Annotated in this window: 94 protein-coding genes and 1 pseudogene (2 of these 95 cut by a window edge); 34 read left to right on the top strand and 61 right to left on the bottom strand. The window is 67.8% G+C overall.

Annotated elements, in window-relative coordinates; all coding sequences use genetic code 11:
* The 3 genes from KBO27_RS06185 to KBO27_RS06175 all read right to left on the bottom strand — a co-directional run.
* Positions 1-743, bottom strand: partial view of an NAD(P)-dependent alcohol dehydrogenase gene (locus KBO27_RS06185; RefSeq protein ID WP_210968967.1) — the 5' portion only. The gene continues 361 nt to the left of window position 1, outside the view; 743 of the gene's 1,104 nt are visible here — the first part of the coding sequence; its start codon is at positions 741-743; the stop codon falls past the left edge of the window.
* A 46-nt stretch (positions 744-789) separates the two neighbouring features.
* Positions 790-2,232 carry an aldehyde dehydrogenase gene (locus tag KBO27_RS06180; protein WP_210968966.1) on the bottom strand — a complete coding sequence of 481 codons (1,443 nt, stop codon included), beginning with the start codon at positions 2,230-2,232 and terminating at the stop codon, positions 790-792.
* A 272-nt stretch (positions 2,233-2,504) separates the two neighbouring features.
* Positions 2,505-3,716, bottom strand: a complete 1,212-nt coding sequence (locus KBO27_RS06175) for an NAD(P)/FAD-dependent oxidoreductase (protein WP_210968965.1) — start codon at positions 3,714-3,716, stop codon at positions 2,505-2,507.
* 186 nt (positions 3,717-3,902) lie between these two features.
* On the opposite strand from KBO27_RS06175, the gene KBO27_RS06170 reads away from it, so the two are divergent.
* The 3 genes from KBO27_RS06170 to KBO27_RS06160 all read left to right on the top strand — a co-directional run bounded on the left by KBO27_RS06170 (position 3,903) and on the right by KBO27_RS06160 (position 5,481).
* Positions 3,903-4,124: a hotdog family protein gene (locus KBO27_RS06170; RefSeq protein ID WP_210968964.1), complete on the top strand. Its 222-nt coding sequence runs from the start codon at positions 3,903-3,905 to the stop codon at positions 4,122-4,124.
* Positions 4,085-4,405, top strand: coding sequence for a thioesterase family protein (locus KBO27_RS06165; protein WP_210968963.1), 321 nt, complete (start codon positions 4,085-4,087; stop codon positions 4,403-4,405). Before KBO27_RS06170 ends, KBO27_RS06165 begins: the two co-directional genes overlap by 40 nt.
* 281 nt (positions 4,406-4,686) lie before the next feature.
* Positions 4,687-5,481, top strand: a complete 795-nt coding sequence (locus KBO27_RS06160) for an enoyl-CoA hydratase-related protein (RefSeq protein WP_210968962.1) — start codon at positions 4,687-4,689, stop codon at positions 5,479-5,481.
* Between the two features lie 121 nt (positions 5,482-5,602).
* Here KBO27_RS06160 and KBO27_RS06155 read toward each other — a convergent pair whose 3' ends face one another.
* The 3 genes from KBO27_RS06155 to menB form a co-directional block, all read right to left on the bottom strand.
* Positions 5,603-6,649: an LLM class flavin-dependent oxidoreductase gene (locus KBO27_RS06155; RefSeq protein ID WP_210968961.1), complete on the bottom strand. Its 1,047-nt coding sequence runs from the start codon at positions 6,647-6,649 to the stop codon at positions 5,603-5,605.
* An 87-nt stretch (positions 6,650-6,736) separates the two neighbouring features.
* Positions 6,737-7,522, bottom strand: coding sequence for an enoyl-CoA hydratase/isomerase family protein (locus KBO27_RS06150; protein WP_210968960.1), 786 nt, complete (start codon positions 7,520-7,522; stop codon positions 6,737-6,739).
* Between the two features lie 38 nt (positions 7,523-7,560).
* A complete protein-coding gene (gene menB, locus KBO27_RS06145; RefSeq protein ID WP_246536346.1) occupies positions 7,561-8,418 on the bottom strand; it encodes a 1,4-dihydroxy-2-naphthoyl-CoA synthase in 858 nt (285 codons plus the stop codon).
* Between the two features lie 170 nt (positions 8,419-8,588).
* Here menB and KBO27_RS06140 point away from each other — a divergent pair, with 170 nt between their 5' ends.
* Entirely contained in the window at positions 8,589-9,143 is a 555-nt protein-coding gene (locus KBO27_RS06140) for a TetR/AcrR family transcriptional regulator (protein ID WP_210968958.1), read from the top strand.
* Here the strand turns inward: KBO27_RS06140 and KBO27_RS06135 are convergent.
* The 10 genes from KBO27_RS06135 to KBO27_RS06090 form a co-directional block, all read right to left on the bottom strand.
* A complete protein-coding gene (locus tag KBO27_RS06135) occupies positions 9,135-9,566 on the bottom strand; it encodes a MaoC family dehydratase (protein ID WP_210968957.1) in 432 nt (143 codons plus the stop codon). The genes KBO27_RS06140 and KBO27_RS06135 overlap by 9 nt on opposite strands.
* Complete coding sequence (locus KBO27_RS06130; RefSeq protein WP_210968956.1) at positions 9,563-10,015, bottom strand: FAS1-like dehydratase domain-containing protein; 453 nt, start codon at positions 10,013-10,015, stop codon at positions 9,563-9,565. The genes KBO27_RS06135 and KBO27_RS06130 overlap by 4 nt, the downstream gene beginning before the upstream one ends.
* Before the next feature lie 52 nt (positions 10,016-10,067).
* Entirely contained in the window at positions 10,068-11,252 is a 1,185-nt protein-coding gene (locus KBO27_RS06125; protein ID WP_210968955.1) for an acetyl-CoA C-acyltransferase, read from the bottom strand.
* Between the two features lie 65 nt (positions 11,253-11,317).
* Positions 11,318-12,076, bottom strand: coding sequence for an SDR family NAD(P)-dependent oxidoreductase (locus KBO27_RS06120; protein WP_210968954.1), 759 nt, complete (start codon positions 12,074-12,076; stop codon positions 11,318-11,320).
* Between the two features lie 41 nt (positions 12,077-12,117).
* Positions 12,118-13,044 (bottom strand): hydroxymethylglutaryl-CoA lyase, encoded by a 927-nt coding sequence (locus KBO27_RS06115; protein ID WP_210968953.1) that lies wholly within the window; start codon positions 13,042-13,044, stop codon positions 12,118-12,120.
* A 23-nt stretch (positions 13,045-13,067) separates the two neighbouring features.
* On the bottom strand, positions 13,068-14,309 hold the full coding sequence (locus KBO27_RS06110; protein WP_210968952.1) for an acetyl-CoA hydrolase/transferase family protein: 1,242 nt from the start codon (positions 14,307-14,309) through the stop codon (positions 13,068-13,070).
* On the bottom strand, positions 14,309-15,508 hold the full coding sequence (locus KBO27_RS06105; protein WP_246536339.1) for a thiolase family protein: 1,200 nt from the start codon (positions 15,506-15,508) through the stop codon (positions 14,309-14,311). Before KBO27_RS06105 ends, KBO27_RS06110 begins: the two co-directional genes overlap by 1 nt.
* Positions 15,508-16,257, bottom strand: a complete 750-nt coding sequence (locus tag KBO27_RS06100) for an SDR family NAD(P)-dependent oxidoreductase (protein WP_210968951.1) — start codon at positions 16,255-16,257, stop codon at positions 15,508-15,510. Before KBO27_RS06100 ends, KBO27_RS06105 begins: the two co-directional genes overlap by 1 nt.
* Positions 16,257-17,423 (bottom strand): acyl-CoA dehydrogenase family protein, encoded by a 1,167-nt coding sequence (locus KBO27_RS06095; RefSeq protein ID WP_210968950.1) that lies wholly within the window; start codon positions 17,421-17,423, stop codon positions 16,257-16,259. The genes KBO27_RS06100 and KBO27_RS06095 overlap by 1 nt, the downstream gene beginning before the upstream one ends.
* Before the next feature lie 80 nt (positions 17,424-17,503).
* On the bottom strand, positions 17,504-18,580 hold the full coding sequence (locus KBO27_RS06090) for an acyl-CoA dehydrogenase family protein (protein WP_210968949.1): 1,077 nt from the start codon (positions 18,578-18,580) through the stop codon (positions 17,504-17,506).
* Between the two features lie 160 nt (positions 18,581-18,740).
* On the opposite strand from KBO27_RS06090, the gene KBO27_RS06085 reads away from it, so the two are divergent.
* Positions 18,741-19,457, top strand: coding sequence for a FadR/GntR family transcriptional regulator (locus KBO27_RS06085; protein WP_210968948.1), 717 nt, complete (start codon positions 18,741-18,743; stop codon positions 19,455-19,457).
* A 47-nt stretch (positions 19,458-19,504) separates the two neighbouring features.
* On the opposite strand, the gene KBO27_RS06080 is transcribed toward KBO27_RS06085, so the two are convergent.
* From KBO27_RS06080 to KBO27_RS06055, 6 genes are all read right to left on the bottom strand, one after another.
* On the bottom strand, positions 19,505-21,454 hold the full coding sequence (locus KBO27_RS06080) for an AMP-binding protein (protein ID WP_210968947.1): 1,950 nt from the start codon (positions 21,452-21,454) through the stop codon (positions 19,505-19,507).
* Position 21,455: 1 nt separating this feature from the next.
* Positions 21,456-22,631 (bottom strand): acyl-CoA dehydrogenase family protein, encoded by a 1,176-nt coding sequence (locus KBO27_RS06075; protein ID WP_210968946.1) that lies wholly within the window; start codon positions 22,629-22,631, stop codon positions 21,456-21,458.
* A gap of 62 nt (positions 22,632-22,693) precedes the next feature.
* Positions 22,694-23,476: an enoyl-CoA hydratase/isomerase family protein gene (locus KBO27_RS06070; protein ID WP_210968945.1), complete on the bottom strand. Its 783-nt coding sequence runs from the start codon at positions 23,474-23,476 to the stop codon at positions 22,694-22,696.
* A 29-nt stretch (positions 23,477-23,505) separates the two neighbouring features.
* Positions 23,506-24,486, bottom strand: a complete 981-nt coding sequence (locus tag KBO27_RS06065) for a quinone oxidoreductase family protein (RefSeq protein ID WP_210968944.1) — start codon at positions 24,484-24,486, stop codon at positions 23,506-23,508.
* Between the two features lie 321 nt (positions 24,487-24,807).
* Positions 24,808-25,767, bottom strand: a complete 960-nt coding sequence (locus KBO27_RS06060; protein WP_210968943.1) for an electron transfer flavoprotein subunit alpha/FixB family protein — start codon at positions 25,765-25,767, stop codon at positions 24,808-24,810.
* 28 nt (positions 25,768-25,795) lie between these two features.
* On the bottom strand, positions 25,796-26,578 hold the full coding sequence (locus tag KBO27_RS06055; RefSeq protein WP_210968942.1) for an electron transfer flavoprotein subunit beta/FixA family protein: 783 nt from the start codon (positions 26,576-26,578) through the stop codon (positions 25,796-25,798).
* 389 nt (positions 26,579-26,967) lie between these two features.
* On the opposite strand from KBO27_RS06055, the gene KBO27_RS06050 reads away from it, so the two are divergent.
* Positions 26,968-28,122 carry an acyl-CoA dehydrogenase family protein gene (locus KBO27_RS06050; RefSeq protein WP_210968941.1) on the top strand — a complete coding sequence of 385 codons (1,155 nt, stop codon included), beginning with the start codon at positions 26,968-26,970 and terminating at the stop codon, positions 28,120-28,122.
* A gap of 169 nt (positions 28,123-28,291) precedes the next feature.
* Here the strand turns inward: KBO27_RS06050 and KBO27_RS06045 are convergent, their stop codons facing one another.
* Complete coding sequence (locus KBO27_RS06045; RefSeq protein ID WP_210968940.1) at positions 28,292-28,756, bottom strand: (2Fe-2S)-binding protein; 465 nt, start codon at positions 28,754-28,756, stop codon at positions 28,292-28,294.
* A 41-nt stretch (positions 28,757-28,797) separates the two neighbouring features.
* Complete coding sequence (locus tag KBO27_RS06040; RefSeq protein WP_307870261.1) at positions 28,798-31,137, bottom strand: xanthine dehydrogenase family protein molybdopterin-binding subunit; 2,340 nt, start codon at positions 31,135-31,137, stop codon at positions 28,798-28,800.
* 189 nt (positions 31,138-31,326) lie between these two features.
* On the opposite strand from KBO27_RS06040, the gene KBO27_RS06035 reads away from it, so the two are divergent.
* A complete protein-coding gene (locus tag KBO27_RS06035) occupies positions 31,327-32,307 on the top strand; it encodes a PaaX family transcriptional regulator (RefSeq protein WP_307870260.1) in 981 nt (326 codons plus the stop codon).
* A gap of 22 nt (positions 32,308-32,329) precedes the next feature.
* Here the strand turns inward: KBO27_RS06035 and KBO27_RS34520 are convergent, their stop codons facing one another.
* The 9 genes from KBO27_RS34520 to KBO27_RS05990 all read right to left on the bottom strand — a co-directional run bounded on the left by KBO27_RS34520 (position 32,330) and on the right by KBO27_RS05990 (position 43,201).
* A complete protein-coding gene (locus KBO27_RS34520) occupies positions 32,330-33,490 on the bottom strand; it encodes an acyl-CoA dehydrogenase family protein (protein ID WP_210968938.1) in 1,161 nt (386 codons plus the stop codon).
* A 9-nt stretch (positions 33,491-33,499) separates the two neighbouring features.
* A complete protein-coding gene (locus tag KBO27_RS06025) occupies positions 33,500-35,242 on the bottom strand; it encodes an AMP-binding protein (protein WP_210968937.1) in 1,743 nt (580 codons plus the stop codon).
* A 1,062-nt stretch (positions 35,243-36,304) separates the two neighbouring features.
* Complete coding sequence (locus tag KBO27_RS06020; RefSeq protein ID WP_210968936.1) at positions 36,305-37,108, bottom strand: PaaI family thioesterase; 804 nt, start codon at positions 37,106-37,108, stop codon at positions 36,305-36,307.
* On the bottom strand, positions 37,105-38,664 hold the full coding sequence (locus tag KBO27_RS06015) for a long-chain-fatty-acid--CoA ligase (protein ID WP_210968935.1): 1,560 nt from the start codon (positions 38,662-38,664) through the stop codon (positions 37,105-37,107). Before KBO27_RS06015 ends, KBO27_RS06020 begins: the two co-directional genes overlap by 4 nt.
* A 38-nt stretch (positions 38,665-38,702) precedes the next feature.
* Positions 38,703-39,491, bottom strand: a complete 789-nt coding sequence (locus KBO27_RS06010; RefSeq protein ID WP_210968934.1) for an enoyl-CoA hydratase/isomerase family protein — start codon at positions 39,489-39,491, stop codon at positions 38,703-38,705.
* Between the two features lie 47 nt (positions 39,492-39,538).
* Entirely contained in the window at positions 39,539-40,309 is a 771-nt protein-coding gene (locus tag KBO27_RS06005; protein WP_210968933.1) for an SDR family NAD(P)-dependent oxidoreductase, read from the bottom strand.
* On the bottom strand, positions 40,306-41,178 hold the full coding sequence (locus tag KBO27_RS06000; protein WP_210968932.1) for an SDR family oxidoreductase: 873 nt from the start codon (positions 41,176-41,178) through the stop codon (positions 40,306-40,308). The genes KBO27_RS06005 and KBO27_RS06000 overlap by 4 nt, the downstream gene beginning before the upstream one ends.
* A gap of 35 nt (positions 41,179-41,213) precedes the next feature.
* Positions 41,214-42,023 carry an enoyl-CoA hydratase/isomerase family protein gene (locus KBO27_RS05995; RefSeq protein ID WP_210968931.1) on the bottom strand — a complete coding sequence of 270 codons (810 nt, stop codon included), beginning with the start codon at positions 42,021-42,023 and terminating at the stop codon, positions 41,214-41,216.
* 14 nt (positions 42,024-42,037) lie between these two features.
* Positions 42,038-43,201 carry an acyl-CoA dehydrogenase family protein gene (locus KBO27_RS05990; RefSeq protein WP_210968930.1) on the bottom strand — a complete coding sequence of 388 codons (1,164 nt, stop codon included), beginning with the start codon at positions 43,199-43,201 and terminating at the stop codon, positions 42,038-42,040.
* A 106-nt stretch (positions 43,202-43,307) separates the two neighbouring features.
* On the opposite strand from KBO27_RS05990, the gene KBO27_RS33425 reads away from it, so the two are divergent.
* Together KBO27_RS33425 and KBO27_RS05980 are read left to right on the top strand one after the other, a co-directional pair.
* Positions 43,308-44,417, top strand: coding sequence for a LuxR C-terminal-related transcriptional regulator (locus KBO27_RS33425; protein WP_246536336.1), 1,110 nt, complete (start codon positions 43,308-43,310; stop codon positions 44,415-44,417).
* 86 nt (positions 44,418-44,503) lie between these two features.
* On the top strand, positions 44,504-45,538 hold the full coding sequence (locus KBO27_RS05980; protein ID WP_210968929.1) for a response regulator transcription factor: 1,035 nt from the start codon (positions 44,504-44,506) through the stop codon (positions 45,536-45,538).
* A 419-nt stretch (positions 45,539-45,957) separates the two neighbouring features.
* Here KBO27_RS05980 and KBO27_RS05975 read toward each other — a convergent pair whose 3' ends face one another.
* Positions 45,958-46,395: a hypothetical protein gene (locus KBO27_RS05975; RefSeq protein WP_210968928.1), complete on the bottom strand. Its 438-nt coding sequence runs from the start codon at positions 46,393-46,395 to the stop codon at positions 45,958-45,960.
* Between the two features lie 101 nt (positions 46,396-46,496).
* Here KBO27_RS05975 and KBO27_RS05970 point away from each other — a divergent pair, with 101 nt between their 5' ends.
* Positions 46,497-47,273: a DUF1684 domain-containing protein gene (locus KBO27_RS05970; protein ID WP_210968927.1), complete on the top strand. Its 777-nt coding sequence runs from the start codon at positions 46,497-46,499 to the stop codon at positions 47,271-47,273.
* A 202-nt stretch (positions 47,274-47,475) separates the two neighbouring features.
* Here the strand turns inward: KBO27_RS05970 and KBO27_RS05965 are convergent, their stop codons facing one another.
* The 4 genes from KBO27_RS05965 to KBO27_RS05950 form a co-directional block, all read right to left on the bottom strand.
* Positions 47,476-48,423, bottom strand: a complete 948-nt coding sequence (locus KBO27_RS05965; RefSeq protein WP_210968926.1) for a hypothetical protein — start codon at positions 48,421-48,423, stop codon at positions 47,476-47,478.
* Between the two features lie 83 nt (positions 48,424-48,506).
* The gene (locus KBO27_RS05960) at positions 48,507-49,901 is read right to left on the bottom strand and encodes a protein kinase family protein (RefSeq protein ID WP_210968925.1); all 1,395 of its coding nucleotides are present in this window, start codon (positions 49,899-49,901) and stop codon (positions 48,507-48,509) included.
* A gap of 16 nt (positions 49,902-49,917) precedes the next feature.
* The gene (locus tag KBO27_RS05955; protein WP_210968924.1) at positions 49,918-50,265 is read right to left on the bottom strand and encodes a hypothetical protein; all 348 of its coding nucleotides are present in this window, start codon (positions 50,263-50,265) and stop codon (positions 49,918-49,920) included.
* A 4-nt stretch (positions 50,266-50,269) separates the two neighbouring features.
* Positions 50,270-51,808, bottom strand: coding sequence for an AbeC-like domain-containing protein (locus KBO27_RS05950; RefSeq protein WP_210968923.1), 1,539 nt, complete (start codon positions 51,806-51,808; stop codon positions 50,270-50,272).
* Between the two features lie 328 nt (positions 51,809-52,136).
* Here KBO27_RS05950 and KBO27_RS05945 point away from each other — a divergent pair, with 328 nt between their 5' ends.
* From KBO27_RS05945 to KBO27_RS05935, 3 genes are all read left to right on the top strand, one after another.
* Entirely contained in the window at positions 52,137-54,875 is a 2,739-nt protein-coding gene (locus KBO27_RS05945; RefSeq protein ID WP_210968922.1) for an AAA domain-containing protein, read from the top strand.
* Positions 54,876-55,555: 680 nt separating this feature from the next.
* On the top strand, positions 55,556-57,541 hold the full coding sequence (locus KBO27_RS05940; RefSeq protein ID WP_210968921.1) for a DEAD/DEAH box helicase: 1,986 nt from the start codon (positions 55,556-55,558) through the stop codon (positions 57,539-57,541).
* 469 nt (positions 57,542-58,010) lie between these two features.
* The gene (locus KBO27_RS05935) at positions 58,011-59,204 is read left to right on the top strand and encodes an acyl-CoA dehydrogenase family protein (RefSeq protein ID WP_210968920.1); all 1,194 of its coding nucleotides are present in this window, start codon (positions 58,011-58,013) and stop codon (positions 59,202-59,204) included.
* Positions 59,205-59,236: 32 nt separating this feature from the next.
* Here KBO27_RS05935 and KBO27_RS05930 read toward each other — a convergent pair whose 3' ends face one another.
* Together KBO27_RS05930 and KBO27_RS05925 are read right to left on the bottom strand one after the other, a co-directional pair.
* On the bottom strand, positions 59,237-59,671 hold the full coding sequence (locus KBO27_RS05930) for a DUF3592 domain-containing protein (protein ID WP_210968919.1): 435 nt from the start codon (positions 59,669-59,671) through the stop codon (positions 59,237-59,239).
* Position 59,672: 1 nt separating this feature from the next.
* Positions 59,673-60,545 carry a DUF3592 domain-containing protein gene (locus KBO27_RS05925; RefSeq protein ID WP_210968918.1) on the bottom strand — a complete coding sequence of 291 codons (873 nt, stop codon included), beginning with the start codon at positions 60,543-60,545 and terminating at the stop codon, positions 59,673-59,675.
* A 938-nt stretch (positions 60,546-61,483) separates the two neighbouring features.
* Between KBO27_RS05925 and KBO27_RS05920 the strand changes: the two genes are divergently transcribed.
* From KBO27_RS05920 to KBO27_RS05900, 5 genes are all read left to right on the top strand, one after another.
* Positions 61,484-62,479: a glycoside hydrolase family 10 protein gene (locus tag KBO27_RS05920; RefSeq protein ID WP_246536330.1), complete on the top strand. Its 996-nt coding sequence runs from the start codon at positions 61,484-61,486 to the stop codon at positions 62,477-62,479.
* An 89-nt stretch (positions 62,480-62,568) separates the two neighbouring features.
* Positions 62,569-63,645 carry a glycoside hydrolase family 62 protein gene (locus KBO27_RS05915; RefSeq protein WP_210968916.1) on the top strand — a complete coding sequence of 359 codons (1,077 nt, stop codon included), beginning with the start codon at positions 62,569-62,571 and terminating at the stop codon, positions 63,643-63,645.
* A gap of 217 nt (positions 63,646-63,862) precedes the next feature.
* Complete coding sequence (gene fucP / locus KBO27_RS05910; RefSeq protein WP_307870259.1) at positions 63,863-65,269, top strand: L-fucose:H+ symporter permease; 1,407 nt, start codon at positions 63,863-63,865, stop codon at positions 65,267-65,269.
* A gap of 196 nt (positions 65,270-65,465) precedes the next feature.
* A complete protein-coding gene (locus KBO27_RS05905; protein ID WP_210968915.1) occupies positions 65,466-66,665 on the top strand; it encodes a cation:proton antiporter in 1,200 nt (399 codons plus the stop codon).
* Between the two features lie 142 nt (positions 66,666-66,807).
* Positions 66,808-67,698, top strand: coding sequence for a GNAT family N-acetyltransferase (locus tag KBO27_RS05900; RefSeq protein WP_210968914.1), 891 nt, complete (start codon positions 66,808-66,810; stop codon positions 67,696-67,698).
* 27 nt (positions 67,699-67,725) lie between these two features.
* On the opposite strand, the gene KBO27_RS05895 is transcribed toward KBO27_RS05900, so the two are convergent.
* Positions 67,726-68,763, bottom strand: a complete 1,038-nt coding sequence (locus KBO27_RS05895; RefSeq protein WP_246536328.1) for an FAD-dependent oxidoreductase — start codon at positions 68,761-68,763, stop codon at positions 67,726-67,728.
* Between the two features lie 44 nt (positions 68,764-68,807).
* Here KBO27_RS05895 and KBO27_RS05890 point away from each other — a divergent pair, with 44 nt between their 5' ends.
* Positions 68,808-69,698: a LysR family transcriptional regulator gene (locus tag KBO27_RS05890; protein ID WP_210968913.1), complete on the top strand. Its 891-nt coding sequence runs from the start codon at positions 68,808-68,810 to the stop codon at positions 69,696-69,698.
* An 11-nt stretch (positions 69,699-69,709) separates the two neighbouring features.
* Here KBO27_RS05890 and KBO27_RS05885 read toward each other — a convergent pair whose 3' ends face one another.
* Positions 69,710-70,783, bottom strand: coding sequence for a saccharopine dehydrogenase family protein (locus tag KBO27_RS05885; protein ID WP_210968912.1), 1,074 nt, complete (start codon positions 70,781-70,783; stop codon positions 69,710-69,712).
* A gap of 92 nt (positions 70,784-70,875) precedes the next feature.
* On the opposite strand from KBO27_RS05885, the gene KBO27_RS05880 reads away from it, so the two are divergent.
* The 4 genes from KBO27_RS05880 to KBO27_RS05865 all read left to right on the top strand — a co-directional run bounded on the left by KBO27_RS05880 (position 70,876) and on the right by KBO27_RS05865 (position 74,264).
* Complete coding sequence (locus KBO27_RS05880) at positions 70,876-71,463, top strand: TetR/AcrR family transcriptional regulator (protein WP_210968911.1); 588 nt, start codon at positions 70,876-70,878, stop codon at positions 71,461-71,463.
* A 140-nt stretch (positions 71,464-71,603) separates the two neighbouring features.
* Complete coding sequence (locus KBO27_RS34515; RefSeq protein ID WP_210968910.1) at positions 71,604-72,518, top strand: EndoU domain-containing protein; 915 nt, start codon at positions 71,604-71,606, stop codon at positions 72,516-72,518.
* 26 nt (positions 72,519-72,544) lie between these two features.
* Positions 72,545-73,129: a hypothetical protein gene (locus KBO27_RS05870; RefSeq protein WP_210968909.1), complete on the top strand. Its 585-nt coding sequence runs from the start codon at positions 72,545-72,547 to the stop codon at positions 73,127-73,129.
* Positions 73,130-73,361: 232 nt separating this feature from the next.
* Complete coding sequence (locus KBO27_RS05865; RefSeq protein WP_210968908.1) at positions 73,362-74,264, top strand: alpha/beta hydrolase; 903 nt, start codon at positions 73,362-73,364, stop codon at positions 74,262-74,264.
* Positions 74,265-74,274: 10 nt separating this feature from the next.
* Here the strand turns inward: KBO27_RS05865 and KBO27_RS05860 are convergent, their stop codons facing one another.
* Positions 74,275-74,601, bottom strand: coding sequence for a hypothetical protein (locus KBO27_RS05860; protein WP_246536327.1), 327 nt, complete (start codon positions 74,599-74,601; stop codon positions 74,275-74,277).
* A 145-nt stretch (positions 74,602-74,746) separates the two neighbouring features.
* On the opposite strand from KBO27_RS05860, the gene KBO27_RS05855 reads away from it, so the two are divergent.
* On the top strand, positions 74,747-75,685 hold the full coding sequence (locus KBO27_RS05855; RefSeq protein ID WP_307870258.1) for a helix-turn-helix domain-containing protein: 939 nt from the start codon (positions 74,747-74,749) through the stop codon (positions 75,683-75,685).
* A 1-nt stretch (position 75,686) separates the two neighbouring features.
* Positions 75,687-76,046 (top strand): DUF397 domain-containing protein, encoded by a 360-nt coding sequence (locus tag KBO27_RS05850; RefSeq protein WP_210968907.1) that lies wholly within the window; start codon positions 75,687-75,689, stop codon positions 76,044-76,046.
* 29 nt (positions 76,047-76,075) lie between these two features.
* Here the strand turns inward: KBO27_RS05850 and KBO27_RS05845 are convergent, their stop codons facing one another.
* From KBO27_RS05845 to KBO27_RS05820, 6 genes and pseudogenes are all read right to left on the bottom strand, one after another.
* Positions 76,076-76,219 (bottom strand): hypothetical protein, encoded by a 144-nt coding sequence (locus tag KBO27_RS05845; protein ID WP_210968906.1) that lies wholly within the window; start codon positions 76,217-76,219, stop codon positions 76,076-76,078.
* 460 nt (positions 76,220-76,679) lie between these two features.
* Positions 76,680-77,408, bottom strand: a pseudogene (locus KBO27_RS05840) (ATP-binding protein); the annotation flags it as partial.
* A 55-nt stretch (positions 77,409-77,463) separates the two neighbouring features.
* Positions 77,464-80,277 (bottom strand): helix-turn-helix transcriptional regulator, encoded by a 2,814-nt coding sequence (locus tag KBO27_RS05835; RefSeq protein WP_210968905.1) that lies wholly within the window; start codon positions 80,275-80,277, stop codon positions 77,464-77,466.
* On the bottom strand, positions 80,274-83,123 hold the full coding sequence (locus KBO27_RS05830; protein ID WP_246536453.1) for an ATP-binding protein: 2,850 nt from the start codon (positions 83,121-83,123) through the stop codon (positions 80,274-80,276). Before KBO27_RS05830 ends, KBO27_RS05835 begins: the two co-directional genes overlap by 4 nt.
* A gap of 366 nt (positions 83,124-83,489) precedes the next feature.
* Positions 83,490-84,185 (bottom strand): PAS domain-containing protein, encoded by a 696-nt coding sequence (locus KBO27_RS05825; protein ID WP_210968903.1) that lies wholly within the window; start codon positions 84,183-84,185, stop codon positions 83,490-83,492.
* A gap of 763 nt (positions 84,186-84,948) precedes the next feature.
* Positions 84,949-85,506, bottom strand: a complete 558-nt coding sequence (locus KBO27_RS05820; protein ID WP_210968902.1) for a hypothetical protein — start codon at positions 85,504-85,506, stop codon at positions 84,949-84,951.
* 227 nt (positions 85,507-85,733) lie between these two features.
* On the opposite strand from KBO27_RS05820, the gene KBO27_RS05815 reads away from it, so the two are divergent.
* The gene (locus KBO27_RS05815) at positions 85,734-86,738 is read left to right on the top strand and encodes a LacI family DNA-binding transcriptional regulator (protein WP_210968901.1); all 1,005 of its coding nucleotides are present in this window, start codon (positions 85,734-85,736) and stop codon (positions 86,736-86,738) included.
* A 12-nt stretch (positions 86,739-86,750) separates the two neighbouring features.
* Here the strand turns inward: KBO27_RS05815 and KBO27_RS05810 are convergent, their stop codons facing one another.
* From KBO27_RS05810 to KBO27_RS05800, 3 genes are read right to left on the bottom strand one after another with little or no spacing between them, the layout of a single operon-like run.
* A complete protein-coding gene (locus KBO27_RS05810; protein WP_210968900.1) occupies positions 86,751-87,461 on the bottom strand; it encodes a sulfite exporter TauE/SafE family protein in 711 nt (236 codons plus the stop codon).
* Positions 87,458-88,783, bottom strand: a complete 1,326-nt coding sequence (locus tag KBO27_RS05805; protein ID WP_246536325.1) for an amidohydrolase family protein — start codon at positions 88,781-88,783, stop codon at positions 87,458-87,460. The genes KBO27_RS05810 and KBO27_RS05805 overlap by 4 nt, the downstream gene beginning before the upstream one ends.
* On the bottom strand, positions 88,773-90,089 hold the full coding sequence (locus KBO27_RS05800) for a uracil-xanthine permease family protein (protein ID WP_210968899.1): 1,317 nt from the start codon (positions 90,087-90,089) through the stop codon (positions 88,773-88,775). Before KBO27_RS05800 ends, KBO27_RS05805 begins: the two co-directional genes overlap by 11 nt.
* 943 nt (positions 90,090-91,032) lie before the next feature.
* Here KBO27_RS05800 and KBO27_RS05795 point away from each other — a divergent pair.
* Both KBO27_RS05795 and scpC read left to right on the top strand, forming a co-directional pair.
* Positions 91,033-91,455, top strand: a complete 423-nt coding sequence (locus KBO27_RS05795) for a hypothetical protein (protein WP_210968898.1) — start codon at positions 91,033-91,035, stop codon at positions 91,453-91,455.
* A 221-nt stretch (positions 91,456-91,676) separates the two neighbouring features.
* Positions 91,677-93,188 carry a succinyl-CoA:acetate CoA-transferase ScpC gene (scpC, locus tag KBO27_RS05790; protein WP_210968897.1) on the top strand — a complete coding sequence of 504 codons (1,512 nt, stop codon included), beginning with the start codon at positions 91,677-91,679 and terminating at the stop codon, positions 93,186-93,188.
* A 43-nt stretch (positions 93,189-93,231) separates the two neighbouring features.
* Here scpC and speB read toward each other — a convergent pair whose 3' ends face one another.
* A complete protein-coding gene (gene speB, locus KBO27_RS05785) occupies positions 93,232-94,194 on the bottom strand; it encodes an agmatinase (protein ID WP_210968896.1) in 963 nt (320 codons plus the stop codon).
* 14 nt (positions 94,195-94,208) lie between these two features.
* Entirely contained in the window at positions 94,209-95,582 is a 1,374-nt protein-coding gene (locus tag KBO27_RS05780; RefSeq protein WP_210968895.1) for an MFS transporter, read from the bottom strand.
* 178 nt (positions 95,583-95,760) lie between these two features.
* On the opposite strand from KBO27_RS05780, the gene KBO27_RS05775 reads away from it, so the two are divergent.
* The 4 genes from KBO27_RS05775 to KBO27_RS05750 all read left to right on the top strand — a co-directional run bounded on the left by KBO27_RS05775 (position 95,761) and on the right by KBO27_RS05750 (position 101,675).
* Entirely contained in the window at positions 95,761-97,263 is a 1,503-nt protein-coding gene (locus tag KBO27_RS05775; protein ID WP_210968894.1) for a PucR family transcriptional regulator ligand-binding domain-containing protein, read from the top strand.
* Between the two features lie 85 nt (positions 97,264-97,348).
* On the top strand, positions 97,349-99,259 hold the full coding sequence (locus KBO27_RS34510; RefSeq protein WP_307870257.1) for an amidohydrolase: 1,911 nt from the start codon (positions 97,349-97,351) through the stop codon (positions 99,257-99,259).
* 131 nt (positions 99,260-99,390) lie between these two features.
* Positions 99,391-100,788: a glycerophosphodiester phosphodiesterase family protein gene (locus tag KBO27_RS05755; RefSeq protein WP_307870256.1), complete on the top strand. Its 1,398-nt coding sequence runs from the start codon at positions 99,391-99,393 to the stop codon at positions 100,786-100,788.
* Between the two features lie 464 nt (positions 100,789-101,252).
* Entirely contained in the window at positions 101,253-101,675 is a 423-nt protein-coding gene (locus KBO27_RS05750) for a GreA/GreB family elongation factor (protein WP_132685291.1), read from the top strand.
* An 88-nt stretch (positions 101,676-101,763) separates the two neighbouring features.
* Here KBO27_RS05750 and KBO27_RS05745 read toward each other — a convergent pair whose 3' ends face one another.
* The gene (locus KBO27_RS05745; protein ID WP_210968893.1) at positions 101,764-107,259 is read right to left on the bottom strand and encodes an ATP-binding protein; all 5,496 of its coding nucleotides are present in this window, start codon (positions 107,257-107,259) and stop codon (positions 101,764-101,766) included.
* Between the two features lie 240 nt (positions 107,260-107,499).
* Here KBO27_RS05745 and KBO27_RS05740 point away from each other — a divergent pair, with 240 nt between their 5' ends.
* Both KBO27_RS05740 and KBO27_RS05735 read left to right on the top strand, forming a co-directional pair.
* On the top strand, positions 107,500-108,435 hold the full coding sequence (locus tag KBO27_RS05740; RefSeq protein ID WP_210968892.1) for a hypothetical protein: 936 nt from the start codon (positions 107,500-107,502) through the stop codon (positions 108,433-108,435).
* A 121-nt stretch (positions 108,436-108,556) separates the two neighbouring features.
* On the top strand, positions 108,557-108,970 hold the full coding sequence (locus tag KBO27_RS05735; RefSeq protein WP_210968891.1) for a ribonuclease domain-containing protein: 414 nt from the start codon (positions 108,557-108,559) through the stop codon (positions 108,968-108,970).
* Positions 108,971-109,197: 227 nt separating this feature from the next.
* Here the strand turns inward: KBO27_RS05735 and KBO27_RS05730 are convergent, their stop codons facing one another.
* The 6 genes from KBO27_RS05730 to KBO27_RS05705 all read right to left on the bottom strand — a co-directional run.
* Positions 109,198-110,289, bottom strand: a complete 1,092-nt coding sequence (locus KBO27_RS05730; protein ID WP_210968890.1) for a baeRF2 domain-containing protein — start codon at positions 110,287-110,289, stop codon at positions 109,198-109,200.
* A gap of 56 nt (positions 110,290-110,345) precedes the next feature.
* Positions 110,346-110,936, bottom strand: a complete 591-nt coding sequence (locus KBO27_RS05725) for a hypothetical protein (protein WP_210968889.1) — start codon at positions 110,934-110,936, stop codon at positions 110,346-110,348.
* Positions 110,937-111,072: 136 nt separating this feature from the next.
* Positions 111,073-111,840, bottom strand: a complete 768-nt coding sequence (fabI, locus tag KBO27_RS05720) for an enoyl-ACP reductase FabI (RefSeq protein WP_210968888.1) — start codon at positions 111,838-111,840, stop codon at positions 111,073-111,075.
* 26 nt (positions 111,841-111,866) lie between these two features.
* Positions 111,867-112,562, bottom strand: a complete 696-nt coding sequence (gene fabG, locus KBO27_RS05715) for a 3-oxoacyl-ACP reductase FabG (RefSeq protein ID WP_210968887.1) — start codon at positions 112,560-112,562, stop codon at positions 111,867-111,869.
* A 3-nt stretch (positions 112,563-112,565) separates the two neighbouring features.
* Entirely contained in the window at positions 112,566-113,828 is a 1,263-nt protein-coding gene (fabF, locus tag KBO27_RS05710) for a beta-ketoacyl-ACP synthase II (protein WP_210968886.1), read from the bottom strand.
* Positions 113,825-115,343 carry the 3' portion of a thiamine pyrophosphate-binding protein gene (locus KBO27_RS05705; protein ID WP_210968885.1) on the bottom strand. It continues 113 nt past the right edge of the window, so the window shows 1,519 of its 1,632 coding nt (coding positions 114-1,632); its start codon lies off the right edge, out of view; the stop codon is at positions 113,825-113,827. The genes fabF and KBO27_RS05705 overlap by 4 nt, the downstream gene beginning before the upstream one ends.

Raw genomic sequence — 115,343 nt, 5'->3', positions numbered from 1 at the left:
TGGATCTGGGCCACCACGTCCTCGGCGGTCTTGGCGTTGATCGTGTGCGTGGCACCCAGCTCCTCGGCGAGAGCCAGGCGGTCCTGGACCAGGTCGACAGCGATGATCTTGGTGCAGCCGGCGACCTTGGCCGCCATCAGCGCGGCCAGACCGACCGCACCGACACCGAAGACCACCAGACTGCTACCGGCCTGCGGCTTCAACCGGTTGAGCACCGTGCCCGCACCCGTCTGGATGCCGCAGCCCAGCGGACCGACGGTGGACAGATCAGCCGACGGATCCAGCTTGACGGTGTTGCTCTCGATCGCGACCGCGTACGTGGCGAACGAGGACTGGCTGAAGAAGAAGCCGTTGACGTCACCGCCCGCACCGTGCAGTGCGGTTGTGCCGTCAGGCCTGGTGCCTGCGACGTTGCGCAGCACGAACTGCTCGCAGTAACTGGGTTCACCACGGTTGCACATGGTGCAGCTCCGGCACGAGGCGTAGCTCAGCACGACCTTGTCGCCCGGCTCGACCTTGGTGACGTTCTTGCCGACAGCCTCAACGACACCAGCGCCCTCGTGCCCCAGCACGAGCGGGAGCGGCACTGGCAGCCACTGGTTTCGCACGCCGATGTCGGTGTGGCAGATGCCGACGGAGTGGATCTTGACCAGGATCTCGTCGTCCCGAGGAGCGTCCAGTTCGAGTTCCTCGATCTGGAACGGCTTCTCGGCTTCGCGGACGACCGCAGCGGTGACCTGCATGGATGACTCTCCTCAAGGGTGAAGGGTGGGCGACGGCGCTTTCGCCTCAGCCCGGGAGGTAGATGGACTTCAGCTGCTGGTAGCCGGCGAGCGCTTCCGGACCGAACTCACGGCCGATACCGCTGGCCTTGACCCCGCCGAAGGGCGCGTTGAGATCGATGACGTAGCCGTTCACGCCGATGGTTCCGGTCTGCACCTCATTGGCCAGTCGCATCGCGCGCTCCGGGTCGGCGGACCAGACGCTGCCGCCGAGGCCGTAGTCGGAATCGTTCGCGATCTTCACCGCGTCGTCGTCCCCGTGGTACTTGATCACCGACAACACCGGGCCGAAGATCTCCTGCTGAGCGATGGTCGACGAGTTGTCGACGTCGGCGAAGACGGTCGGTTCGACGAACCAGCCCCGGTCGATGCCCACCGGGCGACCGCCACCGAGCGCCACCCTCGCGCCTTCCGCGCGGCCCTTGGCGATGTAGCCCTCGACGCGTTCGCGGTGTTCGGACGAGGCCAGTGGGCCGACCTGCGTGGTGGCATCCAGCGGATCACCGACCTTCAGCCCGGACATCCAGCCCGTCAGCGCATCGACGACCTCGTCATAGCGGCTCGCGGGAGCCAAGATCCGGGTGCAGGCCATGCAGGTCTGGCCGTTGTTGGCCAGCGATGCGAAGTACAGGCCCTCGGTGACCTTGTCCAGGTCGGCGTCGTCGAGGATCACCGCGGCGGACTTGCCACCGAGCTCCAGGCTGACCGGGCGCAGCAGACGCCCGCAGTTCTCCGCGATCGTCCGGCCGGCCGCTGTCGAACCGGTGAATGCCACCTTGTCGACGCCGGGGTGGCTGACCAGGTAGGCGCCCAGATCACGGCCGCCCGGAACCCAGTTGATGACACCGGCCGGAACTCCGGCCTCCTCGGCCGCCTCCGCCAGGACGAAGCAGTCCAGCACGGTTCCCGGCGAAGGCTTGAGCACCAGCGTGCAGCCCGCCGCCAGGGCCGGGGCGATCTTGGTGACAGCCAGCACCACCGGGTAGTTCCAGGGCACGATGCCTGCCACTACACCGACCGGAGAGCGCTGAACCATCGTGTCGAATCCCAGCGGCGACGGACGACGCTCCTCGAACTCGGTCGAGGTGGCCAGGCCCGCGTAGTAGCGCAGCAAGGCGACCGCGTAGCCGCCCTCGAACTGCTCGCTCAGGCTCAACGGCATCCCGTTCTGCTGGCTGACCGTCCGGGTCACCTGCTCAGAGCGCTTCTCCAGCGCATCCGCGAACCTGTTGAGCACCTCGGCCCGCTCAGCTGGGGGCGTCTTCGCCCAGCCCGACTCATCGAACGCTCGCCGAGCGGCATCGACAGCGCGGTCCACGTCCGCGTTCGCGGCCTCCGGCACGCTTCCCAGCGGCTCTTCGGTCGTCGCGTTGACCACCTGAATTCGGCGATCGGTAGCGGGTGAAACCCAGCTGCCGTCGATGAAAAGACTGTCATGGACCACTGCCATGGTCAGCTCCTTTGCCGTGACCGTTGAAACAGGCGCAAATCAGCGCCGGAAGGCGGATCGCCCGCACTAACTCGGGCGTGACCCTGCTCACCGACAAGGTAAGCGAGGGCGAACACATTAGTCAACACCACACGGTCCTAGGTGCCTCCCTTTGTAGCGTTTTCTGCGCTGAACTGCGGATACTGGACAACACAGGGCCGTTCGAAGCACGACACTTCCTTGACTCAAGCGAGTCACATGCTGGATTCGCGCTGAAACGGGGACCGCTGCGATCAACGGGCCCTTCGCCGGGCCAGCAGGTCGAGCGCGTCTTGCCAGCTCGCCTGCTGCCCGATCAAGCGCTGACACTTCGCGCTGTGGCCGGGACTGTTCATCGTGAACGCGCCGACGATGCGGTCTTCCTTGCGGTACAACGCGGTGAACCTGGCGGATTCGAGGTCTCCCGCAGCGACGTGGACCTCGTCGATCCCGTCGGCAACGCCGGCGAACTGCATCTTCCGGTCGTAGCAGTCGGACCAGAAGTAGGGCACCTCGTCGTAGTGCGACGCCGAAGCGGGATCGAGAGCGTTCCGGGCCGCCAGCGCACCCTGCTCGGCCGCGCTCGTCCAGTGTTCGACTCGCAGCGACCGGCCGAAGCGACCGCTTCGCCACCTAGCAACATCACCCGCGGCGTAGACGCCGGGCACACCGACGTTCAGCGTCTCGTCACAGGCGATTCCGTTGTCGACGTCGAGCCCAGAAGAACGCAACCAGTCCGTTCCTGGAATCGCGCCGATACCCACCACCACCAGGTCAACGTCGAGCATGGTGCCATCGGAAAGGTCCACCTGCTCGACGCGATCAGAGCCGGTCACGCCGGTGACCGTGATGCCGCACCGGACGTCCACGCCGTTCTCCTCGTGCAGCCTGGCCACCGCCGAACCGACTTCGGCACCGACCGCGCGCACCAGCGGAGTGGGCAGCGACTCCACCAGCGTGACCGGCAGCCCCCGCCGGCGTGCGGCCGCGGCGACCTCCGAACCGATGAAGCCACCACCGACGACCAAAGTTCTGGCCCCGCCATCGAGGGCGGCCCTGACGGCGCGAGCATCGTCCAGCGTACGCAAGACATGCACGCCTCGAAGGCCTTCCGAGCCAGGTAGCGAACGCGCTGCAGCTCCGGTCGCGATGACCAAGGCGTCGAACCCGAGCGAGTCATCACCCACGGCGACACGACGCTCCGCGGTGTCCAACGCGGACGCCCGCCGCCCCAGGCACAGGTCCACCTCGAAGTCCGCGAACTGCCCTTCGGCCCAATGCGATGACGGCTCCGGGTCGACCTCAGGAGCCAGGAACTCCTTGGAGAGCGGCGGCCGATCGTAGGGAAGATGCGGCTCGTCGCCGATGAGGGTGATGCGCCCCTGATGACCGGACTTGCGGGCGGATTCCACGGCCCGCAGCCCGGCGAGCGAGGCGCCGACCACGACCAGGTGCCCGGCGGTCATGAGAACCCCCTCGAAGAAAACAAGACAAATTTTATCCCTAAGTCGCACATGTTGTATAGTTTAAGCGAAGATCGATGCACCTGACCAGCGTCGAACCACAATTTATCTACACGTCGTATCGATCACTTCCCAACCGTGTAGCACTTTTCCCAGCTCCCGCCGCCCCCACTCCCCCAGGAGGACCGCATGACCGACACGACACCAGGCTTCGACCAGGTGGTGAGCCTCCCGGCAGTGTCGGAGGGAACCGTCATCCCCGATTTCATCGACCTGAACGGGCACATGAACATCCAGCACTACCTGGACTACCTGGCCTGGGCGCGGACACGATCTGCAGCAACGCGGGAATCGACGTCGAATACCGGCGCGTGCGACGACTCGGCATCTTCGCCGCGGAGCACCACCTGAGCTACCACCGCGAGCTCCGCGAAGGTGAGAAGTTCTCGGTGCACCTACGGCCCGTCGAGCGCAGCGACAAGGCCCTGCACCTGGTCGCCATGCTGCTCGATCGCACCAACGAAAGTCTCTCGTGCACGCTCGAGACCGTCCTGGTGCACGTCGACCTGGACTCGCGGCGCGCGACGTCGTTCCCCGCGGACATCTCCTCCAAGCTGGATCAGGAGTTCGCCGAGTACGCCGGGGTGGACTGGCCCGCTCCACTCTGCGGAGCGATGGGCGTACGGCACTGAACCCTCGGAATGAACCAGGACTTGCTGTGAACAGTCGTTCTACCTAGCCCGAGAGAGCCCTCTGGACGGCTACCTGGTCGTCCGAACTTCGCCCTTAAATTGCCGTATAAGTGGGCTACGCCCTCCGCGTTGAGAAGCTCGCGCACCCACAGGACGTTGAAAACGATCGTTCACAGGAGTAGCTTTCTGGCAACGCCGGTCGGCCGGGTACGCCTCGGCCGACCTGGCCTCCAACCCACCTACCGGAGAGCCCTCCAGAGCAGAAGGGACGTCGAAGGCTCATGAACGCGTTCACCGACGTGTCCTACGAGGTCGACAACGGCCTCGCATGGATCACCATCAACCGGCCCGACCGCTACAACTCGTTCCGCGCGAAGACGGTCGACGAACTGGTCAAGGCGTTCAAGTACGCCTGGGCGGACAACGAGGTCGGAGTCATCTGCCTCACCGGAGCCGGCGAGAAGACCTTCTGCACCGGTGGTGACCAGAAGCAGCGCATGGAGACCGGTGACTACGGCCCCTCCGACAGCGGCCTGTTCGAGGTCGAAGCGCTGCACCGGGTGATTCGCGACGTCCCGAAGCCCGTCATCGCCGGCGTCAACGGCTTCGCCATCGGGGGTGGCCACGTGCTGCACCTGCTGTGCGACCTGACGATCGCCGCCGATAACGCGCGCTTCGGCCAGAACGGGCCGCGCGTCGGTTCCTTCGACGCGGGGCTCGGCACCGGCTTCCTGGCCAGGGCGATCGGCGAGAAGCGCGCCCGCGAGGTCTGGTTCCTGTGCCGACAGTACAGCCCGGAGCAGGCCGAGGCGTGGGGTCTGGTCAACAAGGTCGTGCCTGCGGCCGAGCTGAAGAGCGAGGTCCGTTCCTGGGCCGACGAGATCCTCAAGCTCTCGCCGACTGCGCTGAAGGTGCTCAAGCAGTCGATGAACTCCGACACCGAGCACTTCGTCGGCATCGGTCAGATGGCTTACTCGAGCCTTCGCCTCTTCGGTGAGTCCGACGAGGCCAAGGAGGGCATCACCGCCTTCAACGAGAAGCGCTCCCCGGACTTCGGGAAGTACCGGAGCGCCTGAGGAACCTGCGGAAGAGGCGGCTGGGAACCTGGTTCCCAGCCGCCTCTTTGTTGATCCGGGTTGCACGGAGACTGGGGCGGTGCGGCGAGTCCACACGCTCTCACCGCACCGCCCCAGAAGATCACTTTTCCACGGCCGAGCCTGCCAGGGCTCCCTTCATGGCGCCGATGATCCCTCGGGTCGCGTCTTCGGCCTCCTCCGGCTCAAGGCCCCAGGGCGGCACCGTGATGTTCAGGTGGTCGTAGCCCTCGGCGTGCTTGGCGATACGCGACGGGACGTCTTCCGGGGTGCAGGCGACGCCGAGCTGGTCGATCGCGGCGTCCGGTACGGCGGCGATGAGCGCCTCGTTGTCTCCCTGCCTCGCGGCATCGCGGATCTTCTCCTGCGCATCGGACCAGCCGTGCATCGCGAAGAGCCGGTCGTAGACGCGCGAAGCGGCGTACTGGCCGATCGCGAAGGCCAGCCGCCGGCGGGCGAGTTGTTCGTCCTCGTCCACCGAGCACATCACCATGCCCATCAGCTTCACGTCCGAGATGGAGCGCTCGGCCGCGGCGACACCGGCCGCGAGCTCCGGGCGGACCAGCTCATCGATGTACTTCGCGCTGAACATCGGGTGCCCCACCAGCCCGTCGGCCACCTTGCCAGCGGCTCGCACCATCCGCGGGTTGACCCCGGCGGTCCAGATCGGCAGCCGCTCGCGGTACGGGGGCGGCACGTCGGCGGTTGGCACGACGTGCACCGTGTAGAACCTGCCGTCGTGGTGCACCGGTCCCTCGTGCAGCCGCCACAGCTTGCGCAGCACCTCGATCAGCTCTTCCATGCGCACTGCGGGGGCCGCGCCGTCCACCCCGTGCCAGTTCTCCATCATCTTCGGCGTGCCGTTGCCCAGGCCGAGAATGATCCTGCCGCCGGAGAGCTCCTCCAGGTCGCGGGCTTCCGCGGCCCACATCAGCGGCGTGCGACCGACGCCGTAGGCGATGTTCGACCCGATCGCGATCCGATCCGTCGCCGTGGCGATCGCAGCCATCGGCACGGTCGCTGACCTGCTGTAGAGCTCGCCGTTCCACACGGCCTCGAACCCCGCCTGCTCGGCGGCTACGGCGATTTCGGTGGCGCGCCGGAACCGCTCGGGCCCGTAGCCACCGTTGAAGATCGTCAATCCGTACAAGGGAAACCTCCTGATCCTCGGCCGTGGCCTTCGGACCACTCCGCACGAGAACGATCGTTTTCGGGAATCTGTCGAGCCGCGCCGCGCTCAGGCGAAGTTCGGCCTACGCTTCTCCAGGAAGGCGCTGATGCCTTCCTGAGCCTCTCCGTCCTCGAAGAGACCCTGCTCTTGCGCGACCTCGAAGGCGAACCCATCACCCAGCGGCATGTCGAACGCCGCGTCGACCGTGCGAATTACGGCCTGCTGGGCTGGCAAGGACATCCGGCAGAGCTCGTCGGCCAGTCGCAGTGCGGCCTCCTCCGCCTGTCCCGCCTCGACGCGCCGGTCGAGCAGGCCGATGGCGAGCGCCTCATCGGCGTCCACCTGACGGCCGGTGAGCATGATGTCCAGCGCACGTCCGCGACCGACCAGTCGCGGCAGCCGCTGTGTGCCCCCCGCGCCCGGAATCAGTCCGAGCTTGACCTCGGGAAGACCGAACTTCGCGTCGGCGCCACCCACCCGCAGGGAACAGGCCATGGCCAGTTCGAGACCGCCGCCCAGTGCAACGCCTTCGACGGCGGCGATGGCGATCTTGTTCGGTGCGGCGAGCCGATCCAGGGCGCCTCGAAGCGAGTCTCCGTAGGCGATGAAAGCCGCAGCATCCGCCTTGGACATGTGCTTGATGTCCGCGCCGGCCGCGAAGAACCCGGCCACGCTCGAATCGATGACGACGACCTTGATCGCATCATCCGCCTCGGCTTCGTCCATGACCTTGTTCAGCCCGTCGATGATCGGCGTGCCCAGGGCGTTGGCAGGCGGACGCTGCAGTGTCACCCGCAGCACGTTCGCGCCTACACGCTCCGAGACCACCGCATTCGCACCGGATTCCGACATTGCGCAGACCTTTCAGATTCGATGGGTACGCCACAGCGTCACGGGCGTCGTGGGAACTGCGCGAAGTCAGGAGAACGCTTCTCCCGATAGGCTTCGCGCCCCTCTCGTGCCTCATCGGTGGCGTAGAAGAGCAGATTGGTGTCGTGGGCGAGCTGCTGGATTCCCGACAGCCCGTCCTCGGCAGCGTGGAAGCTGGCCTTGAGCAGCCGCAGCGCGAAAGGCGACAGCTCCAGCATCTCCCGGCACCACGCGACGGTCTCCGCTTCCAACTCGGCTACCGGAACGACGGTGTTGACCAGCCCCATGCCGAGCGCTTGCTCAGCGTCGTACTGGCGGCAGAGGAACCAGATCTCCTTGGCCTTCTTGAAGCCGACGAGCTGCGCGAGCAGGCCGGCACCGAAGCCACCGTCGAACGACCCGACCTTCGGTCCGGTCTGGCCGAAACGGGCGTTGTCAGCGGCGATGGTCAGGTCGCAGATCAGGTGCAGGACCTGGCCGCCCCCGATGGCGTAGCCTGCGACCATCGCCACCACCGGCTTGGGCAGCCTGCGGATCTGCACCTGCAGGTCGGTGACGTGGAAGCGACCGACCGAGGCCTTCGCCCCGGAGTCGCTCAGATAACCGGTGTCACCGCGAACCCGCTGGTCGCCGCCGGAGCAGAATGCGTCTTCCCCTTGCCCGGTCAGCACGATCACGCCGACCGAGGGGTCCTCCCTGGCGTGCACCAGCGCATCCGAGATCTCGACGAGCGTTTCGGGCCGGAAGGCATTGCGAACCTCCGGGCGGCAGATCGTGATCTTCGCGATGCCCTCGCCGTCGTGCTCGTAGGCGATGTCCTCGTACTCACGAACCGGTTCCCAGCGCACGTCCCTCCGCAGCCCCTCTCCGTTGGTCAACGCCATCGCTCCGTTCCGCGATCACGCCGGGGCCGCGCCTGTGCGGCCGCACTCCGCCGACGAACCAGCGCCGGACGGATCGGCGATTTGGCCTTACTGTAACAACGGACAGACCAAACAGTCCACGGTTCGTGGAACGATCGTTCACAGCCGTGTGGTAGCTTTTCCAGGTGGACAGGGACCGCATGATCTTGGACGCGGCAGCCGTGGCCTTCCATGAGAAGGGCTTTCACGGCGTCGGCGTCGACGAGCTCGGCAAGCGGGCGGGGCTGAGCGGCCCGACGCTGTACCGGCACTTCTCCAGCAAGGACGAGATTCTCGCCGCGCTGTTCAACGAGGCGATGGACGAGCTGGTCAGCGCCACCGCGATGGTCCACGACGATCCGTTCAAGGACCTCGACCGGCTCATCCGGCACCACGTCGACTACGCGGTACGCAAGCGGCAGCTGGTGAACGTCTACCAGCGCGAGGACCGTTCACTCGCCGAGCCGTGGAAGCGGCACTTCACCCACCGCCGGAAGCAGTACGTGGCGCGCTGGGAGGCTGTCGTCAGCCGCTGCGTTCCGAGCGTCGATGACCAACAGGTCGCCGCGCTCACCCAGGCCTGCCTCGGCATGATCTTCTCCATCGCCTACTGGCCTCCCCAGACCGTGGCGACGCCCTCGCTGGACGACCTGATCGTCGATTTCGCCAGCAAGGGCATCGCCGCGATGGATCTAGGCTGACCCGCCTCGTCCGGACCGGACCACGATCGTCGCCGTGGCCGACACGACCGGCGCGGAATCGCGGGTGGCTTCGAGGGCGAGTTGCGCAGCCGAATAGAGCCCGGCTTCGGTGATCGCGACGACCTCGCCGCTGAGTTCGAGCACATCGCCCGGGAGAACGGCGGCCAGGAAACGCACCTCGTACTCCCGCAGGTGTTCGACGCCGCACCAGTCGGTCAGCCAGCCGGCGAGGATTCCGGCCTGCATTTGCCCCATCGCGATGGGAGTGGCGAAACCGGCTTTGCGCGCGAACTCCGGATCGTGGTGCAGCGGGTTGAAATCGCCGCCCGCACCGGCGAAGCGCACGATGTCGGTCTGCGTCACGGGGCCGATCTCGCGAACCGGAAGGCGGTCGCCGACCTCGACCTTGACCGGCTTTCTCACGACGGCACCCCCTTCTCGATCAGCGTTTCCCGCTGCGTCACCACAGTCGCGCCGAGGACGTCGACGTACTCGGTTTCCAAGGTGATCAGACGCATCGAGCCACCGCGTTTGCCCTCGCGGCGTTCCTCGCCGACCACGCGCCGCACTCCGCGCAGCGCGTCCCCGACCTGCAGCGGCCGGGCGTAGCGCCACTTCACCGAACCGACCACGATCCGTTCCAGCGCCACACCGAGCCGTTCGACCAGCGCGCGCTGGTCGCGCTGGTGCCCGGCGACCACGACATGGGTTGGTGTCGCCAGCATGCTGCCGAACCCCGCCTCGCGCGCTGCGCGAACGTCGGTGTGCACCGGATCCCGCGCGAACGTGGCTCTCGCGAATTCGCCGACCTTTCCGCGCTCGACCTCGAACTCAACTTCGTCCACGACCAGCCCGACGAGCGATTCGCTCACCGCGCACCTCTTCCTCGTCCGCCGGCGCGGTGCGCCGGTCCGTCAGTTCTCGTCACGCGGCCTTCGGAACGCGCAGCACCAATGCGTCCCCCTGGCCCCCGCCGCCGCAGAGCGCAGCAGCACCGGTACCGCCGCCGCGGCGGCGCAGCTCGTGGGAGAGCGAGAGCAGCAGGCGTGCTCCGCTCATCCCGACGGGATGACCCAGCGCGATCGCACCGCCGTTGACGTTGACCCGCGCCGGATCCAACTTCAGCTCGCGCGTGGAGACGATCGGAACGCCCGCGAACGCCTCGTTGATCTCCACCAGATCGAGCTGGTCGGTCTGCAGCTCACCGTCGCGCCGAGCCGCGTCCCGGATTGCCTCGGCGGGCTGCTTGAGCAACGACGGGTCCGGCCCGGCGACGGTCCCGTAGCCGCCGATCTCCGCCAGCCAGCCGACCCCCAACTCCTGCGCGCGACGCTTGCTCATCACGACCAGTGCGCACGCGCCGTCGGAGAGCTGGGAGGACGAACCCGCGGTGATCGTGCCCTCGCTGGAGAACGCCGGCTTCAGAGTGGCCAGCCGCTCCGCTGTCGTGCTCGCGCGGATGCCCTCGTCCTGCTCGATCGGCGACGAGCCCTCCCGCGCGGTGATCGGAACGATCTCCTCGGCCAGCAGGCCCTCCTTCGTCGCGCGAGCCGCACGGGCGTGCGACTCCGCGGCGTACTCGTCCTGCTCAGAGCGAGACAGCGCGTACTCGGTCTGGTAACGATCCGTCGCCTCCCCCATCGGAATTCCGTCGAACGCGCAGGTCAACGCATCGGATTCGAGCGCGTCAAGTACGTGGTCGGCGCCGAACTTCAGTCCCTTGCGCGCCCGGCGCAGGAGGTGCGGGGCGTTCGACATCGATTCCATCCCGCCCGCCACGACGACGTCGTACTGGCCGAGGGCGATGAGCTGCGCCGCCTGAGCCACGGTCGCCAGCCCGGACAGGCAGAGCTTGTTCACCGTGGTCGCGGGGGCTGACATCGGCACCCCCGCGCCCACGGCCGCGATCCGGGCCGGGTTCGGCCCGCCTCCGGCCTGCACGACGTTGCCCATGAGGACGGCGTCGACATCCGCACCGCTCAGGCCCGCACGCGCGAGCGCTTCGCGGATGGCGACCACACCGAGGTCAGCGGCCGTAAGGCCGGCCAACCCTCCCAGGAACCGGCCGATCGGCGTCCGAGCTCCGGCCACCAATACCGCGTCCTGCATGGAAACTCCTTCGTCGTGTTTCGATGCGGCGTGGATCGCCGCGATGACACCCGGAACCGGGTCGATCAGGCCATCGTCAGGCCGCCGCTGACCGACAGCGTCTGGCCTGTGATGTAGCCGGTGGCGTCGGAGGCGAAGAACGCCACTGCCGCGGCGACGTCCTCCGGTGTGGCGAGCCTCTTCATCGGCACGGCCTTGGTCATGCCGCCCAGCACCTTGTCCGCGTCCTGACCAGAGCTGTCGGCGAACTTGCGCAGCGCGGGCGTGTCCGTCGGCCCCGGGCACACGGTGTTCGCCGTGATGCCCTTGGTCGCGACCTCGCGCGCCAGGGTCTTGGTGAAGGCGATGACCCCGCCCTTGGCACCGGAGTAGACCGCCTCCAACGACGAGCCGACCCGGCCTGCGTCCGAACCGATGTTGATCACGCGGCCCCAGCCGCGTTCGATCATGCCTGGCAGCACGCTCTGGATGACCCGCAGCTGCCCGTTGAAGTTCAGGTTCAAGATGCGGTTCCAGAACTGCTCGTCGGTGTCGACGAACTTCATGAAGTCGTCCCACCCGGCGTTGTTCACCACGACGTCGATCGGACCCAGCTCGTCCGACACGGTCTTGACACCGGCCTGCACCGACGTCGTGTCGGTGACGTCCACCTCGACCGCGAGGGCCTTGCCACCATCCTGGTTGATGGCATCGGCGGTTTCGCGCGCCCGCTCCAGGTTGATGTCGGCGACGGCGGTCCGGAAACCCTGGGCGCCCAGCGTCACGGAAATCCCGCGCCCGATGCCCTGGGCGCCTCCGGTCACGAAGGCGACTCGATTGCTCATCTGCTCTCTCCGATGTTCTCGTCGTGTCACAAGGGAACTGCTCAGTTGTGGCTGGTCGCCCACTCCACCGGGCCGGCGACGATCGAGTGGCTGGTGAGCTTGCGGCCGAGCACCGCCTGCGCTGAACGCGCCGCGTCGATGACGCCGGGAAGCGACAGACCGGTCTGCACACCCATCTCGTGGAACATGCTCACCAGGTCCTCGGTCGCGATGTTCCCGGTCGATCCGGGCGGAACCGGGCAACCGCCGAGCTCGCCGAAGCTGGACTCGAAACTGGCGCATCCCGCTTCCAGCGCCGCGAAGGCGTTCGCCAGGCCCTGGCCCCGGGTGTTGTGGAAGTGGGCGGTGATCTCCACCCCTCGCAGCCGTTCCACCGCAGCCGTGAAGAATTCGGAAGCGTAGGCGGGGTTGGCCATTCCTGTCGTGTCGCCGAAACCGAGCTCGGTGGCGCCTGCTTCGGCGAAGCGCTCAGCGATTTCCAGCACCCGGTCCAGCTTCACCTCACCCTCGTAGGGGCAGCCGAAGGAGGTGGCGATCACCGCGGCGCAGCCGAGACCCTCCTCGCGGATCCGGCGTGCCACCACGGCGTTCTCGCGCATCGACTCTTCGACGGTGCGGTTGACGTTCTTCTTGTTGTGCGTCTCCGAGGCGCTGACGAAGATCGCCGCCTCGTGGAAGGTCTCGCGCACCTTCAGCGCGTTGTCCAGGCCCCTGTTGTTCGGGATCAGCGTCATGAGGCGCACGTCCTCGGGCACCTCCACGCGGCGCAGCACCTCTGCGCCGTCGGCGAGCTGCGGGATGACGTCCGGTCGCACGAAGCTGGCCACCTCGATGCGCTTGAGACCGGTGCGGCCCAGTTCGTTGATCAACCGGACCTTGTCGTCGGTGGGAATGTGCTCGGGTTCGTTCTGGAAGCCGTCGCGTGGTCCGACCTCCCGGATGTGCACGCGGGATGGGCGCTGGCTCATGGCGGCAGCTCCTTTCTGCTCTGTCATCGGTTCGTCCCGGCTTTGCCGTCCCCGAGGGACTTCTCCAGCTCCGCGCGGTGCTCGGGCGCGGCGACGGCGATCAGTCGCCGGGCCCGCTCGGTCAGGTCACATCCGCGCAATTCGGCGATGCCGTGTTCGGTGACCACGTAGTCGACGTCAGAGCGGCCTGTGGTCACGGGGCCGTCGAGCACCGGCCGGATGTTGGACGACGAACGGGACGCAGCGCGCAGCGTGATGATCGAGCGAGCTCCGGTCAGCGAGGCCGCCCGGGAGAAGTCGACCTGCCCGCCGATCGCACCGATGTAGGTCCCCTTGCGCATCTCCGAGCCCACCTGGCCGGTGAGGTCCACTTCGATCGCCGAGTTGATCGACACCAGGCCGGAAAGCTTCGCCAGAACCGCGGGCGAGTGGGTGTAACTGGCCGGGCGGAACTCGATGGGCAGGCCGGGCAGTCCGGTGTAGAGCTCGTTGCTGCCCAGTGCCGCGCCGGTGACCACCGAACCGGTGTCGATCTCCTTGTACGACCCGGTGATCACGCCCTTCTCCACGAGCCGGGCGATTCCGTCGGAGACCATCCCGGAGTGCACGCCGAGGTCGTTGTGCTCGGTGAGGCAGTCCAGCACCGCGGAGGGCAACGAGCCGACGCCGAGCTGGATGGTGTCGCGATCCTCGACCAGGCTCGCGACGTTGCGCGCGATGGCGCGTTCAACGTCGTCGGCCGTTCGATCCGGCGCCTCCGGGAGAGGGCGATCGGTCTCGACCACTGCCGCGAACCGTTCCATCGGAACCCGGGGGGCTCCGTAGGTCCGCGGCATGCGCTGATTGATCTCGCCGATCAGCACCGGTGTGTGCTCGATCGCGTCGGCGACGTAGTCCACCCCGACGCCGAGGGAACAAAGTCCCTCGGCATCCGGAGGGCTGACCTGAACGAACCCGACGTCGTTGGGAAGCCGACCTTCAGCGAACATCCGAGGTAGCGCCGAGTAGTGGCACGGCACCACGTCGACTCTCCCCCGCTTCGCGAGCTTGCGCAGTTCGCCGAGGCCCCCGTAGGACGACAGGGCGATCTGCTCGGGCAGCTCGGTGGTCAGCCGCTTGTCCCAGGTGAGCCCGCAGAAGGCGCGCACCGGGCCGATCTCCGCGACGCTGTCCAGCAACACGTGCACCAGCGGGGTCGGTTCAGCGCTGGTCTGCGACCACCAGATGCCATCACCTGGGCGCACGTGGGCGGCGAGGTCGACCATCAGCTGATCCGCTCGATCAGCGTCGCGGTCCCCAGACCACCCCCGCAGCACATCGTGACCAGGCCGAGTTCGACGTCCCGGCGTTCCATCTCCGCGAGAAGCGTGGCCATCAGCCGCGCTCCCGTGGCCCCCACCGGGTGTCCCAGCGCGATGGCTCCACCGTTGACGTTGACCCGGTCGAGGTCGGGCTTGAACTCGCGCTCCCAGGCGAGTACCACCGAGGCGAATGCCTCGTTGATCTCGATCAGATCGATGTCATCGATGCTCAGACCGTTTCGCTCCAGCATCTTGTGCGTCGCCGGAATCGGGCCGGTCAGCATGATGATCGGGTCCACGCCCACCGTGGTCTGGTCGATCACCCGCGCACGGGCGTTGAGGCCGTACTCCTCGGTGGCCGCCCGGGATGCCAGCAGCACCGCCGCGGCACCGTCGGAGATCGGCGACGACGTCCCGGCCGTGATCCGGCCGTTCTCCTGGCGGAACGGGGTTTTCAGCCCCGCCAGCCCTTCCAGGTCGGTGTCCGGCCGAATTCCCTGGTCGCTGTGTCGCGTCTCCCCCGCCAGTTCCAGCGGGATCATCTCGGCGTCGAACCGGCCCTCGGCCACGGCCTGCGCCGCCAACCGGTGCGAGCGCACCGCGAACTCGTCCATCTCGGAGCGTTCGATGCCCCACCGCTCGGCGATGAGTTCAGCGCTCTCGCCCTGGTGCACGAAGGAGTACTGGTCGCGCAGCTCGGCCGGCCAAGGATCACCGTAGAGCTTGGAGATCTCGATGGGCGAGTTGATCGGGACGTGCCCCATGTGCTCGACGCCACCGGCGATCACCACGTCGTGGGTGCCCGAACCGACGAGGCCTGCGCCCATCTCGACGGCGGTCTGAGCGGATCCGCACCGGCGGTCGAGGGTCACGGCCGGAACCTCCGGCGGATACCCGGCCTGCAACCACGCGTTTCGGCCGATGTTGCGGGACTGCTCACCGAAGGGGGCGGTGCACCCGATGACCAGGTCCTCGACCTCCCTCGCAGGCAGATCGGCGCGTGCCAGCAGCTCGTCGTAGCAGGCCGCGAGCATCTCGTTCGGATGCGTGTCGCGGTACCAGCCCTTTTCCGGGTGGCCCTTGCCCATCGGAGTTCGGGCCGCCTCAGCGATGATCACTTCTCGGCCCGCGCTCTGCATCGGTCCCGCCTTCGCGCGGCCCATCAGATCACCGTCCCACCGTCGACGGGCAGCACCTGACCCGTGATGTACCCCGCTGCGTCGGAGGCCATGAACACGAAAGATCCCGCGATCTCGGAGGGCTCGGCCCAGCGCCCGAGCGGGATCCGCGCTAGCGTCTTGGCCGCGAGCTTCTCGTTGCTGCGGATGTTCTCGGTCATCGGCGTGGCTGCGAGCGGAGCGAGCGCGTTGACCGTGACCTGCCGGCGAGCCAGCTCGCGCGCCAGGGACTTCGTGAGTCCGATGATGCCCGCCTTGGCTGCGCCGTAGTTGGCCTGCCCGATCGTGCCCTGCAATCCAGCCGCAGAGGTCACGTTGATGACGCGCCCCTTGCCGTCCTCCGGCAGGTACGGCAGCACCGCCTTGCTGCAGGTGTAGCTACCGACGAGATGGATGTCGACGATCCGGCGGAACGCCTCCTCCTCCAGGTCGGGGAACATCGCCGGCGCGATGGCTCCGGCGTTGTTGACCAGGATGTGCAAGGTGCCGTCGGCCAGCGCCGCTGCGCGTTGCGCGATGTCAGCGGCCGCTGCCGAATCCCGGACGTCCAGCACGCCGTGTTCGGCGACGCCGCCGTTATTCCGGATTCCTTCGGCCACGTGCTTGGCCGCCCGCTCGTCGACGTCGGACACGAACACCCGAGCCCCCGCCTGAGCGAAGGCCATCGCCACCGCGGCCCCGATGCCGCTGCCCGCACCGGTCACCAGTGCGGAGCGGCCGTTGAGATCGAACATCAGTAACTCCTGGGAAGACCGAGAACGTGCGAACCGAGGTAGTTCAGAACCATTTCCTGGCTCAGCGGAGCGATCCGCAGCAAGCGCGCTTCGCGGAAGTAGCGCGAAACGTGGTACTCCTCCGAGTAGCCCATCCCGCCGTGGGTCTGCAGCGCCCGGTCGGCGGCCTGGAATCCCGCGTCGGCACAGAGGTACTTGGCCGTGTTCGCCTCGCGACCACATGGCTTTCCGTTGTCGTACAGCCACGTTGCCTTGCGCAGCGCGAGCTCCGCGGCGTCCAGGCGCGCCAGCGAGTCGGCGAGCGGAAACTGCAGTCCCTGGTTCATGCCGATCGGCCGCCCGAAGACCTCCCGCTCGTTTCCGTACTGCACCGCTCGACGCAGCGCGGCCCGGCCGAGACCGAGAGCCTCGGAAGCGACCAGCATCCGCTCCGGGTTCAGTCCGTCCAAGATGTACTTGAACCCCTGACCTTCTTCGCCCACGCGGTCTTCGACCGGGATGCGCAGGCCGTCGATGAACAGCTCGTTGGAGCTGACAGCGTTGCGGCCCATCTTGTCGATGGGGCGGATGTCGACCTTGTCGCGGTCCAGATCGGTGAGGAACAGCGTCAGACCGTCGGTCTTCTTCTTGGCGTCCTCGAACTTGGTCGTCCGGGTCAGCAGCAGGACCTTCTCCGACTCGCGTGCCTTGGAGATCCACACCTTGCGGCCGTTGACCACGTAGTGGTCGCCGTCACGCTTCGCGAAGGTGGTGATCCGGGTCGTGTCCAGCCCCGCCTCCGGCTCGGTGACTCCGAAGCAGACGTGCAGATCGCCGTTGACGATGCGCGGCAGGTTGCGCCGCTTCAGCTCCTCGGACCCGTGCACGATCACCGGGTGCATGCCGAAGATCGACAGGTGCATGGAGCTCGCACCGTTCATCCCTGCGCCGGAGGCGGACACCTCCTCGAGCAGGAGCGACGCCTCGGTGATCCCGAACCCGTGGCCCCCGTACTCCTCAGGAGTGGTGATGCCGAGCCAGCCGCCCTGCGCGAACGCGTCGTAGAACTCCGTCGGGAACTCGTGCGCCGCGTCCTTCTCCAGCCAGTACTGATCGCTGAACTTCCCGGCCAGCTCGGCGACGGCCTTGCGGATCGTCGCCTGATCCTCGTTCAACTCAAAGTCCACAGCAGTTCTCCCACCAGGCCAAGCAAAAGCCTCTTTGGCCCTAATATACTAAAGGACAGACCAAAACGGAACCATGACCATCAGGCGGTCGGCAACAGCGGGAGCGCATCGGCCAAGCGCTCGTTCCACGTGCGCGGGGAGCCGAACAGCTCGGCGTCGAGTTTGGCGCGCTTGTAGAAGAGCTGCAGGTCGTGCTCCCAGGTGTAACCGATCGCCCCGTGCATGGTCAGCGCCGTGTCGACCGCCTCCCGCCCGGCGGCCGTGACCTGCGCCTTGGCGGTCGCGGCGTGCAGCGCCGACTCATCTCCGCCCAGGTCCACCGACGCTGCGGCGAAGTAGGCGATGGACCGCGAGGACTCGACCGAGACCAGCATCGTGGCGGCCGCGTGCTTGACCGCCTGGAAGGAGCCGATCGGGACACCGAACTGCTTGCGCTGCAGGCTGTAGGCCACGGCAAGGTCGAGCACGCTCCCGGCGGCACCCAGGCTGTCGGCGGCGACGAGCACTGCTGCGCGCAGTGCTGCGTCGACCAGCACCGCGGAGGCGTCGACGTCCAGGCGCCGCGCCGCGACCCCTTCGAAGCGGACGTCCGCCGCGTCTCGCGTGCGGTCCAACAGCCTGCGATCACTCAGCACGACGCCGTCCGCGTTCGCTTCGACCACGAAGAGCGCGAGACCGTCCGGCGCCTGCGCCGGCGCCAGCAACCAGCGGGCGCTCCCGCCCCCCAGCACGGACGACACGGTGCCGCGCAGCTTGGAACCGTCGAATTCGAGACCCCGCGGACGATCCAGCGGACGACCCGCTTCGGCGACGAAGGCCGCGAACTGCCCTTCTTCCAGCACGGCGGACGCGATCTCAGGCGCTTCCGCCAGCGCAGGGATGGTCAGCACCGAAGCCAGCCAGGCTCCCGATGGCGCCGCTGCCCGGCCCAGCTCCTCAGCGGCGAGCGCGAGCTCCAGCAGACCGCCTCCTTGCCCGCCCAGTTCCTCCGGCGAGCCCACCCCGAACCAGCCGTCGGACACCAGGCGCGCCGTGAAGGACGAGGAGTCCCCGCCGTCCAACCACGTGCGGATAGTCTCGGTGGACGCGGTGTCGGACAGCCACTCGCGCAGCGACGTGCGGAAGAGCTCCTGCTCGTCGGTCAATTCCCAACGCATGCCGGCCCCTTTCTATGCTGGTCCGCACCGGCTCATGCCGGACATGCGCCACCATGCATATCGTTGAATGGTAGGTTAGGTCTAACTGTCAGACCATAATTGGGAGATTTTCGTGGTTGACTCGCCGAAGAAGGACCGTTCCTCCGTGCGGTTGGCTCCCATGGCCGTTCCGAAGGCATCGGACGTGCTGGCCAGCGAGTTGCGGGAGCGGATCCTGAGCGGCGAGTTCGCCGAGGACACCCCGCTTCCTCCGGAGCGCGACCTGGTTTCCCAGACGCAGATGAGCCGCACCACGGTCCGCGAGGCGCTGCGCATTCTCGAGGTCCAGGGCCTGGTGCGCATCAAGGCCGGCCGCGCGGGCGGAACCTTCGTGCAGCGCCCCAGCCAGGATTCGGTGGCGACCTCGATCAGTCTGCTGATCCGAGGACGCCAGCTCCGCCTCGCCGACCTGCTGGAAACCCGCGAGGCCATCGAACCGTTCTGCGCCCGCCTTGCAGCCCAGAACCGCACTGACGAGGACCTCGCGGTGCTCGACGCGGCCAACAAAGCCCTCGCCACCAACGACGACAACCTGACGAACTTCCTGCAGGCCAACGTCGACTGGCACGTCGGAGTGGCCGCCGCGAGCCACAACGAACTGCTGATCGCGTTCATGTCCGCGCTGTCCAAGGCGATCTACACCGCGACCGAGAACGAGGCGTTCGTCGATGACGAGGTCCGGAGCGTGACCGCGAAGGCGCACAAGTCCATCACCAGCGCGATCCGCGAACGCGACCCGGAAGCCGCGGTTCGCCGGATGAACCGGCACGTGCACTCCTACGCCAAGGCGGTTCTGGAAGTCGAGGAGCGGGAGAAGATCGCGGTCGACGACGAGTGAGGAACCGCGGCCGGCCCGAAACGGCCGGCCGCGCTCACACCTGCGCATCAGCTCTTCGCAGCCGCGGTGATCTCCGCTAGCGAGTCGGGGTTCTCCGCCCCGGAGAGGTCCCCGGGGTCTTTTCCCAGCGCCGCTGCGCGGATCGCCCGGCGGAGGATCTTGGCCGACCGCGTCTTCGGCAGCTGCGAGACACGACGCACCAGCGAAGGCGAGAAGGGCTTGCCGAGCTCGCTGGCCACCATCTCGCGCAGCTTGTCGGAGACGTCCTCCTCGTTCTCCGCGCCACGGCGCGGCACCCAGAATGCCCACACCGCTTCGCCTTTCGTGGCATCCGGGACACCGACGGCGGCCACCTCGCCGACCGCGGGATGCGTGCTCATCACCGACTCGACTTCGGCAGGCGCCAACCGCTTTCCGGCCACGTTCATCACGTCGTCCGACCGGCCGAGGATGAACCAGTTGCCGTCCTCGTCGATCAGGGCGAAGTCACCGTGCCGCCACATGCCCGGGAACGTCGACCAGTACGCCTCGATGTAGCGGGCATCGTCCTTCCACACACCGCGCGTCATCGACGGCCAGGGCTGGCGGCAGACGAGCTCGCCGACCTCACCGCGCAGCGGTTCGCCGCGGTCGTCCACGACGTCGACGTCCATGCCCAGCGACGGCCCACCGAGCGAGCAGCTGCGGATCGGTTCGACGGGGTAGGGGGCCAGGAACGAGCCACCGACCTCGGTCCCACCGGAGAAGTTGATGATCGGAACCCTGCTGCCGAAGACCTCCTCGGCCAGCCACTGGTAGGAATCCGGGTCCCAGGACTCCCCCGTCGACCCGAGCACCTGCACCGAGGACAGGTCCAGGTCGTCCGGTACCGGGGTTCCGCTGGAACGCAACGTCCTGATCAGCGTCGGCGACACCCCGAGCATGGTGATGCGATGCCGCGCGGCCAGCCGCCACAGCCGGTTCAGGTCCGGCACGTCGGGTGAACCTTCGTAGAGCAGGAGCGCGGCGCCGTTGGCGTGGGTTCCCATGATCGACAGCGGGCCCATGATCCAGCCCATGTCGGTCACCCAGCAGAACACGCCTCCGCGCTTGACGTCGAAGGAGTAGGCGACCTCGCTGGCCACTTTCAGCAGGAACCCGGCGTGGGTGTGCACCGCGCCCTTCGGCTTGCCGGTGGTCCCGGAGGTGTAGGCCAGCAGCAGCGTGTCGGCCGACTTCACCACCGCGGTCGGAACGGTCCCCTCTGAGCGGAGCAGGTCCGCCCAGGCCGTCTCCGGCACCTGCGGGAACTGCGGCTGCTCATCGGCTGAGGCGACGTTGTCGACGACGACCACGTTGCGCACGGTCGGGCACGAACGCAGCGCCTCGTCGAGCAACGGCTTCATCCGCACCGTCCGTCCGCGACGCACCGTGCCGTCGGCAACCACCACCGCCTTGGCATCGGCGTCCTGCAGTCGTGCGGCGATCGCGGCCGGGGCGAAGCCCGAGAACAGCGGCACGAGAACGGCCCCGAGCTTGGCGACCGCGTAGCAGGTGATGACGGCTTCAGGAATCATCGGCAGGAAGAGCGCCACCGCGTCGCCGCGCCCGATTCCGAGGTCGCGCAGCCCGGCGGCGACCCGCTCGACCCGATCGGCGAGCTCCCGGTAGGTGAGCGTGCGGACCGAGTCGTCCTCGCTGACGTGCACGACCGCGGGACTGTCGACCACCTGCTCGTCTTCGAGCCACCTGTTCACGCACGCGTCGACGACGTTGAGCTCGCCGCCGACCATCCACTCCGGACGCTGGATCCCCGCCGTCAGATCGACCGCCTCGGAATAGGGCGTCCTGAAGGGAAGTCGTAGGTCCTGCACCACCGCGTCCCAGTACCAGCCGATGTCGCGCACCGAACGCTCGCGCAGTTCGGCGAGCGAATCGAGCCCGTGCGCGCGGGCCAGCCTGGTGACATTGGCATTTTCGACTCGTTCCTCCGTGGGGAACCAGGTGTAGTCGGACATGTCAGCTCCTGGGCATTTTGAGGATGCGCTCGGCGATGATGTTGCGCTGGATGAAGGTCGACCCACCGGCGATCGCGGTGCCCCGGGACTGGTAGGCCAGCCGCAGCCAGGACGCATCCGCCGTGCCCTGGTCCTCGAGCGCGAATTGTCCGCCGAGTTCGTCGAGCGAGAGCCGGAAGTCGGCGAGGTCCTCGACGAGGGGGCAGAAGTAGAGCTTGCCGATCGAGGTGACCGGCCCCGGCGCCCCGCCATCGGCTGCCTGGGTCGTCACTCGCTGGCCGATCAGGTAGTGGGTCAACGCGCGCCCGTAGAGGTCGGCGACCTTCTGCCGGACCAAGGGATCCGCACCGAGCGGTCGCCCGTCCTCGTCGGTCCGCTCGCGGATGTCGTCGATGATCGACTCGACCGCTCGCTTGGTGTTGACCCGTCCGGTCGCGATGGCCACCCGCTCGTAGCCCAGCGTCGCCATCGCCACGCGCCAGCCATCGTCGACCGCTCCGACGACCAGTTCGTCGGGCATGAAGACGTCGTCGAGGAAGACCTCGTTGAACTCCGCTTCGCCCAGCATGTGCGCCAGCGGGCGCACCGTGACGCCGGGGCTGTCCATCGGCAGCAGGAAGTAGGTGATGCCCTTGTGCCGATCCCCTCCCCCGGTTCTGGCGAGCAGGATCGCGTGGGCGGCGAGGTGGGCCCGGCTGGTCCAGATCTTCTGCCCGGAGATCCGCCAGCCGCCATCGACCTTGGTCGCCTTGGTGCGCAGCGAGGCCAGGTCGGAGCCCGAGTCAGGTTCGGAGAACAGCTGGCACCAGATCTGCTCCCCGGTCAGGATCGGCTTGAGGTAGCGCTTCTTCTGCTCCTCAGTGCCGAAGTCGATGATCGTGGGCCCGGCGAAGTCCTCGCCGATGGTGTTCAACCGCTCCGGAGCGCCGGCCCGGTCCAGCTCCTCGTTGAAGATCGCCCGGTACTGCGCGTCCGCCCCGACACCGCCGTATTCCTTCGGCCAGGACAGGCCCGCGTATCCGGCGTCGTAGAGCATGCGCTGCCACTGCTGCCAGAACGGCCGCTTCCCGACGAGGTCGGCCGGCTCAGGCCACGGCAGGCGCGGCAGCGCACCGGCCAGCCACTCCCTCACCTCGGAGCGGAACCGCTGCTGCTCGGTCGAATCGGATAGCTCCATGGTCACACCCTCTGAGGCAATTTTGGAGTGATAATACTTTTGGTCAGACCAAAATGCAAGGGTTAACGCATCCCCCACACCGGCGTGCGCTTCTCCTGGAAGGCGCGAACGCCCTCGCGCAGGTCCTCGGTGGTGAACGCGAGAGCCAGCTGCGCCTGAAGAACGTCCAGCGCTTCACCGAAGGCGAGGTCCCGCGTGGCATCGACGGCGTTCTTGCCCAACTTCATCAGCAGCGGCGACTTGCCGGCGATCTTCCGCGTCCAGTCCCGGACGGCCTCGTCGAAGTCTCCAGCCGGGACGACCGCGTTGACCACGCCGAGCTCGCGGGCCTGCTCAGCCGTGATCAGGTCACCGACCATCATCAGCTCGTTGGCCTTCATCCTCGGGACGTTGCGGTAGATCAGCGCCGAGATCATGAACGGGAACGCGCCCACGTTGATCTCCGGGCAGCCGAAGCGCACCGAGTCCTTCGCTATGACCAGATCGCACGCCAACGCCAACCCGAAGGCCCCCGCCAGCACATCACCGTTGGCCGCGCAGATCACGGGCTTGCCCAGCTGCGCGAGCTTCTTGTAGATCCGCGGAAAACGGTCCAGTCCGGCGTACTTCTCGATCGTCGGGCGGTCGTCGGCGAAGGCCTTCAGGTTCCCGCCGGAGGAGAAGACCTTCGCGTGCGAAGAGGTGAGCACGACCACCCGCACGTCGTCATCGACTGCTGCGTGGTCGAGCAAATCCAGGAGCTGGTCGAGCAGCTCGTCACCGAGCGCGTTGCGAGTCGCGGGATCGTCCAACGTGATCACTGCGGCGTGATCGTCCACCTCGTACCGGACCAGATCGCCGGCCATCGGCCACACTCCTTCAACTCGCGGAAACGTCACTCGTGCGTCAGGACGACCTTGCCGAAGCCGCCGCCCTTCTCCAGGTGTTCGTGGGCCTTGGCGGCCTGGTCTAGCGGGAACACCTCGTCGATCACCGGAGGCCGAACCTCCCCGCTCTCCACCATCGACATCAGCCCGGCGAAATCTCGCGGGCTGCCCATCGTGGTTCCGAGCAGGTCGTACTGTCCGAAGTAGAACTGGCGCACGTCGAGCATCGCGTCGGTGCGAACCGACGAGCCGAGCACCACGAGCCGTCCGCCGGGACGCAGGGCCTCAATCGACTCCGGCCAGCTCCCCACCGGGTCGAGCACGACATCGAAGCCGCGTCCCCGGGGAGTCAGTCGCTTTGCCGCCAGCCACCACTGGTCCTCGGTGTAGAGAACACCGTCCGCGGCACCGAGTTCCCGTGATCGCGCGACCTTTTCCGACGATGACGAGGTGACCACGACCGTGGCACCGCAGGCGGCCGCCAGACTGACCGCCGTCGTGGCGACACCACCTCCCGCACCGAGCACGAGGACCGATTCGCCCTTGCGCAATCGCCCACGCGTGAACAACGCCCGGTAGGTCGTCAGCCCGACGAGCGGCAGGGCCGCGGCCTGCTGCCAGTCCAGGCCCGCAGGTTTCGGGTGAACGCAGTCGGCCGGCACGGTCACCAGCTCCGCGTAGGTTCCTGCGTGGTGGTCGCCGAGGATCTCCCAGTCCGGGCCAGGGGCGCTGTCGTCGTCGCCCCACCACAGGGACGGGATGACGAGTACGTCCTCACCGGTGTCGACCCGGGTTCCCGCGCCGTCGGCACCGAGCACGTGCGGCAGCCGTGAGCCGTACCGGCCTTCCCGGACCAGCACATCGTGCCAGTTCAGCGCACTGGCGCGCAGCTTCACGGTCACCGAGCCAGACTTCTCCTCGGGGTCGGGGACTTCTTCGCAACGCAGATTTCCCGCAGCTCCGAACTCGCGCAGGACCACCGCTTTCATCGCACTCCCCTATTCGGGCCGACTGCTACCGGCTTGAACACGCCGCCATCAGCGCCGTCCGCGCTGCGACATCCCGGATCCGGCGCCGCTGACGACTTCGCTGCCCGCTTCGGTCTGCCCGGGTTTCGAAGCACGTATCGCCGCATCTACGACCCGCAGCACTGCCTCGTAGCAGCGGCGGCACATGAACCCCGGCGTGTACATCTGAATCGCCGGGTAGGCGAGAACGCATTTCAGATCCGCAGTTTCCTGGCAGATTCCGTGATGGCCGGCTTTGTTGCACATGCACGTGCACAGCATGGACGTCTCACCTCGCCCCCGTCAGCTCTTGCGCTTGCCGATCTCGTCGGCGAGTTGCGGAGCGACCGCGAAAAGATCGCCCACCACGCCGAAATCGGCTATCTCGAAGATCGGTGCCTCGGTATCCTTGTTCACCGCGACGATCGTCTTGGACGTCTGCATGCCCGCCCGGTGCTGGATCGCGCCGGAGATGCCCAGGGCGATGTAGAGCTGCGGTGAGACGGTCTTGCCGGTCTGCCCCACCTGGAACTGGTGCGGGTAGAAGCCGGAGTCCACAGCCGCGCGGGAAGCACCCACCGCCGCACCGAGCGAGTCCGCCAACTTCTCGACCACCTCGAAGCTCTCCGCCGAACCGACGCCACGGCCACCCGAGACGACCACGGAGGCCTCGGTCAGCTCCGGCCTGTCGCCGCCCTCGACCGGTTCCCGTCCGGTGATCCGCGCCGACTTCGTCGCATCGGGCGCCGGGACCTCGACCGCATGTTCAGCGGCCGCCCCTTCGGCTTGCTCGGCCTCGATTGCACCCGGCAGCACGGTGACCACCGGCGCACCCTTGACGACCTTGGCCTTGGCTACGTAGCCACCGCCGAACAGCGAGTGGGAGGCAACTCCCTCACCGTCGAGGTCGACCGCCTCCGACAGCAGTCCCGCACCGGTGCGCACCGCAAGCCGACCGGCGATCTCCTTTCCGTCCACCGAGGCCGGCAGGAGCACCGCCACCGGCGAAACCGATCCCACCAGCTCGGCCAGCACGTCCACCGAAGGCGTCACCAGGTACTGACCGGCCTCGGCCGATTCGGCCGCGTACACCTTCGCCGCGCCGTAGGTGCGCAGCACATCGTTGAGCTTGGCCGCCACGCCCGGCTCACCGACGACGACCGCTGAGGGCTCACCCAACCGGCGCGCCGCGGTCAACAACTCGAACGCGACCTTCTTGACCTCGCCGTCCACGTGGTCGACGAGAACCAGGACCTCGGACATCACGTACTTCCTCTCGAAAACCAGTGGTTCAGACGAGCTTCTGACCAGTCAGGTACTCGGCGACGGCAATGCCGCCCTCGCCTTCGTCGGTCACCCGCTGCCCGGCCTGCTTGGGGGGCTTCGGCGCGGATTCCACGACCTGCGAGCCGGCATTGGCCAGTCCGAACTCGGTCGGGTCGATACCGGCATCGGCAGCCGAGAGCACGGTCACCGGCTTCTTCTTGGCCGCCATGATTCCCTTGAACGACGGGTACCGCGGCTCGTTGATCTTCTCCGTCACCGATACGACCGCAGGCAGACTCGCCTGCAGGTGAACGATCCCGGCGTCGGTCTCCCGAGCCGCGGTGACCACCGACCCATCGGTGGAGAGCTTGCGAACGTAGGTCAGCTGCGGCAGTCCGAGCAGTTCCGCCAGCATCGCCGGCACCGCACCGGTGCGCCCATCCGTCGCTTCATTGCCCGCGATCACCAGATCGACCGACTCCACGGTGCCGATCGCCGCAGCGAGGGCTCGCGCGGTCGCCGGCGCATCGGTGCCCGCGAGAGCGTCATCCGAGAGGTGCACGGCCTTGTGCGCGCCCATCGACAACGCCTTGCGAATGGCCTCGGTGGCCCTGTTCGGCCCCATGCACACCGCGGTGACCTCGCCACCCTGCGATTCGGTGATCTGCAGGGCCTCCTCCACCGCACGCTCGTTGATCTCGTCGAGCACGGCATCGGCCGCCTCGCGGTCCAGCGTGTGATCGGCAGCGGCGAGCTTGCGCTCGGAGTACGTGTCAGGCACCTGCTTGACCAACACCACGACGTTCACTTGTCCACGCCCCAACTTCAGGTCTCGGCTCGCGAAGAACGCGGCTCAGGCTCGGAGGCCGGTCGACGCCCTTCCGTCGACCAACGACTAATTTTGGCCTAATCTATTAAAGGACGGACCAAAGTGCAACACTGTCAGGCCAGAGCCCATCCGCAGGAAGAGGAGCCAAGTTGAGGACAGATCACCAAGACACCGTCGTCGCCGATTGGCCAGCCCATTGACGGACATGTCCTCCCAGCGCTCTACACGACCTCTCCGCGCTCAACGCACAGCCGGCCCGGCTCCCCTGAACCGTCAGGACGAGCGCCCGACCGGGCCGATGTGGATGCGACGCCGATCGGCTGGGAAAACCACCACCTGTCACGCAATCTCACGAAAGGTGCTATCCGATGGTTTCGTTCGAGTTCAGTGACGAACAGAGCGAGTTCCAGAAAACCCTCGCGGAGTTCACCCGCAAGCAGCTGCTCCCGGGCTACCGGGATCGAGCCGCATCCACCACATTCCCGTTCGACATCCTGCGACAGCTCGGCGAGCTCGGCGTGCTCGGCATCGGCCTTCCCGAACAATACGGCGGAACGGGAGCCGAAGACCCGATCATGCTGGGCCTGGCCACCGAGACGCTGGCCTACGGGGACGTCAACCTGGCATCCGCGCCGATCCAGATCGGCCTGATCGGCTCACAGCTGGTGCATGCCAGCGACGAGGTCCGGCAGCACTACCTGCCGGCGATGATCGAGGGCCGCGAAACGGTCGCGATCGCCCTCACCGAGCCCGGGTCCGGCTCGGACGCCGCCGCGATGACCACGGTAGCCCGCCCGGTCGACGGCGGTTGGCGTCTCACCGGTGAGAAGACCGCGATCTCCTGGGCCTGCAACGCCTCCGCTGCCTTGATCTACGCCCGCGATCCGGGAAGCAAGCGCGCGGCCGGCGTGAGCTGCTACCTGGTCCCGCTTGATGCCGAGGGCGTGAGCGTGCACCACATGCCGGGCATGGGGTGCCTCCCGCTCGGCTGGGGATCGATCCACCTCGACGACGTCCTCGTGCCGGAATCGCACCTGGTCGGAGAGCCGGGGAAGGGATTCCAGGCTGTCATGAGCCACTTCGACTTCAGCCGCGCCGCGATCGGCCTGATGTGCTTGGGTGCGGCTCAGGTCAGTCTGGACGAGGCCGCCACGTACGCCACCGACAGGCACGCCTTCGGCAAACCGATCGCCGACTACCAGGGCGTGTCGTTCCAGATCGCCGAGCACACCACGTACCTGGAAGCGGCCCGGTGGATGTGCTACCACGCGCTCTGGTTGCGGGAGGAGAACAAGCCGCACACCTCGCTGGCGTCGATGAGCAAGTGGTGGCCACCGGTGGTCGCCAAGAACGCCATCGAGGCCGCCATGAAGATCCACGGCAACCTCGGCTACTCCACCGAGTTCCCGCTCCAGCAGCGGCATCGCGACGTGATGGCCTACCTCGTTGCCGACGGCACAGCGGAAATCCAGAAGCGGATCATCGCCAAGGACGTCTTCGACCGCGGCAGCGTCGTGTACTAGCGAGGAAAAGAACGCCCTTCGGGACTCCCGCGAATCCCGAAGGGCGTTCCCATTGGACTGTTCTTGACTTCGCTTCTGCGTCGCGGCGCCGGTAGCCGGCGTGGGGGGGTTCCGGATCGCGGCACTGCCGCTCGCACGCAGTTCGAGAACAGCCCTCACCGGCGGGTTTCTAGTTCCCGCCTGACTTCTCCGCAGCCGACTTGATCGCCTTGCGGATGCGGAAGTAGGTGCCGCACCGACAGACGTTCTCGATCTCGTCGATCTCGGCGTCAGTCGGCTCGCTGGTATTCTTCAGCAGTGCCACCGCGTTCATGATCTGCCCGGGCTGGCAGAAGCCGCACTGCGGCACGTCCATCTCGAGCCAGGCCTGCTGGACGGGGTGCAACTCATCCCCGTCGGCCAGGCCTTCGATCGTGGTGACCTCACGGCCCTCGACATCGGACATGGCGGTGACGCAGGTCGTGTAGGCCTCGCCGTCGATCAGGCAGGTGCAGGCTTTGCACACATCGAGGTTGCACCCCATCTTCGGGCCTGTCACGCCGAGCTGATCTCGCAGGGTCCAGAGCAGCGGGTGGTTGGCCGGCGCCTCGACGCTGACCTCGTTGCCGTTGAGTGTGAAGGTGTAACGCGGCACGGGAACTCCTCCGTGGACGATTCTGGTTCGGAAGGCCGCAGTCAGTTCCGGGCCGGGAGAGGACGCATCGGCGGGCCGGGAACAGGTCCCGGTGGGTACGGCTCGTAGTCGAGCTCGTTGTCGATCGGGAACCTGGTGGGCATGATCCCGGTAGCCCGGCGATACGCGTTGACAACCGCCGCGAACGCCACCGGCACCGCGAACTCGCCCATACCTCCCGGCTCACCCTCACCGGGCTGCACGAAGATCTGCACATCCGTCGGGGTGTTCTTCTGCCGTGCGTAATGGAAGTTGTGGTAACTGCCTTCCAGGAAGTAACCGTCACGCAGGTGCAGCCCACCGCGCAGCGCCACCGAAATGCCGTCGGTGAGTCCACCGAGCGCCTGGGCCTCGATACCGCTGACGTTGATCGGGCGGCCGACGTCGACGGCCATCACGGCCTTGACCACCCTGGGGTGCTGGGGGTCCCGCGCGTCGATCTCGACGAGGACCGCCATGACTCCCTTCATCTCGTCGTGGAAGGCGATCCCCTGGGCGAAGCCTTCGGGCATCGCCTTGCCCCATTCGCCCTCTTCTACGACCTTGTCGAGGATCGCCCTCTGCCGATCGTCTTTGAGGAAGTCGCGGCGGACCTGGACCGCGTCCTTGCCGAGCCGTCGGGCGAGCTCGTCGACCGCGATCTCTTCGACGCCACGGACGTTGAGCGAGAAGACCGAACGCCAGCTTCCGGTGTTCAACGGGATCGAGACCTCGTGCAGGTGGGTCGCGACCGCACCGAAGTTGTAGGGGCAGTGCACCATCGCGCGGAACATCAGCTGGCTGACGCTCTCGTTGCCGACGGCCGGGAACTTGCTGGCCGCAGTGGTCAGCGCGTCACCGAATCCGTGTTCCAGCGAGGTGTCGACCGCAGCGTTCCAGTGCTCGTAGGACAGCACCTGGTCGCCCGAGTGGTGCATGCGCACCTTGTGGTGCTTCGCGGGGTGCACGCGTCCGTGCCTGATGTCATCGGTGCGGTGCCAGATCAGCTTCACCGGCTTGCGCATCGCTTGCGAGATCAGCGCGGCTTCGACCGCGGCGTCGTTGAACAGGCGCCGCCCGAACGACCCTCCGCTGGGCATGACGTGGACGGTGACCGAGGTCTGCGGAATGCCCAGCTCCCGAGCGACGTTCTCCTGCGTGCTCGTCGGGATCTGCACCGCCGCCCACACCTCGGCGCGGCCGTCTCGGACGTCGGCGACCGCCGCGTTGGTCTCCAGCGGGGCATGACTCAGGAACGCGAAGTCGAATTCCATCTCGAGCGTTTCCACGCCGGCGGCCGGAAGCTTCACCGGCGGGTCGCCGAGTGGCCCGACCGCAGCGCGCAACTTGCGACGCACGGTTTCATCGCTCTCGTCGTCCACGGTGCCAGGACCCCACGTCACATCGAGTGCGTTCACGCCGTCCACCGCGAACGCGAAGGTCTCGGCCAGCACCGCGACTCCCGTGGGGATCGTGGCCACGTCGACGATGCCGGGCATCTGCTTGACGGCCTCGGCGTTGTGCACCTTCTTGACGGTGCCGTTGATCGTGGGCGGCCGACGGACCACGCACGGCTTCGCACCCGCTACGTTCAGGTCCTGGGTGTAGGTGTTGGATCCCGTGACGATCCGGCGGGCGTCGAGGCGCCCCACCCGGCCTCCCACCAGCTTGAACTCGGACTCCGGCTTGAGCCGCACGGGAAGGTCGGGCAGCTTCGCCTTGGCTGCGGCGACCGCCAACGAGCCGAAGGTCGCACTGCGACCGTCCGGGGCGTGGATGACACCGTCGGACACCGTGAGCCGATCACCGGGCACCCCCCAGCTGTTGGCCGCGGTCGCCACCAGGCGGGCACGTGCCGCCGCAGCGGCGAGGCGGGCAGGCCTGTACAGCGAGGTGATGCTCGAGGACCCACCGGTGAGCTGCCCGTACAGCAACTCCGGACGCGCGTCGGCGAGCGGCATCGTGATGTTGGCCAGCGGAATGTCCATCTCTTCCGCGATCAGCATCGGAACCGACGTGGTCAACCCCTGCCCCACCTCTGCCCGAGGCAGCGGGACGGTCACCGTGTTGTCCTCGTTCACAGTGATCTGGAAGAGCAGGGCGGACGTCGGTGCGCCGATCACATTGATGACGTCCTGAAGATCGACCGTCTCACCGATGAGCTGCGGAGGCGACGGCACGGCGGCCTCGGCCGTATCCGCAGCTCCGTCCAAGAGGATCTCGGTCGCCACGGTCAGCGTGGGTGCGGCCAGAAGGTAGCTCAGGAACCTCCGGCGGCCGATGGCCGATGCACTCGAAGACTCCTTCGTCGGATCGAAGACCACCGATACCTCACAATTTTTCGGTCGCTCGGGCTGCCGCACGGCCAGGTGATCGTTTCGACCTGCGGTAGCCGCAGAGCTGCACTGATGATGTCGCTACCGACCACTGCGCCACGTTTGCGCGACAGCGCGAACGTGGCCGACGCGGTGCGCTACCCGATGCGGAGCGGCTGCTTTCGGGCCTGGCCTCGGCTGCGCTTGGTCACGAAACATGAAGGTAGAACGTGATCCATGACAAATCAAGAAACCCCGTCAACTTTTGTGTGTAACTTTTCGGTCCGGGCTTCCGCACGGGCCCTCGGCATGCCTGGCGGTCCCGGTTGGACCTCGCTCATCAGCAACGGGGAAAATAGGGCCGTGACTGGGAGTGATACAGAAAGCGGATCGCCACTGCCCACAGCGAGCGCGCGCTCGCTGTTGCTCACGGTGATGGGCGAGTTCGCCTACCCACGCGATGAAGCGATCTGGACCACCGCCTTGGTCCGGGTTCTCAACGGACTCGGCGTCGAGGGGCACGCTGCTCGCCAAGCCATCTCGCGGTCCGCGGATGCGGGGTGGATCGAACGGGAGCGCATCGGCCGGACTGCGCGCTGGCGGCTGACCCGGTCCGGCAAGAAGATCATCGAAGACGGTCTGCACCGGGCCACGGAGTTCCTCGACCGGTCCGAACCCTGGGACGGGCGCTGGCTGGTCCTGCTGGTGTCAGTGCCACAGGGCGAGCGCACCACCCGCAAGCGCCTCTACGGCGGCCTGGCCTGGCTGCGCATGGGAAACCCGACACCGGGCGTGTGGCTCACCCCGCACGTGGACACCGCAGGCGATCTCCGCGACCTGATCGCGGAATTCAACCTCACCGAGACCGCCATCAGCTTCGTCGGGCACACCGAAGACGTCGGCCTCAGCGATGAGCAGATCGTCCAGCGAGCCTGGAACCTCGCCGAGCTGGCCAACACCTATCAAACCCTGCTGGCCCGATACGCCGACCACCGCCCGGCCGACGGCGACGAAGTGCTGCTGAGCTACCTCGAGCTGCGGAACTACCTCCAGCAGTTCATGCGCCTGGACCCACAACTGCCGGAAGAGCTGCTGCCGAAGTGGGTTGGGCACGAGGCCTCGGACCTGTTCCGCAACCGGCGCGAACGGTGGCTGGCTGGGGCGTGGGAACGCTGGGAGGAGATTCTCCGCGAAGCACGGCCGAACGGTGCGGACTGACTGCCCGCACCGTTCAGGCCGCTCATCGGGTGTAGGGCATGAAGTCCGCGCCGAAGAGCTCCCTGGCGATGATGATCTTCTGGATCTGCGCGGTCCCGTCGGCGATCTCCAGCGCCATCACGTCCCGCACCCGCTGCTCGAACGGAAACTCCGCAGAATACCCGTAGTTTCCATGCAGCAGCAGGCAGTCCTTGATCGCGGCTCCGGCCATCTTCGGGCCGTACCACTTGGTCATGGCGGCGTCAGCCGTGTGCCGGACGCCGACGCCCCGTTTCCACAGCGTCGAGTAGCAGAGCAGACGGGCGGCCTCCAGAGTGGTGCTGTGCTCGGCGAGCGGGAACGAGACGCCTTCGAACCGGGACAGCGGCGATCCGAACGCCTCCCGCTCGCGCACGTAGGCGGCAGTCTCTTCCAGACACGCTCTCGCACAACCGATTCCGGTCAACGCGAGCAGCGGCCTGGTGAAGTCGAAGCCGTTGAGCACGGTTCGGAAGGCCGCTCCTTCCGCCCCGATGAGGGCGTCCTCCGGCACCCATACCTCGTCGAGGTACACGAGACCGCGTCCCATGGGCTTCCACCCGGTGTCCGTCATGCCGGAGGTCGTCACGCCAGCCCTGTCGAGCTCGACGAAGAACGCGGAGACTCCGGCACGAACCCCGTCGCGATAGGTCTGCGCGGTCACGATCAAGGCGCTCGCGTGAGCGAGCATGGTGACGGAGGCCTTCTGCCCACTGATCACATAGCCGCCGTCCACGGCGATAGCGGTGGTCCGCAAGGCGCCGGCATCGGAGCCCGAGTCCGGCTCGGTCAAGCAGAAGGACACGTATTCCTGGCCCTTGACCAGCGAATCCAGCCGGTCATCGCGCACGCGCACCGAGCCGAACGTGCCGATCAGGCTCGACACCAGCATCACCGGAATGACGGCGTTGGCGACGTTGACGTCCGCGTGGGCCAGCTCCTCCACCGCCAGGCCTGCGGCCACGAAGTCCTCGGTGTCCAGCGGATTGTGATCCGCACCGGCGAGCAGACCCAGGACACCTAGGTCGGCGACGCGCCGGTGGATCTCCCAGGGGAATTCGCTTCGAGAAGCGCGCTCCAGGTACCCAGGCGCGAGCTCGGCGTTCGCGAAGTCCCGCACGCCGTCTCGCACCGAAGTCTGGTCATCGGTGAGCCCGAAATCCACTCAGACACCTCACTTGCCCTGTTCGCCGTTGTCCGGCTGGTGCGTGTCGGTGTCGAGTTCTCCGCTGGAGAGCTGTTCACGCAGGACGTACTTCTTGACCTTGCCGGTCGGTGTCATGGGGAGCTCCCCGACGAAGCTCCAGTAAGCCGGCGTCTTGTGCGCGGACATCTCCGCACGGCAGAAGGCACGCATGTCCTCCACCGTCGGCTTATCAGCACCGGGGTTGAGCCTGACCACGGCAGCCAGCTGCTCCCCCCACTTCTCATCGGGAACGCCGACGACCGCCACCTCGGCAACGGCGGGGTGACTGATCAGGAACTCCTCGATCTCTCGCGGATAGATGTTGACGCCACCACGGATGATCATGTCCTTGAGGCGCCCGGTGATCTTGATGAAGCCGCGCTCGTCCATGCAGCCCCAGTCACCCATGTGCAGCCAGCCGTCCGAGTCGATGGTCGACTCGGTTTCCTCCGGCATCTCGTGGTACTCGATCATGTTCTGGTAGCCGCGGCAGCAGATCTCCCCTGCCTCACCGACGGACTTGACCTCGCCAGTCACCTCGTCGGCGATCTTGACCTCCAGGTGCGGCAGCGGCTGCCCGACCGTCTCCGACTGGTCTTCCGGCGAATCGGTCACCCGGGTCTGCGCGATCACCCCGTGCATCTCGGTCTGCCCGAACAGGATGGTCGTTCGACATCCCAAGGTCTCTGCCGCGCGGCGGACGAGAGACGCCGGGACGGTTGCCGCACCGCTCATGATGGTCTGCAGGCTCGTCAGGTCGCGCTTCTCGCGGTCGGGGTGGTCGAGCACGGCGATCAACATCGTGGGAACGAGGAGGGAATGGGTTCCCCGGTACGTCTCGAAGGTTTCCAGCATCAGAGCCGGGTCGAACTGCGGAACGATGACGAACGTGCCGCGCTTGGCCAACGTGCCCAACGAGGTCACCGCACCTCCGCCGATGTGGTACATCGGCATCGAGTTGACGTTCACGCCACCGTCACCCATACCGGCGCGCTCTGAGACGAACCGCGCCGCGTTGGCGAGCCCCTTGTGATGCAGTCGAGCACCTTTGGGGAACCCCGTGGTTCCGGAGGTGTACTGGACCTGAATCGGGTCCGTCGGAGCGACGGGCGGTAGCTCGACGTCGGCACCGCTGCCCAGGAACTCCTGCCACCTGGAGAACGGGATCGCCTCCCGGAGGTCGGGCAGGCGGGGGCGAATCTCCTCCACGATCGGCGTCAGCTCAACGTCGCGGTAGGAATCGGCGTAGAAGAGGCCGACAGCTCCCGACTGCCGCAGCACGTACTCGAGCTCGCGCGCCCGGTAGGCCGGGTTGCTCGCCACCATGATCATCCCAGCAAGACTGATCCCCTGCTGAAGGATGATCCAGTCCGCGCTGTTGGGCGCCCAGATGGCCACCCGGTCCCCCGGCGAGAAGCGCGCCAAGAGAGCCTGCGCCGCCCGTGTCGCATCGGCGAGGAACTCCGCATAGGTCCAGCTCCTGCGGGAAGCCTGATCCGCGACCGCGTCCACCAGCGCCGTCCGATCAGGAACTGTTGCGGCAGCTTCCCGGAGGAGATCCCCAATGGTGACATCGTGGACGGACTCGCCCTCGTCCGCCGGCCAATACGACTCGGCAAGAACTCTGTCTACTGTGGTCATGTCCTGACTCCTGGCGAAGGTCTCATGGCTGACTTTTTCTCGTGGAGGGCAAAACCGCACCAGCGCGCTCTCCTGGTCGGCGAGTCGCACGCACACGGCAGGTACCTGGTCAGGTGCCGCACGAAACCGGCATGCGGCAACCAGGGACGCGGCAGCCCCGAATCGCGATGCCTTCACTCCGCCCTGACGACGATCGGAACCGGGCCTTGATCGCAGCTGGGCGGCATGTCGACTACAGGGCACTCCGGGCCGCTACGACGGAGGCACCGAGCCGCGCACGTGAACGCACCTCCCTCGCAGAATCCCTTACGATACGTGATCGCCATCACATCGTTTGGTATTATGTACCAAAGGTAGGACCGAAATGACAGAAGAGCAAGGCCGGGCGCCCACGAGATTCGACAGGCATCCCTCAGCATCGAGTTCCGGCACGGAGCCGACGGCCTGTCACGCACGCGCCCACCCGAGGGGCGACCGCAAGGCGGTCGCAACGGGAACCGCGAAGTGCCGGAAAGCCCGGACACCTGGGCATCCACCGCTTGGCGCACCACTGGAATGCTGCATGCAACCGGCCGAACGCACTCCCCACAAGGGTTGACTTTCTACACAACGTTAGACACAGTCCCATTGTCAGTAGACTGTTCTAGGTGGGAAGAGCCCCTGCTGCGAAACGTGCAAGACCGTGGCTGAGACGGCAGACGCCGGCATGCCAGGAAGGAGCCTCAACGATGCTTGCCTTCCGGCGACTTCTGCTGGCTGCGATCTCACTGACCGCTTTCGCCGGGGCGAGCGCTACTTCCCTCGCAGCAGACGAACAGCCGACGAAATTCCCACCCGGTCGCGAGCTGCCAAGCCAGCTCAGAATCTCCCCCAGTGATCACGACTGCGCAACGCCTGCGGGAGCACCTGGCCAAACCTGCCACTTGACCCACAAATACGGCGCTGCCATCAACTCGATAATCACAGCGGGATCATGGCTGCTCGCCCCGCTACCCGGGCAGTGATCAAAAGTACGTCCACACGGCCACTCAACTGTGAAGACCTTCTTGCCGGTTGGGGCTGTCGTGCAGTTTAGGTCATCCGAACGGGATGTCGGCAAGACTGCACTGCTGTTCGCAGCGCCTGGGTCCTGACCAATTGCCGATTTCGTCGTCAAATGCCGTGAGCAGAAACCGTCGCGAACATGCATTGCTTCCCGCCTGGGAGACTGAACACGATGTGGACCAGTCCCAGGGACCGGCCTAGGTGGGATACGGTGGCAATCATCTGAAGGCTTGCTCCGGCCGGCGTCGGACGGACATAGGCGACGTGCGCCGACGTCGTCGCAAAGGCCGCACCGTTCCTCTGCAGCGCGGCGGCCGCAGCTGCGTCGGACCACGCCATCGCGACGCCTCCGTGCAAGTTGCCGTTCGGGTTGGCGACCCCGGACTCGACATCCAGGGTCGCCACGAGTCCGCGGTCGGTGTCCGTCAACTCCCGCTCGAGCAACACCGGTGGGCGGTGCCTTGGATGAGGACCGAATCCGGAACCAGCAGGGGTGCACGGGCCCACTTGCGGGAGTCCGGGGATGAAGTGTCCCCACTGCCGTGCCCGGGCGACGACCTGGCCGGCGGAGTCGATGACGAGCGCCTCGGCATAGCCGTCGGTCGCGTTTCGGCCGATCAGTTCCGCCTCACCGTGTAGCACGCAGCCGTCCGTGGGTAACGACCCCGTGACGTCTACCGACATCTCAGTAGTGACCGCCCAATGACCTTGCGGCGCACCGGCGATGATGGAGTAACCGAGGACGTTGTCCACGAGTACGCCAAGGTTGCCCGGCCGCAGCTTCCCCCGGCCATCGCACATCCAGCTCCGGATAACCATTTTGGCGCGCGCAGTGGTCCCGCGCCGGTCGACGGTGACGTCCCTAACCTCGAACGCGGCCTCCGGTGGCCCCATGATGACGGGGAATTTCACGCCGGCGTACCTCCTTGCCGAACCTGCTCCCGGAGCCTGTTCTTCATGACTTTGCCGGTGGCGGTCATCGGGAGGGCGTTTGCGAACCTGACCTCCTTCGGTAGCTTGTAACCGGCGATGAACTGGCGGCAGCGCGCGATGATGTCTTCCTCTGTTAAAGCTGCAGAGGGAGCGAGGACCACGACGGCGACGACTCGCTCACCCCACTTTTCGTCAGGAACGCCGATCGCTGCACACTGCTGCACCCCGTCGATTCGAGCCAGGGCATTTTCGACCTCCGTCGAATACACATTCTCACCGCCGGTGATGATCATGTCCTTCACCCTGTCAACCAGGTACAAGAAACCGTCAGCGTCGCGGTAACCCGCGTCGCCCGACCGGTACCAGCCATCCGGGAAGGCAGCGGCGGTGAGCTCGGGCTGGTTGAAGTAGCCGGTGGTCAGCGAGGGAGACCGGATGAGGAACTCACCTACTTCGCCGTCAGCTACCTCCTTACCGTTCGGGTCCGCCACCTTGATCTCGATCAGGGGAAGCGGGCTCCCGCAAGATTCGAGTTTGACGCCTTGGCGGTGTTGCTCCGGTCGGAGGAAGGTGACACCCGCGCAAGTTTCGGTGCCGCCGTAGAACTGGATGAAGTCACAGTCCATTGCGGTGAGGGCGCGCTGGAGCAGCGGAAGCGGCATCGCGGCGCCCGCGTAGACCACGACCCGTACGCAGGAGAGGTCGACGGTGGCGGCTCCGGGCTGATTCAGCATCATCTGGATGACCGTGGGCACCAGCGGCAGGATCGTGGGCCGGTCGTGGGCGATCAGCTCGAGCAGTTCGCCAGGGGTCGGCATGGGGTACACGGCGACGGCGGCGCCGTTGTAGAGCGCCTGCAACGAGAGGCCGACGCCCATGGCGTGGAACAACGGCACGACGGTGAGCATCACGTCGTCGGAGGTGTAGCTGAACGAGGGCTCGAGGTGCTCGCAGAGCCGGAGGTAGAGGTAGTTCTGGTGCGAGAGCTGCACCCCCTTCGGCTTGCCGGTGGTGCCGGAGGTGTACATCAGCACTGCCGTATGCCACGGGTTGACTTCGGTAGCGGGGTCCACCGCGGGAGCCGCTGCGAGGAGTTCGTCCAATTCGCTGACGCCTGGCCGCGTGGAGTCGTAACCGATCACGCGGCATGGCACTCCGCTGGTCTCGATCACTCTTGCTGCTGTCTCGGCATACTCCGCGTCCGCGAGCAGCACAGCGGGGCGCGCGTCTGCGATGATGTCCACCAGTTCCGGAGGCGCGAGCCGCCAGTTCAAGGGGACCAGCGCCGCCGAAATCCTGTTCACTCCGAAGAGCAGTTCGAAGTTCTGACGGCCGTTCTTGCCCAGGACGGCCACCCGATCTCCGCGTGCGACGCCGAGCTTCACCATGAGCTGCGCGACCTGGTTGGACCGTCGGTCCAGATCCGACCAGGAGACCGGTCCGCGGCCGTCGATCAGCGCCGGACGGTCCGGGTTGGTCCTCGCGTAGTGACGTGGAATGTCATCGAGTGTGCGGATTTCTGAGTAAAGCCACATGTTGGCTCCTTTCGTGGGATAGCGACGGCATGTAGGCGTCAAAATCCCGAGAAACGTGGTTGTCGCCGTGCGGCGAACGCCGAAATGCCTTCACGCGCGTCAGCGGTGGCCGCAGCACGGGCGAGGGACTGCGCCTCGTCCTCGAGTTGGGTCTCGAGCGGTGTCGCGAGCGACCGAGCGACGAGCCGGCGGACCTCACCGAAGGCACGCGTCGGTCCGGCCGCGAGCGCCACGGCCGTTGCGCGCGCCTGCTCCGCCACGACGTGGTCGGCCACGACGTGGTCGACCAGACCGGCACCCAGTGCCTCGTCCGCGTCGAGGGATTCGCTCAGGAGTAGGAAGCGGCGGGCGCGGGCGATCCCCATGCGGGAAGCGAAGCCGGCGGTCGCTCCCAGGTCGCAGGTGAACCCGAGTTGCGCGTACGCCGCGGTGAAACGTGCCGAGCGCGCGGCATAGACAACGTCGCAGTGGGAGAGCAAGGAAACCGCACCGCCCGCGGCGGAAGCGTGTGCGCACGCCACGATGGGTGCGTCCATGCGGAGTAGGCGGGTCAGCCCCATGTGCAGCCCGAACGTCCCGTCGCGCACCGCTGCCGGCGCGGCATCGAGGTCGCGCGAGAACAGGTTGACGTCTCCGCCTACGCTGAAGAAGCGACCTTCGGCCCGCAGAAGGACGGCGCGGACGTCCCCGCGCTTTGCGAGCTCGTTCGCTACCTGTCCAAACTCTCGGCAGAAAACCGCACCCATCGGGTTGCCAGGCTCGGCGTCGTTGAGCACCAGCTCAGCGAGACCGTCGTCGACCAGCAGGTCGATGGTCTGATAGTTCATGATTTCTCTCCTGTGGTGGGAGATCGTCACCGTGAATCGCGGGGGCGTCAGGCCACCGAGATGCCTCCGTTGATGCTGATCGCCTGCCCTGTCACGCGCCGAGCGGCGGGACTGGCCAGGAAGACCGCCATAGCCGCGAGGTCTGCTGGCTCGGCGACCCCAAGATGCGCCAGCGACGCGGCTTTCTCGAACATCCGTGCACTGAACGGCTCCCCCGCGATCAAAGCCGCGCCGGGCGTGCCCGCGATGAGGGAGGGCGTAAGCATGTTGATGCGCACGCCCTCACGCTTGACCTCGAGTGCGGCCGACTTGGAGTACATGACGATCGCCGCCATCGCGGCACCGATGGCGGTCTCCCCGGGTGTCGCGAGCTTCGCGGCGTCGGAAGCGACGTTGATGACGGTTCCGCTGCGCTGTGCCCGCATCAAGGGCAGCAGTGCGTGCATCATGTGCAGCGGTGGCAGCATGACCTCGTCGATGCGGTCGCGGATGTTCTGAATCGGGATGGTGTGCAGCAGCCGAGGGGGTTCGCTCGGGCCGGTCGCGCTGACGAGCACGTCCACCGCTCCGAGAAGGGCGAGGCTGGTCTCGCCGGCACGAACCGCGTCGTCCGGATCGGTCGCGTCGGCCCTGACGAAGTGCGGCTTGCTGCCGCTGCGTCGCTGTACCTCGTCGCAGGCCATCGCGCCACGCTCATCGTTGCGGCCGAGGATGACCACGCGCGCCCCGTTCTCCGCGAACTGCGAAGCCGTCTCGAGCCCGACACCACCGGTGCCCCCGAGGACAACGACGCCGGATCCGGCGGCAGGCGTGCTCATCGGTTCGCGAGGATGGTCGGAAGGGCCGCACGATGGAACCCGTTGAAGGGCTCGTTGTTGCGCGCGGGCTGCAACTCCCACCACCCGCGACGGGCGTTGGGGGCCCCGCCGTCGATGCGGATGCACGAGCCGGTGATGAAGCTCGCGGCCGGCGACAGCAGGAAGACGATCGCGGCTGAGACCTCGGACTCGGTGCCGAACCGCTGGAGTGGGATGTGCGGTGAGACGCCATCCTGGATGAACGCCGTGTCCTTCGCGTCGTAGGTGTCCAGGCCACTGGACGCGATGGAGCCGGGCGCGACCGTGTTGACCCGTACGCCGGATTCGGCCCATTCGGTCGCGGCCGACTCGCTCAGGGTGAGCATGCCCCCACGCGATGCCGCGGAGTGCGAGAAGTGGGGCCACCCGTGCCAGATATCGGCGATCATGCTGACGATCGAGCCGCCATGGTCGGCCATCCACCGGTTGTAGACCTCGCGCATGACGATGAAACCACCGGTGAGGTTGGTTCTCACAACGGCATCGAAACCCTTGGTCGTGATGGTCTTCAGCGGAGCGCGGTACTGACCGCCGGCGTTGTTGACCAGACCGTCGATCCGACCGTGGTCTCGGAGGACCGTGTCGACGGTCTCGATGATGGTGTCCTCATCGCGGATATCGTTCACGTGGGTAGAGACCGAGCCGCCGTCGGTGGAGATCTCGTCCCGGACGTGCTCCAGCTTCTCCGGATTGCGCCCGAGGATGGCTACGTGGGCGCCGAGGGAGGCGAGTTCGTGCGCCGTGCAGCGGCCGATTCCGCTGCCGCCACCGGTGACGACGATGACCTGGTCCTTGAAGAGTCCGGGCGCGTAAACGCTGCGGTAGGTCACGATGTTGGTCCTCTGCTCGTGGATGGTCGATTCGGTCACTCGGACGGGGTATGTGTGCTCACCCGGTCGGGATCACGACGCTCGACGAAGTCCTGCTTGCGCTCGACGATCTCGGGATTGCCCATGGTCGAGTAGCCGTAGAGGGCCTCGAGGCGTAGTTGGTCATCCAACGGCCGTCCCACCACCTCCAAGATGGTGTCCTTGGCCGACTCCACGGCCGCCTGGGGATTGCGCAGGATCTTCGAGGCGATGTGTTCGGCGGTGCTCATCAGCTGGGCCTGGGGCACCACCCGGTTGACGAGGTGGACCTCCTTGGCTCGCTGCGCGTCGATCGGCTCGCCCATCAGTTCCAGCTCCATCGCGACACCGACCCCGCAGGTGTTGACCAGCCGGACGATGCCGCCGTCGGCGAAGTGCATCCCCCGCCGGATGTGGAAGAACCCGAAGTTCGCGTTCTCCGAGGCAAGCCGGATGTCGCAGGCCAGTGCCAGCTCGATGCCTCCGCCGATAACCCAGCCGTTGAGGGCCGCGATGATCGGCTTGGACGTGTGGTGCAGCCCGCGTGTGATACGGCCTGCGAAGCCCTTGTTCAGCAGGCTCCGACCCAGCTCGGGTCCCGCGTTGAGCCACGGGTCGACGTGTGACTTGAGGTCCGCACCGGCACAGAAGGTCTTCTCTCCGGCTCCGGTCAGGATGGCCACCCGTACATCGGGGTCGTTGCGGAACTCCGACCACGCCTCGAAGAGGAGCTCGTCGGTCTCCGTGTCGATGGCGTTGTGCACGTCGGGACGGTTGAGGGTGATGTACGCGATCGCGTCGCGCTTTTCGTAGATGACCTTGCTCATCCGGTTCTCCAGTCCTAGTGGCCCGGGATCTTGGCCTGGCCGACCTTGTGGCGTGCGATGACGAGCTTCATGATCTGCGCGCTCCCGTCCCCGAGCTGCAGGCCGAGGACGTCGCGGAGCCGCTGCTCATAAGGCAGCTCCTCGGTGTACGCAGAGTGGCCGTTGATCAGTAGGCAGGTCTGGACCGTCTCGAAGGCAAGCTTCGGCCCCCACCACTTGCACATGGCGGCTTCCTCGGTGTGGGGGATCCCCTGATCCTTCAGCCACAGGGTCTTCAGACACAGCAGGCGGCAGGCCTCAACGTGCGTCTCGGCCTCCGCCAAAGGGAATGACACGCCTTGGTGGTCGGTCAGCGGCTTGCCCATGCTGGTGCGCTCCGCCGCCGACCGCCAAGTCTCGTCCAGTGACTGCCGAGCCACCGCGAGGACCTGAAGGCCGATCAGGGCCCGGCTGTAGTCGAAACCCTGCATGACCTGGATGAACCCCTGGTTCTCCTCGCCGAGCAGGTGCGACGCGGGCACGGCCACTCGGTCGAAGTGCACCGACCCGCGGCCCGCGCTGCGCCCGCCCAGGTCGGCGAATTCGCTGGTGGTGATGCCGGGGAGGTCGAGCGGTACCAGGAAGGCGCTGATGCCGCGGGCACCCGGCCCCCCGGTCCTGGCCCATACCACGGCGAAGTCGGCCTGGGTCGCGAAGCTCGTCGAAGTCTTCTCCCCGTCGAGGATGTAGGTGTCGTCGTCGCGATCAGCTCGCAGCGTGAGGTTCGCGGCGTCCGACCCGCCCGCCGGCTCCGTCAACGCGATCGCTGGGATGATCCGACCGGCGGTCATGCCCGAGAGCCACGGCTTCACGACCTCCGGGTTCCCGTGACGCGCCAGCAACGCGGAACTCAAGGACATCGACACCATCAGCTGGCCGACGTTGTAGTCGGAACGGCAGATCGCTTCCAGAACCAGCCCCGCCGTCACACAGTCCAGTCCCAGCCCGCCGTAATCCTCGGGGAGTTCGACCGCGAACAGGCCGAGCCTGCCCATCTCGAGCAACGTGTCACGGTCGAAGGCACCCTCGATCTCCCGCTGCTTGTAGAACGGCGCCAGACGTTGCTCACCGAAACGACTGGCAACACTCACCAAATCCTGCTGTTCAGCGGTGATCGAGAAGTTCAACGGTGCGGACATCGGTCTCCTTCATCGGTGACGGCGGTCATAGTGTGCTTCTTTGTGGCCGCACTCCTCTCCATGCCAACAGGGGGTCTTCACCCCCCAACAGTGGTAGTGTTTGCGCATGTCCTCAGCCACCGAGGCCCATTCGGACCTGGAACGGCTGCGGTCACACCGGCGTCACGCGCGCCGCGAGCGCGCTTTCATCGCTCGGTTCGTCTTCGACGAGCTGGAGCAACGGAACCGGGAGACCGCGGCGGAGCCGGGCTGGTCTCGCAAGGACCTCGAGCACTGGGCTGAGATCGCTGAGGAGCGGCGCGCGGCCAGAGCACACGACCTCGAGCTGCGTCGGACGACCGACGCCACGCTGGCCGCCGCGCTGGACCGCCTGGCCTCCGCACCCTCCAGCGGGGAGATGTCGCGACGCGCCCCCGCCGAGCTCCGCGAGGCGTGCGGCTTCACCCGGGTGATGATCTCCTCGGCGCGGGGCTCACGGTGGCTGCCAGACACCATTCGGCCCGAAGACTACGCCGACCCGGACGCCGACGAGTTCGACCGGTTCGCACGGGAGGGCAACGAGATCCCGCTGGCGCGCTCAATGCTGGAGACGGAGATGGTCCGGGATCGGAAAGCGGTGATCGTCGAACACGCGGAGACCGACCCCAGGACCTACAAGCCGCTGGTCCGGGTCACCCAGAGCAGGTCCTACGTCGCGGCCCCGATCACCACGAACCGACGGGTGATCGGCTTCCTCCATGCCGACCGTCTCCGCCAGCACAGCCACATCACCGTTGGTGACCTGCACAGCATCGACCGGTTCGCGGCGGAGTTCAGCGTCCTGTTCGAGTCCGCCGTGCTGCGCGAGCGCATCGACGGCCAGCGAGCACGGGTGGGTGAACTGCTGGACGAAGTCACGGCAGGCCTAGCCGCCCTCGCAGATGAGCCGCTAGCCCTACCGGCGACCGCGCAAGAGCGCGCCCGCGGCGAGGAACCGGACCCGAGCGCTGCACAGCGCACCGCAGACCTGCTGAGCCGACGGGAACAGGAGGTGCTCACCCTGCTCGCGGCAGGCGCCACCAACCGAGCCATCGCCCAGGAACTGGTGTTGTCAAGCGAGACGGTGAAGAGCCACGTCTCCAAGATTCTTCGCAAACTGCGTGTCGCCACCCGCGCAGAGGCGGTCGCGAAGTACCTGCAGCTGCGCGAGCGGGAGACCCGCGAGGCAGTCTCGTGACGGCCGCTCAGCAGGCGCGCACTCGTTCCACTCGTGACCTTCGGGCGAGCACCCTTCGCCTTGCCGCACGTCTCGACGGACTCGAGTTGCTCGACCCCGCCGTGCCGGCGTCGGTCCGCGAGCACGTCACGCAGCCAACCGGTGCGCTGCACGACGCCGCTCGCGCGATTGCGTCGTACCCGGTAGACCACGATCGACGGTTGCTGGAGCTGGCCGCCGAGGCGTTGGCGCTGGGCGAGGAGTGGGACCGCCACTTCCACCAAGCCCGCCTGCACGCACGCGACCAGGTGGCAGAGTGCCTCGCGCAGTTGCGCTCATTGAGAGATGAGTCCGAGTTAAGCAACCAGATCTGTCCAGCCATCGCTCAGGCCTTCGGCGCGCAGTGGGCGCTCATCGCCCGCATACATAAGGACACCTGGTCGCAGTGGAGGCTGTACGACGCCTCCGGGCAGTTCCACGGTCGGGAGGAGCCGGACGGATTCGGCACTGTACCTCTGGCGCAACTGCCGGCAGAGGCAGAGGCCGTCCGCACCGGACTCGCCTTGTCGTCGACCTCGAGGAGCCTGTGGGCGGAGACGGGGCGTGTCCGCGTGGCACCTATCCCGGTGGCGGGCCGGGTGACGGCCCTGGTGCACGTGCCGGAGCCAGCAAGATCGCACGAGGATGACGATCTCAATGAGCGACTGGAGACCTGCGCCATCGGGCTTGGTCGCATACTCGAGCGTGAGCTGCTCTACGAACGCTTCCGGTCACAACGGTCCCGCGTGCGGACTTCCCTGGCTGCCATAGAAAGCACCATGACCTCACTCGATACCGGGGTCGACCTCGTACGGCTCGTCGGGCGGGAACACGCGGACACGGTGTCGGAAGTCGGATTGCCGCTCGTCGGCCCATCACCTGCCTTTGACAATGTCCTGACCTCGCGGGAACGCGACGTGATGACACTCGTTGTCCTCGGGCGTGACAACACTGCGATCGCCCATCAGCTCGCCATCACCACGAACACCGTCAAATCTCACATCCGAAACATCATGCGCAAGTTCGGCGCCGTCAACCGGACCGAACTCATCTCGCTCCACCAGGCAGCCACGCATCTGGAGCCGTCGGCCACGCGATGTTGACTCCCGAACCGAGCAAACTGGCGCGGAGGTTGATTCGCCGCCACAGTTGATTTGAGGCAGGTATGTGGTGCGTTTCGTAGCTGACGGCCGCAGCACCGGGGTCGGCACACTGTCGCCGAGCACGTTCAGTCGCCTGATCACTGGCACGCTGAATAGGCGATCGCACAGGGTTGCCGAGGTCGCCAGGGTACCGCCGTGGGTGAAGTTCCAGCCCTCCGGGCCGTTTTGTGGGCGGCTCAAATGTCGAGGACGGACATGATCGCTTCGACCGCCGACGCGTCCGACCTAGTCGGCGCGGACTTACCTGGGTGCGAATCTGGGTGCGAACTTCTGCCCACCATGCAACTCGAGCACCATCTTTGTCCTCCATTCATCCCGTTTGCCCAGGCACCTCACCGATGACAAAGTCCCTAGCCGACTCAAAATCCGTCCAGTGTGCGTTCGAATCGCACCGGGGGCACCAGCCTTGACCAGGCAAAACAAGCGACTATGTGGATCGAGATTTTGATCCTGGGCTCGGCCTCGGGCGCGAGAACACGCAAGACCGTGAGTCGTTCGCACCCCGAATGGACCTCGGCGCGCCCCATCGAGGAGCGCCGCAAGACGCTCTGGTAGTCGTCGAGAAGCACAAGAAGCCTGGCGAGCACGACTGCGTCGCCGAGGACTGCCTCCCACATGGCGTGCAGGCCGATGGCTGCCTCAACGGTCCGCCATATCCACTCGATCATCAGCGGCACCCTCGACGCGGGCGATCTGGCCAGAGATCCCGTTGACCGGAAGGGCACATCCGCGGTTCCACGCAGTGGACTGCGCCGCCGTTCGGCGGCGAACTCCGTATCGTCGAGGGCATCAACCATCGGGAGGCATCGTCGCTCGCCCGGTCGGCAACGACGGTGTCGACCCGGCGTTGGTCACCGAAAACCGCCTGCCCGGTCGGATCCGACTTGGTGGAGGAGCCGTGCGTACGTTCGTCGAGCAGTGGCAGGACTGGCACGCCAACCGGGAGCGCGAGCTCGCCGACCCCTACGGCTGGCTGGCCTTGGTTTCCCTGGACTGGCTGACCGATGCTCCCGCCACCTACGCGGCAGCGCCGGGCGTGTGGTGGCAGGACTCCGAGGCCGCCTACGTCGACCCGCAGGGCGCCGAACTGTCCTACGGGGGCGAAGCGATCACCGGGATCCAGCGCTTCGAGCTCGTCAACAGCGGAGCCGGCACCCGGGTGTCGGCCGGTGACGTGGAGGTCGAGGTCGCACGCCGCTCCGGCTACCTGATCCGGGTGCACTCGCCGAAAGCCCCAGCGCTCCGCGATTTCCGAGGTGTGCCGACCTACCAACCTGACCCGGACTGGGTGATCACGGGCATCTTCGAACCATTCGCCGAGCCCCGGCCGACAACGGTCGGTGCCGTCACGCCCGGCTTGACCCACGTGTACCACGCCCCCGGTCTCGTACGTTTCAAGCGCGACGGCGTCGAGTGCACGCTGACAGCGTTCAACGGCAAGTCCGGCAGTGGCCTCAACATCCTGTTCACCGACGCCACCAGCGGGGTGACCACCTATCCGGCGAACCGCTCCGTGGTCACCGCCGAACCGGCCGCCGACGGCACCGTCACGCTCGACTTCAACCGCTCGGTCAACCTCCCGTGCGCCTTCACCGACTTCGCCACGTGCCCGCTGCCACCCGAGGGAAACCACCTGCCGTTCGAGGTGACTGCGGGCGAACTGCTCCCCTACTAGCGGTCCGAACCCTGAGCTTGTTCCCCGAACTCGTCGTCCGGAGCGGGTGCAGCATCGCTCCCTCTCGCCAGGCACACCGCCCGGCGTATCAGCCCAAGACCAGATCACCGCTGTTCAGACAGGCCCTTCCGGGGCAGAGCAGACAACGTCCCGAACAGCTGAGAACTCCTAGAACAGTCGCTGATCGTCATGACGGCCGGATTCACGGTTCGTGGGTGTAGACGATCAGCCAGTTCTCGTCGCGCTCGTTCAGTTCTAGAGTGTCCCGATAAGCGCCGCCGACGATGTCTACCCTGGCGTGGTAGCCCGCCACCCCGGGATGTACCGCCACATCGTCAACGCGAAGACCACGCCCGCCATCCCGCACCACCCGCTCCGCAATTGACCGCCGGACGGGTGGACTGTCCACAACGGACAACGACAGCAGAGCAACCTCGTCCCGCTCGTTCAGCGCCGCGACATAGCGATGGGCCGTCTCCTCCGGAGTGGCGCCCCCTGCAGCACCAGCGCGCATAGGACGCCGAGTCGGGTCCCCACCATCCGCGAGCACGAGCACCGCCGCCGCGACGAAAATCGCGGCGGCGGTCACGATCAGGAAGTTCGTGCAGTCGTTGGGGTATTCCCGAAAGCTCGGGCTGTAGTCGAACACGTACGTGTAAGCCCAGTCGATCACCGCCTGCCAGTTGAACCCCGCCACAGCCGACGCCCGAGGGCTGAAATCCACCATGGTGGTCTTCTCACTGGTCCCGGCAGGTGGAGCGGTCGACAAACCGGCGGTGACGTCGTCCGGGAGGAACCGATCGCGCAGTCTGATCACGGGCTTGTCCACCTGCGTGGGCGGCGGCGGTCCGAACCCCAGATGCGGATTGGCTGCGACGATGATCCAGCGGTCGTCCGATCGCTGCAGGTCGAACGTGTGCCTCAGCCGGTACGACCCGCTGATCGCGGGCGTGAGACCACTCGCCGGGTCGGTTGTGGTGATCGGCTGAGCGAAGAACAGTTCTGATTGCTCGACGACCTCGACGCGTCGGCGGTCCAATGCGAAGAGGATCATCATCAGCGAATGCCCCCATTCACTGATGGGTTCCCGACCAGCGGCGAACGCCTCGGCGCTCCAGCGGAGGCGTTCGCTGTTTCCCTTGGCCGCCAAGTGGAACCCCGCCAGAGCACGCCGGGAAGGAGTTCGTCTCCGGCTTCTCCCGCCGTTTCGGAATCACGGCGGGCTGAGGCTGGTCAGGTCTGGTTTCTGAAGCAGATATGGGATTCGCCTTCGTCTGCTTTCAGAACCCAGGTGTCGCCGGGGGCGCAGTTGTCGCTGGGGTCGTCTCTGACGCTGCTGACCACGAGGACCGTGTTGTACCTGCCGGTGATTTCAGGCGCGGTGCAGTCGACCGCGGTGGTTTCTCCGACGTCGGTGCCTTCGCTCGTCGTTTCGGCGAGCACGCAGAAGTCCGGGATCCAGACGCGGTCGAGGCACAGGGTGGTGTCCTCGTAGCTCCACGGAACGTAGTCGGTGGAGCGGATCGTGCACTCCGAGCTGCTCTCACTCGTGCTAATCACCTTGAAGACGCCGGCGGTTTTGGAATTGCACGGGACCGGGTCCGGGGGTGTCGAGGTGTTCCACTCCTCGTTGCCGTCCTGGTAGATCGGCAGGCAACTGCCCTCCACTACGCCTTCGAAGGCCTCGGCTGTGGAGTCCGACGTTGTCGTCGAGATCTCCTCGGAGTACTCATCGGATGATTCCTCCGAGTACTCGTCGGAGTACTCATCGGAGTACTCATCGGAGTCCGTCGTGGACACCGAATCCGATTCCGATTCCTCGTAGTCGGTGCTCTCCTGCTCGGACAAGCCGACGACCAGCAGCAGGAGAATGCCGATCGCAAGGATCGCTCCGACCACCGGCAGCACCCGGTGAGACGTCAGATCGTTCTCGGTGTGCGGCGCCGCGTTCTCGGCCTCGCCCAGCAGGGCCAGTGCCTCGCCCGCGCTGATCCGCTCGTCGGGGTCCTCGGCTCTCATCGCGGCGATCAACGGGCCGAGCTCGCCGGTAGGTGTCTCCGACTCCCCCGGCATCCGCCCTTCTAGCCCGTAGAACAGGACCGCTCCCAGCGAGCGCACGTCGTCCGCCTCGCCGGCCTGGTCAGGGTCCTGGATCGCATCGAAGCCGGTGAGCACCGCCGTGCCGTTCGCCTCGAGCCGCACCAACTCCGGTGCGATGCCGCCGTGGGTCATGCCTTCGGCGTGCGCGGCCGACAACGCCCGGAGCAAGTCCCGGGCCACCGGGCGCAGGGTCTCGGCGGGCGCCGGGCCGTGGTGGGCGATGTCCTCGGCGAGCGTCCGGCCCTCGACGTGCCTGGTCACCGACCAGACGCCGTCGCCCGCTGCCACGAGATCGTCGACGAAGGCCAGGTTCGGGCAGGTGCGGAGCGCGGCGGCCTGGCGCCGGGTGCGCTCGTCGTGCTGCTGCACGAACAGCGCGAGGCGGTCTGCCACGTCCTGCGACGACGGCAGCCGCTCCCAGCTGAGCAGCACCTGGTCATCGCTGTTCTCGTCGACCGCCCGCCAGTGATCCCCCGTCTTCTGGATCAGCCGGTAGCGCCGGCCGACCAGCTCGCCTTGCTCCGACATGCCGACCCCATCTCGCTCAGCCGAACAAGGCGCCCACGGCGCCCTGGATCTCGCTCACCGTGGTGGCCAGCGCGCCCACCGGCTGCACCGCGGAGGAGATCTTGTCCAGCAGCCCGCGCACCTTGGTCTCGTCGGGGTTGTCCGCCTCGGTGGCTTCGACGAGTTCCTCGGCGTCGTGCGCCACCTCCTCGACGAGCTCGCCGTCACGGACGGCTTTCCGCACCTCCTCCAGGAGTTGCCGGATCTCGTCGCGCAGTTCGCGCGAACTGCCGTGGGAGACGGCCTTGGCCCCGGTCCCGACCGCCACCGCGTCGGCATTGAGCTGCCCCGAGCCGGTGATGTTGATCTGGTAGTTCTCGCCCATGTGCTCACTTCTTCCTGCTCTGCGCTGCCGCGCCCGGTCCGCTCAAGGTGTTCCTGGCTCGCGCGAAGGTGTTGGCGATCGCGTTGGAGCCCACCGCGAGGCTGCCGGCGTTCACGCTGCCCTGACCTGAGACGTAGACGCCGTTGTTGAGGATCGTGGTCTGCCGTTCCCGCAGGTCGCTGGTGTCGATGTTGTGGTCGTCCAGGAATTCTTCGAGCGCCTCGACGACCTTCCGCTCGGCGACCTTGGCGTACATCTCCTTGTCCAGGTTCTGGAAGTGCCGGTGGAACCGGCCGTCTGCGGCCTTCTCGCGCAGGCTCGTCGCCGCCCCGTAGTTGAAACTGCGGTCGTACTTGATCGCACGGGCTTCCCGCACGCGTGACAGAAGCTCCTCCAGCGGGGAGAACACCACGTCGACGATGCGCACGAACGCGCCGACGGTCGTGGGGACGAGCTTGACCAGGCTCGATCCGAGCATCCGGAAGATCTGGGTTCCGGTCGGGGTGCTCAACAGCCGGTCCACCTGCTTGTAGCGCTCTTGGATCGGCAGGAGCAGCGAGTAGTTCATCTCAACGTAGAGCTGGTCCTTGCGGGGCATCATCGCCAGCCGCAGGAACATCGTCACCACGAGTTCCCCGTTCCACCCGGCCACGCGGATCACCAGGTAGGGACGTGCCCTGCTCAGGGAGTCCTCGCGCAGTCTGGCGATCTCGGCTTCGCCGATCCGCGAAGCGGGAGCGGCCAGCTCGTTCGGCAGGATCGCCTTCTTCACCGAGGAATCGAGACCGTACAGCAGGTCTTGTCCGCTGACGAAGACTCGATCGTCGACGTGAACGCCGGGCAAGCCGACACCACGCACGGCGTTGGCCACGAAGTCGTTGAGCTCAGCCGTGGTGAACTCGATGACCTCCTCGTCCTCCACCGGTGTGGCGATGTTCAGCGTGAAGGACCAGTTCTCAAACGGTATTCCGTATCCGGCGAACGGCCCGTAGTCGGTGTGGACCGTGGTGTTGCCCAGGTTGTGCTCGGCGATCGCCTCCAGCCGCGCCCGCACTCGCTCACTCGCGGGTGCGGAGGCGCCCGCGGGGTTGAAGGTGTTGCGCCGGAGGTGTTCCGCGAGGACCCCGTAGTGCGCGACCCACGATTCGACGACCGTCACGGCCCACCCGGCGAACAGCGCCAGCAGCACCCCGCGGGGGTTCTCGTTCCCGAGGAAGGCGACACCGATCAGGAGGAAGACCACCAGCAGGGCGTCGCGGGTCAGCTGCCTGCCCCGTGCCGCCAGCCCGTACTTGAGCACGGTGACGAGGTCGACGCCGGGAGACGACGCGATCGCGCGGTAGTGCTCCCGCAGGATCTTCTTGTACGCGTAGTGGTTGAGCCCGGCGTCGGTCTGCAGTGCGGCGCACAGGTACCGCGTCACGTCCCGGTTGAAACCGGCTCCGGGCACGACCTGCGTCGACTGGGTGAGACCGCACTTCGGGCAGACCGCGACACCCGGCCCGCTATCAGCACCGCAGGAGTGACACTTCATCCGTCCCATCGCTTCCCCAGAGAGCGGCGACCTCAGTGCGGTCACCGATGACGAAACGCACCAGGAATCGTCGGCTCAGCCCCCACACGAAATCGCATGGCTCAGCCACGAAGCCGAAGCAACCGTAGCGAAAGGCCGCTTCGAGCAGATCTGCAACAGTCGATGTTCGCCCGGTTGGAGCAATACAACCTGCCGTGCCCCAATGTGTCGTCATCACTCGTTCGTCGCAGACATCGTTGCGCCGGGGCGGTGAACTTCTCGATCGCGCCGGATCGCCGGCGATCACGTTAGTAGCGTGGTGGGAGGTTGTGTGCTCGATCCGCATCGGGAAGCGGTTGTGATCCGGAACAAGGCCGGGGAATTCGAGGACAAGACCGGCGAGATCGCGCGGTATCAGCAGCAGGCTGACTCAATCTCGATCACCTTCAACAAGGGCTCCACCTACCCCTATGGGCGTGATCGGGTGCGGGTGCTGCGCAAGCCGACGCCGCTCCCGATTCCCGAGGGCTCGTGCGTGGAGGTCGACGGCCAGATCTGGACCGGTGTGCGGTCGGTGTTGGTCTTCCGTTCGGCTGAAGGCCAGTGGGCGCACATCGTCTACCAGCGCAAGGACGGCAGTGAGGGCGTCAGCTACTACCTCGCCTCGCAGGTGGAGGTGCGCGCCGATGTCGGTGCGTCCGGCATTGCCGCCGACGTGCGCAAGTACTGGCGTGCCGTTCTCTCCGGGATGGCCCCGGATGACCCGCTGCAGGATCCGCACGAGCGGATGCCCTACGTCCACCCCGGCAGTGCGCTGGGTGCCTACCTGACCGGCTCACCCATCGAGACTCGCGATCTGGCGACGCCGCCGATCTACCCGTTCCGCTGCAACCTGAGTCAGCGTGCCGCAGTGGAAAACGCGCTCACCCGTTCGGTTTCGGTCATCGAGGGACCGCCGGGCACTGGCAAGACCGAGACCATCCTGAACCTGATCGCCAACATCGTGGTGCAGCAGGGGATGGTCGCGGTCGTCTCGTTCACCAACTCGGCCGTCGCCAACGTGAAGGAGAAGCTCGACGAGCTCGGCTTCGGCCACATCATCGCCGATCTCGGAAACCGAGACATGCGCAATGCGTTCTTCGCAAAGCAATCCGAACGCAACACCGAGGTGTCGAGGTTCGTCTCCCGAACGCCACCGCAACCCGACGAACGCAGGCTCGACGAGGTGGATCGTCAGCTGCGCGAGCTTCAGCGTGCGGATCGGGAGAAAGCCCAGCGGCAGCAGGAACTCGCCGCTTTCCGGTTGGAGTTCGAGCATTTCGAACGGCATCTGCACGACGACTTGCCGGATCTGGAGAACCTTCCGCTGCTGCGCCGATCTTCGGACCGCATTCTCGACTACCTCGCCGAGAGCGATTTGCAGCACGAAGGGCTTCGCCCCGGGCTGCTGCGGCGGATCGGGAACTACTTCCGGTTCGGGCCGACGAGTGATCTCGACCCCGGCGACACGGATCTGGTGCTGGCCTTGCAGCGCGCCTACTACCGGAAGCGCATCGGCGAGCTCGAATCCGAGCTCGACCGGCTGGATTCCGAGCTGGAAGGCGCGAAGTTCAATGATCTCGCCGAGGAACACCAGCGCTTGTCCACCGAGAAGCTGCACGCCGAGCTCGGCGACCGGTACCGGTCGCGGAACCGTCGGAAGTACGACCACGAGACCTACCGGCAGAACAGGAATTTCCGCAGTTTCATCGACGATCACCCGACGGTGCTGAGCACGTGCCACTCACTCCGCAAGTGCGTGCCCGAAGGATTCCTGCTCGACTACCTCATCATCGATGAGGCCTCGCAGGTCAACCCGCTCGCGGCAGCACTGGCCATGTCCGAAGATCTGTGCCGGAACCTGGTCGTGGTCGGCGACTCCCAGCAGCTCGCCCCGGTCGAGGTCACGTCCGAGTCGACCGCCACACCACCACACCCCGCCTACGACGTCCGCAAAAGCGTCCTGGAATCCGTGCACGAGTTGCACGGCGAGGGGCTGCCCAGCCAGCTGCTGCGGGAGCACTACCGCTGCGACCCCGCCATCATCGGCTTCTGCAACAAGAGCTTCTACGACGACGAGCTCATCCCGTTCTCCCCGAACGGGATGCAGCCGCCGATGCTGGTGTGGCGCACGGTCGAGGGCAACCACATGCGCCGGTACTCCGGCGGCGGGCGGATGAACCGGCGCGAGATCGACGTCATCGACGATGAGGTCATCCCCCTGCACTGCCGCGGAGTCGACGGCGACGACATCGGGGTGACCACTCCCTACCGCGGCCAGGTCGCCGCCGCCGAGGACGTGCTGGACTCCGGGCTCATCAACACCGTGCACAAGTTCCAGGGCAGGCAGAAGCGAGTGGTCATCCTGACCACCGTTCTCGACGAGTCCCGGCAGGGGCGCATCGGACTGAAGTTCGTCGACGACCCGAAGCTGATCAACGTGGCGGTGTCGCGTGCGATCGACCGATTCGTGCTGGTCACCAACCACGACACGCTCCCGCGCAGCCGGCACGTCCGGGACCTGGTGGGCTACATCCGCTACCACGGTTTCGACGAGTCCGTGCTCGACAGCGACATCGTGTCGATCTTCGACCTGCTGTACCAGAACTACGCCCGCCGACTGCGCCCGCTGGCCCGCCGGCGCAGGCACCAGCTGCGATACCCGTCCGAGGACATCGCTTGGACGGTGCTGCACGACATCCTGGCCGAACCCGCCTACCTGCACCTGAAGGCCGTACCCCAAGTCCTCGTGACCCAGGTCCTGCCGAATCTCGACCGGCTCGACGAGCCCCAGCGGCACTACGTCGGCAACCGCGCCTCACTCGACTTCGTCCTCTACAACCGTGTCACCAACGAGTTCGTGCTGGCCATCGAGGTCGACGGCTTCGAATACCACGCCAACAAGCCCGAGCAACAACGTCGCGACGCCCTCAAGAACGAGATCATGCGCCGCTACGGCCTGCGGCTCCTCCGCCTCCCCACCACCGGCAGCCGCGAACCCGAACGCATCCGACGGGAACTGGACGAAGCCGACAGAGCACTCGCGCGCAGCACGTGAGCTGGCATTTCCTAGGCGCATCGTTGCAGCGCCGTCCTGCAGCCATCGCCAGAACGGTCATCAGCCGCGGACACAGCGCCCGACCGTTCATCGCGCAACGGAGAGCACGTATCCGGACGCCAGACGACAAACAACCAGAAAATCGCTGCCCAGGAAGACTCCGCTAGTGCCCACCACCCGATCTAGCCACCCCAGCCAAATTCCCGAAACGGATTAGCTCGCGCGAAACTTCTTTTTTTACCTCACCAGAAGGCTTCCTCTCCAGTTCACCCGGAAGCCGAAACACTCCCCTGCCAGAAAAGACCAAATAGGAGATCAGCGCGCGGACTCACATGGCCGTAGCCACATAACCGGTCTAAGCGGCTCGTCACCCGTACAGCCGTGCGCTCAACAACCCGAAGCACCAAGCAGCCGCGAGCGGACGAGGTGATCCGGCATAATGCTCGGGCGACGTAAGGAGAGGAATGGCTCCGGAATCTGGGGGATCTCTGCCGGCTTCGGGTGGCTTGCCGGCTGCCAGGTCCGTGCTTTCGCATGCCAAGTCGTTCCTGGATGCTGCGGGGTCCGTTCTCGCGGCACCCCAGAGTCTTTGGCAGCGGGCTCATGAGCAGTATCGCTGGTTGCAGGAGCAGGAGGTTCGGCGGCTTCTGAGGCAGATGCCGCTCGACAAGCTGCGTGAAGTGAGTTCGGGGCAGCTTCGGCTCGGCGGTCTGGAGAAGGCCGGGATCCGGAGCGTCGGCGACGTCGCTTTCAAGTCGGATGAGGAGTTGCAGCGCCACCCGGGGATCGGGCCGAAGACAGCACAGCAGATTCGCCATGCGGCTGACTCGCTGGCCGGCTCGGCTCGGAAGAAGGCGGTCTTCCGGTTCGACGCGGACCGTCCGGATGAAGCCCAGAAGCAGCTGCTCAGCACACTGCATGCCCTGGAGGCCGCCGAGCGCGAGGTCAAGGAACTGGGCCAGGGCGTCCGCCCGCTGACCGGTCATGTCGGCGGCCTGCACAAGCAGGCGCGACGCACGGGCAGCCGCGTGCGGATGCTCTTCTCGACGCCGAGGAAGAAGTCCGAAGCACGGCAGGCGTTGGACGAGCTCGCGAACGTGCTCCGCGGGCCGCTCGCGGAACGGACATTCGCGGCAGCCCGGCGGTTCGGGGAGGCCACCCACACCGACCCGAAGTCCCTGTGGAGCGATTACCGGCAACGCGCGGCCAGCTACAACACCCTCCTCGGCCGCGTCACCGGCGAGAAATCCGCCGACACCACGCGGGAGACGATGCCTCGCGAGATCCAGCGCGAGATCTCCGCGACGGCACTCGACACGAGCCTCCTCCGCGTCGCCCTGCGCGGTTACCAGGAGTTCGGCGCCAAGTTCGCGCTGGCGCGTCGCTTCGCGATCCTCGGCGATGAGATGGGGCTCGGGAAGACGATCGAGGCCCTCGCTGTGCTGGCACACCTCACCGCGACCGGCCGGCGGCATCACCTGGTCGTCTGCCCGGCGAGCGTGCTGGTCAACTGGGCTTCCGAGACCGGCAAGCACAGCCGCCTCGACGTCCACATCCTGCACGGACGGGACCGCGACGAGCAGGCACGACGGTGGATGCGCGAAGGCGGCGTCGCGGTGACCACCTATGACACCCTGCGGCGGCTACCCGAGTTCCGTCAGGTGCCGCTGGGCATGGTCGTCGTCGACGAGGCGCACTACGTGAAGAATCCAGGCGCCAAGCGCTCCCAGGTCGTGGCCGCTCACGTTCGGCGAGCCGAGCACGCGCTGTTCCTCACCGGCACCCCGATGGAGAACCGGGTTGAGGAGTTCAAGCAACTCGTCTCCTACCTCCAGCCGGGCCTCGCACGGAGGATCCGAGTTCAAGACGCCCTCGTGGCTCCCGAGGCGTTCCGGCGAACCGTGGCGCCGGTGTATCTGCGCCGCAACCAGGAGGACGTGCTCACCGAACTGCCCGAGAAGCTCGAGCTCGACGACTGGGTGGAACTCGGCGACGCCGACGGGCGCGCGTACCGGAAAGCCGTCGTCGACGGCAGTTTCATGGCGATGCGGCGAGCCGCCTACACGCCAGGAACACCCAATGATTCGGCGAAGCTGGATCGGCTGCGCGACATCGTCGAGGAGTCGGCCGCCAATGGGTGGAAGGTCGTGGTGTTCTCGTACTTCCTCGACGTCCTCGAATCCGTTCGCGAGGTCGTGGGACGGAGCGCGATGCCGCCACTGACCGGCAAGCTCTCGCCCGAGGCCAAGCAAGAACTCGTCAACGAGTTCAGCGCGCATGACGGGCCCACTGTCCTCCCCTGCCAGATCAACGCCGGCGGAATCGGCATGAACATCCAGGCCGCATCGGTGGTCATCATCACCGAGCCCCAGCTCAAGCCGAGCACCGAGTCTCAAGCCATCGCCCGCTGCCACCGCATGGGCCAGACCCGCAAAGTCCACGTCCACCGGCTGATGGCCAAGGACACCGTCGACCAGCGACTCCAAGAAGTCCTCGACGGAAAAACCCGCCTCTTCGACGCCTACGCCCGCGAAAGCACCACCAAGGACAGCAACAAGGCAGCCACCGACATCACCACAGTCAACGAGAACATGCTGCGCGACACCACGATCCCGATTGATCAGCGGATCGTGCAGGCAGAACGCCGACGGCTTGAGCTTGACTGATCGGTGGGCTCTCGGGAGCCGACGAGCGTCATGGAACTCGATCTGCATCCGCGCACGACATGGGCACGCGCGGCCGTGGCAAGCTACATCAATCAAACCTTCTCATAGCCAGTGTTCTGAGCTTGGGTGCAAGTCTGGGTACTGGTATCGACCTCGATCATGGAACCGGGCCAGTTTGTCGGGATTCCACGAGCCCGTGAGCTGGCAGGGGGCGTTCCTGTAGACGATCACGGGTTACGCCGGCCCCTGTTGTTTTCGATCGGCCATTCCGCCGGCGTCTCCAGGGGCTAGAAGACGGCATTCCAGGCATCCTCTGCAGCTCCTCCAATTGCGTTGGCTGTATCTCCAACAGCGTTAGCACCGTCTTCGTGCGCGGTTTCAGGGGAGGTCCCCGAGGGTGGTGAGTTGAGGGCTGCTGGTAGTACGTATACGCGCATTGCCGTTCATCTTCGTCGAACCAGGGGCACGTATGACCGTCTTCAACAGCGTCGACGACGAGCAGGTGAAGGTCCGCGAAGGACTCGTCCGGGCAGCCAGGGACATGCGGGCCGACCTCATCGCACGTGCCGAGCACGTCGAGCGGGACACCTTCTACGACAGTGAGGTCCATCAGCGGTTTCAGGAACTCGGCTTCTACCGGATGCTGATTCCCGAGGCGCAGGGCGGGCTCGAGGTCGACTTGGCCACGTTCTACCGCGTGGTCATCGAGCTCGCGCGAGCGGACATGTCGACGGCGTGGTGCTTCTGCCTCTCCACCAACCATGCGCTGATGTTCGGCAACTGGTTCCCGCGTGAGATCCACGACGAGGTGTACGACGGCGGACGCTTGATCGCCGCCTCGATGTACGCACCTACGACGCGGGCGACTCCTGTCGACGGTGGGTGGAAGCTCGACGGCACGGTCAACTACTGCTCCGGCATCCCCTACTCCACGCACTTCATCGGACAGTGCGTGCTGCCCGGTACCAACGCCGACGGTGGTCCGCGCATGGGCCTGTACGTCGCGCCCGAGGACGCGTACACGCGCCTCGACGACTGGGGGAACATGCTGGGACTCAACGGTTCCGGCTCGCACAGCATCGTCTTCGACGACGCGTTCCTCCCGGATCGCTACCTGGTCGAGGACGTGAACCTGGCCGATTACGGTTTCGACGGGCACAGCCCGGGCTCGCAGGCCTACGGCAACCCCATGTACTCGGGACGCCACATGTCCTCGTTCGGCATCGGCGTCGCCGCGCTCACCATCGGCGGCGCCTACAACGCCCTCGACGAGTACGAGAACGTCATGCGCACGCGCAAGACGCCCTTGCCTCCTTCGCACCACGAACCGAGGACCCCGATTTCCTGCGCTGGTACGGCAGCGCGCTGGTCAAGCTTCAGGTCGCCGAGGCGGCGCTGTTCCACGCGCTCGACCGCTGGATGGATGCGGCGCGCGCCAACGTCGCGGGCACCGAACCGTTCACGGCAGCCACCGACAACCTGCTCGGCGGGATCGGGCGCGAGCTCGTCGTCCAGGCGTGGGAGGCGGTTGACCGCGATCTCTACCGCACGGTCGGAGCCTCGGCATCCCAACGCGGCCAGCGGTTCGAGCGGGTGTTCCGCGACCTGGCCCAGGCCGTCGGGCATCGGAATCCGCAGCTCAAGGAACCCACCTACCGGCTGATCGCGAACGAGCAGCTCGGGCTGGCCTGAACCTCACCCGAGCAGCAGGTAGGCGACGAACACCAGGAACCCCACGCCGCCGATGCAGGCGACCAGGCCGGGCAGCAGCAGGTGCGAGCAGCTGTTGACCTGCGCTTCTCGGGGCGTGTCGGGGTGGTAGATCACTTCGACCGCGCTACCCGTGGTCATGCCCTTCCCCGGGCCGTGCGACGGCGGGGTGAACTCGACTCGGTTGCCCGCGGTGTCGGTGAAGGCGATGACCGGGGCCCACCTGGGCCCGTACTCCGAATCGTCGAGGCGCACATTGCGCACGACGGTGCCCTCGGCGATCTGACCGCTCCGCCGCAGCCGCCACGCAGCGGCGATCTGCCCGCTCCCCCAGCCCAGGACGGCACCCCCGCCGACGACCAGGCCTGCTTTGCCGGGAACTCGCTGCATCGCGTTCTTCTTGCGCTTCTGCCCGGCCATGTCACATCCCACCGGGGTTGCTGGTCGCGGAGACGACAACACCCACCGCAGTGATGAGCATGGCGGAACCTCCCAGAATCAGGGCGGCCGCGGGCACCCACCAAGCACGCGAAGCCACTCGGGCCTGGGCCGGCTGGTCGGGCAGGTACATCACGGTGACCGCCCGGCCCGTGCGAGCCTGCCCACGGGTGCTGGCCGGCCGGGTGAATTCCACCGGCTGACCGCGATGATCGGTGAATCCGACGACGTAGTAGGTGCGTTTGTCCGAGGTCATGCTGTCGATCACGCGTCCCCGCGTCCGCAGACCTCGGCGGCGAACCCGGGTGACCGCACGTCCTTCCTGAATTCCCGCAGCGAACATGCCGCCCCCGCCGGCCAGGAGGATTGCGGGCATCAGCCATCGTCCGACCGCGGTTCCCACCGAGAAGGTGCCGGGCGTGAACGCGAGGATGAGGGTCAGGGCCAGCGCGAGGACCAACCCTCCGGTCACGAGCGCCAACAGCCCCGGAACGAGGAGGTGCGCGGCGGTGTTGACCCGCGCGTCCGGAGACGCTTCGGGCAGGTAGATCACCTCGACGGTGCTCCCGGTGGCCAGTTCCAGGCCGTTTCCTCGTGCTACCGGCGTGAACTCCACGTGATTGCCCGCGGTGTCGATGAAGGCGATCACCGGCGACAGGTCCGGCCCGTACGCCGAGTCGCCGGTGCGGACGTTGTCCACCACCGTGCCTTGGGCGACCAGGCCGCGCCGCCGCAAGCGGGCGACGAGGAAGAGCTCCCTGATCCCGAACATCAGGAGGTAGAACGGGGCCATCACCATGCCGACCTTGCCCGGTAGGCGGTCGATCAAGTCCCTCACGCGTTCGGCTTCGGTCATGCCGCACCATTCCACTCGTCGGGCTGGACCACGTTCGCAGCCAGGGCGAACGCGGCCCCTCCACTACCAGGACGTGCGAGACCTGCGCGGGGTTGCGCCCGTTTGCGGCAACCCTGAGCCCGCTCGGGCTCAGTCCGGGCGAGAACCCAGGTCAGCCGCCGGCTTTCGGAAGTCGTCGACGTGAGCAGCCGGAGGCGGGAGGTTCTGCGAAAAGCGTGGTGCACCAGCGCGTATGGGCACGGAACTCCCCTCTTCAGCGTCGAAGCGGAAGGCACATTACCGAGCAACACGAGCCCGAAACTTTTCGGAACTATCTCTAAACTTTCAGGATAGTAACCCACGGAATCGCGTCGTAGTCAACAGGACTGGCTGGTGGCGCGGAAAATTCAGTCGCTCTGCGGCAGAAAGTTTCGGTCGTTCCCGGTCGACCACGTCGACCCGCAACGATCGGACCAGCCAGAACGCGTCCATCCGTCAGATCCGCGCCATGAACCGTTGACATCGGGACATCGAGCCGTAACATGCGAAACCAACACGGCCCGAACACTGTCCGACCACGCGAACGTCCCGTTCAGGGCGTCGCTGCGCACGGTATCCCCTTTCCAGCAGGCTTTTCCTTGCTTCACCGGGATGGTGTTCTCATGCTCAGGCCCCGTCATGCCCACAGCCGCCGGAGAGTTCTGGCCGCAGGTGCCGCCGCGGCGATGAACCCGGATGGGCAGTTCTGCACGCGCTTCCGATTCGGCGACCACGCCACGAGATAACTCGGGCCGCGACGAACGCCGGCTCCGCGAAACGACTTTCCCGCAGTGCGGCGATTTCTCCGCGCGCGATGCCGCACGGGCGCCGCGAGCACCTGCAGAGATTTCCGTTGGAAAACAAGAAGAGGAGTTCTCGTGAGGAACAGTTCGAGCGTTCGATCCGGAGGTCGGGCTGCGTTGGCTCTGCTGGCTTCCGGTGTTCTCGCCACCAGCGGCGTCGGGCTCTTCACCGGTACCGCCCACGCGGCCGACACGCTGGGGGCTTCGGCTGCCCAGAGCGGGCGGTACTTCGGCACCGCGATCGAACCCGGTTATTTCGGCGAGCAGCCGTACGTCAACACGCTGAACCAGGAGTTCAACAGCGTCGTCGCCGAGAACAACATGAAGTGGGAGACCACCGAGCCCGCTCAGGGCCAGTTCGACTTCAGCGGCGGTGATCAGGTCGTCGGCCATGCCGAGAGCCAGGGCATGCAGGTGCGCGGTCACACGCTGGTGTGGCACTCGCAGCTGGCGCCCTGGGCCCAACAACTCACCGGGGACGCGCTCAACCAGGCGATGGTCGACCACATCAACGGGGTCGCCGGCCACTACCAGGGTCAGATCGCTTCCTGGGACGTGGTGAACGAGGCGTTCGACGAGGACGGCACCCGCCGCGACGACTCCCACTTCCAGCAGCAGCTCGGGGACGGCTACATCGAGCAGGCGTTCCGCACTGCCGACGCCGCCGACCCGAACGCCCAGCTCTGCTACAACGACTTCAACACCGACGGCATCAACGCGAAGAGCAACGGCGTCTACGACATGGTCGCCGACTTCAAGGCTCGCGGGGTGCCGATCGACTGCGTCGGCTTCCAGACTCACCTCAGCACCGATACCGACCTGAGCACCTACCAGCAGAACCTCCAGCGCTTCGCCGACCTCGGCGTCGACGTGCACGTCACCGAGCTGGACGTCGGTGGCTCGGGAACCGCGCAGGCCGATGCGTACCGCACGGTCACCGAGTCCTGCTTGGCGGTGGAGCGGTGCAAGGGCATCACCGTCTGGGGCATCACCGATGCGTACTCCTGGCGTGCCGAGGAAACCCCGCTGCTGTTCGACGCGAATTACCAGAAGAAGGAGGCGTACGGCGCCGTGCTCGAAGCGCTGAACAGCGCCGGAACATCCGGCAGGTAAATCGACGATCCTTGCGCACCAACCATTTTACCGGCCGGAGGGCCACCAACGGCGTTGGCCCTCCGGCCGAACCACGAGGGAGTCTTGCCATGCCTGTTCACGCACGTCGTCGCCGCTCTCGCCCCGTCGTCGTGACGACCGTCGCCGCGCTGGGTTCGGTGCTGCTCGTCGGTCCAGCCTCAGCGGCACCCGGCCCCCGCGACGCCACGCAGCTGCCCAGCAAATTCGAGTGGTCCTCCACCGGGCCCGTGATCTCGCCGGCGGAGAACCTCAACTCCGCTTCCGCCAAGGACCCGTCCGTCGTCCAGGATCAGGACGGCACCTGGCACGTCTTCTTCACCAGGGTCGAGAACGGCGACTGGGGCCTGGCCCACACCAGCTTCACCGACTGGTCCCAGGCCTCCACCGCACCGCAGGTCGATCTGGAAACCGCGTCGGCCATCGGCAGCGGCTACCGCGCTGCGCCCCACGCCTTCTACTTCGAGCCCACCGGGGAGTGGTACCTCGTCTACCAGACCGGTTTGCCGTCGTACTCGACCACCAAGAACCCCGACGACCCGACCAGCTGGTCCGCGCCCAAGAACTTCATGGACACCGTCCCCCAGGTCGTCCAGGACAACATCGGCGACGGCAACTGGCTGGACTTCTTCGTCACCTGCGACGACACCAAGTGCTACCTGTTCTCGGCCGACGACAACGGACACGTCTACCGCTCCGAGACCACCTCGGAGAACTTCCCGAACGGTTTCGGCAACACCCAGATCGTCCTGGAGGACACGGCCAACAACCTCTTCGAGGGCGGAGCCGTCTACCGCGTCGGCGACACCAACACCTACCTACTGATGTGGGAGGCCATCGGCTCCGACAACCGGCGCTGGTACCGATCGTTCACCGCCGAAGGTCTCGACGGCGAGTGGAAACCTCTGGCCGACACCGAGGACAACCCCTTCGCCCGCAGCAACAACGTCACCTTCGACAACGGCAACGCCTGGACCCAGGACATCAGCCACGGCGAACTGATCCGCAGCACGAACGACCAGACGATGACCATCGATCCCTGCAACCTCCAGCTCGTCTACCAAGGCCAGGACCCGTCCGCCGACGGCGCCTACGAAGACCTCCCCTACAAGATCGCCAAAGCCACCCAGACCAACTCCGACTGCTGACCCACGCGCGCGGGACGCCCCGGCCGACCAGGCCGGGCCGTCCCGTCCGGGCGATGACCCCGCCGTGGCCGACTGGCTGGCCGAAGGGCATGACCTGCAGCATGATGTTCGGCCACTTCGAAAATCAGAAAGTCGATCTGCTGTCCCATGACGTCAAACGGATGCCGTCCCCTCCCGGGATCTGCTTGGGTCGAGGCATGCAGCCGGGTGGTGTTGAGTGCTCCGAGAGAACATCATCGGGGAGACGTTGTTCGGATGTTCGACACGAGGGAGTGTTGCGCGAGTGCTGATCAAGAGCAATGCGCGTGAGTGGGGAGGCAGTTCGGCGCGCGTTGGTCCGGATGACGGATACCTCGATCGAACACCGGTCTTCCAGTTCATCCTCCTGTCGTTGCTCTTCCCCATGTGGGGCGCCGCAGCCGGGCTCAACGACATCCTGATCCCGCAGTTCAAGTCGGTCTTCGAACTCAGCGACGCGGCGACGGCGTTCGTGCAGAGCGCCTTCTACGGCGGCTACTTCCTGATCGCCGTCCTCGCTTCGCGGTTCATCAAGCGGACGTCGTACAAGGCCGCGGTCATGGTCGGCCTGGTCCTCTACATCGTGGGCTGCGGGCTGTTCTTCCCCGCCTCCCACATGGCCACCTACGGCGTCTTCCTCGTCGCGATCTTCGCGATCGCCGTGGGATTGAGCTTCCTGGAGACCTCCGCCAACACGTTCAGCTCGATGCTCGGGCCGCGGCGCACGTCCACGCTGCGGCTGAACATCAGTCAGACCTTCACCCCGCTGGGGAACCTGACCGGCATCGTCCTGGGCAAGTACCTCATCTTCGACAACGCCGCCTCGCTCGAAGCGCAGATCGCATCCGTGCAAGGCGCGGAGCGCCAGGAGCTCATCGACCGGCTGCTGGGCCAGACATTGCTCCCGTACAAGTACATCCTGGCCGTTCTCGTCGTTCTTCTCGTCCTGTTCGCTCTCACCGAGTACCCGAAATGTCGTCCCAGGGTTGAGAAAGCTGCACAAGCAGGGATCGGGGAGACCCTGAAGTACCTCTCCACGAACAAGCTCTTCCTCAAGGGAATCGGAGCGCAGTTCCTCTACGTCGGACTGCAAACGGCGGTCTGGTCGTTCACCATCCGCCTCCCCTTGGAAACGATCCCGGGCATGAACGAGTACGAGGCCTCGAACTACATGATCCTCGGATTCGCCGCCTTCTTCATCGGCAAGTTCCCCGCCAACTTCCTGATGAGCAGGTTCTCCGCTTCGCACGTGCTGATCGCGTACACGGCCATCGGCGCCGTGATGCTGGTCTTCGTCGCGTTCGGTCCGGGAAACTGGGCGGTGTGGGGCGTCGTCCTCGCGAACCTGCTCATGGGACCGTGCTGGCCGACCATCTTCGGGCGCACCCTGGACACCATCGAGGACAAGCGCCACCAGGAAACCGGCGGTGCCATCCTGGTCATGGCCATCGTGGGCGGCGCCGTCATCCCGGTGCTCCAGGGGTTCGTGTCCGACGCGACCGGGTCGCTGCAGGTGTCGTTCATCGTGGGCGCGGCGTGCTTCGCAGCCATCATGGTGTTCTTCGTGGACCAAGCTCGACACGCCGTGACAGACGAACGGGCCTGACCAGCGGCGCGCTGCCCGCGAAGGAGACTGGTCACTCAGTCGACCGGGTGCGGCGGTCGTTGAGGAACCGGCGATCAGGCGGAGTCGGTGATCCGTCCAGGTGTCACCCGACGTTCCCAGTCGTCGCGCTCAGGAGTTCGGCATGCCGGTTCCGCTGGACGGCGTTCGGGGCTTTGCGCCGTTAGCGTGACTCCTCATGGGTGAGGAGCACGGGCTGGTCACCGACCTGTTGTCGGTGTGGTGGATCGCGTTGGCTGCGGCGTTGGGGCCTGTGTTCGCGCTGGTCACTCGGCGGGTGGTTCCGGACGTGGTGTGGTTGTTGGTGTTCGGGGCCTTGATCGGGCCGCACGCGCTCAGGTTGGCGGCCGAGACCGATGCTGTGGGGTTCCTGCGGGAGCTCGGGTTGGGGTTGTTGTTCCTGCTCGCGGGGTTCGAGGTGCGCGTGGCGGACATGCACGGTGCTCAGGGTCGGCACGCGGCGCTCACGTGGGTGGGGTGCGCCGTGCTCGGTGTCGGGGCCGGGCTGCTGTTGACGCACGGTCAGCTGCAGGTCGCGATCGTCGTGGCGATCGCCTCGACGTCGACGGCGTTGGGCACGTTGCTGCCGATCTTGAAGGACTCCGGCGGGACGGGCACGCCGTTGGGGCGCGCGATCATGACCCACGGCGCCTACGGGGAGCTGCTGCCCATCGTGGCGATGTCGGTGCTGCTGTCGACGCGCGGCACGTGGCAGGCTGCCGCGGTGTTGCTGGCCTTCGCCGCGGCAGCCGTGATCGTGGTGGTGCTGCCCGCCCGGATCCTGCGCAGGTTGCCGCTGCTCGGACGTGCGGTCATGGGTGCTTCCAACACGACGATGCAGACGACGTTGCGGATCACCGTTCTCGTGCTGGTGACCTTGATGCTGCTGACGGCGGTGCTCGAACTGGACGTCGCCTTGGGGGCGTTCTCCGCAGGTCTGCTGTCGAACGCCGTGTTGCAGGCGTTCGCCCAAGGTCACGCGGAGGAGATCACGCACAAGATCGAGATCGTGGGGTTCAGCCTGCTCATCCCGGTGTTCTTCGTGACCAGCGGCATGGCCATCGACATCGCGGCGGTCTTCTCGCAGTGGCCACTGCTGCTCGGCTTCATCGCGATGATCCTGCTCGTGCGCGGCCTGCCCGTGTTCCTGCGCGAGGCGTGGACCACGACCCGTTCGGGCATCACCGGGACCCGCGAGCAGGTCGCGCTGGGGCTGTACGCGGCCACCGGGCTGCCCATCATCGTCGCGGTCACGCAGATCGCGGCGTCCTCCCAGCTCATCACCACCACGACGGCCTCGGTCATGGTCTCGGCGGGCGCGGTCACCGTACTCCTGTTCCCGCTCGTCGCCAGCCGCTTGTCCCGGCACGCCACCTGAGGAGCGCAGCGCTGGCGCACCAGGTGGTGCCGCCTCTTCGAGCCGAAAGCCCCTGTTGGGGGTGGTTGCTGTGTCTTGTACTGGGGTTGCTTCGTCCGCGAAGCGGCCACAGCGCGCATCAGCCCGCGGCCTGGAGGTAGCCATGTCGACGACGCACGTGCCGCCCGGGTCCGCGACGAAAGCCGTGCTGCGAGCGGGGAGGCCCGAGGACGCCGAGACGTGCGGTCGAATTTGCTACGACGCCTTCGCTGCCCTGGCCCACGAGCACGGTTTTCCGCCCGACTTCCCCTCCTCGGAGGTGGGCGTGACCGCGTTGCGCGGCCTGCTGTCGCACCCGGGTTTCTACGGCGTCGTAGCGGAACTCGAGGGGCAGGTGGTGGGGAGCAACTTCCTCGACGAGCGTTCGGCCATCGCAGGTATCGGCCCCATCACCATCGCCCCTGGCGTGCAGAACTCGGGAATCGGCCGGCAGTTGATGATCGCCGTGATGCAGCGGTCGGAGAGCCGGCGTTTTCCCGGCGTACGGCTTCTGCAGGCGGCTTATCACAACCGATCGTTGAGCCTCTACGCCAAGCTCGGGTTCCAGATCCGCGAGCCGGTGCTGAACATGCACGGCGAACCGATCGGCGGCACCGTGCCCGGCTACGCCGTCCGGTCGGCGACATCCGATGATCTCGCGGACTGCAACCGGGTCTGCCGCGAAGTGCATGGCCACGACCGTGCGGGAGAGATCCGCGACGCGTTGTCCCAAGGCGTCGCCCAGGTGGTGGAGCACGCCGGGCGCATCACCGGATACACGACGGGGGTGGGGTTCTTCACCCACTCGGTCGCGGAGACCAACGACGGCCTGCGGGCGCTCATCGTCGCAGCCAACGAGTTCGGCGAACCCGGCTTCCTGCTACCGGCCCGAAATGGCCAGGTGGTCGGTTGGTGCCTCGACCACGGTCTTCGCATCCGCATGGTGACAACGCTGATGACGATCGGGCTCTACAACGAGCCTTCAGGAGCCTATTTGCCGTCGATCTTGTACTAGGTCCTCGTGCGCAGCCAACGAAACCGATCACACCGTTGCACAGCTCGACACCTGGGCGATGAGGTCGGCGGTTTCCCGGGCGCTTCCCCAGGACAGGGTGATGCCCGCGCCGCCGTGGCCGTAGTTGTGCACGACCGTTCGGCCGGGGATCAGGTGCCGGTCGAGTTCGACGCGCGGGCCGTCTTCACGGGCCGGGCGCAGGCCGGCGTGGTGTTCCAGGACGCGGGCTCGGCGCAGTTCGGGGACGAGTTCGGTCGCGCGTGACCACAGCGCCTCCGCCGTGTCGGGGTCGGGAGCGGTGTCGATCTTGCCGGGCTCGAAGGTGCCTCCGATGATCACGTCGTTGCGGCGGGGGTGGACGTAGGTGTGCCCGCCGGGGTTGTGCTCGTCGCGCACCGAGACCGCGAGTCCGGGGTTCGACGCCCGGATGACCTGCCCGCGCACGGGCTGCACGGTCGTGTCCCCGCACAGCGTGCGGGACGCCAGTCCGGTCGCGTTGACCACGACGCGCGCGTGGTCGGTGAGCTCCGCCAGCGATGCCAGCTTCTTGGTGCGCACTTCGACGCCGAGTTCCACCGCCTGCGCGTGGAGCCACGGCAGGTACGTCGGAACCTCCACCATCGGCACGGAGAACCGCCAGGCGCCGGTGAACGGGTCGTCGGCGTCCTCGGTCGCGAACCCGGGCACGGCCGTGGACCACCACGGGTCGGCGGGCAGCGGGCGCCGGTGCAGCATGCGGGTGCCGATCATGCGCACCCCGGGCACTCCCCGTTCCGCCTGCTCGGCGAAGACGTCGAAGCTGTCCTGCGCGAAGGTCAAGGCGCGTTCGCTGCCGCCGATGCCGACCGGGTACCAGACCGCGGCGGCGAGCCACGACGTCGTCCTCGCGGGTTCGTCAGCGGTCACCACGCCAACCCGCGCACCGCGCCGGCGCAACTCGACGGCGCAGGTCATCCCCACGATGCCGCCACCGACCACCACGACGTCGAACTCCTCCACCTTGCCCCGCTCTCCACGACGACACGAACTCGCCCAGTCCACGTCGTCCAGCAGGCCGTTGTCCAAGATCCGATTGGTATGCGCCCATAAAGAGCGCTTATAGTGGCTGGATGGAGGTTCGCCGGCTGCGCTACCTGGTCCACCTGGCCGAGCACGGCAGCTTCACCCGCGCGGCGGCTTCGCTGCACATCGCCCAGCCCGCGCTCAGCCAGCAGATCCGGTTGCTCGAACGCGAGCTCGGCGCGGAGCTCGTCGACCGCCGGCCGAGCGGGATCGCGCTGACCCCGGTCGGTCAGGTCGCCGTCGCCGAAGCACGGCAGGTCATGGACCGGCTCGACCGCGCCGAGCGGGCCATCCGCAACGCCGTCACGGGCCAGGTCGGACGGTTGCGCATCGCCTACACGCGCTCGGCTCCGGGCGGTGTGACGGCCGAGCTCGTCGACCGCTTCCGCGAGCTCCACCCGGGCATCGAACTCGCGCTCACCACCGGGTGGACCGCCCGCAACATCGCCGACCTGCGCAGCGGCTCGCTGGACGCCGCGTTCGTCCGCCCACCGCTGGACGTGCCCGACCTGCGCTGCGACACGCTGACCACCGAGGAACTGCTGCTGGCCGTACCCGCGGAGCACGAGCTGGCGTCGGTGCGCACGGTCCGACGAGAGCAGGTCGAGGACCAGCCCGTCGTCCTGTGGCCGCGCGAGAACGCCCCCGGCATGTACGACCGGATCGTCAACCAGATCTGGCCCGGTTCGACCCCGCGAGTCGTCCGCGAGGAACCCGACGACGAACAGCTCCTCCGCGCCGTCGCCGACAACGCCGGCATCCCACCGGTGCCCGCTCCCCGCGCGCGCTCCCTGCGCACCCGCGGCGTGCGGCTCAAGCACCTCGCGGCACCACGCCCCACCGTCGACCTGGCCCTGGCCTACCACCGCGAGACCAGCCCCGCGCTCGACCACTTCCTCGACCTCTGCGGGCAGCTGCCGACTGCTGATGGCACCTGAACGCGCGGTGATCAGCGCGGGTTGAGCTCACCGGGCGCGAGGTGGACGGCCGCGCAGCTCTCCACCAGGGTGGGGCCGAAGAGGGCCGCCGGGGTGTAGGCGCCGGGGCGTCCCTCACCGGCCGCCAAGCGCTTCGCCACCTCGGCGGCGAGGGCGCCGGTGAAGATCTGGGCATCTCCGGTTCTCAGCCAGCCCTCCCGCGTGCTGCCGTCAGCCCATCGGACCCGGGCGTGACCCCACGAGTGCTCGCGCGGGCGCTCACGAGCCTTCACGCGCACCTGGGCGAGACGACGTTTGGCGAAGCTCCTGACCGCGTGGATCCTCAGCAGCGCGACGCCCAAGGGCAGGACGGCGCGGACCGTCGGCGACGTGGGCGCCTCGCTCGACGCGGAGATCACCGACGGCGCCCCGCTCGCGCGGTGGGCGGCGACGAGTTCGCCGAGCGGCAGACCCGCCGTCTTCACCTGGGAACCGTCCGGCAGGGTGAGGGTCATGGGTTGGTCGCCGAGCCGAGGCGCGGCCAGTCCACCCCGACTGCGACCCGGTGAGGCCAGACCGTCGACGAGCGTCGCCGCCAGGGCCTCCCCGACCTGTCCGTCCTCCATCCCCAAGGACGGCAGCATGTCCACGCGGACATCGGCTGCCGGTGGCCGTCCTTCGCAGAGCTTGACCACGACGCTCTCGGTCGCCGCCACGCCGAAGCCGGCTCCGCTGACGAGCGTGCGGTCCGCAGCTGCGGCCTCCTCCCCCAGGTCGAGCAACGCGGAGAGGGCGTCGACGTCGTTGGCCAAGTCGACGTAGTGGGTCGTGGGCAGACACGCCCGCACCAGCGGCAGCGCAGTCTCGGCGAAGGGCCCTACCGTGTTGATCACGACGTCAGGCCGCTCATGCCGGATTCGCTCCGCCATCTCGTCGGTGGAAGCAGCGGCGACCGTCGTGGCGCCGGGGACTCGGGCCGCGACCTCCGCCAGGCGTGCGGCGTTGCGACCGACGAGCACCGGGTGCACACCCCGCTCGACCAGCTGCGCGGCGACCTCCCGACCGGCACGCCCGGTGCCACCCAGCACCCAGACCTTGCTCTCCATCACACGCCCCCGATCGACTCGACCCAGTGATGACATGGCATGTCATCACGCTACACCTCGATGACATGACGTGTCATCAGTACTCTGAGCGGGTGAGCAGATGGCAGCCCCACGCGCGGGAACGACTGGAACGCGCTGCCCTGGAGCTTTTCGAAGAGCAGGGTTTCACCCCGACGACCGTGCCGCAGATCGCCGCCCGCGCAGGCCTCACGACACGGACGTTCTTCCGGCACTTCGCCGACAAGCGCGAAGCGCTCTTCGGCAACGCCGAGGCCTCGTCAGAGCAGGTCGAACGCCACCTGATGGAGGCTCCTGCCACCCTGTCCGCCGCCGCGTTGATCCTGCACGGCTTGGAGCACACGACCCGCAACCACTTCGAGGGTCGGAAGGACGATCTGCGTCGGCGAAGCGCCATCATCCAGTCCGATTCCGGCCTGCTGGAGCGGAACCTGCAGAAGCGCGCCGCGGTGCGCGACACCTTCGCGCGAGAACTCACCAGGCGCGGCCACGACACCACGACCGCCACCCTGCACGCCGAGGTCGGCGTGCTCGCGCTCTTCACAGCGATCGAGCACTGGCTCGGCGAGGACGACGACCGCACGCTGTACGCCTTCGTCCTCGAATCCCTCGAATCCCTGCGCGAAGTCGTCAGCAGCTACTCCCCCGATCCCGGAAGCTAGTGCCCGAGGAACTCGCCTGATCACACGCATGCCCTGACACCCGGAGGTTCCCGCTTGATCCAATTGGGCGACAAGTAGGAAAAGGCACCCGTCAGCGACGCGCCGTCCTCGATCATTTCGTCCAACAGGGCGGATCAGCGGTGAAGCAAGCTCCGCCAGACGCTCCCCCGACCCCGTTCGCGGATCCCGGCGAAGCCACGAGAAAAGCCGCACAGGACATCCTCGACCGAGCACGGAATCAGCTGGAATCAGCAGGCGAAATCGCAGCCGATGCCGTTGCTGCTGCTCGCGATCGAGCACCTGAAGAGCCTGGTTGGCCGGAGCAAGCCGCGAGCGCAGTCGGTAACGCTGGGGCTCATGCCCTCAACGCTCTCGCGTCATTCGGAAACGCCGCGATCAACCATCCAGAAATAGTCCTCGGCGCGGCAGCCGGCGCGGCACTCACCACCGTCAGCGCTGCCGGTGTAACCGCGAGCGGCTTGCTCGATGCAACCGGAGTCGGCGTTGTGGCTGGCGGCCCACTCGGTGTTGCATCCGCCGCGGGAGTTGCCACCGGCGTCGGCATGGTAGGCGCCTCGATGGCAGGGATGGCCTACGAAGCCGCGGGCGATGACGCAGTTGACCCCATCGGCACTGACGACAGCGATGACTTGTCGAGCCAAACGCCGGAGGCCACCGCGTGGGACAACGTCGCGGGCGACCCGCCAAACCCAGCGGACATTCATGTCCCTGAGCTCGACGGGATCCACATCCTCGACGGCGGCGCCGACGGTTCTGGGGGCCATTTCTACGGCACGGGCATCCCCAACAAGACCGAGTTCCCCGAGTCCTGGGATGACACGAAGATCCTCGATTCCGTCGAAGACGTAGCTAAGAACCCGGACAGCCCACCAACGCTCTCCGATAGCGGGAACTACAAGGTCAGCGGCACCAGGGACGGTGTCCAGATCGAGGGCTACGTGAGCCCAGAAGGGCAGGTCAAGACTGGGTTCCCGGTTCGTGGTGAGGGCGTCGTTCGCAACGATGGGTCTGGCAACCCGCACCCGGTACCCTGAGACGAGTGAGTGGAGACGGAACGTCCATGGACTTCAAGCTGAACGACGCGGTCCGAGCCCTGTTGGAACAGCTCGCCGATCGTCTCCCCAAGCGGCGACTGGATTCCTACCGTGCGCTGGGCGAGGCAGGCGAATCGGCGACGTTGCTCAACGAATTGTGCAAGATGCTGATCGGTCGCGGCACCGTGGTCACCCCAGCCGAGAAGATGGCCTTGGCTCGATTGCTGAACGAGGTTCCCGCCGGCGATCACGAGTACCTCGACAACCGTGATGAGACACTCGCTGCTATTCAGGTGGCCGCGCAGTCACAGGCCATCACGCAAGAAGAGCTCCGCGGGCTCAGCGCGGATGCACAAGCCCTGCTGGAGCTGCTCGCCAATCGCCTCCCAGCCAACCGGCTGGAGGAATACCGGACTCTGAGCAATGTCGGCGAGTGGGGAATTCTGATCAATGAGTTGTCTGCAAGCCTCGTTGTTCGGCAGATTCCCGTGACTCCTGCCGAACGAGATGCGCTCGCCGCCCTGCTGAACTGGTTCCGCCCGGCCGCTGTCAGCGATCTGGCATACATCCGCGATCGGGACAACACTCTTTCTTCGCTGAACGTAGCTTGAGCAAGTACGCGTGCGGAGTCGTTGAGAGTCTGCGATCCGCAGCCGTTCTTGGGTCGTCGGACTCGCCTGACTTGCATGCCTTGATCCCGGGCGCCATCAAGGCCGGAGTTTCACTAGCACGGTGCTCGCTTACTACGTCGTCGTGAATGTCGACCTCGACTTGGTTGAAGCGGGCTATGTTTGACCTGAGGAGCGACCAACCGCGTTGGTCATGGGCGAAAGGCGTTGTCAGGTGCTTGAGCACGTTTCGATTCCGCGTGGGCCGATCGAGCTCGCCGCCCACCTCCACCTGCCCGACGAGGCGCCGCTGCGCGCGGTGGTGCTCTCCACGCCCGGTAGCAGCGTCAAGGAGCAGATCGGTGCGAACTACGCGTCGCGGTTGGCGTCCCGGGGCATCGCGGCCCTGGTGTTCGATCCCGCGCATCAGGGGCAGAGCGGCGGTGAGCCGCGCGACCTCGAAGATCCCTATCGGCGCGGCGAGGACATCTCGTACGCGATCGACGCGCTCAGCACGTTCCCCGGCATCGACGCGGAACGCATCGGCGTGCTGGGCATCTGCGCTGGTGGCGGCTATGCCGTGCACACCGCGCGCACCGATCACCGCATCAAGGCGGTCGGCGTGGTCGTGCCGGGCAACATGGGCACCTCGTTCCGCAGCTTCCAGCCGGACGGCCCGGCGGCCGCGCTCGACGCGATGGCCGCGGCGCGCATCGAGGAGACCCGCAGCGGCGAGCTGACGCGCGCGAACTGGCTGCCCGACACGCTGGAAGACGCTGCGGCAGCAGGGGTGACCGATATCGACACCACCCAGGCGATCACCTACTACCGCACCGAACGGGGCCACAACCAGCACTCGACCAACCGCCGCCTCGCCCGCGGCGACTCACTACTGCTGGGCTACGACGCGTACCACCTGGTCGACCAGCTGATGACCCAACCGCTGCAGGTCATCCTCGCCGGCCGCAAGGGCAACACCGGCTCCTACGAGTCCGGGATGCGGCTGTGGGAGCTCGCGCCCAACCCGGTCGACCTCATGGTGGTCGAAGGCGCCGGCCACTACGAGATGTACGACGAACCCGAGTACGTCGACGCCGCCATCAACCGCCTCACCGACTTCTACACGACGAATCTCTGACGCCCGAGCATCACTCGCTGAGTCCAGCCGAGTTGTGCCACACGAGGTGCGCGCGGACGAAACTTCCCATGTTGAAGCAGCAGAGGGCATCTTCCGGTTCGGCCAGCCGCACCCGCAGGCCGCCTTGCACGGAGACGACTTCGGCGTGGTTCGCGAAAGCCAGTCCCCAGGCGGCGATCCGGCAGTCGACGCGTTCACCGTATTCCTGCGCGATCGCGAACAGCTGAGGAGCTTCGTCCGTGACGAGGCCTTCCAGCAGCTCCTGAAAGAGGGACTCGCCGCACAGCGGGGGCTTGCCCGTGGGATCGGGGACGAGCGCGTCCAGCGGGTGCGCCATCGAGTCGGGTGACGATGCCGGCCTCGTTGATGCGATTGCCAAGATTTCTCCTTCACGAGCATCCCGGAAAGTGATGCCGCCCTTGCCCGAACGGCGTATCCGGAAACCTATCTTGCATATATACAGGTATCCATATCTCGAACGGGTGGACCTGCAAACACCGTCGGTGCGCGATGCAACACTGTCCGCAATCAGATTCAGGCTCGGAGGGACTTCAGTGGTCGATCACCGCTCAGATCCATCAGCGCTGCGCTTCCTGATCGGCCATGACCTGCGTGCGGCTCGCGAACGCTCCGGCTTCAAGCAGGTCGAAGCCGGGAAAGTTCTGGGCTGCAGCCAGGCGAAGATCAATTACTTGGAAACCGGCAAGACGCAGCAGAAGCCGGACCAAGTCACCGCCCTGCTGCGGGCCTACGGCGCTGACGTGGAACACGTCGACCGCATGTCCTCCCTGGCAGCGCGCGCTGACCAGAACACCTGGTGGGCGCCGTTCGACGACGTCCTGCCGAACTGGTTCAAGACCTTCGTCGGCCTGGAAGGCCTCGCCACCACGGAGTCCAACTACGGATCGCTGGTTCTGCCAGGTCAACTCCAGACTCCTGGATACGCAGCCGCTCTGCTGCACAACAACCTTCGAGTCCCGCCGATGGACGCCCAGCAGGTCGTTCGCGCTCGAATGGCAAGGCAGCGACTCACCGACGGTGTGCGACCGCTGCACATCCGCGCCGTCATCGAGGAATACGCCCTCGATCGAATCGTCGGCTCCCACGCGATCATGCGCGCGCAACTGGAACACCTGCTTGAACTGATGCACCTCGACAACGTGGAGATTCACGTGATGCCGGTCAGCGTGCCGGTGCACGACGGGCTCGACGGAGATTTCCTGCTGCTGGACTTCGAAGAAGCCCAGAGCATCGGCTACATCGAGTACCCCACTGGTGCGATCTACATCCAGGACCAAGATCAGGTCGCTGCGTACAATCTCTCCGTTGATCGGCTGTGCGCCGCGGCGCTATCGGTGTCCGATTCCGCCGAGGCCATCGCAGCGCGCATCGCCGCCCTGGGCACAAGTTCGGAGGACTGACATGACGACCGCCCACAACCTCGCGTGGCGGACATCCAGCCGCAGCAGCAACGGTGAGAAGTGCGTCGAGGTCGCGCCCACCACTGACGGCGTGGTCATCCGCCACAGCAAGCATCCCGAAGCAGGCACGATCGAGTTCTCCCGCCTGGCCTGGCAAGCCTTCATCGAAGAAGCCCGCGGAAACTTATCCACCCCGAACCGCACCGCAGAGATCAACAGATCGGGCACCGACACAATCGTGAAATCGCTGACCGCCCCAGTCCAACTCCACTTCGATGAGGCCGAATGGACAGCCTTCGTAGCAGGAGCCTCGGACGGCGAATTCAGCTTCCTTACCGACCACACCACCACTGTCCGCTGAACCCGTACGTCAGCCGTCAGCAAGGGGATTCAGAAGGACTGCTCCTGCACACGTCGCATGACGGTTTCCGTGCCGAGCTCCTCCCGCGCGTGAGGATTTTCGACATAGAACCGCACGAGGTGGTAGACGAGCGTGGGATCAACAGCCAAGTGAAAGGTGTCGATCTCAATCATCGGAACTGGGGGAAGTTTGTCGAGCTTCCACGGTCCTGCGAGCTGGCGCTTTCGCCAAGACGCGTTGCTGTACGCAACGACGAGCACTTCGCGTGTGCCGTTGTAGCCAGCTTTGATTCCGACAAACGAATCCCACGGGAGAAAGGACTCGAAGGACCTACCTTCTTGATAGATCCCGTCTGCCGCAAGGATAATGCGGCCTCGACGAATTCTGCCGAGCGCTACGACGAAGAAGCTGGCGAAGAACAACGCGACGAGGCCTGTGAAAAACATGGGGATTCCTGGCGCGAACGCGTCCCCACCAGCGTGAGCATAGTCCCAGGAAATGAATGCCATGAACAGAAACAGGCACGCCGCCACCAGGTTGATCAGCGCAAACTGCGCACCCGAGTACCTGATTGCCGTAGCACGGTGCCCACCGATGGTCGTGGTGCGGATGTCCGATACGCGATGCTGCGGGCGAAGTCGCCCACAGCGCCTTCATCGAGTTGAGGGTCTCGATCGCGCGCTCGGTGCCGCCGTCGTCGCCGGAGCGCTCCACCTCCATCCGGACCGGCCAGGTGATGAAGTCGGAGTACCGCTGGACGAGCTCGCGGATCTTGTGCTCGGAGGAGTAGTCGAAGAGGCCGTCATCAGCCTCTTCCGGCCTGAGCCGCAGGGTGACCGCGGTGCCCTGCGGTGCTTCCGGCAGGGTCTCCACGGTGTAGGTGCCGCTCCCGTCGGATTCCCAGCGCGTGGCCTCGTCCTCACCCGCGCGACGGGTCACCAGGCTGACCTGGTCGGCCACCATGAAGCTGGAGTAGAAACCGACGCCGAACTGCCCGATGAGCTCCGCCGACCCGGACTCCTGGGACTCGCGCGCCTTGGCCAGCAGCTCGGCCGTTCCCGACTTCGCGATGGTGCCGATCAGCTCCACGACCTCGGCGCGCGACATCCCGATGCCGTTGTCCCGCACCGTCAGCGTCCGCTGCTCGCGGTCCACCTCGATCCGGACGTGCAGGTCGGAGGTGTCGACCTGCAGGTCCTTGTCGACGAAGGCCTCCAACCGCAGCTTGTCCAGGGCGTCCGCGGCGTTGGAGACCAGCTCCCGGAGGAAGACGTCCTTGTTCGAGTAGATCGAGTGGACCATCAACTGCAACAACTGCTGCGCTTCGGCCTGGAACTCGTGGGTTTCCACCTGTGCGCTCACCGAACTCCTCTCAGATCGCCGCATCACGCGGTGATGCGGCATGATTTTTCCGCTATCAGGACGAAGCCGGGTCGTGCGGCGGGGCGAGCGCGTCCGCCAGCTCCGCCCTGCCACCGACGCCCAGCTTCCGGTAGATCTTCGTCAGGTGCTTCTCGACCGTGCGGGAGGTGATCCGCGCTTCGCGGGCGATCTCCTCGTTCGTGCGACCGCTGCGGGCCAGCATCGCCACCTGGTGCTCCGAAGGCGTCAGCAGCGGTCCCCTCGCCGGGACCGACGACGCCGGCACGCCCAGCTCGGCGGTGGCGCGGTCGATCAACCGCTGCACCCCGCACTCGATGGCGATGCCGCGAGCTTCCCGGAGGTGCCTGTCCGCTCCCGACCGACCGGCTTCGCGCAGCCGCCGCCCGAACAGCAGGTGCGCTCGGGCCAGTTCGATCCGGTTGGCGGACTCCTTCAGCACCGAGATCGCCTCCCGCAGCAACCGGAGGTCCTCGCCCTTGTCGCTGAGCGCGGCGTAGCGCCGCAGGGCCCGGCCGATCGCCACCGGGGCACCCCAGTTCCGCGCGAGCTCGTACTCCTGCTCGATCAGCAGGTGCGCCTCGTCGACCTCGCCGAGCCGGTGGTGCATCTTCGCGGCCAGGCCTCGCCACGGGCACAGGGCGGGGTTCCGCATCCCCCAGCGGTCCAGCTGCTGGCCGAGATCGAGGATGCGCTGCAGCGCCGGGCCGAGCTCGCGGCTGTCGGTGGCCACCGAGCCCTTCAGCAACCGCATCGCCGCCGTGACGCACACGTTGTTGCCCGGCACGACGCCACGTTCCAGCACTCGATCGGTCAGGTCGCGGTCACCGGTCTCCAGCGCCAGGAAGGCGACCGTGAGCAGCGTCCCGGAGTTGCCGTGCTCCCAACCCAATCCGCCCAGCTCGATCGCCTCGCGCATCACCGACAGCGCCTCGTCCAGCCGTCCCGCGGACATCAGGACCAGGCCCTTCTCGGTGCACAGCAACGTCCGCGCCACGACGTCCTCCTGGCGCTGCTGCCGAGCGCGGTCCAGCCACGACGGCAGGTCACCGGGCGCATCGGCACCGATGAGCACGTTCGCCAGCAGCGACAGCCCGGTGTGGACGTGCTCGGTGCGGGCCGGTTCCCGCTCCAGGACGCGGTGGGCCAGGCGCGCCACCTCCGAGGAGCCGATCTCCGCGGTCACCGTCGCCGCGTAGAGCAGCACCGACAGCAGCTCGCGTTGCGCCGCGCTCTCCAGCGGCGGGTTCGGTCCCAGCTCGCGCAGCCGGCGAACGTTGTCGGCGATCCCCATCGGGTCCTCGATCATGAGGTAGCGCCGCCGAGCCTCCACGCGCAGCACCCGATCCGCCGAGGAGAGCTCCTGCTGCGAACCGAAGTCCCGGACCACTTCCCGGACCATCTCGGTGATGGGCGCGGGAGACGTGGCCAGCATCATCGGCGACAGCCGCGACAGCGCCGCCGCGCGCTCCTCGGTCGAGGCGAGCATCGACACCGATTGGGACACGTGGCGAACCGAGGCCGAGGGGTCGAAAGCCCGTTCCGCGGTGGCGAGCTCGACCAGCAGCGCCGCGCGCTCCTCACCGTCCGGTGCGCTGTCCAGGAGCGCTCGACGCAGGTAGGACGCGGCCGTCTCCGGTGCGCCCAGCTCCAACTCGGCCTCCGCGGCGTCGCGGAGCACGCGCAGCGCCCAGTCGTCCGCCGGTGCCGCCATCTCGACCAGGTACCTGGCCACCTCCCGCGCCGAGTGGCCCTGGTCGTGGAGCAGCTTCGCCGCGCGCAGGTGCACTTCCTCGGGTTCTTCGACGGCCGTCAGCTCCTCGACGGCGGCGCGCACGGCGAAACCCGCGGGCCCGAGGCAGGATTCGGAGTTCAGCAACCCCAGCCTGCGCACCACCCGCACGGCTTCCACGTGCTGCTCCTCGTCGAGTCCGGCGGCCCTGCCCACCAACTCGGTGTCGGCGCTCTCCCTCAGCACCGCCGTGGTCCGGATCAGCCGGTGCACCGCGGGAGGCTGGACGCTCAGGCAGGAGACCAGCCGCTCCCGCAGCCCTGAGGCCCGCACCGCCTCCAGCGCGGTCGTGGTCGGGCGCCGTCCCGCGGCCTTCACCTCGGACAGGATCGACGTCAGCATCAGCGGATTGCCCGCCGACTTGTCCCGGCACGCGGTCACGAACTCCTCGTCGACCCGCTCGCCGAACTCGCGGCGCACCAGCGTTCGCACCGCGCCGGCCGACAGCCGGCCCGGTCTCAGCACGCGCGCCGCCGCGTCGCTGATCTCCCGGACCAGGGGGTGCTCGGCCCCGGGATCGCCGTCCAGCACGGTCACCGCGATCGTGACCGGCAGACCGGCGAGCCGCCCGCCCAGGTGGCTCAGGCACGTCAGCGACGCGGTGTCGGCCCCGTGCAGGTCGTCGACCAGGATCAGCAGCGGCTGCTCGGCGCTCATCCCGACGATGGCCGGCAGCACGTCGCGCCGAACCACCAGATCGTGCTGACCGAGTCCGACGGTCTCCGGGGAGGGGGCGTTGCCCGCCGGTCCCAGCAGCTGCCGCACCACGCCGAACTCGAAATCGCGCTCCTGCGGGGCGCAGCGGGCGTGCAGCGCGCGCAGCCCGACCTGACGACCGCGCTGCGCGCAGGCGCTCAGCAGCTCCGACTTCCCGATACCCAGCGGACCGCTGATGACCAGCAGCGATCCGGTGCCGGACCGGGTGGCGAGCAGCGCCTCGTCGACGGCGTCGAGCTCGTGCTCCCGTTCGAGCAGCCGTGAGCGTCCCAGGCCCGGTGCGGAACCGGTCGGCACGTGTGTCCCGGTGGTCTGCACCGTCACCCCCTGGGTCGTGGTCATCGTCTTCCGGCGAGCGGTGCCGCTTCCACCTCGTGCTCGTGCTGCTGCAACCGCGTTCGGGAACCACCGAGCGCGGTGGCCAGATCCGCCCGCCGGGACACGCGCAACTTGCGGTAGGCGTTGGTGAGGTGCGTTTCGACGGTGCGCAGCGTGACGAACAGCGTCTCGGCGATCTCCCTGTTGCTGGCACCGGCGGCGGCCATCGTCGCGACCCGCTGCTCGCTGCCGGTGAGCAGGTCGACCGGCGAGCGCAGCTGCTGCCCCACCCGGCCCCCGGCGGTCACCGCCAGCGCCCGCGCGCTCTCCGCGATGGGCCGGGAACCGCAGAGCGTGGCCAGGTCCATCGCGCGGCGCAGGTGCTTGCGGGCACCTCTGACGTCCTCGATGCGCAGCAGCGCGGCACCGAGCCGGCGCTGCGCTCGCGCCTCCTCCAGCCACGCGGGCGAGCCGGAGAGGACCTCGACGGCCTCGGTCAGCCACTCGACGGCGTGCGCAGCGTCCTCGGCGATCGCTCCGCGCGCCATCAGCTGACGCCCGATGGCCCTCGCGGTGCCCCAGCGCTGCGCCGCTTCCCCGTCGCGCTCGACCAGCTCCGCTGCCTCCGCACGGCGTCCGAGACCCGCCAGCAGGTAGGCCGCGTCCGTGCGCCACGGCACGAAGACGGGGTTGCCGATGCCGACGTCGGTCATGCTCTCCCCGCACCGCAGCAGCAGGTCCAAGGCTGCGGCCGGATTTCCCTGGATCCAGCGGACCCGCGCCCTGGTGTGCAGGAAGTAGTGCCATTCGAGGGAGGCTTCGGAGAACCAGTCCCGGTCGATCCGGTCGAGCACCTCATCGGCCCGCTCGACGTGGCCCTGCTCGACCAGCGTGCTGGCCCACGCGGTGAACTGCGCGGCGGTGGAATCGGCGCCGCTCGTCTGCGCGCAGATCTCGGCGGCCGTCTGCGCCTCGGCGGCGGCCTCCCGGACATCGCCGAGGTGCAGCAGAACTCGGGCGTAGCAGGACAGCGAGTACGAGTAGTCCCAGCGCGCGCCCATGTTCTTGACCATCTCCACCGAGCGCTGGGCCGCGGGCAGCAGGTCGTCGGTGACGTCGGCCAGGTGCAGGGCGAACAGCGAGCACCGCTCGCTCCACGGGTCGGCGTCGCTGGCCTGGAAGCTCAGGGCCGCCCGCGCTTGCTCGACCACCTGTCCCGAGGGCTCGCCCCGCAACGAGCGCACGTAGGAGGTGGCGGCGAGCATCCGGCGCTCCCCGGGTGTGCTGCCGGCCGGGAGCGGACGCTCCTCGATCCGGTCCCGCACGAGGCCGAAGGTCGACCTCTCGCCCGCACCGATGATCAGCAGCATCGACTCGACGGCCAGGCACAGCTCGCGATGCGCCGGGGAGACGTCCCACCCGGTCTTGGTCGACAGCATCGCCAGCACCTCGCCGAGCACCCGGACCGCTTCCGGATGGCGTTGCGCGGTGACCGCGGTCATCGAGAAGCTCAGGACGAGCGAGACGTACACGTCGGGGTCGGTGACCTTGTTCAGCAGCTCCCGCAGGATCGGCAGGGCCGCGTACGGGTCGAGCTGCGCGAGCACCCTGCCGAGGTCGGCCCGGACTCGGATGCGCTGAGGTTCGGAAGCCTCGACGTCGAGCACTCGCCGCAGGTACCGCACGGCGGTCTGGGGTGCCCCCTGCTGCTCCGACAGGGCCGCGGCGTCGCGCAGCACCCCGGCCATCCACGTCTGGTTCAGCTCGGACAGCGACAGCAGGTGGTCCGCGACCTCGACGGCGGGCCGCCCTGCGTCGTTGAGGATCCGCGCAGCCCGCAGCCGGTCCGCTTCGGACATCGGCAGGGCGTCGAGCACCGCGGAGCGAACGGTGTCGTGCACGAAGTCGGCGCCGGAAGCCGCCACGACGTCACACCGGCGCAGCACGCCGAGCGCTTCGGCGACCTGCCACCGGGTCACACCGGCCAGCGCGGCCACGGATTCCGTCCCAGCGGCGGGACCGAGAAGCGCCATCGCGGCGGCGACCCTGCCGACCCGCTCGGGTTGCCCGGCCAGCCGGCTCAGCACCGAGTCGGCCAGCACCTCCCGCCCCATTTCCTCGACGGCGGCGGCGCCCTCCGAATCCGGCCGGACCCCGGCCCGGACGAGGTCGTCGAGCAAGCGGTGGAGCAGGCCCGGGTTCCCACCGGAAACTCGCGCGCAGGCGTCGACGAATCGGCCGTCCGACCGCTCCGGGAAGACCGCCGCCACGACCTCGCCGACGTCGGCCCGGGTCAGCGGACCCAACTCGATCACGGTCGTGGCGCGCTGGGCGACGATGCCGGACATGGCCGCCTGCGCGGCGCCTCCCAGTGCGTCGCAGCGGTAGCCGAGCACGACCAGCAGCGGTAGGTCGTCGGCTCTTCGGAGCAAGAAGTCCAGCCAGCGCAACGAACCTTCGTCGCACCGGTGGGCGTCGTCCACGACGAGCACCAGCGCAGCGCTGGACATCAGGTCCGCCGCCAGGGAGTGCAGGCCCGACAGCACCGCGTAGTCGGCGGCGGGCCGGATCTCGGGCGACAGCGCAGGGAAGAGCACCGGAACCGCCGGGTCGGCGACGTCGTCGGCGCCGAGCTCCAGCGGTGCGAACAGCATCCGCACGGCGTGGAAGTCGGACGGGGAGTCCACTTCGGAGCAGCGCGCTCGCAGAACGGTGCAGCCGCGCGCCCATTCGTGCTGCCGGACTCCGCTCAGCAGGCGCGTCTTGCCCGCTCCGCTCGCTCCTCGGACGACCACGCATCGCGCACGACCGGAACGAGCCTCCGCGAGACCGTCCGCGAGTGCGGCGCACTCGCGGGACCGGCCGACCAAGGGCTGGATCCACCCGGCGCCATCTACGTCACCCCGCAACCCAACTCACCCCGACTCACACAATCTGACCAGGGATTTCCAGCCGCGCTCACAGGTACATCCGCCAGTAGACCTGGGCAGAAGTTCACCATCGGTCTGACCAGTACGCAAGCGTTGATCAACACCAGATACTGGTGAACGCCCTAGTTCCCCTGAGCTACACGCGGTCGTGGGAACCGCAAGACGGCTGCGCTTGGTGGTGCGTCCATCGAAAGTTCACCACGACGCCGTCCGGTGCCGGGTCAGTGCGCAGCGACCCGGTTCCCACCGGACGGGCACATCCGCACGAGCGCACAAGACCGTCCACATCGGACGGTGATTGAAGCGCTACTTCACGTAGTCTCGCGGCACGCGGGGTGGCCAGCTGCCCACGCTGAGCAAACCGAGGCTGTACGCGCGGGACACGAGGGCGGCGCGGTTGGGGGCCTTGAGCTTCTTGAGCATCGCGCCGACGTGGTACTCGACGCCCTGCCGGCTCAGGAAGAGCCGGGAGGCGAGGCGAACGGTCGACTCGCCGGTGGCGATGCCTTCGAGGATGCGGGCGTTGAGCTCGGAGAGGACTCGCTTGCGATCGGCGACCACCACGTTCGCCCGGTTGAGCTTCTCCGGCGAGATCAGCACCACGAGCTTCGTCAGCTCACCGGACGACGTTCGGCGCACGGCGACTCCGGTGATGTCGCCGGTGAAGGCGTTCTGCTCGGCGCCGACACCGACGAAGTAGTCGACGAAGCACTGGCTCCGCCCTTCGATCAACCGCTCGAAGTTCCGGCTGATCGGCTCGCGCACCCCTGGGTGCAGCAGGTCGTAGAAACTCCGCCCCAGCACCGACTCGCGGGGGTGACCGAATTGAGCGACAAAAGCATCGTTGGCCTGGATGATCCGCATCTGCAGATCTAGACTCGCCAGGTGCTGCCCTGATCGCTCTAGAAGCGACTGGAACACATTCACGTCGGCAATATCGTTTCTCAATTCCTCGCCACAAGTATTGTCGAAGAGGCGAGAATCAGCGGCAACAGTGGGCATTGACGGTGTACCTCTCCCGAATCCTGAGGAATCCCGACTGCCGGGAAGGTTTGTTCGCCTCCGCACGGAGACACCACCGATCGTATGAAGAGCGCTCTTATGAGGTCAACGTGAGAGAGTGCGCACCGCCTAATGTTGTGGTTGCCGATGCCTACAGTTCTGTAACGCCGCCGAGAAAAAAATTGAACCGCCCTTGTCCAGCGACAACAAAAAGCCTCTACTCCACACGGGCTCCCCACGTTGCGGCGAACGGCGGATCAAGCGGGTACTGGATACAGCGCAGCCGAACACGCGTGACCCACACCACTTGCCGCCAGGAAGAGTATTTAGTTGCGCGCAACCCTCGTCACCAACACGGACAAGTCCGAACACCCAGGGCAATTGCTCAAATGAGCCGAGACCCCGTTCCCGCTCAGATGAGCGCGGTTAAAATCCCATAATTCACAGAGTTGCCATATTACTTCCAACTCGAACAGGAACCCTTATGTTTACAACCGCATCCTGCACAACAGCGGATCGTTGTCGTGCCGTGACAGCGTGAAACGACTCAATCCGGCCGGAGCGCGTTCACAACGCACCGGACAGTTGGCCCACCTGCGACGACGCGCGCTATTGCGAATCGCGGATTCATGGCGCCTGCCGCGCTCTTCAACGGCCCGCTTTTCACGAACTCGTGCACCGATGCGCATGATTCGGATGCGAACGCCGTCGGTGACGACGCGTGATCGGCGAACCGGGGCCTTCCGGCCGGTGTGCGCGGGCCTCAGCTCGCGGACGGACGGGAGGTGGTCCAGCGGATGCGGCCCCCGGGTTTGTAGATCGAGAGCCACGCGGCGGCCCCGATGGTGAGGACGTGGAACACGGCCATGCCCACGAGGTTGGCCCGCGCACCGTTGAGTGCCCCGACGGGCTGCGTCGCGTCGGCGATCCAGCCGGGCGTGAGGCTGGCGGTGATGGCGATCGTGGCGACGACCAGGACGAGCTTGATCAGCGGCCAGTAGTGCTTCGCGACTCCCCACTTGGTGCCGACGGCGAGCACGAGCCCGGTGCCCAGGGTGATCAGCGACGCGGGGCGCGCGAGCGAACCGATGAGCAGCTCGTGGAACTCGTACCCGGCGCGCACGATCGCGGCGTCGGACTCCGTCAGCGCCGCGACGGTGAGCACGAACGTCACCGCAGCGATTCCGAACCACCCCGTTCCGGCGACGATGTGCGCCAGCAGCACCGCCCGCCGCGCCCGCGCGGAGAGCCGGCCGCGTCTCCTGCGCGGGGTACGACCGCTGGGTGCGGCGGACGGCGGGGACTGCCTGGAGGTGGTCATCAACGCTCCACGAGGTGTCGGGCCCACCTAGGGGTGGGCACTTCGGCGTGTCAGCGATGATCCGCCGCGCACGCCCCCTCAGACATCCTCACCAGCGCGAATCCGCATCTACGCAACCCTGCGTACGCCGCAGCACCCGTGCACCGAGACCTGTTCGCCGCAACAGCGTTCCCGGCACCGGGCACTCGGCACTGATGTGCGCATAGGGTGGAGGCGAGGAGGTTGCCATGGAGGGGACGCGTCCCACCATCGCGGACGTGGCGCGGGCCGCCGGGGTGTCCCGGACGACGGTGTCGCACGCGCTCAACGGCCTGGGCAAGGTCGACCCCCGCACGCGGGAACGGGTCGCGCAGGTCGCGGCCGAGCTCGGCTACCGGCCGAGTCTGCGGGCACAACGGCTCAGGCGCGGCGAGTCGCGCACGATCGGTCTCGTGTCGTCGATGCCCGTCGCAGTCGCCGGTGGACCGTCCCGGCTCGGTTTCTTCATGGAGGCCGCCGCGGCGGCGGCGGAGACGGCCCTGCTGCACGGATTCGCGCTGGTCCTGGTCCCGCCGGTCGAGGCGGACCCGCCGCTGAACTCGCTGGACGTCGACGGTGCGATCGTCGTCGAGCCCGACGAGGCCGACGTGACGACGAAGCAGTTGCGAGCACGCGGCCTGCCGATCGTGGCGCTGGGACGCCACCCCGGGGCCGACGTGCCGCACGTTGACCTGCACGCCGCGGCGGTCGGTCGGCTGCTCCTGGACCACCTCCGGGATCAGGGCGCGCAGCGCATCGCGCTGATGATCGGGTCCAGCCGTCGTCACTCCTACGTGGACGTGGAGACGACGTATCGGGATTTCATGGAAGAGCGCGGGATTCCGGCGCTGGTCGCCCTGGCTGACGAAGCCGGCGGCGAGGAAGCCGGCTACCGGTCCTGCACGGAGATCTTGGATCGGAATCCCGATGTTGATGCCATCTGCGCGGTGGTGGACGCGTTCGCGGTCGGCGCCGTGCGCGCGCTGACCGACCGCGGACGCCGCGTGCCCGACGACGTTCTCGTCGCGACCCGCTACGACGGGTTGCGTGCGCGCACCTGCGATCCGCCTCTCACGGCGGTGGATCTTCACCTCGGCGACGCCGCGGCCAAAGCCGTCGAACTCCTCATCACCACCCTCCGAAGCGACTCCGAGAAGCCCGAGGCTGTTGTCCCCGCCCCCGTTCTCGTCCCGCGCCGCTCGTCGCTGCGCTGATCGAGTCCAGGTTCATCCCGCGATCAGGAGGACGGCGCCGGAGACGATCGCGAAGAGCTGCACGAGCAGTCGCATCACGCGGTCGTCGAGGCGGTGGTGGACGAAACGGCTCAGCAGCGCTCCGACCGCCACGGCCGGCAGCAGGACCGCCGCCATTCCCAGCGCGTGCAGGGTGATCTTGCCCGTGGCCAGCAGGACCACCAGCGAGATCACCTCGCCGGCGATGAAGCAGACCGCGACCGTCGAGCGCAGCACGGCGGCCGGGTGGTGCTGGTAGACCAGCGCGAGAGGCGGCCCACCGACCCCGGTCGCCGTCTCGGTCACACCCGTGATCGCACCCGCGGCCAGGAACGCACCGCGGCCCGGTGTGAACGAGGGCGCGAGCAGCGTGACCACCGCCGCCAGCACCGTCGACGCGCCGACCACCAGGTTCAACTGCGCCAACGGGACGGCGACGAGCACCCAGAGACCTCCGAAGGTGCCTGCGAACCGGCCCGTCGTGATCCACTTGGCCCCGCGCCAGTCCAGCTTCCCGCGCTCCCGCCCGGCCACGTAGAGGTTGAGCGGGATCATCAGCGCCAGCAGGAAGACCGGCAGCAGCGCGGGTTCCACCAGTCCCACGACCGGCGCGACGATCAGCGCGAAGCCGACCCCCGTGCTGCCCTGGACGAACGCCGCCACGGTCACGACGAGCGCGATCACGGCCATCAGTGCGACGCTCACCGGCGCACCTCCGTCGAGCGGGGGTGCACGCGGTGCAGCTGCGCGGTCGCCACCACCTCGCGGGCGAGCTCCTCCCCGCGCTCGAGGAGTTCCCGCCCGTCCCAGTCGACCGGCCGGCCTTGCCAGAGCCGGAGCCGACCGCCGACGAAAACCCCTGTGATCTGGTCGCGGTTGGTCAACCGGACCAGTTCCCACGGCAGGTCCCACGACGGGCACAGCTCGGGCACGTTCAGGTCCACGAGGAGGAAGTCTGCCAGGCCACCGGCTTCGATCCGGCCGATCCGGTCAACGCCGACGGCGTCACCCGAGATCGCGTGCTGCAGCCAGGTCCACCCACCTCCGCACGAGGAGTCTCCAGTGGACAATCCCGATGCGATCCGCTGCGCGAACTCGGCAGCGTCCACGAGCCGGAACCCGTCGCCGCGCGTGCCGTCGGTGCCGATTCCGAAGCGGACGCCGAGCGCGGAGAACGACGTCGCAGGGGCCACGGCGTTCCCCTTCCAGGCGCTGGCCACCGGGTTGTAGCTGATCGCGGTGCCGGTCTCGGAGAGGAGCCGGATCTCACCCGGGGTCAGCAGGGTCGCGTGCGCGCCGAGGAGGTGCGGCCCCAGCGCCCCGATCTGGTCGAGGTGCTCCAGCGGCCGGAGTCCGCGCTTCTCCAACGACCTCTCCACCGAAGCGAGGTGCTCGTTGACGTGGATCTGGAGAACGGCTCCCGATTCGTCGCACAGCTGCGCGAGTTCCCGCAGCGCACCGTCCGGTACGGAGTCCGGGGTCGGTACCGCCAGGGACGGGTGCAGCAGCGGCGAATCCCAGCGGGTCAGGTGCCGGTCGGCTGCCTCCACGTCCTCGCACACGGCACCGAGCACGCACCGCAGTCCGGCCTCGGTCACTCCTTGCGCGACGGTCGAAACATCCACCGGGGCCCGGGTTCCCGCTTCCGCGACCGTGGTGAAACCCCCGCGGAGCGATTCGAACGCGGCCAGTTTCGCCGCCACGTAGGCGGATTCCGGAGTGAGCTGCTGCTCCAGCGGAACCCAGATCCGCCGGAAGATCTCCGACGGCTCACCGAACGCGAGCGCCTTGCCGAAGCTCTGCGTGAGGTGGTGGTGCGCGTCCACGAAACCGGGCATGAGCAGGTGCCGCTCCAGGTGGACGGCTCGGAGTTCGGGGTGGGCGGCGACGACGGCATCGACCTCCCCGACCATCGCGAACTCGCCCCCGGAAACGACGACGGCCCCACCGCGCACCGGGCCGTCCGGCAGCAGCAGGACCTCGGGGAGCAGCAGGAACTCGTCGTCGTCGAAAGCATCAGGCCGCAACGGTGTCCTCACTTCGTTCGGTCGTGCGGAGGTGGTTGAACAGGACGTTGAGCACTGCGGCGCTCGCCGCGCCGACAGCAACCCCGCTGTCCAGCAGGATCCCGGCGGTGGAGGGGAGCTGATCGTAGATCCCGGGCACCAGCACCGGGATCAGCCCGAGGCCGAGCGGAACCGCGACGACCAGCAGGTTCCGGTGGTCGGACAGGTCGTAGTCCCGCAGCATCTGCACACCCATCACGGCGATCACGCTGAACACGACGACTGCCGTGCCCCCGACCACCGAGGGCGGGATGGCGTCGATCAAGCGCACCAGGGGCGCGAACAGGCCGATGGCGACGAGCACCAGCCCGGCGACGACCGTGACGAAACGGCTGCGGACCCCGGTCATCCGGACGATACCGATGTTCTCACCGCTGGTGACCATGAGCGAGGTGCCGAAGAACCCGCCGAGCAACGAGACCAGGCCGTCGCCGCGGATGGTGCGCGGGGCGTCCCGCCGCACGTCGATCTCCTTGCCGACGACCTCGGCGTTGAGCACCGTCTGACCGGTGGCTTCGGCCATCGACGCCAGGGCGAAGATGAGCAGCGGGATCGCGGCAAGGACGTCGAATTCGGGCGGGCCGAACGGGAGCGGCGTCGGCAAGGCCACGATCTCCGAGCCGATTCCGTCGAAGCGCAGCTCCCCGAGCGCGGCGGCGAGCGCGGTGCCCGCCACGAGGCCGAGCACGACCGCGAGCTGCCGCAGCACGCCGCGCAGGAGCCGGTGCAGCAGCACCGTGAAGGCGATGGTCGCCAGGCCGAGCAACAGGTGCGTCGGATCGCCGAAGCCGGGACTGCTGGGCTTCCCGGTGATGAGCTGGGCTCCGGATTTGATCAGCGTGACGCCGACGAGGACGATCATCGTCCCGATCACGATTCCCGGGAAGAACCGGAGCAGGCGGCTGAACAGCGGCAGTGCCACGAAGTAGAAGGCACCGGTGAGGATCACCGCGCCGACGGCGGTCCGGACGCCGTGCTCCTGCGCGATCGCCAGGAAGAGGATCACCGGGGCACCGCCCGGCAACATCACGAACGGCAGCCGCGCGCCGAGGTGCCACGGGCCGAACGACTGCAGGAGCGTCCCGAGGCCGGCGAGCACGAACGTCGACGAGAGCAGTCGAACGGTGAGATCGGGAGTCAGGTCGAGCGTCTTCGCCACCAGGAAGACGCTGGAGATCGGTGCAGCGGCCATGACCAGCACGTGCTGCAAGCCGAAGGGGATGAGACGGGACAGCGGGCGGAATTCATCGACAGGATGTCTTGGCACTTCGAGCCTCCGTTCCCGGGGAGGTCGGGCAGAACGGGATGGGGCGGCGCTGCCGCCCGCGGGGTGCCGCGTGACGCCCTGCCGACACGTGCATGTCCTCGCCGCATCACCAGGGCCAAATCGATTTGGCCGGAAGTATTCAGCCCACTCCGACCCATGTCAACCCCGCGGACTCCCGAGGGAGGACTCGCGCGCACCAACGAACCAGGCCCTCTCCTCACCGACCTTCCCGTCGCTCCGGACCGCGTCGGTGATCACCCAGCGACCCGGATCTCACTGGCACTCGGGTCCCCGATTTCAGTGAGGTGATCTCAGCGGAAGGCCGGTGGAGTCTCGAGGGCCCGCCCGCTCCTGCTACCCACCGACCACCCAGGGGCGTCGTTCCAACGAGAGGACCTGGTGCCGCCGTCGCGGGCCGGATTCGAATTTCGCGCGAAATTCGAGTCGAAACTTTGCCGCTCGAATTTCGCGCGAAATTCGAATTTTCACGCCGTGAGCGAACGCTCGCCAGCGAGGACGGGGGTGAACTCGGTGGCGTACGCGACATCATCGGTGCCCCGGCAGGACCATCAGCATCGCCGGTGGCGCAGCTGTCCTCACCTCCTGCGAACACGGCACGACCGACTGGGATCACCTCAGTGGAAATCCGGGTCTCCCATTTCCAGTGAAATCCGTGAACCCGGCCGGGGACGGGACCGGGCCCGCTGGGTCGGGTCGGGGGCTGGTGGTGGACTGCCGATCGGGGTTCGTGGGCCTGCGGCGCCAGCACCAACAACGCCAACTCGCACCGAGGACGAGGCCGCTGAGCTGTCGCAGCGTGATCGACCCCCCCGGGGACCGAAGGCGCCGGTAGGGCGGGCAGCGCGAACGGCCCGGGCGGCGCTGTGGCGGTTGTGGTGGACTTGTGCATCGCTGCGTCGTTGCGCCCGAAGGCAGGTTGAACATGTCGTCTGAGCGTCGTTCGCATTCGGTGGAGGTCGAGGGCGGCCGGGTTTTGGCCGTCTGGCGGGGGTTGAGCGCCCTGTTCCTGGTGGGGATGGGTGGGATTCATCTTTTTCTCGTGTTCGCCGGGACCGGGGGTGTGCTCGGGGTCCTGTTCGTGGTGAACGCGGTGGGGTCGGTTGCGCTGGCCGTGGGGGTGCTCGTGGCGCGGCGGCAGCGGTTGGGGCTGGTGAGTGGGCTGGGGCTGCTGTTCATGTTGGGGACCTTGTTGGCGTTGTTGATCGCGTTGAGCCCGGTTTCGCTGTTCGGGATGCGGTCGAGCCTCAGCTACCAGCTGGCGCCGACCTCGATCGTCGTGGAGTCGGTCGGGGTGGTCGTCCTCGCGGTGACCGCGGTGCTCGCGCTCCGGAGGCGCGCCGGTTGAGTTCGCTGTGCGACCGCCGATGTCGCTGAGCGAACGCCGCCGAATCGCTCGCGTGAAGCCACCGGCGCCGCGTCCTGCCTGGTGAGGGCCACCTCGGGGAACGGTTGGTGCCCCGCGTCACAGCCGGTTCGGCTCGGTCTCGTGCTTAGGATCCGCGTCACAACAAGCGCCCTCGGCCCGAGATGGCGCTGCACGTCTCAACGTTGAGCGGGAGGTCGTGGATGACCGGCAGGATTCGGAATCGGCAGTTCGCCTCGAAGATCGTCTCGGCCGAGGAGGCCGCCGAGATGATCGAACCCGGCGAGAACGTGGGGATGAGCGGGTTCACCGGTGCCGGATATCCGAAGGAGGTGCCGGGAGCGCTGGCGAAGCGGGTCGCGACCTCCCACGAGCAGGGGCGGCCGATGAAGGTCGGGTTGTGGACCGGGGCTTCGACCGCTCCGGAGCTCGACGGGGCGCTGGCCGAGGTCGAGGGGATCGACCTCCGGTTGCCGTACCAGTCGGACCCGGTGAGCCGGGCGAAGATCAACGCCGGTCGGCTCGACTACACCGACATCCACCTCTCGCACGTGGCGCAGCGGGTGTGGCAGGGCATCTACGGCGAGCTGGACGTGGCCGTCATCGAGGTCAGCGGCATCACCCCGGACGGCCGGTTGATCCCGTCGTCGTCGGTGGGCAACAACAAGACGTGGCTGGAGCAGGCTGATCGGGTGATCCTCGAGGTGAACTCGTGGCAGAGCGAGCACCTCGACGGCATGCACGACATCTACTACGGGACCGCTCTCCCGCCCCACCGCAAGCCCATCCCGATCACCCACCCGGCCGACCGGATCGGCGTGCCGCACCTGGAGTGCCCGGCGGACAAGGTGATCGCGGTCGTGGAGACCGAATCACCCGACCGCAACGCCGCTTTCACCCCGCCCGACCGCACCTCCGAGCAGATCGCCGGGCACGTCCTGGACTTCCTGGAGCTGGAGGTGCGCAGCGGCCGGTTGCCCCGGGAGCTGCTGCCGCTGCAGTCCGGGGTGGGCAACGTCGCCAACGCCGTCCTCGCCGGTCTCGGAACCGGCCCGTTCGACGGGCTGACGGCTTACACCGAGGTCATCCAGGACGGCATGCTGCAGCTCATCGAGTCCGGCAAGCTCCAGATGGCGTCCGCGACGGCGTTCTCGCTGAGCCCGACCGCGGTGGACCGGTTCAACCGGGACACCGCCGCCTACCGGGACAAGATCGTGCTGCGGCCGCAGGAGATCAGCAACCACCCCGAGGTGGTGCGCCGGCTCGGTTGCCTGGCGATGAACGGGATCGTGGAGGCCGACATCTACGGCAACATCAACTCCACGCACCTGATGGGCAGCCGCATCCAGAACGGCATCGGCGGCTCAGGCGATTTCGCGCGCAACGCCTACGTGTCGATCTTCGTGACTCCGTCGCAGGCCAAGAACGGCGACGTCTCGGCGATCGTGCCGATGGTCTCGCACGTCGACCACACCGAGCACGACGTGGACGTCGTGGTGACCGAGCAGGGCCTGGCCGACCTGCGCGGCCTGTCGCCGAAGAAGCGGGCGGAACGCATCATCGACCGCTGCGCGCACCCCGACTTCCGACCGCTGCTGCACGACTACTTCCAACGGGCGCAGCACTCGTCTTTCGGCCTGCACACCCCGCACCTGCTCGACGAATCCCTCTCCTGGCACCACCACTACGTCCAGCACGGATCGATGCGCCCGTGAACCGGTGCGCCCCAGCCCGGACGCGGGCTGGGGCGCACCGGCCTCACCCGGCCACTCCCCTGCCGTTGACCATGAGCGTGACCAGGTCGAACACCACGGTCGCCGCGGCGACGGAGGTGATCTCGGCGTGGTCGTAGGCGGGTGAGACCTCGACGACGTCGGCGCCGACGATGTTGAGGCCGTTGAGGTTCCGCAGCAGGCGCAGCAGTTCCCGGGACGTGAGGCCACCTGATTCCGGGGTTCCGGTCCCCGGGGCGAACGCCGGGTCGAGGACGTCGATGTCGACGGACACGTAGACGGGTGCGTCGCCGACGCGCTGCCGCACGGCGTCGACGGCTCCTTCGATGCCGATCACGTCGAGGTCGTTGGCCCGGATCGTGCGGAACCCGAAGGACTTGTCGTCGTCGAGGTCGATCTGATCGTAGATGGGACCGCGGATGCCCAGGTGCATCGAGTGGTCCTCCACCAGCAGTCCCTCCTCGAAAGCGCGGCGGAAGATGGTCCCGTGCGTCACCGGCGCGTTGAAGTAGGTGTCCCAGGTGTCGAGGTGCGCGTCGAAGTGCACCAGCGCCACCGGACCGTGCTCGCGAGTCACCGCGCGCAGCATCGGCAACGCGATCGTGTGGTCACCGCCGATCGCGACGATCCTGCGATCGCTGCCGCCGAGGACCTCGGTCGCGTGCGCCGCGATCTGGTCGACGGCGTCGTCGATGCTGTAAGGGCTGCACGGCACGTCCCCGGCATCGACGACCTGGACCTGCTTCAGCGGTGCCACGCCCAGATCGACGTGGAAACCCGCGCGGAGGTTGCGCGCCGCCTGCCGCACGGCCATGGGCCCGAAACGAGCGCCCGGACGGTAGGAAGTGCCTCCGTCGAAGGGCACGCCCAGGATCGCGATGTCGAAATCTCCGACCGCCCCGACGTCCGGGATCCGGGCGAACGTACCCGGGCCGGCGAAGCGGGGAACCTTGGTCGAATCGACGGCACCGATCGGTTCGGCTGTCATCTCGTCGTGCTCCTTCACTGTCGAGGTTCCTGGATCAGATCGGGTTGCGCCGTGCCGCCGATCTCGCTTCCGGAGGCCGAGGTCTCGCTCAGCGACCGGCCACGCGTCTCGGTTCCCCACGACGCGGTGACGACGAATCCGATGAGGGTGACCGCCGCCCCGGCGAGCAGCGCCGTCGGCGCTCCGAGCTGGAGGGCGAAGGGCATCAGGTAGGTCCCGAGCGCGGATCCGATCCGGCTCAGCGCCGTGCCGACACCGACCGCGGTCGCGCGGACCTCGGTCGGGAACAGCTCGTTCGGGTAGACGACCTGGAGGAAGTTCGAAGCGCCTGAGCTGACCGCGAACACCGCGAGGGCCGCGAAGAACAACCACCCGGGCACCCCCGGGATGACGGCGGGGACCAGCAACGCCGCTCCCGCGACGACGAACGACCACAGCAGCAACGGGCGACGGCCGATCCGCTCCACCAGGTAGAGCCCGGGGATCCCGCCGACGACGAACAGGGCCGCGATCAGCGTCGACCCGCCGTAGGTGTTCGCGTCACCGGTCAGCCCGAACGATTCCAGCAGGTCGGGCCCGAAGGTGTACACGGCGAACATCGGGATGACCTGCGCGGTCCAGAACACCGCCACGAACGCGGTCCGCTTGAGGTAGGGACGCCGGAAGACCGTCCAGTAGGACGTCGCGACCGCTCGCTCATCGGGCAGGTCCGTGACGTCGTAGGCATCGCCGTAGACCGTCTTGATGGCGACGCGCGCTTCTTCCGTCCTCCCCTTGCTGAGCAACCAGCGCGGCGATTCCGGTGTGCCGAGCCTCAGCAGGAGGGTGATGACGGCGAACAGCGCGGGGCTCGCGAGCATCCAGCGCCAGGCGTCCGGGCCGAAGTCGCGCAGGGCGAATCCCACGAGGTAGGCCACGGCCGCACCCACGGCCCACACCACGAACGTCGCGCCGATCATCCGGCCGCGCACCCGGCGCGGGAGGAACTCGGTCAGCAACGACGTGGCGATCGGGTAGTCGGCGCCGATCGCCACGCCGAGCACGAAGCGCAGCACCAGGATCTGCCACACGTCGGTGGCGAACGCGGTGAGGATCGAGGTCGCCGCGAGCACGACGAGATCGGCGATGTACATGACCTGGCGTCCGACCTTGTCGGTGACGTAGCCGAAAACGCCGCCGCCGACGAACACGCCGATGAGGCTCGCCGCCCCGACCAGTCCGACTTCGGTGGTGCTCAACGCCATCGCCGGTTCGAGCGTGATCAACGCGATGCCGATGATCGTCAGCGCGTATCCGTCGATGAACGGTCCGCCCGATGAGTAGGCGGTCAACTTCTTGTGGAACGTCGTCAGTGGTGCGTCGTCGATGGAATGGTTCGAGGTCGTCATCCGGACCTCCTCCCGCCACTTGCAGCGGCCACAGCGGTGTGGGCAAGTCGGTTCGCCACACAGCTCTACGCGCCGGGGAAGCGGCCCGGAAGCCGACATCTGCTCAAAACCCGGGCGCCGTCTTGAGCGATCGCACGAAAGGTTTCGGACGAACGCGCGATCCTCGTTACGGTGGGGCATGGGCATCACGGTCGGCGAGCTCCTCGACATCCCGCACCTGGGTCTCCGGCTGCACTCGGGCTCGAACGGCCTGGGCAACACGGTTGCCTGGACCCACACCTCCGATCTGCCCGCGCCGTGGGAGTGGATCACCGGCGGCGAAATGCTGATGACCAACGGGATGTCGTTCCCCCGCAAGGCCGATGACCAGGTCGAGCTGCTCGAACGGCTCGTCGCCGCGGGTGCCAGCGCCCTGGGCATCGGCGAACGCATGCACTGCCCGCCGCTGCGCCGACGGGTCGAACGAGCCAGCGAGCGGCTGCGGTTCCCCGTGCTGTGGATCCGGTACCCGTTGCCCTTCGTCGCGATCTCCCGGGCGGTCGCTGAGGCGACCCTGCTAGAGCAGTCGCAGCGGCTCATCAAGACGCAGCGGATCTACGACGCGATCAGGCGCACGACATCGCGGACGCACGGCCGCCCCGACTTCCTCACCGCACTCGAGAACGAACTCGGCTGCGAGGTCCACCTCCTGCACCGGGAATCCGGTGAACCGTGGTACCCGGGCGTGAAACCGCCCGACCCGGTCGCCGCGAACGCGGTGCGCCGCGGTGACACCGCCGCGCGACACCTCACCGGAGGTGCGTTCGGCATCGCGCTCCCGGACGACCGCGAACTCCTCATGGTCGGCGTACCGACCCAGGAGTGCGCGACGCTGATGGTCGTGCGAAGCCGGAACGCGGCTCTCGACGGGGTTCTGCTGCAGCACGCCGCGACGGTGGCGGCGCTCGAGCTGTCCCAGACGCAACTGGCGTTGGAGCAGCAGCGCAGGTTCGGAGCGGAGCTGCTCAACCAGTTCCTCGACGGCCGCATCGACCAGCAGGTGGGACACCAGCAGCTCGTCGATCTGGACCTCGACCCCGCTCGAAGCGTGCTCGTCACCGCGCAGAGCGACGACGACGGGCGGCTCCAGGAACTGCCCACCGCGCTGTGGCGCCACGGCATTCCGCACGTCTGCAGGCATCGATCCGGGCGAACCCACGTCCTGGTCGACGACAACGACGAGCTCGACCTCGTGCTGACCACGACCCTGGGCAAAACAGCGCGCGTCGGCATCAGCCGTCAGCTCGGCTCCGTCGCGCGACTCCCGGTGGCCGCCCGGGAGTCGAGCTGGTCGCTGGGCATCGCGGATCGGACGGCCACGGCGGTCGTCCGTCACGACACCGCGACCCCGTGGATCGGTCTGACCGACATCGCCGACGCCCAGGCACTCGTCGACCGGGTCCTCCGGCCGGTGCTCAGCTACGACGAAGACCACGGCACCGACCTGCTGGGAACGTTGCACGCCTTCCTCGGCAACCAGCGCTCGTGGCAGCGCACCAGCACAGCGCTGCACGTCCACCGGCAAACCGTCCTCTACCGCGTTCGGAAGATCGAGGAGCTCACCCACCGGGACCTGAGCGAGACCGGCGACATCACGGAGCTGTGGCTGGCACTGCGCGCGCTCCAACTGGTCTCGGAGTGAGGACGGGTCTGCTGGACACGCGGCCCGAGCCGTTCCGCGTGCGTCCAGCTGCGTGTGGGGTGGGGGGCGGGGTCAGACTGTGGTCATGTCTCAACCGCCGTTGTTGCTCGCGCTGGATCTGACGGGGACGTTCGCGTTCGGTCTCAACGGTGCGCTCACCGCTGTGCGGATGGTGCGGCTGGACCTGGTCGGGGTGCTCACGCTGGGCATGATGACGGCGCTCGGCGGCGGCATCCTGCGAGACATCCTGATCGGGTCGCTGCCGCCCGCGACCTTCAGCGACGTGCTCTACCTGGGCGTGGCCGCCGGTGGGGCGCTCGTGGCGTTCTTCATCAGCGTGGAGCTGGAGCGGTTCGCGAAGCTGATCACGATCTTCGACGCGGTCGGGCTCGGCGTGTTCTGCGTGACCGGCGCCAGCAAGGCGCTGACGTACGGGCTCGGCGGGGTGCAGGCCGTGCTGCTGGGGGCGCTCACCGCCGTCGGCGGCGGGACGCTGCGCGACGTGGCGATCAAGCGGGTCCCGTCGGTGCTGACCAGCGACTTCTACGCCGTCCCGGCGCTGGTGGGTGCCGCCCTGACCGTGTTCGCCGTGAACCTGGGGATCTACGGGATCGCGAGCGCGCTCGTGGCCGCGGCGGTGTGCTTCACCATCCGGATGCTGGGGGTCCGCTACAGCCTGCGGGTGCCCAGCACGCCGCGGCGCGATGGTGCGGGCCGACCCGCGGTGGCACATCCTGGCCGAGGTTCCGCGCGCACGACCAGGAGTGAGACCAGCATGGACACGTCACGAGCCTCGGCGGTGCTCGCCGATCTGGACACCGCGCTGTCCTGGCAGGAGGACTTCTACCGGGACCTGCACGCGCACCCGGAGCTGTCCCACCAGGAGACCAGGACGGCATCGCTGGTCGCCGAACGGCTCCGGGAATCCGACTACCAGGTGCACGAGAAGGTGGGCGGGACCGGCGTGGTCGGGGTGCTGGCCAACGGTGACGGGCCCACGGTCCTGCTGCGGGCCGACATGGACGCCCTGCCCGTGCAGGAGGCGACCGGCCTGCCCTACGCGAGCACCGCCACCGCTGACGGCGAACCGGTGATGCACGCGTGCGGTCACGACGTGCACGTGGCCTGCCTGCTCGGGGCCGCGCAGCTGATGGCCTCGGCCACCGGGCGCTGGAACGGCACCCTGGTCGTGCTGTTCCAGCCCGCCGAGGAGGTCGCCGACGGCGCCCGGGGCATGGTCGACGACGGTCTCCGCGCGCTCATCCCCCGGCCCGACGTGGCGCTGGCCCAGCACGTGCTGCCGATGCCGGCCGGGACCGTGGCCACCAACGCGGGCCCGACGCTCGCCGCGGCCGACAGCATGCGGATCACCGTGCACGGGCGCGGTGCTCACGGGTCCATGCCGCAGTCGGCGATCGACCCCGTCGTGCTCGCCTCGATGATCGTCGTGCGGCTGCAGACGGTCGTCGCCCGCGAGATCGCGCCCGGTGAGCCGACCGTGCTCACCGTCGGCAGCATCCGTGCGGGCACCAAGAGCAACATCATCCCCGACCGGGCGGAGATCCTGCTCAACATCCGCACCTACAGCGAGCGGACCCGCGCGGACGTGCTCGACGCGATCGAGCGCATCGTCACCGCCGAGTGCCAGGCCTCGAAGTCGCCCCGCGAGCCCGAGTTCGAGCTGTTCGAGCGCTTCCCGGTGACCGACAACGACGCCTCCTCGACCGGCAGGGTCGCCGAGGCGTTCGCCGGCCACTTCGGGGACCGCGCCGGGCCGCTCGGCCAGTGGGCCGCCAGCGAGGACTTCAGCGACCTGGCCACCGCCTTCGACATCCCCTACGCCTACTGGGGCATCGGCGGCATCGATCCCGACCTGTTCGAACGCGGCTCCCAGGACGTCCCGGCGAACCACTCGCCCACCTTCGCGCCGGTGATCCAACCGACGCTGACCACGGGCACCCAGGCTCTCGTCGTGGCCGCTCTCGCCTGGCTCTGACCGGCGACCTTGCTCACTCGAACGGGGCACACTGTTCACCACTGCGTCCGCACCGAAGGGCGACCAGTTCACGATCGGTTCATCGGTTCAGCCGAAGGTTGTGTCGCTTTCGTCAGATTGGAGCACTTTCAGTGGACACGACTTCGGCCCGCCGCCGTGCGGCAGCGGGTGCCGCCGCGCTCGGCATCCTCGCCACCGGACTCGCGGTGACGCCATCGGTCTCGGCGAACCAGGCCTCCCCCATCGAGCGGATCCACCGGGACCTGCTCGACCACTCCGACCGCGCGCCGCTGCTGGCGGCCGCGCACCGCGGAGCCTGGCGCGACCACCCGGAGAACTCCCTCGCCGCGATCGACGAGGCCGTCCGGGACGGCGCCGAGATCGTCGAGATCGACGTGCGCAAGACCGCCGACGGCCACCTGGTCCTGATGCACGACGAGACCGTCGACCGCACGACGAACGGGACCGGCGAGGTCTCGGACCTGACGCTGGCGCAGATCAAGCAGCTGCGGCTGAAGGAGCACCTCGGCGGCGAGCAGGCGGCCCTGACCTCGCACTCGGTCCCGACGCTGGACGAGGCCATGCTCGCGGTCAAGGGTCGCGCGATGGTCAACCTGGACAAGGGCTGGGGCATCCGCGAGGACATGTACCGGGTGCTGCGGGCGACCGGCACGGTCGACCACGGGCTGTTCAAGGGCAGCCCGACCGTGCAGGAGGCCGCCGACTTCATGGCCACCGATCCCGAGATCCTCTACATGCACATCATCAAGGACGAGAACGCCGACGTGGTCGGGACTTTCCCCGGTCGCCAGCCGGTGGCCTACGAGGTCGTGTTCGACCAGCTCACCGACCCGCAGGTGCAGCCGGCGCTGCTGGATCGGATCCAGCAGGACAGCCGCGTGTGGATCAACACGATGTGGCAGGACCTCGCCGCCACCTACACCGACGAGGCGTCCCGGCGGGACCCGCAGCTCGGCTGGCAGGCCGTCGTCGAGGAGCACGACGCCTCGATGATCCAGACCGACGAGATCGAGGGCCTGCACCACTGGCGCAACGGCGGCGACATGAGCCGCTGGGAGGCCCAGCCCGGCGACCGCACCGTGCGCGTCCAGGCCGAGGACCACGCACCCGGTGGTGAGGGCGTCGGCTACCACGACCTCGACCCGAACACCTGCGGCGGAGAAGGCGGCGTCGACGTGTGCGACGTCGAGGGCGCGATCGCGGTGAGCTCCGTCCAGTCCGGCGAATGGATCAAGTACTCGGTGGACCTCCCGCGGTCCGGCGAGTACGAGGTGTCGGCGCGGCTGGCCTCCGACGGCGCACCGGCCGGGCGCATCGCCCTCGAGTGGGCCGACGGGACCACCGGACGCCACGACATCGGAAACACGACGCACCTGACCCGGGCCTTCGACCTGCAGCCGCTGGAGACCCGGCACTTCGAAGCGGGCAGGCACGAGTTCGTCGTGAAGGTCGACGACGACGTGGCGCCCCGCTTCAACCTCGACCTCTTCCAGTTCGACCTGCGGTAATCCGAAATCACGACGAGGGGCCGGCTCCGACGGGGCCGGCCCCTCGTCGTGCCGGCGGGTTGAAGGAACCGCACAAGTGGCACTGGCCGATTTGTACGTTTCCCACAGTGGCGTTGGTCTGAACGTCTGCCATGATCGGGCTTGAACGGTGAGGTCACATCACGGGAGGGCTGGTCATGGGCGGCGCTATCGCACGCACCCGTCGTGGTCCACGGGCCTCAGCGGTGATCGACTCGCCCCCCGAAGACCGCGCGACCGTCCGGCCCAGACCGGTACGCCGCCGACGGTAATCACCCAGCACGGCGCAGCGGCGCGAGCGGACATCCTCCGCCGACGCCCCGCCGAGCCTTCTCCCGATGCCGCGCACCTCGGATCGATGAGATCCGCGCGTTCCCCCACGCATCGCGGCCCACGCCTTGATCCCGGCGCCCCCACACACCGACCCGTCGACACGAGGAAAGACCATGACGACCACGCAACCCCACTGGATGACCCAGGACGCTCACGACCGGCTGCGGGCCGAGCTCGCAGAACTGGTCTCCCACCGTTCCGCCGCCGAGCTGGACGACGAGGGGCACCGGCGTGCTCGCATCCGGCAGATCAGGGATCTGCTGGACAACGCCGTGGTCGGTGACCCGCCGCCGGACGACGGGGTCGCCGAGCCCGGCATGCAGCTCACCGTCCGCTACGACGACGGCGAGATCGAGACCTTCCTGCTCGGCACCCGCGACGGGACCGACACCGACGGCCTCGCGGTCTACTCCCCCGAGTCGCCGCTCGGCGCCGCCCTGACCGGAGCCCGGCAGGGCGACGAGCGCACCTACGACGTCCCCAACGGCGGCACCGAGCGGGTCACCCTCCTCAAGGCGGTCCCGCACCGCCCGTGACCCGTTCTCGGGTGATGCTGCGCCCGGGCAGCACTGGTCCGAACCGTCCATGATCAATGAACGGTTCGGACCGGAATCGCGCTCGGGCTCAGCCCTGCTGCGCTGCCTTCTCGATGGCGTCGATGATCCGCGGACGCAGCTCGTCGGCGCGCACGATCGCGTCGACCGAGCCGACCTCCACCGCGCGCTGGATGCTGTGCACCCGGTCGAACTCCGCAGCCACCTCGCTGAGCTTCTCGGCCCGCACCTCGGCGCGGACGTCGGCCAGCTTCAGGCTCTGCGCCGCTCGTTCCGGACCGTCGGCAGCCGCCACGAGCTCGTCGAGCTCCCGCACCCTCGGGTCGTTCGCGGTGCGCTCGTTGACGTCACCCGCGAAGACGACCGCAGCCGCCGGTGCGCCACCGATCACCGAGGCGTAGGAACCCTCGACCGCGAGGACGGTCATGTTCGGGTTGAGCGCCTTGGAGAACACGACGAACGCGCCGCCGTGGTAGCGGGAGATCACGCAGAACACGATCGGGCCGTCGAAGTTGACGATGGCCCGGCCGATCTCGGCGCCGTACTCCAGCTGCAGCTTGCGCATGGACTCGGGTGAGCCGTCGAACCCGGAGAGGTTCGCCAGCACCACCAGCGGCCGGTTCCCGCTGGCCGCGTTGATCGCCCGCGCGACCTTCTTCGACGACCGCGGGAACAGCGTGCCCGAGGTGTAGGCGTCCGGGCCGTCGGTGGGCGGGAACCCGCGCCGCGCGACCGAACGCGATTCGACACCGATCAGGCAGACCGGGCTGCCACCGAGGTGCGCGTCCTGGACGACGGCCGTGTCGGCGTCGGCCATCCCCGCCCAGCGCTCCAGCACCGGGTGGTCCTGGTCGGACACCGCCCGCATCACGGTCCGGATGTCGAAGGACTTCTTGCGGTCCGGGTTGTGCTCGGACGAGAAGATCTGACCCACGGTGCTGAAGTCGCTGTCGGCGAGCTCGTGCGGGTAGGTCGAGATGTCGCGGTCGCGCGGGTCGCTGCTGCCCGCACCGCGCGGTCCGGACTCGCCCGGGGCGATGTAGGTGTGCTCGTAGTGGGCCATCAGCACGTCGTTGGCCGCGGCGAGGTTCGGCGCCCAGTACTGCGCTTGACCGTTGGGGCCCATGACGCGGTCGTAGCCGCCGATGCCGAAGTTGTCCTCGGCCGAGACACCGCCGGAGAAGTCCAGCGACTGCTTGCCGGTGAGCACCATCGCCGAATCCGGCGTCATCACCAGGATTCCCTTGGTGTGCATGAGCATCGTGGCCTCGGCGTTCCAGTACGGCTGCGCACCGACGTTGATGCCCGCCACCACGACGTTGATCTCACCGCCACCCTGGGTGAACGTGACGATCTTCTTGAGCGCGGCGGCCACCCAGTCCATGTTCTCGGTGCCCGAGGACATCGAGATGCGCGCACCGGCCGACAGCGCGAACCACTCCAGCGGCACCCGCATCCGCTCGGCCAGGTCCAGCGCGGCGATCACGCGGGAGCACTCCGGCTCCGACAGGGCGCCCAGCGCCTTGGTCGGGTCGCCCAGCAGCACCACCCGCGACATGCCCTCGGGGTGCCGGCGCGTGGGCGTGGTGACCACGCCCGCCACGATCGCCGCCGAGTTCTGCCCCTTCGGCCGGTCCACCGGCACCAGCACGCCGTCCTCGTCGAGGTCGTGCTCGACGAACGTGCCGTGCGCACCGGCGAGCATCTTCGTCAGCTCGTACGGGTAGGCGGTTCCGCGGTTGGCCGCCCGCAGCACCTTCTGCCGGTAGGAGTCCAGCGGCTGGATCGGCTCCACCGACGGCTGCTCGACGGAGAACCGCATCCCCGCCCCGGCGTCGTAGCCGATGCGCACCGCGACCTCGCCGAGCTCGCCGGTCTCCGGGTCGGGCTGGCGCACCAGGAACAGCACTTCCTCCAGCCCGGCCCCGGCCGTCGTGGGCAGCACGCGCTGCGCGACGACGTCGAGCTCGTCCATGGACAGCTCGTTCGGAGGCCAGACGTAGATGACGATGCGGTTGGTCCCGGATCGCTTGTTCGCCTTGGGCTTCGTCGCCTGGGCCTTGCGAATCGCGTCGAGGCACGCGGTGAGCACGCCCTCCGCGGCGGGCAGCGCGACGAGCCTGCCGTCGGACTCCCGCAGCGGTGTCAGGTCGCGCACCTGCGCCAGCGCCACCAGCCGCTCGTCGGCCGGGTTCTGCGGTGCCACGCACCGGAACAGGTAGACCTCCTCGTCTGCCGAGGGCAGGCGGTCGAGGTCGAACTCGCGCAGCCGCTCCAGCTGCATCCGGTCGGCGAGCAGCGGGTGCAGCCCGCGGATCAGGCGTTCCTCGGCGAAGCCCTCCGGCGACGGGCGGAAGGTGAAGTGGTGGTGCATCACCGCACCGCTGGGACCGGCCACCGTGGTGGTGATCCGGTTGACCTGGCTCGGCAGCTGCTGAGCGGCGAGCACCTCGCCGAGCCGGGCCGCCATGGCGTCGGTGTCGTCGGGCTGGCCGTCCCACACCAGGTAGACGTCGGCGACCAGGTCGCCGTCGGTGGCCAGCTCACCGATCGCCCGCACGACGTCGGGCAGCGCGGCGAAGTCCACCGCCGTGCTCACCACGCGCGAACCGGCGCTGCGGTGCTCGGCGGTGACGAAGGTGCAGTCGGCGACCTGGACCGCGCGGACGTCGTCGAGCTCCCGGTTGCCGTAGTAGCGGCGGGCGAGCACCTCCAGCAGCGGCGCCGGGTCGGTGCCCTCGCGGCCGATGCGCTGGCCGACGAGCCGGACCAGCGGTTCGGCGCTGGAGACCATCGCGGAGATCCGCTCGGCCCGGTCCGGTGCGGCCGGGTTCTCGTCCAGGTGCTTCAGGTGCTTGCGCACCCCCGCGTAGACCTCCGCGCGGTGGCGGCGCAGCATCGGCTGGGCGAACCAGCGGAACGCCACGGTGCGGGCGAGGTCGGACAGCGCGGGGAAGCGCAGCTGGGTGGCCGCGACCAGGTGTTCCAGGGCGAGACCGGCGGGCTGGCGGTGCGCGCCGGACGGCGGTGCCTCGGCGAGCCACTGCCGCAGCAGGGTCGACACCGCCGCCTCGTCCGAGGAAGCGCGCTGCTGGGCGAGGAAGATCCGGAAGACCGCTTCCTCCAGCTCCGGGGTCCGGTCCAGCTCGTCGACGCCGTAGTGGGCGAGGACCTTGACCAGGCGCCGCTGGAACGTCTCGGACAGCCCGGCGCGCTCGACGTCGAGGCTCTGCAGGTAGGTGTGGAAGTACTCGCGCGAGCTGTGCACCCGCGAGTCCGCCGCCGTCTCCTCCCCGACCGGCCGGTTGCGGCTCAGCTCGGAGAGGTCGGCGAAGACCTCCAGGAGCTCGATCTCCTCGGCCAGCGGACGTCGTCCGGCCTCGACCAGTTCCTCGCGGGCTCGCAGGTAGTCGTTGAGGACCCGGCGTTCGTCCTGCGGATCCACGTCGAACCCGAGCAGCATGCTGCGCAGGTCCTGCCGGCTGCGCGTCGCGCGCTCACCCGCGTCGATCCCCTCCCGCCCCGGAGGCAGCTCGAGATCGGCGGTCTCGGACGCGGCCTGCTCGTCGCCGGGCTCGTCGGCGTCGCCGAGCGGCTCCAGCCGCAGCAGCGGCGCGCCCGTCTCGACCTGACTTCCGGTGCGCACCAAGCACTCCCGCAGCTTGGCCCGGAACGGGGCGCGCAGCACGGTCTCCATCTTCATGCTCTCCAGCACGAGGACCGCTGCGCCTTCCTCGACCTCGGCGCCGACCTCCAGCGGGGTCGCGACGACCAGCGCGGGCGCGGGCGAGCGCAGCACGCCGCCCTCGTCGCGGCTGACGCGGTGCGCCACGCCGTTCACCTCGGCCAGGCACACCGGGCCGTGGGTGTCGGTGACCAGGCGGTAGCGCTCGCCGTTGACGGTGAGCTGCTCGACGTGGTCGTCGAAGCGCTCGACCTCAACGTCGGCGGTGTGGACCGGACCGCCGTTGCCGGCGCTGATCCCGATCCGGAACCGCTCGTGCCCGATGCGGGCCACCTGCACGCGGTAGGAGTTGCCGCGCAGCTTGAACTCCAGGGGCCTGCCGCTCTCGTGCTGCGCCTGCGGCCGGCCGCCGTGCGCGGCGGCCAGGAACCTCTGCCGCTCGACGAGCTCGGCGTCCTCGTACGCCTCGATCCCGGCCGCGGCCAGGGCGATCGCGGAGTGCCGGTGCGACTGGAGCTCACCCTCGGCGCGCACCCGGTCGATCCAGCCCGTGTCGGCGGACCCGTCGATCACCTCGGGCCGGTCGAGCAGGTCGAGCACGAAGCTCTTGTTGGTCGCCCCGCCGGAGACGATCACCGTCGTCTGCGCCATGGCGCGGCGCAGCCTGCCCAGCGCCTCGTCGCGGTCGCGCCCCACCGCGATGATCTTGGCGATCATCGAGTCGAAGTCGGCGGGGATGCTGTCGCCCTCGTCGACGCCGGTGTCGACGCGGATGCCGGGTCCTGCGGGGAAGTCGAGCCGGACGATCTTGCCCGGTGCCGGTGCGAAGTCGCGCTCCGGGTCCTCGGCGTTGAGCCGGGCCTCGATGGCGTGCCCGGATTCGGCGGGCGGGTCCCCTTCCAGCTTGCCGCCCGAGGCCACGTGCAGCTGGGCCTTCACCAGGTCGACGCCGGTGGTGGCCTCGGTGATCGGGTGCTCGACCTGCAGCCGGGTGTTGACCTCCAGGAAGGCGAACAGCCGGTCACCGGGGTGGTAGAGGAACTCCACGGTCCCGGCGCCCCGGTAGTCCACGGCCAGCGCGAGCCGCTCGGCCGCGGCCTTGAGCTCGGCGTTCTGCTCGGGGCTGAGCACCGGCGAGGAGGATTCCTCGATGACCTTCTGGTTGCGCCGCTGCACGGAGCAGTCGCGGACCCCCAGCGCCCACGCCGTGCCCTGGCCGTCGGCGATCACCTGGACCTCGACGTGCCGGGCGCCGGTGACCAGGCGTTCCAGGAAGACCGCGCCGCTGCCGAACGCCCGCTCGGCCTCCAGCCGGGTGCGCTCGTAGGCGTCGGCGAGTTCCCGCTCGTCGTGGATCACGCGGATGCCGCGCCCGCCGCCGCCCGCGGTGGCCTTGAGCATCAGCGGGTAGCCGATCTCACCCGCGCTGCGCACGGCCGCGTCCAGGTCGGCGACCTCGCCTCGGCTCCACGGCGCGACCGGGACACCGACCTCCTCGGCGATCAGCTTCGCGCCGATCTTGTCGCCGAGCTTGCGCATCGCTTCGGCGCTCGGACCGATGAAGGTCACGCCCAGCTTCTCGCAGAGCTCGGCGAACGCCGGATCCTCGGCGACGAAGCCCCAGCCGACCCAGGCCGCATCCGCCCCGGTCTCGACCAGCGCCCGCTCCAGCACACCCAGGTCCAGGTAGGGCCGGTCCCGAGCGGCACCGAGGTCGTAGCCGAGGTCCGCCTCCCGCACGAAGGCCGCCGAGCGGTCCGCGTCGGTATGGAGGGCGACGGTCTCGATCCGGGCCCCTGTCTCGGCCTCGACCTCCCGCACAGCATGAATCAGCCGCATCGCGGCTTCCCCGCGGTTGACGATCGCCACACGACGGAACACCGACAAGACCTCCCAATCACCTCACGGGAGCTGGCGCTCCCGACGTTCAAGAACACCCTCCCGGTTACCGGGAAGTAGGGATATGTAGCCAGCCTGGCGTGGTGGGCCCCGAAAATAGTCGAGACCCACCAAACGGAAGCTCTGCGGACGCCGCCGGTAGGTCCGCGGTCACGATCCGGCGTCGATCATCGGAACCGTTGGTGGACACTGGTGGCGCACACGCACCCCTGGAGGAACCGAATGGCCTTCACCCCGCAGACCTGGCCGGGCCGGGTCATCCCGGCGGACCGGGAGCAGGTCGAGCTGGCCACGAGGAAGCTGTTCGGCGAGCTCTTCCCAGGTCACCCGGTGACCTCGGAGGCCGTCGCGATCCTCAACCGCTGGTTCGACGCGGGCTGGTGCGTGGACGCGATCAAGGTCGCGCTCGACAACCTCCCGGAGGGCCGGGAGGGCTTCCAGCCCCGGCGGGGCGACCGGGAGTCGCCGGAGGACTTCCTGGTCCGGCGGTTGCGGAAGTGGTTCCGCGACTCGGACGACGACTTCGAGCGCAACGCGCGGCTGGCCCCACCTCGGGCCGGGCAGTCGCTGGACATGCACCTGCGGCTCAAGCGCCAGCAGCAGATCAACGACGGCCTGGTCACCCGACCCCGGCGACTGTCCGCCGCCGGGCAGCAGGCCCGTGAGCAGGTGCGGGAGCGCGCGGGCAAGGGACGCCCGGACGCGATCGCCCGAGCGCGCGCCCGGGACGCCCGCGTGCAGCGGGCGATGGACGCGCTCGACGTCGACGTGCCGCCCGCTCACGCCGAGAACGGCCCGAGCGCTCCGGACGATCGACGCGGTTCGCAGATGGTGGCCGCCTACGCCGCCCGGACCGCGACGGTCAAGAACGACCCGACCGTGCGACGCATCCTCGCCCGCCTCACCGAGGAACGCCGGCGCCCGAACGCGCAGGAGACCACGATCCTCCGCCGCGCCGTGCGCGGCGCCCAGCAACGCGCGAGCCTCGGCACCCTCGACGCAGCCACGGCGGATTCCACCAACGCGGTCCTCGGCGAGGACGCGCAGCGCATCCTCACCTACCTCGACCACGCCGTGAACTCAGGCCTCACCCTCGACCAAACCCTCGCCCTCATGCACACCCAGGTCGACGCCGTGAGGTCGCGGGGGCGGGACTGATGTGGTTCGGACCACTGATGTTCACGTGTTCTTGATCCGGTTGTCCAGTTGTCGCAGATCTGCCCCGAAAGTCTAAGACGCCTCTAGATTCCGGAGGCGCTGGCAACTTTCGGGAGGACGTGTGACGAACAATCGGATCAACCCCGTGATCAAGCTGCTCATCGCCGCTTTCGCCGTGCTCGGCTTGCTCGGTGGCGGCAGCGCCGTGATCGCCCCGACCGCCACCGCCGCGGTCGCGCAGGCCTGCGAGGTCAACGGTTGCGACGAGGCTCGCAGCTCGAACGAGATCTGGGCCTCGCTGAACTACCCGTCGGAGCGCGGCTGGGTGGACTGGCCGGACGGGCAGTGCAACTTCGCCGGCGGCACCTACAACAACTACGAGGGCCAGCTCCCCGAGGGCCACGACTACCTCGAATTCGACGTGACGCCGCGCGAGTGCGGCGCCCAGCGCCAGGCCTACCGCTTGGTCCTGGACACGACCACCAACGAGGTGTACTTCTCCCCCGACCACTACGGCACCTTCCACCTGCTGTAACCGGCACGCCGGACCGTCCATCGGCCACCCGGTGGACGGTCGGCCTGCGAACGCGGCAAGGCGATTCATCGACGTGAAAAGCACGCGTTGCGGAATCCGGTGAAGCCCCTTCCGCCGTGACGGGTTCCTCCCGCGCACGGCAAGGCGCAGTCGCACAACGGTCTCCAGGCACGAATCGCCGAATTCGAAGTTCACGAACAACGAGGAGCCAGGAGCCGGCCCCGACATCAGTAGCGCACGAGCGCCGCGACTCCGTCTTCGCAGCTGGTGCCGGGCAGGAGCTCGGTGAACTGCGCGTTGCCGTGCACCGCCGAACGCAGCAGCAGAGCGCTCGCCGGTGCGACGAACGCCGCGTCGTCACCCAGCGCCGCCGCATCGCTGACCACGGCCAGCGGATCTCGTCGGGACGCCGTCAGGTCCGGATCGCCGTTCCGATCGGCCGCCAGCAGCAGCGTTTCGACCCTGCCCTGCGACAGCGCCTCCATCACCGGGTTCAGGCCCTGCAGGGCCTGGCCTCCGGCCAACTGCGCCTCGAGCTGGTCGAGGACCTGCTGATGGCTTTCGAGCATCGCCTGGTGCATCGCCTCGTCCACGCTCGCCCGCAGCCCGTCGAGAGCCGACTGGTCGGTCCGCCCGCCTTCGACGTAGACGAACCGCCCGGCGGGTGGGCGCGTCCTGAGATGTTCTCGCAGCAGGCCGATGGCCTTCGGGTCTCCCGCGATCAGGATGACCGCGGCCTCGACCTCCGCAGCCGCCTTCCGGATGTCCTCGGCGACCTGTTCGGTGTTCTCCGACCACAGGTTCACCGAGCGCCGGTGGTAGGCGGCGTGCGAGACGGCACCCGCGCGCACGCGGCTGATGTGCAGCGTGGAGCCGTTGAAGGTGCGCTGGAAGGACGGCGCCGCAGCGGCCGCCGGGTAGGCGTCGACGTCGGCTCCCTCGCGGTCGACCGCGACGACGACGTGCGCCAGCTGGTGGTCCCGATCGATGGCCAGCGGAAGCGGGTCGGCCACCGGCAGGTGCACCGCGCTGTCCTTGCGCGGCGGTTCCGCCATGGTGTGGGCGGCGAGGATCCGCCCACCGGAGGCGAAGATCGCTTCGCCCTGCGGTCCCGCGACGTCCTTCGCTCCCCCGACCACGTCGTCCACGGCGGCCAGGGTCTCGGCCGCAGCACCTTGCTCGCCGAGCGAGCGCCGCGCGGCCTTCCACCGGAGCTCGATCTGCTTGTCCGCGTCGATCGGGCCGCGGCTGGTGTCCAGGTGCACGGAGGCGACATCACCCTCGCATTCGAACACCGGACGCAGGAACTGGAGATCCATCGGTCACCTCGTTCGCTCGGCAAGCGCCTCCGCTGCCATGGGAACGCCGCCGGCGGTCAGGTGTCATGTCGATCCCCGGTCGGTTCCGTCGTCCGCAACCAGGCCCGCCAGGCGAGGTGGGCGAAGGCGATGATCACCAGCACGTCCACGACGTAGGCAACCCACTCCAAGCGGAGAACTCGCCCGAGCGGGAAGGCGATCGCCGCCAGGCAGATCAGGGAGGCGTCCCACCACGGGGCCGTGCGGGTCCACAGCAGCAGCGCACCGAACGCGAACATGGCGGCGGGGAAGGAAGGTCCCGGCAGCCACAGCACGAGCAGGCTCTGCGGTGGGTAATCGGCGAACCGCTCCAATCCGACCCGATCGTGCAAGCCGAACGCACCTTCGAAGAAACCCTGGAGTCCGAACGCGATGGTGCCGAACATCCCGACCAGCAACAGCAGGAGCCACAGCCCTGCCGCGACCGGCACGCGTTCGCGCAACCGCTCGTACTCGCCGATCAGTCCGAAAACCCAGGGCACCGTGGAAAGCGCGATCAACATCCCGCCGTTGACACCGTAATGGCCGTCGACCCAGAAGAACGGTGAAGCGGCGAAGACGACCGGCCCGACCACCATGGCCACTGCCTGCAACCGCTGCACGACCATCGCCGAAGACTATGGCCACTCGCACGGGCCCGCAAAAGCGACGCGGCGTCGCCGGTACCCGCGCGTGAGGTTCACCGTTGCGGTCGGGGTTCGCGAGGTTTCAGCTGGAACCGACGTCCCGGACCGGCCGGTCGCGTCACCGGCCGGTCGAGTGGAAACCCCCGTCGGCGTGGAGGATCGCGCCGGTGGTCGCCGGGAGCCAGTCGGACAGCAGGGCGCAGAGGGTGCGACCGACCGGTTCCGGATCGGTGGTGTCCCAGCCCAGCGGAGCCCTGTCCCGCCAGGCCGTTTCGAGGTCGTCGGGGCCTCCGATGGAGCGCGCGGCGACCGTGCGCAGAGGGCCCGCGGCGACCAGGTTGACCCGGATCCCGCCGGGACCGAGCTCCCGAGCCAGGTAGCGGGTCGTGGATTCCAAGGCCGCCTTGGCCACACCCATCCAGTTGTACCCCGGCCAGCTCACGCCCGCGTCGAAGTCCACGCCGACGATCGAGCCTCCGGCAGGCATCAGCGGGCGGCAGGCGACCGCGAGGGATGTCAACGAGTAGGCCGAAACCTCCACCGCTGTCGCGACGTCCGGCCACGGGGCATCCAGGAAACCCTCGCCCAGGCAGCTCGGGGGCGCGTAGGCGATCGAGTGCAGCACGCCGTCGAGGCGGTCGACGTGCTCACGCAGCCTCGGTGCGAGATCGTCGAGCATGGTCTGGTCGGTGACGTCGAGCTCGATCACCGGCGGCGGGTCCGGGAGCCGGTTGGCGATGCGCCGCACCAGGCTCAGCCGGCCGTAGCCGGTCAGCACGACGCGAGCGCCCTGCTGCTGGGCGACCTTCGCCGCGTGGAAGGCGATCGACGACTCCGTCAGCACCCCGGTGATCAGGACCTGCTTGCCCGCGAGCAATCCCGGCATCTCATTCCTCCTTCTCCTCCGCGGGCTCAATGGCCCATGCCGGCGCCGCCGTCGACCGGGATGAGTGCGCCGGTGATGTACCCGGCCTGGTCCGAAGCCAGCCAGCGCACCGCTGACGCCACCTCGGCGGGCTCGCCGCAGCGGCCCAGCGGGGTGCCGTCGAGGATCTGCTGCCTGCGGGCTTCCGACAGCCCCTCGGTCATGTCGGTGCTGATCAACCCGGGCGCGACGACGTTGACCGTGATGCCGCGCGAACCCAGTTCGCGGGCCAGCGAGCGCGCCATCCCGAGCAGACCGGCCTTGCTCGCCGCGTAGTTGGCCTGGCCCGCCTCACCGCGGTGCGCGACCACCGACGAGACGAAGATCAGCCGTCCTCGGCGCTGCCGCAGCATGCTGCGCGCACCGCGCTTGGCCACCCGGTAAGCACCGGTCAGGTTGGTGTCGACGACCCTGCTGAACCGGGCTTCGTCCATGCGCAGCAGGAGCTGGTCATCGGTGATGCCGGCGTTGGCCACGACCGTGGTGATCGGGCCGAGCTCGGTCTCCGCCTCGTCGAACGCCGCGTCGACCTGACCCGAGTCGGTGACGTCGCAGGCGACGCCGAGGAACCCCTCCGGCGCCCGTCCCCGGTGCGTGACCGCGACAGGTTCGCCCGCCGCCTGGAACTCGCGGGCGATCGCCAAGCCGATCCCCCTGCTCCCGCCGGTCACCAGTGCTGCCACGGCTCAGCCTTCCCAAGCGCCGAGGACCACGACCGCGTTGTGGCCGCCGAAGCCGAAGGAGTTGCTCATCGCCACCCCTACCTGATGCTGCTGCGGTTCGTTCGGGACGAAGTTCATGTCGTCGGCCAGCGGGCGGTGGCAGTTGATCGTGGGCGGCACGATGCCGGTGCGGATCGTCTGAACGGCGGTGATGGCCTCCACCGCACCGGCCGCGCCGATCATGTGCCCGGTCATGGACTTGATCGAGCAGATCGGGATCTCGGTGGCCCGCGTCCCCAGGACCTCGCGCAGCGAGGCGACCTCGGAGGCGTCGTTGAGCTTGGTGCTGGTGCCGTGGGCGTTGACGTGGTCCACCCGGCCGGGTTCGACACCGGCGTCGGCCAGGGCCGAGCGCATCGCGCGCTTGGCGCCCAGCCCCTCGGGTTGCGGCGCGGTCCAGTGGTAGGCGTCGGAGGAGCAGCCGTAGCCCAGGACCTCGGCGAGGATGGTGGCTCCCCGCCGTTCCGCGAGCTCGGCCTCCTCCAGGACCAGCACTCCGGCTCCCGCGCTCATGACGAAACCGTCGCGGTCCTCGTCGAAGGGGCGCGAGGCGGCCTGGGGGTCGTCGACGCGGCGGGACAGGGCGCGGGCGTTGCCGCTGCCGGCGAGGTCGACGCGGGTGACGCAGTTGTCGGCGCCGCCCACGATGACCGCGTCGGTGAGGCCGAACTGGATCCAGCGGGCCGCCTCGCCCAGCGCGTCGGTGCCGGTGGCGCAGGCGCTGCTGATCGCGCGGCTCGGACCGCGGGCGCCGAAGGCCATGCTGATCTCACCCGCGGCGCTGTCGATCGCGCCGGTGATCGGGGCGTACGGGCTGATCGCGCGGGGCCCCTTCTCGCGGATGGCCACCGAGAAGCCGTCGATGGAGTTGACCGCACCGTAGCCGCTGCCGATGAGCACGCCGATGCGGTCGGCGTTCCCCTCGTCGATGTCCATTTTGGACATCTGCTGGGCCTGCGTCGCCGCGGCCATCGCGTACTGGGCGTAGCTGTCCATGCGGCGGGCGATGGTGCGCGGCATGTGCTCGGTGGCGTCGAAGTCCTTGATCTGCCCGGCGATCGAGGTCGGCAGGTCGGAGGCGTCGAAGGTGCTGATCTCGGCGACGCCGCTGCGGCCGGCGAGGAAGGCCTCCCAGGTGGCGTCGAAGGTCAGGCCGACCGGGGTCACGGCGCCGACGCCGGTGACCACCACGCGGCGGCGCAGCGGGCGGATGTTCTCGGAAATCATGGGAGCTCCACATCTGGTTGGGTGCCGAAGTCGCCGTCCGGGCGCAGCGCCGAGTCGTCGAGCGTCACCGGCACCTCGATCACGCACGGGGTGCCTTCGGAGGTCAGGCGCATCGCGTCGGCGAGCGCCGGGCCCAGGTCGTCGGGTCGTTCCACCAGCGCGTGGTGCACTCCCGGAGTGCGGACCAGCGGTTCGTCATCGGTGAAGGCGAACCCGGTGATCGGCGGCTCGTGCTGGTCGGCCTGCTGCTGCAGCCACCCGTAGCCGCCGTTGCGCAGCACCAGGTAGCAGACGCCGAGCCGCTCGCGCACCAGCGTGCGCAGGTCGGCGGCGAACAGGGCGAACGCGCCGTCGCCGACCAGCGCCAGGACCGGCCGGTGCGGGGCCGCGGCTTTCACGCCTGCGGCCGCGGCGGCGCCGAAGCCGAGGCTGGTCTGCTCGGAGGGCACCACGGACCCACCGCGGAGACCGCAGCTGTAGTTCGGGAAGAAGTAGGACCACATGTCCTGCAAGCCGTTCTCCTGCACCAGGATTCGGTCCTGCGGAACCACCCGCTGCACCTCGGCGAGCAGATCCGGGATGCGCAGCTCGCCGGAGACCCGGGGCCGCAGCTCCTGACGCGCGGCGTTGATGAGCTCGGCCCACTCCCCTCGGTCGCCGCCGAGGTCGTCGGTCAGCCAGGCTTCGACGGTCGCGGCGGCGTCCCCGATCACGCAGGGGCCCGAGTGGTCGGTGGCGAACTCCTCGGCCACGATGTTGAGCTGCACCACCGGGACCGAGTCGCCGATCGGCTCCGGCCAGTTGAGGGTGGCGGTCTCCTCCAGCCTGCTGCCCAAGGAGATCACGCAGTCCGAAGTGGACCACAGTTGCGCGGTGGCCGGTGCGGCGTAGAGGCCGGAGAGCCCGAGGAACTGCGGGTGGTCCTCGTCGACGGCACCGCGCCCGGAGGCGGTGCAGAAGATCGCCGCGCCGATGCGCTCGGCCAGCCGCTCCACCACCCGCTCCGCGTTGCGGTGCCGCATCCCACCGCCGACCAGCAGGATCGGCCGCTCGGCCGCCCGCACCGGATGCGGAACTCCCGCCGTCGGTTCCAGACCGCGACCGCGCAGCGGGATGTCCGCGGCCAGCAGGTGGTCCGGGACCTCCAGGTACACCGGTCCCGGGGCGCCGTGGGCGGCCATCAGCAACGCCCGGCGCAGGGCCGGGACCAGCCGGTCGGCGTGCTCGACCCGGTGCGCCCACTTGGTCAGCGGCGCCAGCGCCGAGACCTGGTCGAGCTCCTGGAAAGCGCGGGCACCGATGTGGTGCGGATCGGTGCCCGCGCCGATCAGGACCACCGGTGCGCGGGAGCACTGCGCTTCCAGCAGGCCGGTGGCGGCATTGGTGACGGCAGGGCCCTTGCCGACGACCGCGGCGGTCACCGTCCCGGACTGGAGGGCGTGACCGGTGGCCATGAACAGGGCGTTGCGCTGGTCGCGGCACAGCACCAGCCGCGGCGGATCGTCGGCCCGCTCG

It is taken from the genome of Saccharopolyspora endophytica, from assembly GCF_018070075.1.
Taxonomy (GTDB): Bacteria; Actinomycetota; Actinomycetes; order Mycobacteriales; family Pseudonocardiaceae; genus Saccharopolyspora; species Saccharopolyspora endophytica.
This window is presented reverse-complemented; position numbering and strand designations above follow the sequence as displayed.

Bases quoted from the DNA above. Each gene is read 5' to 3' on its own strand.
- KBO27_RS06180 (WP_210968966.1), bottom strand. From the start codon at position 2,232: ATGGCAGTGGTCCATGACAGTCTTTTCATCGACGGCAGCTGGGTTTCA.
- KBO27_RS06175 (WP_210968965.1), bottom strand. From the start codon at position 3,716: ATGACCGCCGGGCACCTGGTCGTGGTCGGCGCCTCGCTCGCCGGGCTG.
- KBO27_RS06170 (WP_210968964.1), top strand. From the start codon at position 3,903: ATGACCGACACGACACCAGGCTTCGACCAGGTGGTGAGCCTCCCGGCA.
- KBO27_RS06160 (WP_210968962.1), top strand. From the start codon at position 4,687: ATGAACGCGTTCACCGACGTGTCCTACGAGGTCGACAACGGCCTCGCA.
- KBO27_RS06150 (WP_210968960.1), bottom strand. From the start codon at position 7,522: ATGTCGGAATCCGGTGCGAATGCGGTGGTCTCGGAGCGTGTAGGCGCG.
- KBO27_RS06125 (WP_210968955.1), bottom strand. From the start codon at position 11,252: ATGCAGGACGCGGTATTGGTGGCCGGAGCTCGGACGCCGATCGGCCGG.
- KBO27_RS06120 (WP_210968954.1), bottom strand. From the start codon at position 12,076: ATGAGCAATCGAGTCGCCTTCGTGACCGGAGGCGCCCAGGGCATCGGG.
- KBO27_RS06115 (WP_210968953.1), bottom strand. From the start codon at position 13,044: ATGAGCCAGCGCCCATCCCGCGTGCACATCCGGGAGGTCGGACCACGC.
- KBO27_RS06110 (WP_210968952.1), bottom strand. From the start codon at position 14,309: ATGGTCGACCTCGCCGCCCACGTGCGCCCAGGTGATGGCATCTGGTGG.
- KBO27_RS06105 (WP_246536339.1), bottom strand. From the start codon at position 15,508: ATGGGCCGCGCGAAGGCGGGACCGATGCAGAGCGCGGGCCGAGAAGTG.
- KBO27_RS06100 (WP_210968951.1), bottom strand. From the start codon at position 16,257: ATGTTCGATCTCAACGGCCGCTCCGCACTGGTGACCGGTGCGGGCAGC.
- KBO27_RS06090 (WP_210968949.1), bottom strand. From the start codon at position 18,580: ATGCGTTGGGAATTGACCGACGAGCAGGAGCTCTTCCGCACGTCGCTG.
- KBO27_RS06085 (WP_210968948.1), top strand. From the start codon at position 18,741: ATGGCCGTTCCGAAGGCATCGGACGTGCTGGCCAGCGAGTTGCGGGAG.
- KBO27_RS06080 (WP_210968947.1), bottom strand. From the start codon at position 21,454: ATGTCCGACTACACCTGGTTCCCCACGGAGGAACGAGTCGAAAATGCC.
- KBO27_RS06075 (WP_210968946.1), bottom strand. From the start codon at position 22,631: ATGGAGCTATCCGATTCGACCGAGCAGCAGCGGTTCCGCTCCGAGGTG.
- KBO27_RS06070 (WP_210968945.1), bottom strand. From the start codon at position 23,476: ATGGCCGGCGATCTGGTCCGGTACGAGGTGGACGATCACGCCGCAGTG.
- KBO27_RS06065 (WP_210968944.1), bottom strand. From the start codon at position 24,486: ATGAAAGCGGTGGTCCTGCGCGAGTTCGGAGCTGCGGGAAATCTGCGT.
- KBO27_RS06060 (WP_210968943.1), bottom strand. From the start codon at position 25,767: ATGTCCGAGGTCCTGGTTCTCGTCGACCACGTGGACGGCGAGGTCAAG.
- KBO27_RS06050 (WP_210968941.1), top strand. From the start codon at position 26,968: ATGGTTTCGTTCGAGTTCAGTGACGAACAGAGCGAGTTCCAGAAAACC.
- KBO27_RS06035 (WP_307870260.1), top strand. From the start codon at position 31,327: ATGACAAATCAAGAAACCCCGTCAACTTTTGTGTGTAACTTTTCGGTC.
- KBO27_RS06015 (WP_210968935.1), bottom strand. From the start codon at position 38,664: ATGTGGCTTTACTCAGAAATCCGCACACTCGATGACATTCCACGTCAC.
- KBO27_RS06010 (WP_210968934.1), bottom strand. From the start codon at position 39,491: ATGAACTATCAGACCATCGACCTGCTGGTCGACGACGGTCTCGCTGAG.
- KBO27_RS06005 (WP_210968933.1), bottom strand. From the start codon at position 40,309: ATGAGCACGCCTGCCGCCGGATCCGGCGTCGTTGTCCTCGGGGGCACC.
- KBO27_RS05995 (WP_210968931.1), bottom strand. From the start codon at position 42,023: ATGAGCAAGGTCATCTACGAAAAGCGCGACGCGATCGCGTACATCACC.
- KBO27_RS05990 (WP_210968930.1), bottom strand. From the start codon at position 43,201: ATGTCCGCACCGTTGAACTTCTCGATCACCGCTGAACAGCAGGATTTG.
- KBO27_RS33425 (WP_246536336.1), top strand. From the start codon at position 43,308: ATGTCCTCAGCCACCGAGGCCCATTCGGACCTGGAACGGCTGCGGTCA.
- KBO27_RS05975 (WP_210968928.1), bottom strand. From the start codon at position 46,395: ATGGTTGATGCCCTCGACGATACGGAGTTCGCCGCCGAACGGCGGCGC.
- KBO27_RS05960 (WP_210968925.1), bottom strand. From the start codon at position 49,901: ATGTCGGAGCAAGGCGAGCTGGTCGGCCGGCGCTACCGGCTGATCCAG.
- KBO27_RS05955 (WP_210968924.1), bottom strand. From the start codon at position 50,265: ATGGGCGAGAACTACCAGATCAACATCACCGGCTCGGGGCAGCTCAAT.
- KBO27_RS05950 (WP_210968923.1), bottom strand. From the start codon at position 51,808: ATGGGACGGATGAAGTGTCACTCCTGCGGTGCTGATAGCGGGCCGGGT.
- KBO27_RS05935 (WP_210968920.1), top strand. From the start codon at position 58,011: ATGACCGTCTTCAACAGCGTCGACGACGAGCAGGTGAAGGTCCGCGAA.
- KBO27_RS05930 (WP_210968919.1), bottom strand. From the start codon at position 59,671: ATGGCCGGGCAGAAGCGCAAGAAGAACGCGATGCAGCGAGTTCCCGGC.
- KBO27_RS05925 (WP_210968918.1), bottom strand. From the start codon at position 60,545: ATGACCGAAGCCGAACGCGTGAGGGACTTGATCGACCGCCTACCGGGC.
- KBO27_RS05915 (WP_210968916.1), top strand. From the start codon at position 62,569: ATGCCTGTTCACGCACGTCGTCGCCGCTCTCGCCCCGTCGTCGTGACG.
- KBO27_RS05905 (WP_210968915.1), top strand. From the start codon at position 65,466: ATGGGTGAGGAGCACGGGCTGGTCACCGACCTGTTGTCGGTGTGGTGG.
- KBO27_RS05900 (WP_210968914.1), top strand. From the start codon at position 66,808: ATGTCGACGACGCACGTGCCGCCCGGGTCCGCGACGAAAGCCGTGCTG.
- KBO27_RS05890 (WP_210968913.1), top strand. From the start codon at position 68,808: ATGGAGGTTCGCCGGCTGCGCTACCTGGTCCACCTGGCCGAGCACGGC.
- KBO27_RS05885 (WP_210968912.1), bottom strand. From the start codon at position 70,783: ATGGAGAGCAAGGTCTGGGTGCTGGGTGGCACCGGGCGTGCCGGTCGG.
- KBO27_RS05870 (WP_210968909.1), top strand. From the start codon at position 72,545: ATGGACTTCAAGCTGAACGACGCGGTCCGAGCCCTGTTGGAACAGCTC.
- KBO27_RS05860 (WP_246536327.1), bottom strand. From the start codon at position 74,601: ATGGCGCACCCGCTGGACGCGCTCGTCCCCGATCCCACGGGCAAGCCC.
- KBO27_RS05850 (WP_210968907.1), top strand. From the start codon at position 75,687: ATGACGACCGCCCACAACCTCGCGTGGCGGACATCCAGCCGCAGCAGC.
- KBO27_RS05845 (WP_210968906.1), bottom strand. From the start codon at position 76,219: ATGATTGAGATCGACACCTTTCACTTGGCTGTTGATCCCACGCTCGTC.
- KBO27_RS05835 (WP_210968905.1), bottom strand. From the start codon at position 80,277: ATGACCACGACCCAGGGGGTGACGGTGCAGACCACCGGGACACACGTG.
- KBO27_RS05825 (WP_210968903.1), bottom strand. From the start codon at position 84,185: ATGCCCACTGTTGCCGCTGATTCTCGCCTCTTCGACAATACTTGTGGC.
- KBO27_RS05820 (WP_210968902.1), bottom strand. From the start codon at position 85,506: ATGACCACCTCCAGGCAGTCCCCGCCGTCCGCCGCACCCAGCGGTCGT.
- KBO27_RS05815 (WP_210968901.1), top strand. From the start codon at position 85,734: ATGGAGGGGACGCGTCCCACCATCGCGGACGTGGCGCGGGCCGCCGGG.
- KBO27_RS05795 (WP_210968898.1), top strand. From the start codon at position 91,033: ATGTCGTCTGAGCGTCGTTCGCATTCGGTGGAGGTCGAGGGCGGCCGG.
- scpC (WP_210968897.1), top strand. From the start codon at position 91,677: ATGACCGGCAGGATTCGGAATCGGCAGTTCGCCTCGAAGATCGTCTCG.
- speB (WP_210968896.1), bottom strand. From the start codon at position 94,194: ATGACAGCCGAACCGATCGGTGCCGTCGATTCGACCAAGGTTCCCCGC.
- KBO27_RS05780 (WP_210968895.1), bottom strand. From the start codon at position 95,582: ATGACGACCTCGAACCATTCCATCGACGACGCACCACTGACGACGTTC.
- KBO27_RS05775 (WP_210968894.1), top strand. From the start codon at position 95,761: ATGGGCATCACGGTCGGCGAGCTCCTCGACATCCCGCACCTGGGTCTC.
- KBO27_RS34510 (WP_307870257.1), top strand. From the start codon at position 97,349: ATGTCTCAACCGCCGTTGTTGCTCGCGCTGGATCTGACGGGGACGTTC.
- KBO27_RS05750 (WP_132685291.1), top strand. From the start codon at position 101,253: ATGACGACCACGCAACCCCACTGGATGACCCAGGACGCTCACGACCGG.
- KBO27_RS05740 (WP_210968892.1), top strand. From the start codon at position 107,500: ATGGCCTTCACCCCGCAGACCTGGCCGGGCCGGGTCATCCCGGCGGAC.
- KBO27_RS05730 (WP_210968890.1), bottom strand. From the start codon at position 110,289: ATGGATCTCCAGTTCCTGCGTCCGGTGTTCGAATGCGAGGGTGATGTC.
- KBO27_RS05725 (WP_210968889.1), bottom strand. From the start codon at position 110,936: ATGGTCGTGCAGCGGTTGCAGGCAGTGGCCATGGTGGTCGGGCCGGTC.
- fabI (WP_210968888.1), bottom strand. From the start codon at position 111,840: ATGCCGGGATTGCTCGCGGGCAAGCAGGTCCTGATCACCGGGGTGCTG.
- fabF (WP_210968886.1), bottom strand. From the start codon at position 113,828: ATGATTTCCGAGAACATCCGCCCGCTGCGCCGCCGCGTGGTGGTCACC.